Source organism: Pseudomonas sp. D8002, from assembly GCF_013385695.1.
Taxonomy (GTDB): domain Bacteria; phylum Pseudomonadota; class Gammaproteobacteria; order Pseudomonadales; family Pseudomonadaceae; genus Aquipseudomonas.
On the sequence record NZ_JACAPM010000034.1, the window covers coordinates 1 to 114,218 of the forward strand.

Below are 114,218 nucleotides of genomic sequence, written 5' to 3' on the forward strand. Positions count from 1 at the left end.
ACCATAGAATCTCCCACATTTGAAATGCATTCCAAATGTGGGAGCGGGCTTGCTCGCGAAAGCGGTTTACCGGTTAAAGCGTTCTACCAGCGAGTACTGGGTATTGGCGGTATGCGTCAGCTCTTCACTCAACTGCGCCGAGTTCAACGCCTGTTCCGACGTCTGGTCCGCCAGCAGCGCAATGGTGCTGATGTTACGGCTGATCTCTTCCGCCACCGAGCTCTGCTCTTCGGTCGCCGCCGCAATCTGCGCCGTCATATCAGTGATGTGCGCCACCGCCTCGCTGATCCCGATCAGCGCCTGATCCGCTTCCATCACCCGTGCCACACCTTCTTCCGCCTGGCGATGCCCGGCGTCCATGGTTTGTACGGCCGCGCTGGCGGTCTGTTGCAGCTTGGCGATCAGCGCATGAATCTGCCCGGTGGACTCGCTGGTGCGCTGGGCCAGTTGCCGCACTTCGTCGGCCACCACCGCAAAGCCGCGACCCATCTCCCCGGCACGGGCCGCTTCGATGGCCGCGTTCAGCGCCAGCAGGTTGGTCTGGTCGGCGATGCCTTTGATCACATCCACCACGCCACCGATTTCGTCACTGTCCTTGGCCAGTTGGGTCACGGTCACGCCGGTCTCGCCCACGGCCACCGACAGGCGCTGAATCGCTTCGCGGGTTTCGCCGGCGATATCACGGCCACGCCCGGTCAGGCGATTGGCTTCCTGGGTGGCATCGGCAGTGCGTTGCACATGGCTGGCGACTTCCTGAGTCGTCGCGGCCATCTGGTTGACCGCAGTGGCCACCTGTTCGGTTTCCACGCGCTGGCGCTCAAGACCGCTGGAGCTGTTATGCGCCAGGGTGTTGGATTGCGCGGCCTGGTCGTTGAGGTGCTCGGCAGTGTCCTGCAGGCGTGTCAGGCAGGTCTTAAGACGCGCCTCCTGGCTGAGGATCGACATTTCCAGGCGCGCCTGGGCGCCGCGGCTGTCGGTGTACATCTGCGCGATCAGCGGGTCTGAGGTGGTCTGTTCGGCCAGGCGCAGCAAGCGCTTGAGCCCGCGTTGTTGCCAGCTCAGGCCCAACAGGCCCAGCGGTACCGACAGCGCCGCTGCCAGGGCAAAGCCCCAGTGGGAATTGAGCCAGACGCCAATCAGGAAGCTCAACTGGCTGACCAGGATAAACGGCAGCCAGTCCTGCAACACCGGCAGCCACTTGTCGCGGCGCGGGATGGCCGGCTTGCCCTGGTTGATGCGCTGGTAAAGCGCTTCGGCACGGCGGATCTGCTCGGCGGTGGGCTTGACCCGCACCGACTCGTAGCCGATCACCTGGTTGCCGTCGAAGACCGGTGTCACATAGGCGTTGACCCAATAGTGATCACCGCTCTTGCAGCGGTTCTTGACGATGCCCATCCATGGCAAGCCTTGTTTGAGCGTGGACCACATGTGTGCGAACACTGCCGCCGGCACATCCGGATGACGAACCAGGTTGTGCGGGGCACGCAGCAGTTCGTCATGAGAAAACCCACTGATCTCGACGAAGGCGTCGTTGCAGTAGGTGATCACGCCTTTGGCATCCGTGGTGGAGATCAACCGTTGCTGAGCGGGGAAGGTACGTTCGCGCTGGGTAACGGGTTGGTTATTACGCATGATTGTTCAATCCGCAAGGCTTTGACAGGTTGTCGACCGTTGCGGGGTTTTATTTAACTTATTTTTTGCAACAATCGGCGCAGCCTCAGCCCGCCAGCATCGGATAGGTAAACAACCCGAAATGCAGCAGGTTCAGCCCGAAGTGCGTAACGATCGCCGCGCCCAATCCGCTAAAGCGATACGCCAGGCCGTAGCCCAGGCCTGCGATGGTCGCCAGCAGGGTCCACTGCCAGCCTGCGCCCAGGTGTACCAGGCCGAACAGCAGGGCGGCCAACAGCAGGGCGAGGTTTTCACCATAGGGCAATTGCTTGAACCGTCGGCTCAGGCCGCCCTGGATATAACCGCGGAACAGCGCTTCCTCCACCAGGGTCACCAGCAGCAGGTTATTCAACACCCACAGCCAGGCCTGCTCCGGCCACTTCGGGGCCCAACTGATGACGCCCAGCAACGCAGCGCCGCCCAGGGCGGCAATCGCCGTCAGTGTCAACGCCAGGGCGGTGGCGTAGATCGACAGGCGCAGGGACCGGCGCGCAACAATCCACGGGCAGGCCAGCAGCAGCCAGAAGCCAATCAGCGGCTTGTCCTGGTTCAGGTACATCGAGAAAGGCACGGCGTCGTCCGTAAAGCGCTGCGGCGCGATCCCGCGACCGTTGTAGAACCCGGGCAGCCAATGCATCGCCAGCCCCAGCGCCAGCACGATAAACAGCCCGTGGCCCAGATAGCGTACCCACGGGTTTCGCTGTTGCCGCACGGCAAACCCGGCCAACAGCAGCATGGCGACAGACAGTGCCGCCATTAACCCCAATTGCCCGTAGCTCAAGGCAAGTACATAGCCGATGGAAAGAAGCGCCAGGTACAGCCATGGCAATGCAAGCATGGGGAATCCTTGTGACAGTCAAAATCTGAGGGCGGCAGTATACCGAGCGTCACCGACGGTAAAAATGAAAACACCGCCAGGGAAGGCGGTGTTTTGGGTAGCGCGTGTCAGTTACGAGGCAATCAACTGCCGCAACACGTAGTGCAGGATCCCGCCGGCCTTGAAGTACTCGACCTCATTGAGGGTGTCGATGCGGCACAGCACTTCGACCTTCTCGCTGCTGCCATCCTCACGGGTGATCACCAGCGTCAGGTTCATGCGTGGCTCGATCTCGGCGTTGGTCAGCCCGAGGATGTCGATCTTCTCCTTGCCGGTCAGCTTGAGTGCCTTGCGGTTCTGGTCCAGCTTGAACTGCAGGGGCAGCACGCCCATGCCCACCAGGTTGGAGCGGTGAATCCGCTCGAAACTCTCGGCGATCACCGCCTTGACCCCCAGCAGGTTGGTGCCCTTTGCCGCCCAGTCACGGCTTGAGCCGGTGCCGTATTCCTGGCCGGCGATCACCACCAGCGGGGTGCCCGAGGCCTGGTATTTCATGGCGGCGTCATAGATCGGCATTTTCTCGCCGGTAGGGATGTAGATCGTATTGCCGCCTTCCTCGCCGCCGAGCATTTCGTTGCGGATACGGATGTTGGCGAAGGTGCCGCGCATCATCACTTCATGGTTGCCGCGACGCGAGCCGTAGGAGTTGAAGTCCCGCGGTTCGACGCCTTGCTCCCGCAGGTATTTGCCGGCCGGGCTGTCGGTCTTGATGTTGCCGGCGGGGGAGATGTGGTCGGTGGTCACCGAGTCCCCCAGCAATGCCAGCACGTTGGCGCCCTTGACGTCTTCGATCACCGGCAGCGGGCCGCCGATGTCGTCGAAGAACGGTGGGTGCTGGATGTAGGTGGAGTCCTTCTGCCACACGTAGGTCGCAGCCTGCGGCACTTCAATGGCCTGCCACTGTTCATCACCGGCAAACACCTCGGCGTATTCCTTGTGGAACATCTGGGTGCTGACTTGCGCAACGGCGTCGGCGATTTCCTTGCTGCTGGGCCAGATGTCCCGCAGGTACACCGGTTTTCCGTCAGAGCCGGTGCCCAGTGGTTCGCTGCTGATGTCCATGCGCACGGTGCCGGCCAGGGCATAGGCCACCACGAGGGGCGGGGAGGCCAGCCAGTTGGTTTTCACCAGGGGGTGCACCCGGCCTTCGAAGTTACGGTTGCCCGAGAGCACCGAGGCCACGGCCAGGTCGGCTTTCTGGATAGCTTTTTCGATCGGCTCGGGCAGCGGCCCGGAGTTGCCGATACAGGTGGTGCAGCCATAACCCACCAGGTCGAAGCCCAGCTTGTCGAGGTATTGGGTCAAGCCTGCCGCTTTGTAGTAATCAGTCACGACTTTGGAGCCCGGCGCCAGGGAGGTTTTCACCCAGGGCTTGCTCTTCAGTCCTTTCTCCACGGCCTTTTTCGCCACCAGTCCTGCCGCCATCATCACGCTCGGGTTGGAGGTGTTGGTGCAGGAGGTAATGGCCGCGATCACCACCGCGCCGTTTTTCAGGCGATAGGTCTGGCCTTCGAAGTCGTAGTCGGCTTCACCGATCAGGTCGGCGTTGCCCACCGCAACACCGCCGCCGCCTTCGCTTTCCAGGCGGCCTTCTTCCTTGTTGGTGGGCTTGAATTGCAGGTCGAGGAAATCGCTGAAGGCCTGGCCGACGTTAGGCAGCGAGACACGGTCTTGCGGACGTTTCGGCCCGGCCAGGCTGGCTTCGACGCTGGCCATGTCCAGCGCCAGGCTGTCGGTAAAGATCGGCTCCTGACCTGCATTGCGCCACAGGCCCTGGGCCTTGGTGTAGGCCTCCACCAGTTTGACGGTTTCTGCAGGACGGCCCGACAGGCGCAGGTAGTCCAGGGTTACTTCATCCACCGGGAAGAAGCCACAGGTGGCGCCGTACTCCGGGGCCATGTTGGCGATGGTCGCGCGGTCGGCCAGTGGCAGATCTGCCAGGCCGTCGCCATAGAATTCGACGAATTTGCCGACCACGCCCTTTTTACGCAGCATCTGGGTGACGGTCAGCACCAGGTCAGTGGCGGTGATGCCTTCTTTCAGCTTGCCAGTGAGCTTGAAGCCGATCACTTCCGGGATCAGCATCGACACCGGCTGCCCGAGCATCGCGGCTTCCGCTTCGATCCCGCCCACTCCCCAGCCCAATACGCCGAGGCCGTTGATCATGGTGGTGTGGGAGTCGGTGCCGACCAGGGTGTCGGGGAAGGCATAGGTGCGGCCGTCTTCATCCTTGGTCCACACGGTGCGGCCGAGGTATTCCAGGTTGACCTGGTGACAGATGCCGGTGCCCGGTGGCACTACGCTGAAGTTGTCGAAGGCGCTCTGGCCCCAGCGCAGGAAGGCGTAGCGTTCGCCGTTGCGCTGCATTTCGATGTCGACGTTTTCCTGGAAGGCGCCGGTGGTGGCGAACTTGTCGACCATCACCGAGTGGTCGATCACCAGGTCCACCGGTGACAGCGGGTTGATGCGTTGCGGGTCACCGCCGGCCTTGGCCACGGCGGCGCGCATGGCGGCCAGGTCGACCACGGCGGGCACGCCGGTAAAGTCTTGCATCAGCACCCGGGCGGGGCGGTATTGGATCTCGCGGTCGGAGCGGCGCTCCTTGAGCCAGGCGGCAATGGCCTTGAGGTCGGCGCCGGTGACGGTCTTTTCGTCTTCCCAGCGCAGCAGGTTTTCCAGCAGCACCTTGAGGGACATCGGCAGCTTGTCCAGATCACCCAGGCTCTTGGCGGCTTCGGGCAGGCTGAAGTAGTGATAGGTCTTGTCGTCGATCTGTAAGGTTTTAAGGGTTCTCAGACTATCAAGGGATGACATTACATGACTCCTTATGGTCCGCACGGCTACGGACCTGACGGGACGAACAGAGCTTACAAATTAGCCCTGTTTTAAGTAGCTGGCTAATTACTGGACTCTATCAATAAGTCCAAGGTTCCGAACTCGGCTATCATGCGCGCGTTTTCATGACAGGCATTGCGCTATAGCAAGCCCGTGATCCAGGAGAGTTGATGAACACCCTTTTTATGCACTGCCGCCCGGGTTTTGAAGGCGAAGTCTGTTCCGAGATCGCGGAACACGCCGCACGCCTGAACGTTTCGGGCTATGCCAAGGCCAAGACCGGCAGCGCCTGCGCCGAATTTGTCTGCACCGAAGAAGACGGCGCCCAGCGCCTGATGCGCGGCCAACGCTTTGCCGAGCTGATCTTCCCGAGGCAGTGGGCGCGCGGGGTGTTCATCGACTTGCCGGAAACCGACCGTATCAGCGTGATCCTCGCGCACCTGCGGGATTTCCCGGTGTGCGGCAGCCTGTGGCTGGAAATGGTCGACACCAATGACGGCAAGGAGCTGTCGAACTTCTGCAAGAAATTCGAAGTTCACTTGCGCAAGGCGCTGATGGCCGCCGGCAAACTGGTGGAAGACGCCAGCAAGCCGCGCCTGCTGTTGACCTTCAAGAGCGGCCGCGAAGTGTTCATGGGCCTGGCCGAGTCGAACAACTCGGCCATGTGGCCGATGGGCATCCCGCGCCTCAAATTCCCGCGGGACGCGCCAAGCCGCTCGACCTTGAAGCTGGAAGAGGCCTGGCACCACTTTATACCCCGAGACCAGTGGGACGAGCGCCTGCACAGCGACATGACCGGCGTCGACCTCGGCGCAGCGCCTGGGGGCTGGACCTGGCAACTGGTCAACCGTGGCATGCTGGTGACCGCCATCGACAACGGCCCGATGGCCGAAAGCCTGATGGACACCGGGCTGGTGCAGCACTTGATGGCCGACGGCTTTATCTACACCCCCAAGCAGCCGGTGGACTGGATGGTCTGCGACATCGTCGAAAAACCGGCGCGCAATGCGGCCCTGTTGGAAACCTGGATTGGCGAGGGACACTGCCGCGAAGCGGTGGTCAACCTGAAGTTGCCGATGAAGCAGCGTTATGCCGAAGTGAAGCGCCTGCTTGAACGCATCGCGGAAGGCTTCAAGGAACGTGGCATCCGGGTGGAGATCGGCTGCAAGCAGCTGTACCACGACCGTGAAGAAGTGACCTGCCATTTGCGCCGGTTGGATGTGAAGAAGCCAAAGGCCCGGTAAACGCTGCTCAATGTAGGAGCGAGCTTGCTCGCGAAAAAACCGAGGGCGCCGCTGGCTACCTGGCGCCCCGCGTTACCGTTAAAATGCCGGCCTGTTTAGGAGTAAACCATGAGCCTGACCCCTGATTTACCCGTCGATGCCGTCCTCGACGCCACCGGCCTCAACTGCCCGGAGCCAGTGATGATGCTGCACCAGCACATCCGCGACCTGGCGCCCGGTGGCTTGCTCAAGGTGATCGCGACCGATCCGTCGACCCGTCGCGACATCCCCAAGTTCTGCGTGTTTCTCGACCATGAACTGGTGGACCAGCAGGAGCAGGCCGGTACTTACCTATACTGGATCCGCAAGAAATCGGCTTAAGCCCGGCGAATCCGCTTGCGTGCGCTGCGCACCAGGCGGATCACCAGCATCGCCGCGGCACAGCTCAGGCCCACGATCAGCCCCTGCCACAAGCCGCTCGGGCCGCGGGCGTCGCCCAGCCACTCGGTCAGCCCCAGCGCGTAGCCCACCGGCAAGCCCACGCCCCAATACGCAAACAACGTCAGCACCATGGTCACCCGAGTATCCTGGTAACCACGTAGTGCGCCGGCGGCCGTGACCTGGATCGCGTCCGAGAACTGAAACAGCGCCGCAAACACAATCAGCATCGCCGCCACCTGGATCACCAGCGGGTCCTGGGTGTAGATGGTGGCGATCTGTTCGCGAAACAGCAGCATCAGGCTGCAGGACAGGCAGGCATACACCAGCGCGGTGCCCATTCCGACACCCGCGGCAAAGCGCGCCTCACGGGGTTCGCCACGGCCCAGGGCCTGGCCCACGCGCACGGTGACCGCCATGCTCAGGGAGTAGGGGATCATGAACACCAGCGAGCTGAAGTTCAGCGCGATCTGGTGTCCGGCCACCACCGTGGCACCGAGGCTGCCGATCAGCAGCGCGATCACCGCAAAAATGCTCGACTCGGCAAACACCGCGATCCCGATGGGCAAGCCAATGCTCAACACACGCTTGATCACCGACCATTGCGGCCAGTCAAAGCGCTTGAACAGCTCGCTGCTCTGATACACCGGTGCCCAGCGGGTCCAGGCGGCCAGGCCAAGCATCATCACCCACATCACGATCGCCGTGGCCCAGCCGCAACCGATGCCGCCCATGGCCGGCACGCCGAAGTGGCCGTAGATGAACACATAGTTCAGCGGAATATTCAGCGCCAGCCCGCACAGACCCATGACCATGCTCGGCCGCGTTCGGCCCAGCCCGTCGCTGAAGCAGCGCAGCACGTAGTACAGCGCAATGGCCGGCATGCCCGAAGCGATGCCGTGCAGGTAGCCCATGCAGGGCTTGATCAACTCGGGATCGACCTTCATCAGGTGCAGGATCGGTTCGGCGCTGATCAGCAACAGCAGCGCGGTAATTCCCACCACCAGTGCCAGCCACATCGACTGGCGCACCAGCGGGCCGATTTCACCGTGGGTGCCGGCGCCAAAGCGCTGGGCGACTTTCGGCGTGGTGGCTAACAGGGTGCCGGTCATCAGCAGGTACACCGGGATCCAGATGGAGTTGCCCAGGGCGACCGCCGCCAGGTCTCGGGAGCTGACACGCCCGGCCATCACGGCATCGACGAACCCCATGGCGGTGGTCGCCAGTTGCCCGATCATGATCGGCAGCGCCAGGGCCAGCAGGTTGCGCACTTCAAGGCTGACGCGGGCGGGGCGAGAAAGGGCGGTGGTGGTTGTGGCAGTGTTCACGTACAGATGTCCGATAGGGGGAGCGCAGGACGGCGCATTCTACGCCTTGACGTGTTGGTCAGGAAAAAACCTGTGTTGTGGATTTGTAAACACATCCCCGCGCAAATGCAGCGTTTTGTGGCGAGGGCGCTTGCTGTGGTGAGGGAGCTTGCTGTGGCGAGGGAGCTTGCTCCCGCTGGGCTGCGCAGCAGCCCCATAACGGGCAACCGATGTGTACCTGAAAAAACACGGTGCTGCATTTGGGAGCGCTGCGCACTCCAGCGGGAGCAAGCTCCCTCGCCACAAGGAAAACCGCTGTACACTGCTGATCCGCGAAAGGAGCCTGCCATGCTGATTGTTGCCGACGAAAATATCCCGCTGCTCGATGCATTCTTTGAAGGATTCGGCGAGATTCGCCGGGTTCCGGGCCGGTCCATTGACCGCGCGACGATCGAGCAGGCCGATGTGCTGCTGGTGCGTTCAGTGACCAACGTCAACCGGGCCTTGCTCGAAGGCACGCCGGTGCGGTTTGTCGGCACCTGCACCATCGGCACTGATCACCTCGACCTCGATTACTTCCAGCGCGCCGGCATCCAGTGGTCCAGCGCCCCCGGCTGCAATGCCCGTGGCGTGGTCGACTATGTACTGGGCAGCCTGCTGACCCTGGCCGAGATCGAAGGCGCCGACCTGGCCCAGCGCACCTACGGTGTGGTGGGGGCCGGTGAAGTCGGCGGGCGTCTGGTCAAGGTGCTCAAGGCGTTGGGCTGGAACGTGCTGGTGTGCGACCCGCCCCGGCAGATCGCCGAGGACGGTGATTACGTCAGCCTGGAGCAGATCGTCGAGCAGTGCGATGTGATCAGTCTGCACACGCCGCTGAACAAATCCGGCAACGGCTCCACCTGGCACTTGTTCGACCGCGAGCGCCTCAACCAGCTCAAGCCCGGTGCCTGGCTGATCAACGCCAGCCGCGGCCCGGTGGTGGACAACGCCGCCCTCAAGGAGGTGCTGCTGGAGCGCGAAGACCTGCAGGCCGTGCTGGATGTGTGGGAAGGCGAGCCGCAGGTGGACGTCGACCTGGCCGACCTGTGTGTGCTGGCCACCCCGCATATCGCCGGCTACAGCCTGGACGGCAAGCAGCGCGGCACGGCGCAGATCTATCAGGCGTTTTGCCGGCATCTTGGTCAGGACCCGACGATTCAATTGAGCGACTTGCTGCCGGAGCCGTGGCTGGCCGAAGTCAGCCTCAATGCCAATACCGATCCGGCCTGGGCCTTGGCGACCCTGTGCCGCAGCGTGTACGACCCGCGCCGTGATGACGCGGATTTCCGCCGCAGCCTGGTAGGCACAGTGGATGAGCAGCGCAAGGCCTTCGACCTATTGCGCAAGCACTACCCCGAGCGGCGTGAGATTGACGGCTTGAAAGTGCGGATCAACGGCGAGTCTGCCGCCTTGTCGAGCATCGTGGCAGCATTGGGCGCACAGGCAATCTGAAGGCATAAAAAACCCGGCCATCAAGGCCGGGTTTAAGAGAGCGTGGGCGAATCAGCCTCGCTTGGCAGGCTTGACCAATTTCTGTTCCAGTTCGGCGCACGCGCTCTGGATCATTTCTTCGGTGATTTGCACTTCGCGGCCCTGAGCGTCGATATACGAGCAAGGCAATTGCTGCGGTTGGCGGATCACTTGAATTTTGGCGTTGCTGCTGTTTTGCAAGGACATGGCCCGTCTCCTCATCAGGTTGTGTACCTACTTTAAAACCCCCGCGTGACCGCGTTGTTACAACTCCTTGCGCGGCCCGCAGATCGAATGCCCAGTCCAGCAGAAACCGATACAAATTTCCAGCCGGTCCTTAGACCGATAGCCTCTAGGGCCTAGGTTCGGTGAGCATAATTAACCTGACTCATTGTGATTCGCTCAAGTTCCCCCCATGTAGCTATGCAGGTTCCCGTCTCCAACCTTCAGGTGAAACCCTCCATGCTCTCAGCCCGTCAACGCCGCGCGATTCGCCTGGCCAGTCGCTTCGTCGCTCCCTACCGCTGGCAGGCCCTGGGCGCCTTGTTGGCGCTGATCGTCACCGCCGGCATTACCTTGTCCATGGGCCAGGGTATTCGCCTGCTGGTGGACCAGGGGTTCATGACCCAGTCGCCGCACCTGCTCAACCAGTCCATCGGTCTGTTCATGATCCTGGTGCTGGGCCTGGCGGTGGGCACCTTTGCGCGGTTTTACCTGGTGTCGTGGATCGGCGAGCGGGTGGTGGCGGACATCCGGCGGCAAGTGTTCAACCACTTGATCTACCTGCATCCGGGCTTCTACGAAAACAACCGCAGCTCGGAAATCCAGTCCCGGCTGACCACCGACACCACCTTGCTGCAATCGGTGATCGGCTCCTCGCTGTCGCTGTTCCTGCGCAACGCCTTGATGGTGATCGGCGGGATCGTGCTGCTGTTTGTCACCAACCCCAAGCTCACCAGCATCGTCGTGATAGCGCTGCCACTGGTGCTGGCGCCGATCCTGATCTTCGGCCGCCGGGTGCGCAGCCTGTCGCGCCAGAGCCAGGATCGCATCGCCGATGTCGGCAGCTATGTGTCCGAAACCCTCGGCCAGATCAAGACCGTGCAGGCCTACAACCACCAGGTCCAGGACGAACAGCGCTTCGCGCTGACGGTGGAAGAGGCCTTCACCACCGCCCGCAAACGCATCGTGCAGCGCGCCTGGCTGATTACCCTGGTGATCATGCTGGTGCTGGGCGCCGTGGGCGTGATGCTCTGGGTCGGCGGCATGGACGTGATCGGCGGGCGCATTTCCGGTGGTGAGCTGGCGGCGTTCGTGTTCTACAGCCTGATCGTCGGCAGTGCCGTCGGTACCTTGAGTGAAGTGTTGGGCGAGTTGCAGCGCGCCGCCGGTGCGGCGGAGCGGATTGGCGAATTGCTGCAGTCGAGCAATGAGATCAAGGCGCCCGAAGCCAACGTGATCGAGCTGCCGGAGCGGGTCAGCGGCCGCCTGGAAATCCAGGATTTGCGCTTCTCCTATCCTTCGCGCCCGGATCGTTTTGCCATCGACGGCTTGAGCCTGAGCATCAATGCAGGCGAAACCCTGGCCCTGGTCGGTCCGTCCGGTGCGGGTAAATCGACGATGTTCGATCTGTTGCTGCGTTTCTACGATCCCCAGCAAGGCCGCATCCTGCTTGAAGGCCACCCGCTGACCGAGCTGGATCCGCTGGACCTGCGCCGCTGTTTCGCCCTGGTGTCCCAGAGCCCGGCGCTGTTTTTCGGCAGCGTTGAGGAGAACATCCGCTACGGCAATCCGACGGCCACCTTTGCCCAGGTCGAGGAAGCGGCGCGCATCGCCCACGCCCACGATTTCATTTTGCAAATGCCCGACGGCTACCAGACCCACCTGGGCGACGGCGGCATGGGCCTCTCCGGCGGCCAGCGCCAGCGGCTGGCCATCGCCCGGGCCTTGTTGGTGGATGCACCGATCCTGCTGCTGGACGAAGCCACCAGCGCGCTGGACGCCCAGAGCGAACACCTGATCCAGCAGGCGCTGCCGCAGTTGATGGAAGGGCGCACCACCCTGGTCATCGCCCACCGGCTGGCCACGGTGAAGAATGCCGACCGGATTGCCGTGATGGACCAGGGCAAGCTGGTGGCGGTGGGGACGCATCAGCAACTGATCGCCAGCAGTCCGCTGTATGCACGGCTGGCGGCGTTGCAGTTCAGTGATGGTGAGTCGACCACCCACTGATTCACCGCCCACAAAAAAGGCCCGCATCTCTCAATGCGGGCATTTTTTATGGGATAGCGTTACTTACTGATCATCAAAATACCGCTCATGCCAGTCCACCAGCGGCTGCGGTGCATTGAGCTTCTGCCCGTAGATCACCGAATAAGACAGCACGTTCTGCACATACTGGCGGGTTTCGTCGAACGGGATGCTTTCCACCCACACATCGAAACTCAGGTGATCGGCGCCGCGCAGCCATTGGCGTACACGGCCCGGGCCGGCGTTGTAGGCAGCGGTGGCGAGCACGCGGTTGCCGTTGAACTGGGCGTGGACCTGGCTCAGGTAGGCGGCGCCGAGCTGGATGTTCTTGTCCGGGTCGAGCACCTGCTGTTGCGAAGCCAGCGGGATGCTGAACTTTCGCGCAGTCTCCTTGGCGGTGCCGGGCATCAGTTGCATCAGGCCGGTGGCGCCGACGCCGGAGCGCGCGTCGTCCATGAAGGCGCTTTCCTGGCGGGTGATCGCAAATACCCAGCTGGAATGCACGCCGCGGACCTTGGCTTCGCGCACCAGGGTGTCGCGGTGGGCCATCGGGAAGCGGATGTCCAGGTCGTCCCAGTACTGCGCCTGGCTGATGGTGCGGATCGCCGGGAAGTACCACTTCATGTCATAGGCCAGCTTGGCCTGGGCGACCATTTCGTCGCGGTTGAAATGCCGGCTGACGTGGTACCACTCGCGGCGGCCATCAACGATCTGGCCACGGGCGTAGAACTCCAGGGCGCGGCGCACGCCCGGTGTGTTGCGTACCTTGTTCATCAGCGCCTGGCTCATCACCAGTGGCTTGTTGTTCAGTTGGTACGGGGACTGGGAGCGATCCGCCGCCAGGAAACCGTAAAAGTCTCGTTCCTTGGCCAGGCCCTTGTACATCACCAGGGCTTGCGGGTTCTTCGGCTCTGCCAGTTCCAGGCTGCGGGCCTGCCAGTAGCGCCAGCGGTTGGTGGTGGCCAAATCCTGGGGCAGCTTGCGGGTCAACTGGTAGGCGTCTTCCCAGCGGGCCAGGCGCAACAGCAGGCGCAGGCGCCATTCGGAAACGGTGTTGTCCCGCAGTTCCGGATCGTATTTGGTCATCACGTCGAGGGCGCGCGGGTCGTAGCGACGCGCCAGGGTCAGGCCGATTTCCCGGGCGATCGACACTTTTTCGTCACGCGAGAAGTGCATGCTGCTGGCATAACCGTCGAGCAGGGCCATGGCCTTGTCCGGGTCCTGGCGTGCCAGGCGGCGCAGGCCCAGGCCTACGGCATCGGACATGGCTTCGTTGGCCGGCAGGAAGCGCGATGGGTCGCCGAGCATGTCGGGCTTCTGCGCCACGTCCACCATCAGGCGGCCCTGGGCGCCGAGGGTCGGCAGGGTCTTCACCAGGCTGTTGGCCAACGGATAGTTGCGGGCTTCGGCGGCCAGCTTGGCGCGGTCCCAGATCTTCTGTTCGGTCAGTTGGCCGTCGGCGGCCCACTGGCCAAAGGTGGCATCACAGGCCGCAGGCTGGGATTTACCGGTCAGCCACAGCTTCTCGGTGGTTTTATAACCTTCGGCTTTTTGGTTGTGGGTCAGCTGGAATTGGCCATGGAGGCAGTCCAGTTCGACGAAATTGAGTTTGGCGTCGTAGTACTTTTCAAAGGTTTGCCAGTCGCCACGGTCGGCCAGCCAGCGCAACCAGCGCAGTTTCATCCAGTTGGCCTGGGGCAGGTCGCCGTTCTTGGCGAGGAATTGTTCGATCTCCTCGTTGCTGGCGGTTTTCAGTCGCGCCGTGAGCTCGTCGTAGGCGAGGTACGGCGTCAACGGGTAGTCGGCCAGGGCCTGGCTGTATTGGAAATACGGGCCGCTGTCGCCTTTGGCGAGGGCTCGTTTGGCTTCATCGTAATATTGACGTTGGGTGGTGAGGTCCACGGCCTGGGCGGATTGAACGGCGGTGGCAGAAAGAAGCAGACAAGATAAAAAGCTGAAAAGGCGACTGCGCATGAGACGTCCGTGCAGAGGAATCTGGACTAGTGCCGACGTCGCCGACACTGATTGCCCCTAGCTTAGCCTTTTGCCCGCAACCGGTGAAAGCTTTGCCGGTCGCTTCGTTCAAGTTCATCTGAAATGTCCAACAGAACGTGTCAGCGGCGAAAATGCCGGCCGCCTCGAGCCCTAAGTCAGGTAGAATGCGCGCCCAGTTTTTGGAGAAGCGTATGACCCTGCTCAAATTCAGCGATGTGTCCCTTGCTTTCGGCGCTATGCCGTTGTTGGACAAGGTGTCCTGGCAGATCGCCCGTGGTGAGCGGGTGTGCATCATCGGCCGCAACGGCACCGGCAAGTCCAGCATGATGAAGCTGGTAAAAGGCGACCAGAAGCCCGATGACGGCTCTGTCTGGCGCGCCCCGGGCCTCAAGATTGGCGAATTGCCGCAAGAATTGCCGGTGGCCGACGGACGGACAGTGTTCGACGTGGTTGCCGAAGGCCTCGACGGCGTGGGCGCACTGCTCGCCGAATACCATCACCTGGCGCAGAACTGCGTCACCGAAGCCGACCTGGACAAGCTGATGCACGTCCAGCAAGACCTCGAAGCCCGCGACGGCTGGCGCTTGCAGCAATTGGTCGACAGCACCCTGAGTCGCCTGCAACTGCCCGCCGACAAGACCCTCGCCGAATTGTCCGGCGGCTGGCGTCGCCGCGTCCTGCTGGCCCAGGCCCTGGTTTCCGAGCCGGATCTGTTGCTGCTCGACGAACCGACCAACCACCTGGACATCGGCGCAATCGCCTGGCTTGAAGAAGCCCTCAAGGATTTCCAGGGCGCCGTGCTGTTCATCACGCACGACCGTTCCTTCCTGCAGAACCTGGCAACCCGCATCCTCGAACTGGACCGTGGCGGCCTGATCGACTGGAACGGCGACTACGCCAGTTTCCTGGTGCACAAGGAAGCCGCGCTGTCTGCGGAAGAAACCGCCAATGCCCTGTTCGATAAGAAGCTGGCCCAGGAAGAAGTCTGGATCCGCCAGGGCATCAAGGCCCGCCGCACCCGTAACGAAGGCCGCGTACGTGCCCTGAAAGCCCTGCGTGTCGAGCGCAGCGAGCGCCGTGAACGCACCGGCAAGGCCAATATCCAGCTGGACACCGCCGACAAGTCGGGCAAGCAAGTGATGGTGCTGGAAAACGTCAGCTTCCATCACCCGGACGGCCCGTTCCTGATCAAGGACTTCTCCATGGTCCTGCAGCGCGGCGACCGTATCGGCCTGCTCGGCGCCAACGGTACCGGCAAGACCACCTTGCTCAAGCTGATGCTCAACGGCCTGCAACCCACCAGCGGTACCGTGGAAGAGGGCACGCGCATCGACGTGGCCTACTTCGACCAGCTGCGCCACCAGTTGGACCTGGAAAAAACCGTGATCGACAACGTCGCCGAAGGTCGCGACTTTATCGACATCGACGGCCAGAGCCGCCACGTGCTGAGCTACCTGGGCGACTTCCTGTTCAGCCCGCAGCGTGCACGTACGCCGGTCAAGGCCTTGTCCGGTGGTGAGCGTGCGCGCCTGCTGCTGGCCAAGTTGTTCAGCAAGCCAGCCAACCTGCTGGTACTCGACGAACCGACCAACGACCTCGACGTGGAAACCCTGGAACTGCTGGAAGAGGTTTTGCTGACCTTCAATGGCACCGTGCTGATGGTCAGTCACGACCGGGCATTCCTTGACAACGTGGTCACCAGCACCCTGGTCTTCGAAGGTGAAGGCAAGGTGCGTGAATACGTCGGTGGTTATCAGGACTGGCTGCGCCAGGGCGGCTCGCCGCGCCTGCTGGGCGTGACCGAGAGCAAGTCCGGCAAGGCTGACTTGACCTCGGCCGTGGTTGCTCCAGTGGCTGCTGCTCCGGCACCAGCCCAGGAAGCACCTGCTGCGAAGAAGAAGCTCAGCTACAAGCTGCAACGTGAGCTGGAAGCACTGCCGGGTGATATCGACGCCAAGGAACAGCAGATTGCTGCCGTTGAAGCTGAAATGGCTGACGCGGGTTTCTACCTGCGTCCGGCTGCAGAAACCGCCAAGGTGATTGCATCCCTCGAGCAGCTTAACAGCGAGCTTGAAGCCCTGGTTGAACGCTGGGCCGAGCTGGATGCCTGAGTGATTCAAACGCAATAAAAAACCCGGCGCTCATTTGTATGAGCGCCGGGTTTTTTGTATGAAACGCGGTTCAGATGTGGGAGCGGGCTTGCTCGCGAATGCGGTGTGTCAGTCCATATATTTGTCGACTGATCCACTGCTTTCGCGAGCGAGCCCGCTCCCACACAAGCCCACTCCCACATTGGATTGCCGTTGGTCTTACGAGCTCTTGACCAGTTTCACGGCCAGCACATCGCAAGGTGCGCCGTGCAGCACGTCATTGGCGGTGGAGCCCAGCAGCAAGGCCAGGCCGTGACGGCCGTGGCTGCCGACCACGATCAGGTCGCAACCTTGCTCCTTGGCCAGGTGGTGGATTTCCTGGCGCGGCTGGCCGTAGGTCAGGTGGCTCTGGTCTTTTTTCAGGGCAGGGTACTTGTTGATCAGCCGGTCAAGGCGTTCCTTGGCCTGGTCGAACTGCTGCTGTTGCAGTTGGGAAAGGTCCATCGGTACATCGCCGCCAAAGGCCATGGCCATCGGTTCGACGATATGCACCAGGGACAGCTTCACCGAGTCGCCTGCAAGGCCTACGGCCCGCTTGATCACGGGGTCGCATTCTTCGGTCAGGTCCACGGCGACCAGAATATGTTCGTAGGGCATGAGGAGTCCTCCAAGGGAAAGCGATAAGTTCAGTATGGCTGGTTTCAAGCGGATGGGGTTGCGTCAGGTCAAATCCGCTCATCAAGAAATTCGGGAGTACACATATGACGGTCTGGATAGTGGTGTCAATCCTTGCGCTGGTTTTAAGCCCCCTGGCGTGGCTGCGTCCTTCGCGCCATTCGAGCGGGCGCATGGCTTTGCGCATGGAGGCGCGGCGCATTGGCCTGGCCATGCAACTGACGCCCCAGGAATGGCCGCACTGGCTCAAGCACGAGCCGCCAAGCCCGTGTGCCCAGTATCACCGGCCACGGCGTGGCACCACGCGGGTGACCTGGAGTTACTGGCAGTTGGAGCCAGGGGTTTGGGTCAATCAGTGGCAGGAAACCTGCGTCGATGAAAAGTTGTTGCCACATTTTGCGACGCTGCCGGCAAACGTCTACAAAGTCGAAGCCGACAAGCAAATGATCACCCTGTACTGGGGCGAGAAGGGCGAGTTGAGCGTGTTGCAGGACATTGACGCGGTGCTCAAGGCGCTGGCCTGAGATTCCTGCGGGCATTAAAAAGCCCGAAAGTATCATCGGGCTGGAGTTGGCCAGGCAGGCCGGTAATTCGTTTTACGTGCCGCTAGCCTAGCCGCATATTCGGTTCTGTACAGCCCTTTAAATCAAAATTCACATTATTGATTTCGCGAATGATTAAACATTGGCGGGGCGATGCCGGCTGCCCCGGGTTCTGAAATGACTGAAAAGTCGCGTTTTTGCGGCCCTTTCGAGCGATTGACAATTCTTCGGATTTGGCTGAAGGTGACGTACCCAAATCAAACGGGCGTATGAATTGAGCGTTTGTCTTTCAGACCATTCGTACAGAATCCCGACTATCGCGTTGGCGGGTGTGCCTGGCAAATTGGCGTTAGCATCGACGGTAACGTCAGTGCCTACGCTGAATCCTGCGTCCGACGTGTACTGTTCAGCTTCCATATCGTGGAGATCAGTTGATGATTTACGAAGGTAAAGCCATCACGGTTAAGGCTCTTGAAAGTGGCATCGTCGAATTGAAATTCGACCTCAAGGGTGAGTCCGTCAACAAGTTCAACCGTCTAACCCTGAATGAATTGCGTCAGGCCGTAGACACCATCAAAGCAGATGCTTCGGTCAAGGGCGTGATCGTCTCCAGCGGCAAGGACGTGTTCATCGTCGGCGCTGACATCACCGAATTCGTCGACAACTTCAAGCTGCCCGATGCCGAGCTTGTGGCTGGCAACCTCGAAGCCAACAAGATTTTCAGCGATTTCGAAGACCTCAACGTGCCGACCGTTGCCGCGATCAATGGCATCGCCCTGGGCGGCGGTCTGGAAATGTGCCTGGCCGCCGACTTCCGCGTGATGTCTGCCACCGCGAAAATCGGCCTGCCGGAAGTCAAGCTGGGCATCTACCCAGGCTTCGGCGGTACCGTGCGCCTGCCGCGCATCATCGGTGCCGACAATGCCATCGAGTGGATTGCCGCCGGCAAGGAAAACCGTGCTGAAGACGCGCTGAAAGTCGGCGCCGTGGATGCTGTGGTGGCTCCCGACAAGCTGGCAGAAGCCGCGCTGAACCTGATCAAGGGCGCCATCAGCGGCGAATTTGACTACAAGGCCAAGCGTCAGCCAAAGCTGGAAAAACTCAAGCTCAACGCCATCGAACAGATGATGTCGTTCGAAACCGCCAAGGGTTTCGTGGCTGGCCAGGCCGGCCCGAACTACCCGGCGCCGGTTGAAGCGATCAAGACCATCCAGAAGGCCGCGAACTTCGGTCGCGACAAAGCCCTGGAAGTCGAAGCTGCCGGCTTCGTCAAACTGGCCAAGACCTCTGCCGCGCAGAGCTTGATCGGTCTGTTCCTGAACGATCAGGAACTGAAGAAAAAGGCCAAGGCCTACGACGAAATCGCTCGCGACGTGAAACAGGCTGCCGTACTCGGCGCCGGTATCATGGGCGGCGGTATCGCCTATCAGTCGGCGTCCAAAGGCACGCCGATCCTGATGAAAGACATCAACGAGCACGGCATCGAGCAGGGTCTGGCAGAAGCCGCGAAGCTGCTGGTAGGCCGCGTTGATAAAGGCCGCATGACTGCAGCGAAAATGGCTGAAGTGCTTAACGGCATTCGTCCGACCCTGTCCTACGGTGATTTCGGCCACGTCGACCTGGTGGTCGAAGCGGTTGTCGAGAACCCGAAGGTCAAGCAGGCGGTACTGGCTGAAGTTGAAGCCCAGGTGAAAGAAGACACGATCCTGGCGTCCAACACCTCGACCATTTCCATCACCTTGCTGGCCAAGGCCCTCAAGCGTCCGGAAAACTTCGTCGGCATGCACTTCTTCAACCCGGTGCACATGATGCCGCTGGTGGAAGTGATCCGTGGCGAGAAGTCCAGCGAGCTGGCCGTTGCCACCACCGTTGCCTACGCCAAGAAAATGGGCAAGAACCCGATCGTCGTCAATGACTGCCCGGGCTTCCTGGTCAACCGCGTCTTGTTTCCGTACTTCGGCGGTTTCGCCAAGCTGGTCAGCGCCGGTGTGGACTTCGTGCGCATCGACAAGGTCATGGAAAAATTCGGCTGGCCAATGGGCCCGGCGTACCTGATGGACGTGGTCGGCATCGACACCGGCCACCACGGTCGCGACGTAATGGCTGAAGGCTTCCCGGACCGCATGAAAGACGACCGCCGCTCGGCGATCGACGCGCTCTACGAAGCCAAGCGCCTGGGCCAGAAGAATGGCAAGGGCTTCTACGCCTACGAGACCGACAAGAAGGGCAAGCAGAAGAAAGTGGCCGACCCATCGGTTCACGAAGTACTCGCGCCGGTCATCTACGAACAGCGTGAAGTGTCCGACGAGGACATCGTCAACTGGATGATGATCGCCCTGTGCCTGGAAACCGTGCGTTGCCTGGAAGACGGCATCGTTGAAACCGCAGCCGAGGCCGACATGGGCCTGGTCTACGGTATTGGTTTCCCTCCATTCCGTGGTGGTGCGCTGCGTTACATCGATTCCATCGGTGTGGCCGAGTTCGTTGCCCTGGCTGATCAATACGCTGATCTGGGCCCGCTGTACCACCCGACTGCGAAGCTGCGCGAGATGGCCAAGAACGGCCAGAGCTTCTTCGGTTAAGTGCCCAGACGACTAGAGCGAGAATATTTATGAGCTTGAATCCAAGAGACGTCGTGATTGTCGACTTCGGTCGTACTCCGATGGGCCGCTCCAAGGGCGGCATGCACCGCAACACCCGTGCCGAAGACATGTCGGCGCACCTGATCAGCAAATTGCTGGAACGCAACGTCAAGGTCGACCCGAACGAAGTCGAAGACGTGATCTGGGGCTGCGTCAACCAGACCCTGGAGCAGGGCTGGAACATCGCCCGCATGGCTTCCTTGATGACGCAGATCCCGCACACCGCTGCCGGCCAGACCGTCAGCCGCCTGTGTGGCTCGTCCATGAGCGCGCTGCACACCGCTGCCCAAGCGATCATGACCGGTAACGGTGATGTGTTCGTGGTCGGCGGCGTGGAGCACATGGGCCACGTCAGCATGATGCACGGTGTGGATCCGAACCCGCACATGTCCCTATACGCGGCGAAAGCCTCGGGCATGATGGGCCTCACCGCTGAAATGCTCGGCAAAATGCACGGCATTACCCGCGAAGCCCAGGATGCATTCGGCCTGCGTTCCCACCAGTTGGCCCACAAGGCAACCGTGGAAGGCAAGTTCAAGGATGAAATCATCCCGATGAACGGCTACGACGAGAACGGTTTCCTGAAACTGTTCGACTACGACGAAACCATTCGTCCGGACACCACCCTGGAAAGCCTGGCGGCCCTGAAGCCGGCCTTCAATCCAAAGGGCGGCACCGTGACAGCCGGTACTTCGTCGCAGATCACTGACGGTGCTTCGTGCATGATCGTGATGTCGGCCCAGCGTGCCCAGGACCTGGGCATCCAGCCGATGGCCGTGATTCGTTCGATGGCAGTCGCAGGTGTGGACCCGGCAATCATGGGCTATGGTCCAGTACCGGCCACACAAAAAGCATTGAAGCGCGCAGGCTTGACTATCTCCGACATCGACTTCTTCGAGCTCAACGAAGCTTTCGCCGCACAGGCCCTGCCAGTGCTGAAAGATTTGAAAGTGCTCGACAAGATGAACGAGAAGGTTAACCTGCACGGCGGCGCGATTGCCTTGGGTCACCCGTTTGGGTGCTCCGGCGCTCGTATCTCCGGCACGTTGCTTAACGTGATGAAGCAAAATGGCGGCAACCTTGGGGTTGCAACCATGTGCATTGGCCTCGGCCAAGGCATCTCCACCGTCTTCGAACGTATCTAAACGTTTCGTTGACGGAAGCCGGGGCCCAGTGCCCCGGTTTTTGTTTTTTGGAATTTTTTATATTTTTTTTAACAAATTTTGTAAGAGGGCCAGAGCATGAAAGTCGAACCAGGGCTCTACCGGCATTATAAAGGTCCGCAGTACCGCGTTTTTAATGTGGCGCGGCATTCCGAGACCGAAGAGGAAGTGGTGTTCTACCAAGCACTGTATGGCGATTACGGCTTTTGGGTGCGTCCCTTGAGCATGTTCCTGGAGACCGTCGAAGTTGACGGCGAACAGGTCCCGCGCTTTGCTTTGATCCAGGCCGAAGCCAGCCTTTTTTCCGCGCAATAAAGGCAGGCCGCGCAGAATGCTGCGCTTGACCTCACCTTGTTGCCACTATATATAGCGTTGCCGCGTCAGGCGCCAACCGCCTTTCACTTCTCGAATTCAGGAATTTTCCGATCCATGGGCAAATCGCTGGTCATTGTGGAATCCCCGGCTAAGGCCAAGACCATCAACAAGTACTTGGGTAACGAGTACGTGGTGAAGTCGAGTATCGGCCATATCCGAGACCTGCCCACCAGCGGTTCGGCTAGCGCCAGCAAGGAGCCTGCCGCCAAGCGCGGCAAGGCGGCTGCGGGCGAAGGTCCGGTGCTCACGCCTAAAGAGAAAGCGCGCAAGCAGCTGGTCTCGCGCATGGGTGTCGATCCCGATCATGGCTGGAAAGCCAAGTACGAGATCCTCCCGGGCAAGGAAAAGGTCATCGAAGAGCTGCGCCGGCTCGCCAAGGATGCTGACACCATCTATCTCGCAACCGACTTGGACCGCGAAGGGGAGGCTATTGCCTGGCACCTGCGGGAAGCCATCGGGGGTGACGACAGCCGCTACAAGCGCGTGGTGTTCAACGAAATTACCAAGAAGGCGATCCAGGAAGCCTTCTCCAAGCCGGGCGAACTGGACATTGACCGCGTCAATGCCCAGCAGGCCCGTCGCTTCCTCGACCGCGTCGTGGGTTACATGGTCTCGCCGCTGCTGTGGGCGAAAATCGCTCGTGGCCTGTCCGCCGGCCGTGTGCAATCGGTTGCGGTAAAGCTGGTGGTGGAGCGTGAGCGCGAGATTCGTGCGTTCAACCCTGAAGAATATTGGGAAGTGCACGCTGACCTGGGCACTGCCAAGGGCAACAACGTACGCTTTGAAGTGGCCCGCGAGAAAGGCGAGGCCTTCAAGCCGCTCAACGAAGCCCAGGCCATGGCCGCGCTGGAGAAGCTCAAGGCTTCCAGCTACAGCATCGTCAAGCGTGAAGACAAGCCCACCAGCAGCAAGCCGTCGGCGCCGTTCATCACCTCCACCCTGCAACAGGCCGCGAGCAACCGCCTGGGCTTCGGGGTGAAGAAGACCATGATGATGGCCCAGCGCCTGTATGAAGCGGGCTACATCACGTATATGCGTACCGACTCCACCAACCTGTCGCAAGACGCGGTGGCGATGGCGCGTACTTATATTGAAAGCGAATTCGGCAAGAAGTACCTGCCGGAGAAGCCGAACGTCTATAGCAGCAAGGAAGGCGCACAAGAGGCTCACGAAGCGATTCGTCCCTCCGACGCCAACACCGAGCCAAGCAAGCTGAGCGGCATGGAGCGCGACGCTGAGCGCCTCTATGAGCTGATCTGGCGCCAGTTCCTGGCGTGCCAGATGCTGCCGGCGCAATACCTGTCGACGACTGTCAGCGTGGGTGCTGGTGACTTCGAGCTGCGTGCCAAGGGCCGTATCCTCAAGTTCGACGGTTATACCCGCGTGATGCCGCAAATCGCCAAGCCGGGCGACGACGATGTACTGCCGGACATGGCGCAGGGCGATGTGTTGAAGCTGATCAAGCTCGACCCGTCCCAGCACTTCACCAAGCCGCCGGCGCGTTACTCGGAAGCCAGCCTGGTCAAGGAGATGGAAAAACGCGGTATCGGTCGTCCTTCGACCTATGCGGCGATCATCTCCACCATCCAGGACCGCGGCTACGTTGCGCTGCACAACCGTCGTTTCTACTCGGAAAAGATGGGCGACATCGTTACCGAGCGCCTGTCCGAGAGCTTCTCCAACCTGATGGACTACGGCTTCACCGCCGGCATGGAAGAGAACCTCGATGACGTGGCCCAGGGCGAACGCGACTGGAAGAACGTGCTCGACGAGTTCTACGGCGACTTCAAGAAAAAGCTCGAAGTAGCCGAAAGCCCCGAGAGCGGCATGCGGGCCAACCAGCCGGTGATGACGGACATTCCGTGCCTCACTTGCGGCCGCCCGATGCAGATTCGTACCGCCTCCACCGGTGTGTTCCTCGGTTGCTCGGGTTACAGCCTGCCGCCGAAAGAGCGCTGCAAGGCCACCGTCAACCTGGTGCCGGGCGATGAAATCGCGGCCGATGACGAGGGTGAGTCCGAGTCACTGGTATTGCGTGGCAAGCACCGTTGCCCGATCTGCAGCACGGCAATGGATGCCTACCTGCTGGACGAGAAGCACAAGCTGCACATCTGCGGTAACAACCCGGATTGCAACGGCTACGAGATCGAAGAAGGCACTTACCGCATCAAGGGCTACGAAGGCCCGAGCCTGGAATGCGACAAGTGCGGCAGCGAGATGCAGCTCAAGACCGGCCGTTTCGGCAAGTTCTTCGGTTGCACCAACCCGACGTGCAAGAACACCCGCAAACTGCTGAAAAGCGGTGACGCGGCGCCGCCGAAGATGGACCCGGTGAAGATGCCTGAGCTCAAGTGCGAGAAGGTCAACGACACCTACATCCTGCGTGATGGTGCTTCGGGGCTGTTCCTGGCTGCCAGCCAGTTCCCGAAAAACCGTGAGACCCGTGCACCGCTGGTGATGGAGATCGTGCCCCACAAGGACGAGATCGATCCGAAGTACCACTTCCTCTGTGAAGCGCCGAAGAAGGACCCGGACGGTCGCCCGTCCGTAATCCGCTACAGCCGCAAGACCAAGGAGCAGTACGTGCAGACCGAAGTGGAAGGCAAGCCTACCGGCTGGAAAGCGTTCTACGACGGTGGCAAGTGGAAGGTCGAGGACAAGCGCCAGGGCGCTTGATACGATCAGCTACATGCACAAAGGCCGCCTTGATAGGCGGCCTTTTTTTTGCGCTTGCAGTGGCCTTGGCTGATCCGTGACACTGTTCAGCCAGCATCACGCCTTATTCGTTGTGGAGACTGCCTTCATGGCCAACGAACTCTATACCCGTACCAACCAGAAAATTTACTTCGCGGGTTTGTCCCTGGAAGCCCTTGGCCGTGCCGAGGAAGGAAAGGAGATGAACGCTATCGCGCTGGTACAGGCCGGGCGTGAAGCCGCGCTGTTCCACCTCTATGGCGCCTTGCTTGGCTTATGCCATGAGATCGCCGGGTTCTACCGTCTGCCGCAGGCCGGCTCGCCGCGTGCGGAAATGATCATCCACCGGGATGTGCTGGAGTCCATGGCCATCCCGGAGTTGGCCGAACTGGTGGAGATGGCGCAAAGCCCGGACAGTTGGCTGGCGCGCTTGCTGGTAGCCCACGCGGAGATGTTCCAACCGCCACGGGTGAAGCACACGCCCAAAGGCGATGTGACCCAGCCGCTGATCGTGGCCGTAAGCCTGGACGAAGAAGGACCCGAGCCGTTGAGCCGGGAAGAGCTGGAAAGCTGGCGGCAGGAGCTGAAGAAGTTGGCCATTCGGTTTCGGGATGGATTGAACGAGTGCTGAAGGCTTTTCGCTGACAACTACCGCTCTTGTGGCGAGGGAGCTTGCTCCCGTTGGGTTGCGAAGCAGCCCCAAGGCTTTTCAGGCCTGGCAGTGTCAGCTGTCGGAGGGCCGCGGCTCAGCCCAATGCGGGCAAGCCCGCTCGCCACAAGACTGATATAATGCCGGCCTTTCGTGGAGAACAGACTTTTATGCCAACGTCCTTTCTGGAAATTGTTGAGTTGCCCGACGGCCGAATCGAGCTGCGCCGGGCTGAGGACGAGGGTTCTCTGGTGATCTTGGATTTTTCCGAGGACGCAAAAGCGTTCCTGCAGGGCCAGCACGTGGAAGTGGCAAAAGCCATGTTGAGCGTAGGTGTGCAGATGGCGGGGCGCCTGGCTGAAGGCGAACCGGAAAAGGAAGACGGCCCGCGGATTCTTCACTGAGTCCGTCTGTCGACTTTTTTACAGGCTTCAATTGTGCAGATCGGCTTCTCAATTCTGAAGAAGCCTCGCGCCATGGCGGATCCTGACAGCTGTCAGTTACCCGCGTATCGTTTTATCCCAACCGAATGTTCAAGCTTTGCGCATCACCTGTGCGGGCGGCGCTGATCAGTTGCTGCCTGGCCGCTGTGGTCAGCGGGTTCAGCCAGCTGACCACCGTATGGCTACGGCCCAGGCGCAAGGCTTCGCAGGTCAACTGCTGGGCGCTTTGAGCACCACGGGGTTGCAGCAACAGGATGCGTTCGCGGTTCAGGCCGGCATCCCGCAACCAGGCCTGGGTCAGGCTGGACGGCGGGGCGATCAGCGTCAGCCAGCGGGCGTCCTGTTCCTCGCTCAGTTCGCGAAGGATCGGCGCCAACAGGCTCAGGCAGTTCCCGGCAGCACCGCGCAACGACAGTTCACTGAACGCCTCGGGTTCGGCGCTCCAGGGCGCTTCGACCACTTCCTTGAGGATGGGCGCAAGGGGCTGGGCCATAAAGGCCTCAAACAGCGACAGTTGAGTGTGTTGTGGGGTCTGTAGGAACTGCATGATGCCTCCGTTAGCGGCGAATAACGCCGACGCTCAAGCCTTCAATCACCAGGTCCTGATCCTTCAGGTTCACTTCAATCGGCGCGAATTCGGGGTTCTCGGCCAGGAGCCAGACCTTGCTGCCTTCGCGCTTGAAGCGTTTGACCGTCACTTCATCGCCGATACGGGCGACGACGATCTGGCCATTGCGGGCTTCACGTGTGGTGTGGACGGCCAGCAGGTCGCCGTCGAAAATGCCCACGTCCTTCATGCTCATGCCATGGACCCGCAACAGGTAGTCGGCACGGGGATGGAAGAAGGTCGGGTTGATGTTGCAGGATTCCTCGACGTGCTGTTGCGCCAGGATCGGCGCACCGGCTGCGACGCGGCCGATGATCGGCAGTGTCGACTCGTCGGCCTTGGCTTCGAAGCCAGGGATGCGAATACCGCGTGAAGCACCCGGGGTCATCTCGATCGCGCCTTTGCGGGCGAGGGCCTTGAGGTGTTCTTCAGCGGCGTTGGGTGACTTGAATCCCAGTTCCAGCGCAATTTCCGCTCGGGTCGGCGGGTAGCCGTTGTCATCGAGGCAGCGCTTGATAAAAGCCAGAATCTCAGCTTGGCGTGGCGTCAGTTTTAGCATGTTGATCGCTCTGTCTTTTTATACAGTGACTGGGATTATATACAGTGGACTGCGCTTGGCAATCACCGTTTTCAGTCACTCCGCTGGACGGTCATTTATCACCTGTCCTACACACTGGAGACAGCGCTGCCTACAGACCTTGGCGAATGTGATTAAATGGCTATGAAATAGCTGACCGGCCAGCCGCAAACCGACCTGCAGGCTTGACAAGACATAGCTTGAAACGTATGTTTCAAACAAGTGTTTGTCAGGCGGAGTAGCCATGGCCCAGTCGGAAACCGTTGAACGCATTCTCGATGCTGCCGAGCAGTTGTTCGCGGAAAAAGGATTTGCTGAAACTTCATTGCGGCTGATTACCAGCAAGGCCGGGGTCAACCTGGCGGCAGTGAACTACCATTTCGGCTCCAAGAAGGCGCTGATCCAGGCCGTGTTCTCACGTTTCCTGGGGCCTTTCTGCATCAGCCTCGACCGTGAGCTGGAGCGTCGCCAGGCCAAGCCTGAAAACAAGCCAAGCCTGGAAGACCTGCTGGAGATCCTCGTCGAACAAGCCCTGGTGGTTCAGCCACGCAGCGGCAACGACCTGTCGATCTTCATGCGCCTGTTGGGCCTGGCGTTCAGCCAGAGCCAGGGCCACCTGCGCCGCTACCTTGAAGACATGTACGGCAAGGTGTTCCGCCGCTATATGTTGCTGGTCAACGAAGCCGCCCCGCGTATCCCGCCAATCGAACTGTTCTGGCGCGTGCACTTCATGCTCGGTGCCGCGGCATTCAGCATGTCCGGGATCAAGGCACTGCGTGCGATTGCCGAGACCGACTTCGGCGTCAACACCTCCATCGAGCAGGTCATGCGCCTGATGGTGCCGTTTCTCGCCGCCGGCATGCGTGCCGAAACCGGCGTCACCGACCAGGCCATGGCCGCCGCCCAATTGCGCCCGCGCAGCAAGTCAGTACCGGTCCCGGCCAAGGTTTAACCCCTCCCGGGTGTGCGCGGCCGCTTGCATCCGCTAAGCTAGCCGCCCATGCCGATTTCAGCTATTTATCCACAGCCCGTTGCGCTCGCTGAGCGTCCGTCTCCAGATTCAATCCTGGCGATGCGATCTCGCGGGGGCTTCGGGCTGCGTGCGTTATTTAAGGAAGCTATATGACCCAAGCCCTGCAAGGCTCTTTGATGGTGGACGTTGCCGGCACCTGGCTGACGGCTGAGGATCGCCACTTGTTGCGTCAGCCCGAGGTGGGCGGCCTGATCATTTTTGCACGCAATATCGAGCATCCTCGGCAGGTGCGTGAATTGAGCGCGGCGATTCGCGCCGTGCGCCCGGACCTGTTGCTGGCGGTCGATCAGGAAGGCGGCCGAGTGCAACGCTTGCGTCAGGGGTTTGTGCGTCTGCCGGCGATGCGTGCCTTGGCCGACAACCCGAATGCGGAGCAACTGGCCGAGCAGTGCGGTTGGATCATGGCAACCGAAGTGCTGGCGGTTGGCCTGGACCTGAGCTTCGCCCCGGTGCTGGACCTCGATTACCAGCGCAGCGCCGTTGTGGGCACTCGCGCCTTCGAAGGCGACCCCGAGCGCGCCGCCGTGCTCGCGGGCGCCTTCATCCGTGGCATGAACAGCGCCGGTATGGCGGCCACCGGCAAGCACTTCCCCGGCCACGGCTGGGCCGAAGCCGATTCCCACGTCGCCATTCCCAACGACGAGCGCAGCCTGGAACAGATTCGCGCCAATGACCTGGTGCCTTTCGCGCGCCTGAGCAAGCAACTGGCGGCCGTCATGCCGGCCCATGTGATTTATCCACAAGTGGACGCGCAACCGGCCGGCTTCTCCCGGCGCTGGTTGCAGGACATCCTGCGTGGCGAGTTGCAGTTCGACGGGGTGATCTTCAGTGACGACCTGTCGATGGCCGGCGCCCATGTGGTGGGTGATGCCGCCAGCCGTATCGAAGCGGCGCTGACCGCGGGCTGCGACATGGGCCTGGTGTGCAACGACCGCGCCGCCGCCGAGTTGGCCCTGAGTGCTGCCCAGCGCATGAAGGTCACGCCGTCGGCGCGTATCGCTCGGATGCGTGGTCAGGCTGTGGCGTCGACCGAGTACAAGCAGGATCCGCGTTGGCTGGCGGCGTTGGGTGCGCTGCGAGATGCTCAGTTGATCGACTGACAACTGCGGTGCGCCCTTCGCGAGCAAGCCCGCTCCCACATTCGACCGTTTATCTCCTGAGGAAATGCGGTCGAATGTGGGAGCGGGCTTGCTCGCGAAGGCGATCTAACAGTCAGCGCTTTTCCTGCTTGTGCGGCAACGGCGCAAACAACGCCTCGATATCCTCATTCCCCAACTTCCAATCCCCCGTCGTCCGCCCATCCAGAACGCCCGCCGCCAGATCAGACTTTTCCTGCTGCAAATGCTGGATTTTCTCTTCCACGGTGCCCCGGGCAATCATCTTGTAGACGAATACCGGCTTTTCCTGGCCGATGCGATACGCACGGTCGGTGGCCTGGTTCTCCGTGGCCGGGTTCCACCACGGGTCGTAGTGAATCACCGTGTCGGCTTCCGTCAGGTTAAGTCCGACGCCGCCTGCCTTCAGGCTGATCAGGAAGATCTGCAGCTTGCCGCTCTGGAAGTCTTTCACCGGCGTGCGCCGATCCCGCGTCTGACCGGTAAGAAGCGCATAAGCCACGCCGCGCTTCTTCAACTCGGCCTCGATCAGGCTCAGCATCGAAGTGAACTGGGAAAACAGCAGAATCCTGCGGCCTTCGGCAAACAGCTCTTCGAGCATCTCCATCAAGCTGTCGAGTTTGCCCGAGCTACTGCCCTTTGCCGGCAGGGTTGCATCATTGACCAGGCGTAAATCACAGCACACCTGGCGTAACTTGAGCAGCGCCTCCAGGATGATGATCTGGCTGCGCGCCACACCCTTGCGGGTAATCTCGTCGCGGACTTTCTTGTCCATCGCCAGGCGCATGGTTTCGTACACGTCGCGTTGGGCTTCGTTGAGGTCGACCCAGTGGATGATCTCGGTCTTGGGCGGCAGCTCGGTCGCCACCTGCTCCTTGGTGCGACGCAGCAGGAACGGCTTGATCCGACCATTAAGGTGCTGCAATCGCACATCGCTGCCGCGCTTTTCGATCGGTACGCGGTAATCGCGGTTGAAGCTCTTCACGTCCCCCAGCCAACCCGGCAGCAGGAAGTGGAACAGCGACCACAGCTCGCCCAAGTGGTTTTCCAGCGGTGTACCGCTGAGGCACAGGCGCTGGCGGGCGTTCAGCTCGCGGGCCGCCTGGGCCGCCTTGCTGTTGGGGTTCTTGATGTACTGCGCTTCGTCAAGGATCAGCACGTGCAAGGGCAGGGCGGCCAGTTGCTCGATGTCCTTGGGCAGCAGGGCGTAGGTGGTCAGCAGCAGGTCGTAGTCCTGCAACTGAGGGAAATGTTTCTTGCGCCCCGCGCCGTACAACGCCATGACTTTGAGCTGCGGCGTGAAGTGCGCCGCTTCGTCGAGCCAGTTCGGGATCAGGCTGGTGGGCATCACCACCATGCACGGGCGGTCCAGGCGTCCGGCGATTTTCTCGCTGAGAATATGCGCCAGGGTTTGCAGGGTTTTGCCCAGGCCCATGTCATCCGCGAGAATCCCGCCGACGTCGAGTTGGCGCAGCGACTGCATCCAGCTCAGGCCTTCCAGTTGATAAGGGCGCAACGTTGCGTTCAAGCCTTCCGGCGCTTCGCAGCTGAAATCCTTGATGTCCCGCAGGCGCTGGGCGAAGTTGCGGATCTTTTCGCCGCCTTCCCATTGCAGCGGCAGGTCTTCCAGCGGGTTCAGGCGAATCGCGTCGGCCTTGGCCAGGCGCAGCGCGGTGGTGCCGGGCTCTTGCAGGTAGAACTCGCCCAGGGTTGCCAGCACCGGTTTCAGCCGGCCATAAGGCAGCGCCACTTGCAGCGGGCCGTGGCCGTTGGGCAGGCCGGGAATGTTCACCAGGATCAGTTCGTCATCACGGCGCCGGGCGAGTTTTTCCGGGTTGAGGATCTCGGTGTGAGAGCGCATCAGGTTCAACAGGATCGGCAGAAGACTCAGGCGTTCGCCGTTGACGATGATCCCCAGCTCCAAGTCGAACCAGTCGCGCTCCGGCATCTCGTCGACGCTGGCGTACCAGTCGTCGACGGCGCTCAGGTCAAAACCGAAATCTTCGTCGATCTGTAGTTCCCAACCCTGGGCGCGCAGGTTCGGCGAGGCATTCAGGGTGAAGTTCAGCCACGCGCTGTCATTGACCATCTCGAACAGCTCGCCGGCGCTTTCCGGCAGGGCCTTGCTCTGGCGGGTGGCGATCTTGAAGCCCAGCAGGCGCAGCTGTTCGCGAAACTGCTGCTCCACCTCGGGGTGGCGCTTGATCCGCAGGCTCTGTTGTTCCTGGCGCACGATAATGTCGGCGTTCTTCTGGCCGCTGACGTAGTTGCCCAAATAGTTGAAGGACAACGCCGCGCGATGCTGGATATAACGCTGCATCTTGCCGTTGCGCGGTTCGAAGGCACTGAACTCGATACTCGCCAGCCACAGGCGCGGCACCGGTTGCACGTCTTCCATCACCACTTGCGGCAACACCACGCGGTTATCCAGCACCGCCTGGAGCTTCTCCAGCAACTCGGCATCCTGGGCCGCCGCCGGGTAGGCCAGGGTTTCCTGGACCTTGAGCAACACGGCGGCGATGTGTTTGCAGTTGGTGTGCACGGGGCAGGTGCAGCGGCTGTCCACCAGGATCAGCGTGCCCTTGGCGGATTCGCGCAGGGAGATGGTCTGGCGGTAGACATTGCCACCCGAGCCTTCGCAGCTGGCAATGATGGTGCTGTCGCCGGACTCGACGATACGCACGCGGTTTTCCAGGGCGTAGCGTCGGCCACGCTCGAGGCTTTGCTCTTTAAAGCGATTGGCCCACGAAGGGGCCAGGGGTTTGGTCAACGACGACGTCAGGGGCATGGTGCTGGATCAGTCCTGGACATCGGGCGGTGGAGCGCTGGGCGGCTTGGCGGTCAGCGAAGTGATCTTGATCAGCAGGGCGAGGTGGCCGCCGTCCAGGTAGTTGAGCTGGTTGTTCTTGGTGCGCACGTCTTGCTGGCTGAGGTGTTCGCTGGCGATGACGCTGCCGTTGGCGTCGAACTGGTTAACCCAGAAGTCCGCGTCGATATCGGTAAAGCGCCCAAGCTGCAGGTTCAGGGTGCCTTCGATGGGGAACTGGCCGAACTGTTCCTGGCCATCGCTGATGGCCAGCTTCACCGGTTGCTCACCGAGATTCTGTTCCCAGGACTTGTGCAGCAATACGGTGTAGTCGCTGCTGGCTTGCAGCTTCTCGACAATATTGCCCAGTCGTGGCGGGCTCATTTTGTCAGTCCCCAGGCGTGGTGCGCCGGCGTCCCAGTTTTCCGGCGCCGCACGGCTGTTGATCACCGGCTCGGCGTTCTGGCGCACCAGGATCATCTCCACCAGGTACGGGCTGTCGGCGAACGCCGAAGGCGCAACGACCACCAACAACAAGCTCAAAATGCGGAACAGGCGCATTGGGGCGTCCTTCAAGCAGATTTCGGGATGAGGCGCTCAAACAGCGCCTCCAGTGTATTAAAGCGTTCTTCGGCGCGTTCCATCGGCACCATGAATTTGAACAGCGTAGCCCCTTCGAACTTGTAGCGATTGGGCTGGCCCTGAATCAGCTTGATCAGCACCAGTGGGTCCACCGGCGTCTGCGCTTCGAATTCGATACGCCCACCTTGCGGCCCGGCGTCGACCTTCTTGATGCCCAGTTGCTCGGCCTGCAGTTTGAGCAGGGTCAGGCGCACCAGGTTCTTGGTCGGCTCCGGCAACAGGCCGAAGCGATCGATCATCTCCACTTGAAGGTCCTTGAGACCTTCTTCGTCGGTGGCCGAGGCGATGCGCTTGTACAGGATCAGTCGCGCGTGCACATCCGGCAGGTAGTCTTCGGGGATCAGCGCCGGCAGGCGCAGGTTGATCTCCGGGCCGCCACCCAGCGGTTGGTCGAGGTTCGGTTGTTCGCCCTTGCGGATGGACTTCACCGCGCGCTCGAGCATTTCCATATACAGGGTGAAGCCGACGGCCTGGATCTGCCCGCTCTGGCCGTCGCCCAGCAGTTCGCCGGCGCCGCGGATTTCCAGGTCGTTGGTGGCCAGCACAAAGCCGGCGCCGAGGTCCTGGGTGTTGGCGATCGCTTCCAGGCGCTTCTCGGCGTCGGAAGTGATCTGTTGGCGCGGCGGTGTCAGCAGATAGGCATACGCCTGGTGGTGACTGCGCCCGACCCGGCCGCGCAACTGATGCAGTTGGGCCAGGCCGAACTTGTCGGCGCGCTCGATGATGATGGTGTTGGCGCTCGGCACGTCGATGCCGGTCTCGATGATGGTCGAGGCGATCAGCACGTTGAAGCGCTTGTGATAGAAGTCGCTCATCACCTGTTCGAGTTCGCGCTCGCGCATCTGCCCGTGGCCGATGGCAATCCGTGCTTCCGGCACCAGTTCGGCAAGGTCGGCGGCGCATTTCTCGATGGTTTTTACATCGTTGTGCAGATAGTACACCTGGCCGCCGCGCAGCAACTCGCGCAGCAGGGCTTCCTTGACCGTGCTTTTGTTCTGCTCCATGACGAAGGTGCGCACCGACAACCGGCGCGCCGGCGGCGTGGCGATGATCGACAGGTCGCGCATGCCCGACACCGCCATGTTCAGCGTGCGCGGAATCGGCGTGGCGGTGAGCGTCAGGATGTCGACTTCACTGCGCAGGGCCTTGAGCTGTTCTTTCTGGCGAACCCCGAAGCGGTGCTCTTCGTCGATGATCACCAGCCCGAGGTTCTTGATCTTCACGTCATCCGACAGCAGCTTGTGAGTGCCGATGACAATGTCGATCTTGCCTTCCGCCAGGTCGGCGATGGCCGCATTCACTTCCTTGGCCGATTTGAAGCGGCTCATCACCTCCACAGTCACCGGCCAGTCGGCAAAGCGGTCGCGAAAGCTGTTGTAGTGCTGCTGGGCGAGCAGGGTGGTGGGGACGAGGATCGCCACTTGGCGGCCACCGTGCACCGCAATAAACGCTGCGCGCATTGCCACTTCGGTCTTGCCGAAGCCCACGTCGCCGCACACCAGGCGGTCCATCGGCTTGGGCGCCAGCATGTCGGCGCGCACGGCGTCGATGGTGGTTTGCTGGTCCGGGGTTTCTTCGAAGGCGAAGCCGGCGCTGAAGGTGGCGTAGTCGGCTTTTGGGTCGGCAAACGCATAACCTTCGCGGGCGGCGCGGCGGGCATAGATGTCGAGCAACTCGGCGGCCACATCGCGTACCTGTTCGGCGGCCTTGCGCTTGGCTTTCTGCCAGGTCTCTGAGCCCAGGCGGTGCAATGGCGCGAGGGCGTCGTCGCTGCCGGTGTAGCGGGCGATCAGGTGCAGGTTGGCCACGGGCACGTAGAGCTTGGCGCCCTCGGCGTATTCCATGGTGAGGAATTCGGCCACCTGGTTGTCGATCTCCAGGGTCTGCAGGCCCAGGTAACGGCCCACGCCGTGGTCGATATGCACCACCGGCGCGCCTTCGCGCAGCTCGGTGAGATTCTTGATCACCGCATCGTTGTTGGCATCGGCGCGCTTTTCGCGGCGGCGGCGCTGCATCACCCGCTGACCGAACAGCGGGCTCTCGGCAATCAGTGCCAGGGCCGGGTCGTCCAGCAGCAGGCCTTCGTCCAGCGGTGCGATGGTGATCGCCAGGCGGTCCTTGCTCGCGACAAAGTCCGGCCAGCTATCGACGGTTTTCGGCCGCAGCTTCAGGCGTTCCAGCAACTCCAGCAGCACCTCGCGGCGCCCGGCGGACTCGGCGGTAAACAGCACGCGGCCGGGGAAGTCACCGAGGAAATTCGACAGTGCTTCCAGCGGCTGGTTGGCCTTGGCTTCAATCGCCAGGTTCGGCAGCGCTTGCGCCGGGAAGCGCTCGCGGCCGGCGCCTGCATCCACGTTCTGCTGGCTGGCGACTACCCGTGGCCAGTTTTTCAGGCGGGCGAAGCAGTCTTCCACCGGCAGGAACAGCTCGGCCGGTGGCAATAAAGGACGGGCCGGGTCGACGCGGCGTTCTTCATAACGGTTGCGCACGTCATTCCAGAAATTCTCCGCCGCCTGTTCGATGCCTGGCAGCGAGAACACCTGGGTGTCCTGGGGCAGGTAATCGAAGAGCGTGGAAGTTTCGTCGAAGAACAGCGGCAGGTAGTACTCGATACCGGCGGGGGTAATCCCGCTGCTCAAGTCCTGGAAGATCGGGCAGCGACGGAAGTCCACGTCGAAGCGCTCGCGGAAACGTGCCTTGAAGCGCGTGACCGCGTCTTTTTGCAGCGGGAACTCCCGGGCCGGCAGCAGCTTGATCGACTGCACCTTGTCGATGGAGCGCTGGTTTTCCGGATCGAAGGTGCGCAGGGTTTCGATTTCGTCGTCGAACAGGTCGATCCGGTAGGGCAGTTTGCTGCCCATCGGGAACAGGTCGATCAACGCGCCACGCACGGCGAACTCACCGTGCTCGTACACCGTGTCGACGCAGCGATAGCCGCTGGCCTCAAGCCGGGTGCGCATCTGCTCCACATCGAGCTTCTGGCCGATATCCAGCACCAGGCTGCTGCCCAGCAGGAACTTGGTCGGTGCCAGGCGGTGCAGGGCCGTGGTGATCGGCACCACCAGCACGCCGTGGGCCAGTTCCGGCAAGCGGTACAGGCTGGCGATGCGCTGGGAAATGATGTCCTGGTGCGGCGAGAACAGATCGTAGGGCAGGGTTTCCCAGTCCGGGAAATGCAGTACCGGCAAATCGGGGGCGAAGAAACTCAGCTCCTGTTCCAGCCGCTCGGCACTTTGGCTGTCGGCGGTGAGCAGCAGGGTAAAGCGCTTGGCAGCGCTGGCAGCCTCGGCGATGGCCAGGCTCAGGGCGGCACCGGGCAGATTGCCCCAGTGCTGTTTACCTGCCGCGGCAGGGAGAAGCGGTAGACGCAGAACGGGCACGGAAGGTTGAGCTCCAAGCGTTGCGACAAAGTCGGTAATTGTAACGGCCCGGAGTGCCGCCTGTCAGTTGCTGACTGAGCCTATTACGGTTTGTAGGAAATGTAGTGGCTAAGACAAACAAAGGTGCCTTTTGACTCATTATGTAGTGCCGAAATCGGTGTATGTTTCGGAGGGTTACGGACACTTTGTCACATTGGTCCAACAGGGGGTGCGCTGGAAGCCGCGTATTTACTGGGCTGCAGAGGGGCGATATTTTTTTGCAAGGGGTTTTGTTGCGGGCCGCGCATTGCTCCGAGGGCGGTCGGGCGGCATAATGTAGCCCCTTTTTTCTGCCCCTACATGTGGAAGGTTCCCGTGACTCAGAAGCCCGACCAGTGTCTTGGTGAATGGATCGACCGTGAAGCACTCGCTGAAGCGATGATTCCGCTTATCGGTCAGCTATACCGCAATAACAACGTGGTGAGCTCGATCTATGGCCGCAGCCTGATCAACCAATCAGTCATCGCGATTCTCAAGGCTCATCGCTTTGCTCGCCATCGTTCTGCCGACGATAGCGAACTCTCCGTCCACGAAACATTCCCTCTGCTTAAAGCCATGAGCGAGCTCAAGCTCGGCGCGGCTTCGGTAGACCTGGGCAAGCTGGCCTATAAATTCCGCAAGGAAGGCGCTGGCCGCACCGCCGAGCAGTTCGTACGTGAAGAAATGGCCGACGTGGTTGGCCAGCAAAACGCCGCAGCCCGCAAAGGCACCGACGTTGTGCTGTACGGTTTCGGTCGTATCGGCCGCCTGCTGGCGCGCATCCTGATCGAAAAAACCGGTGGCGGCGACGGCCTGCGCCTGCGTGCCATCGTGGTGCGTAAAGGTGCTGAAAACGACCTGACCAAGCGCGCGAGCCTGCTGCGTCGTGACTCGGTCCACGGTCCGTTCAACGGCACCATCGTCATCGACGAAGAAAACAACACCATCACCGCCAACGGTAACCTGATCCAGGTGATCTACGCGAAGAACCCGTCTGAGGTGGATTACACCCAGTACGGCATCAAGGACGCACTGCTGGTGGACAACACCGGTGTGTGGCGTGACGCCGAGGGCCTGGGCCAGCACCTGGCGTGCCCGGGTATCGACCGCGTTGTCCTGACTGCGCCTGGCAAGGGCAAGCTGAAGAACATCGTGCACGGCATCAACCACGGTGAAATCACCGCTGACGACAAGATCGTGTCCGCCGCTTCCTGCACCACCAACGCCATCGTGCCGGTGCTGAAGGCTGTGAATGACAAGTTCGGCATCGTTAACGGTCACGTTGAAACGGTTCACTCGTACACCAACGACCAGAACCTGATCGACAACTTCCACAAGGGCGATCGCCGTGGCCGTAGCGCCGCGCTGAACATGGTGATCACCGAGACCGGTGCTGCCACCGCTGCTGCCAAGGCCCTGCCTGAGCTGGCCGGCAAGCTGACAGGTAACGCGATCCGTGTTCCGACGCCGAACGTGTCGATGGCCATTCTCAACCTGAACCTTGAGAAAGCCGCCACCCGTGAAGAGATGAACGAGTACCTGCGCTACATGGCGCTGCACTCCGATCTGCACAAGCAAATCGACTTCGTCAATTCGCAGGAAGTGGTTTCCACCGACTTCGTGGGCTCGCGCCACGCCGGTGTGGTGGACGCTGAAGCGACCATCACTCAAGACAACCGCGTTGTTCTGTACGTTTGGTACGACAACGAATTCGGTTACAGCTGCCAGGTGGTTCGCGTGATGGAAGACATGGCCGGGGTTAACCCGCCAGCATTCCCGCGCTAAGCATCAGCGGTAAATGAAAAAGCCCCGACTGGTTCGGGGCTTTTTTATGTCTGTTGTTTTTGTGTTGCTTGTACCGGCCTCATCGCAGGCAAGCCAGCTCCCACATGTTGATGTGTGAATACATTTCAAATGTGGGAGCGGGCTTGCTCGCGAAAGCGGCCTATCAAGCGCCGCCGACTATCGAAGCCTGCGCGGTACGCAGTTCATGCCGGTTGCCCTTGAACAGAATCAATGTGGCGATCAAGCCCAGCACCGCCGCGCCGCTGAGCCAGATGCCCGGTGCGGCCTTGTTGTCCAGCACATGGATCAGGTAGGTACACGCCGCCGGAGTAAAGCCACCAAAGGTTGCCGTCGCCAGGCTGTAGGCCAGGGAGAAACCGGTGGTGCGCACTTCTACCGGCATGATCTCGGTCAGCGCTACAACCATCGCGCCGTTGTACGAGCCATACAGGAACGACAGCCAGAGCAGCACGATCAGCAGATGGCTGAAGCTCGGGTTGGCCACCAGCCAGGACAGCGCTGGATAAGCGGTGAGGATCGCCAGAATAGTCGCCCCCAGCAGCAGGGGCTTACGCCCGATCTTGTCGGACACCGCGCCCATCACCGGCAGCCAGATGAAGTTCGAGATGCCGACGCACACGGTGACCAGCAGCGCGTCGAAGTCCGAAAGGTGCAGTTCGGCCTTGCCGAAGGTCGGGGTGTAGGCGGTGATCAGGTAGAACGACACGGTGGTCATCACCACCAGCGCCATGCCGGCGATGACGATGCCGAAGTTCTGGCCGATCGAGCGGACGATTTCCTGCAGGGTAGGGCGGTGTTTACGCGCCTGGAATTCCGGGGTTTCTTCCAGGGAGCGACGAATCACGAAGATCACCGGCACGATCAGGCAGCCGATCAGGAACGGCACGCGCCAGCCCCAGTCACCCATTTCTTCCGGGCTGAGCCAGTGGTTCAGGCCTACACCCAGCAGGCCGGCGAATACCACGGCGGCTTGCTGGCTAGCGGACTGCCAGCTGACGAAGAAGCCTTTGCGGCCTGGAGTGGCGATTTCCGCCAGGTACACCGACACGCCACCCAGCTCGACACCGGCGGAGAAACCTTGCAGCAGGCGGCCGAACAACACGATCAGCGGCGCCGCGACACCCAGGGTGGCATACCCGGGAACGCAGGCGATCAGCACGGTACCGGCGGCCATCATCGCCAGGGTGATCACCAGGCCCTTTTTACGGCCGTGACGGTCGATATAGGCACCGAGGAAAATCGCGCCCAGCGGACGCATCAGGAACCCGGCACCAAAGGTCGCCAGGGACAGCATCAGGGACGCGAACGCGCTGTCGGTGGGGAAAAATGTCTTGGCAATGGCCGTGGCGTAGAAGCCGTAGACCATGAAGTCGAACATCTCAAGGAAGTTACCGCTGACAACGCGAAAGATCGCCTTGCCCTTGCCCGTTGTAGTGGACATGTCATGCACTCATTTTGGCTATCTTATTAGTAATCCCTGGTCGCAACCGTCCTTGCTGTTGAAGCTCTGGCACGAGGCTGGCGCTGAACAGTTTTGTAACGATATGTGTATAAGCCACCACAGGCAACAAAAAACCGATAGCAAGCTGGCAAATTGCCGCAGGCCTCCCGGTGATGAAAATCCAATGCGGGAGCGGGCTTGTTCGCGAATGCGGTGTGTCAGTCAGCTTATGAGCCACTGACACACCGCATTCGCGAGCAAGCCCGCTCCCACAGGGTTTTTGCGATCAGTTGAGGAGGGTGTTACGCAGGCTGTCGGACAAGCCTTTTGGTGCCAGCCAGATGCCGAGATAAGCCTTGGCCAGTTCGTCATTGCGACTGCTGAACACCACCGTGCCGTTGATTTCCAGGTTCAGGCCGCGCTGAGGCTGGAAGTCCAGCGCATAACGGTCGCCGCTGCGGATGTTGCGGAAGCTTTTGTGCAATTGATCCAGTTCAGGCTTCAGGCGGGCGAGGGTGGCGGGTGTTTGCTGACGTTCGAGGGTGGCAGTGGCGGCCTTGATCACATCGTTGCGGTCGATATCGCGAAAGTAATACAGCTCCAGGCGCAGGTCTTTTTGCTGATCCAGGGCTTGTTTGGCGCTCAGGTCAGCCGGGGCGAACAATGCCGCCGCATAGACGTCTGCCCACAGGTAGGTCAGGACGGCCTGGTTTTTCAGCACCAGTTGATGAGATTGCGCCGGAAAATCAGCTTGTTTGAGGCGATCAGCCTCATTCGCCAGAACCGGGACCGAAAACATCAGCAATAAACAAATGACGACATGCTTCATAATGGCCAGTCCTGAAAAGGTGCTTGCCTACAGGTTAATTCAATAACGAGCGCCGTGTAGTAAAGGCAAAACTGGCCTACGACGCGACCAAGGGTTAATGTGCGCGACGTTGAGCGTTCTATAGACTGTGCCCCGGCTCACACACTTGAGCCACATTGATCCTTCATGACCGCTGGCCGCGGCATGATTTAGCCAGGCGTCCAACCGTGCGCCCTGGCCTGTTCTGAGGAGTACGCATGGCTGTCTACAACTACGACGTGGTGGTACTGGGTTCCGGCCCAGCTGGAGAAGGTGCGGCGATGAACGCCGCCAAAGCAGGGCGCAAGGTGGCGATGGTCGATAGCCGTCGCCAGGTCGGCGGTAACTGCACCCACCTGGGTACCATCCCGTCCAAGGCCTTGCGTCACTCGGTGCGCCAGATCATGCAGTTCAACACCAACCCGATGTTCCGGGCCATTGGTGAGCCGCGCTGGTTTTCGTTCCCGGACGTGCTCAAGAGCGCTGAAAAAGTCATTTCCAAACAGGTTGCCTCGCGTACCGGCTTCTATGCCCGTAACCGCGTCGACCTGTTCTTCGGCACCGGCAGCTTCGCCGACGAGCAAACCGTCGAAGTGGTCTGCGCCAACGGCGTGGTCGAGAAGCTGGTAGCCAAGCACATCATCATCGCCACCGGCTCGCGTCCGTATCGCCCGGCGGATATCGATTTCCACCACCCGCGTATCTACGATAGCGACACCATCCTCAGCCTGGGCCACACCCCGCGCAAACTGATCATCTACGGCGCCGGCGTGATCGGCTGTGAATACGCCTCGATCTTCAGCGGCCTGGGTGTATTGGTCGAGCTGGTGGATAACCGCGACCAGTTGCTGAGCTTCCTCGACTCGGAAATTTCCCAGGCGTTGAGTTACCACTTCAGCAACAACAACATCACCGTGCGCCACAACGAAGAGTACGAGCGGGTCGAAGGCCTGGACAACGGTGTGATCCTGCACCTGAAATCCGGCAAGAAGATCAAGGCCGACGCCTTGCTGTGGTGCAACGGCCGTACCGGCAACACCGACAAGCTGGGCATGGAAAACATCGGTGTGAAGGTCAACAGCCGTGGCCAGATCGAAGTCGACGAGAACTACCGCACCTGCGTACCGAACATCTACGGTGCCGGTGACGTGATCGGCTGGCCAAGCCTGGCCAGTGCCGCCCATGACCAGGGCCGCTCGGCCGCTGGCAGCATTGTCGACAACGGCAGCTGGCGCTACGTCAACGACGTGCCGACCGGGATCTACACGATTCCCGAGATCAGCTCGATCGGCAAGAACGAGCACGAACTGACCAAGGCCAAGGTGCCTTATGAAGTCGGCAAGGCGTTCTTCAAGAGCATGGCGCGTGCGCAGATCGCCGGTGAGCCCCAGGGCATGCTGAAGATCCTGTTCCACCGCGAGACTCTGGAAGTGCTGGGCGTGCATTGCTTCGGCTATCAGGCGTCGGAGATCGTGCACATCGGCCAGGCGATCATGAACCAGCCGGGTGAGCTGAATACCCTCAAGTATTTCGTCAACACCACGTTCAACTACCCGACCATGGCTGAAGCCTATCGGGTAGCGGCCTACGACGGCCTCAACCGGCTTTTTTGAGCGGCTCCGGCCGGTGGCCTGAGCCGGCCGGGGAGACCGATTTCAGTAATTCCCGAGGGTGGCAGTGGCCAAACCGGGAAAGTCTGTAATCAGGCTATCTACGCCGAAGTCGGCGAGCCTGCGCATCAGCGCGGGTTCGTTGACGGTCCATACGGACACGTGCAAACCCTGGCGCTGGGCTTTTTCCAGGCGCTCAGGGGTGCACAACGTCCAGTTCAACGCCAGAATCTCACAGCCATAGTTGGCCGCGACCTTCAACGGGTCGAGCCAGGCGTATTCGGCTACCAGTCCGCGGGACAGGTCCGGGGTGAGGTCCAGCGCCGCTTTCAACACTTCCCGCGAGCTTGAGGTCACGGTGACCTTGTCCATCAGCCCGAAACGCTGAGCCATTTCACGGATCGCCAGCACGGTGGTTGCCGCGCGGGTGCGCGATGCGCTTTTGACTTCCAGTTGCCAGTGGTCGAAGTCGCACTGTTCGAACAGCTCTTCCAGGCGCGGGATCGGGCAAGGGTTGACCCAGCCCGGGCCGCCTTTGCGCGCGTCCATCTTGACCAGGTCGGCGGCTGAATACTCGACGACCTTGCCGCGCCGGTCGGTGGTGCGCTTGAGCGTCGGGTCGTGGATGACCATCAGCTCGCCGTCCATGGACAGGTGCAAATCCAGTTCGCAGCGGCGTACGCCGTGCTTGAGGCATTCCTGGAAGCTGGTCAGGGTGTTTTCCGGTGCTTCGCCTTTGGCACCGCGGTGGCCATAAATCAGGGTCACAGTTGCTCCTTTACGCCAGGGTTCCTGGCTGGATGGATGACGCGACGCGCCATTCAATGATCGTATTCAGGTGTCGGATTCGTCGCTTTTTTCCCGCGCCAGGCGCCGTTCCTGGGCCTGTTTCTGCAGGATATAGCGTGCCAGCAACTGGCGTTGGGCATCGGTCATGGCTTCGAATTCCGTGCCGATTTCAAAGCCACCGGTCTTGGCATCGCAATGGGTAACCTTGGCTCGCAGCAACAGCCCGAGGGCTTGCGGCATCAGCACCAGCTTGACCGCCAGGTGGCTGTCGGGCTGGATCGCGGTGGGGTTCAGAAATTCGATGCCGCCTTCGGAAATGACCACGGGCTGCGGCGTACCGATTTCGCCCAGCAGGCTTTGCGCCATGATCTGGCTGAGCAAATCCATGCGTTTGTTCTGGACTTTGAGGAAGGCGGCCAGGGTGCGGTCCCGCTCGCCGATCTGGCGCAGCAAGTGCTGGGATTCAAATTCACTCAGGTGCAACTCGCTGAGCAGATTGAACAGCGGCGAATCATCCAGCAACACTTCCTTGCTCAGCGCTTCCGGGCCCGACAGTGGGGTAATTTCCAGTGCGATCATGTCCTCGATACGGTAGTATTCGCGGCGATCTTCTTCATCTAATGTCGACATGGCGAACCCAAGGCAGCGGTGATGGTCTGAGTGTAAAGCTGCTTACCTGACCCCGCCACAAGGACGTCTTCTTTTCCTCCGAACAAGCCCCGACATGTTCAGACCTCTCTTCGTATTTATTGGCACGCGTTATACCCGTGCAAAACGTCGCAATCATTTTGTGTCGTTCATTTCCCTGACCTCGATGATCGGGCTCGCCCTTGGCGTTGTCGTGATGATTGTGGTGCTGTCGGTGATGAACGGCTTCGATCATGAGATGCGCACCCGCGTGCTGGGCATGGTGCCCCACGCGACCATCGAGTCGGGTGAGCCCATCAGCGACTGGCAAAGCCTGGCCGCGAAGGTCAAGCAGAACCCCAAAGTGCTGGCGGTTGCGCCCTTCACCCAGATGCAGGGCCTGTTGACCAACGACGGCAAGGTGCAGAAAGTCCTGCTCAATGCCATCGACCCGGCGCAGGAACGCAATGTCTCGATCATCGATAACTTCATGCAGCAGGGCAAACTGGACGACTTGTCGCCCGGCAGCTTTGGCATCGCTATCGGTGACAAGGCGGCGGCCAAGCTCGGCGTGGGCATCGGCGACAAGCTGACCTTCGTCGCGCCGGAAGTCACCGTGACTCCGGCGGGCATGTTCCCGCGCATGAAGCGCTTTACCGTGGTCGGCATCTTCCATGTCGGCGCCGGTGAGATCGACGGCTACCTGGGCCTGACCAACCTGACCGACCTGGCCCGCCTGCATCGCTGGAAGCCGGACCAGGTCCAGGGCTTGCGCCTGAAATTCAACGACCTGTTCGACGCGCCGCGTACCTCGTGGGAAATCGCCCAGCACCTGGGTGAAAACCAGTACTACGCCCGCGACTGGACCCGCACCCACGGCAACCTGTACCAGGCCATCCGCATGGAAAAAGCCATGATCGGCCTGCTGTTGCTGCTGATCGTCGCCGTCGCCGCCTTCAACATCATCTCCACGCTGGTGATGGTGGTGAACGACAAGAAGGGCGACATCGCGATCCTGCGCACCCTTGGCGCCACGCCGGGGCAGATCATGGCGATCTTCATGGTCCAGGGCACGGTGATCGGCGTCGTCGGCACCTTGATCGGCACCGTGGTGGGGATTCTCGCCGCGCTGAACGTCAGCGCGGCTATCGCCGGGCTGGAAGTGTTGATCGGCCACAAATTCTTGAACTCCGACGTCTACTTCATCGACTACTTGCCGTCCCAGGTGCAGAGCCAGGACGTATTGATGGTCGGCGGCGCCGCGTTGGTCCTGAGTTTCCTTGCCACCCTGTATCCAGCCTGGCGCGCGGCACGTACCCAGCCGGCGCAGGCTTTACGTTATGAGTGAATCGGGCATGAGTGAAAAAGCAATCCTGAGCTGCCGCAACCTGGGCAAATCCTACGAGGAAGGCCCGGAGTCCGTGGTGGTGCTGTCCAACCTGCAGCTGGAACTGCACCCGGGCGAACGCGTGGCGATCGTCGGCAGTTCCGGTTCCGGTAAAAGTACCTTGCTCAACCTGTTGGGCGGCCTTGATACGCCGTCCCAGGGCAGCGTCTGGCTGGCCGGCGAAGAGTTGTCGGCCCTGGGCGAGAAGGCCCGTGGCCAGTTGCGCAACCGTTCGCTGGGTTTTGTGTACCAGTTCCACCACTTGCTGCCCGAGTTCACCGCCCTGGAAAACGTCTGCATGCCGCTGTTGATCGGCAAGACCGCGATCCCGGAAGCACGCCAGCGTGCCCAGGCGTTGTTGGAGCGCGTCGGCCTGGGCCATCGCCTGGAGCACAAGCCGGCTGAGTTGTCCGGCGGCGAGCGCCAGCGTGTGGCGATTGCCCGTGCCCTGGTCAACAACCCGGGGCTGGTGATGCTCGACGAGCCGACCGGCAACCTCGACTCCCACACCGCCCAGGGCATCAAGGACTTGATGCTGGAGTTGAGCACCCAGATGCGCACCGCGTTCCTGGTGGTGACCCATGACATGAGCATGGCCCGCCAGATGGACCGTGTGTTGCACCTGCAGGAAGGTCATCTGGTCGCCATCTGACCTGTTTCAAGCCCGGCGCCCGGCGCCGGGTTTTCTATTTTTTCAACGGTGCCCGCGAATGTTCAGACCGTTATCGATTTTCATCGGCACGCGCTATACCCGCGCCAAGCGCCGCAACCGTTTTGTTTCGTTTATCTCGATGACCTCGATGATCGGCCTCGCCCTCGGCGTGCTGGCGATGATCGTGGTGTTGTCGGTAATGAACGGTTTCCAGCGGGAAATGAGCTCACGCATCCTCGGCATGGTGCCCCACGCGACCATCGTTGGCGTGAAGCCCATCAGCGACTGGCAGCCGGTGGCAGATGCCGCGATGAAGAATCCGGAAGTCACTGCTGCTGTACCGTTCACACAGATGGACGGCATGCTCTCCTACAAGGGCGCGATGCAGCCGATCGAGATCAGCGGCGTTGATCCGGCCCAGGAAGGCAAGGTGTCGATTGTGGCCCAGCATATCGTCCAGGGTCATCTTGAAGACCTTAAACCGGGCGAGTTCGGTGTGGTGATCGGCGAAATCACCGCCCGGCGTTTTCGCCTGAATGTCGGTGACAAGCTGACCCTGATCGTACCGGAAATCAGCAGTGCGCCCGGTGGCATCACCCCGCGTATGCAGCGTTTGAACGTGGTGGGTGTGTTCAAGGTGGGCGCGGAGCTGGATGGCTCCATGGCCCTGATCCACATGGCCGACGCCGCCGAGATACAGCATTGGGAGCCGAACCAGGTGCAAAGCGTGCGCCTGGCAGTGAAAGACTTGTATGCCGCGCCCAAGGTCTCGGCGGATATCGCCGCCAGCCTCGGCGCCGACTACAAGGCCGACGACTGGACCCACACCCAGGGCAGCCTGTTCAGTGCGATGAAGATGGAAAAAACCATGATCGGCCTGCTGTTGCTGATGATCGTCGCGGTGGCGGCGTTCAACATCATCGCGACCTTGATCATGGTGGTGAACGACAAGGGCGCCGACATTGCGATACTGCGCACCATCGGCGCCACGCCGCGGCAGATCATGGCGATCTTCATGGTGCAGGGGACGGTGATCGGGATCGTCGGTACCTTGATCGGTGGAATCCTCGGCGTGATTGCGGCGCTGAACGTCAGTGAACTGGTTGGGTGGCTGGAACGGGTGACCGGGCAGCATATCTTCAGTTCGGACGTGTATTTCGTCAGCAACCTGCCTTCGCAGTTGCAGGGTGGGGATGTGTTGCTGATTTGCTCGGCGGGGTTTGTGTTGAGCTTTTTGGCGACCATCTATCCGGCGTATCGGGCGGCGAAGATTGAGCCGGCGCATGCCCTCAGGTATTCGTAATTCTTAAGACCGCCTTCGCGAGCAAGCCCGCTCCCACATTTTGACCGCGTTCTTCCTGAATGCACTCGGTCAAAATGTGGGAGCGGGCTTGCTCGCGAAAGGGCCGCTACAGCTTGCATCAATACCCCTGCGGCAACGCCATCACAAACCTCGCCCATCCCGCCCCCGACTCACAGAAAATCCGCCCCCCATGGGCCCGCACAATCGACTGGGTAATCGCCAAACCCAGCCCCGCATGTTCGCTGCTCCCTTCATGACGCGCCGGATCTGCCCGGTAAAACCGGTCAAACAACCGTGGCAACAATGCCTCGGGAATGCCTTCCCCGGTGTTTTCCACACTCAGCGTCACGCCTTGCATCCCCTCGACAATCCGCACGCTGACTTCGCCACCCGGCGGGGTGAACCGCAACGCGTTATCCAGCAGGTTGGAAATCGCCCGGCGCAACATGCTGCGGTCACCTGAAGTGCTGGCGCTGCCTTCCCGAACCAGCCGCACCTGGACGTCCTCCGCCAGCGGCGCGAAAAACTCCAGCAATGCCTCCACCTCGTCCGCCAGCACCAGGGTTTCGCGCTTGGGCACCAGCAGCCCATGGTCCGCCTTGGCCAGGTACAGCATGTCGTTGACCAACTGCGCCATCCATTGCAGTTCTTCCAGGTTGCTGTGCAGGGCTTCGCGGTAGTCCTCCAGCGCCCGTGGATGCGTGAGGATGACTTGGGTCTGTGTCAGCAAATTCGACAGTGGCGTACGCAGTTCATGGGCGATGTCGGCAGAAAACGCCGAAAGGCGCTGGAAGGCATCGTCCAGGCGCCCAAGCATCGCGTTGAAGGACTGGGCGAGTTCCGCCAGTTCGGCGGGCATTTGTTCCTGGGGCAGGCGTTGGGTCAGGGAGTGGGCAGAGACGCCGCTGGCGACTTCGCTCATGCGCCTCAGCGGTCGCAACCCGCTGCGGGCGGCCCAGGCGCCGAGCAGGGCGGTGGCCAGGGCGGAAAGGCCGACGGTCAGCCAGATCAGATGCTGCATGCGTTGCAGGAAGTGTTGATGGTGGGTGATGTCGAGCATCAGCGTCAGGCGTGGCGAGTCAGCGTTTCCAGGAATCAGCGGCGCGTTGTACACGCGGTAATCGGTGCCGGCGTTCTGCACGCTGTGCAGGCCAGGCGCCTGGGGCAGGGTGATGCCGGGAGCGCCGTCGAACCAGCGCTGATCGCCGGTGGTGATGCGCAGGGCCAGGTCGGGCTGGCGATTGAGTTCTTCTCGCAGCGTTGTTTCTCGTAAGGCAAATCGTTCTGGCGTGTCGGCACCTTGCAATGTGCTGCGCAGCGCTATCATCTTGCCGTCGAGCAACTGCTGGTCCAGCTCGATAAAGTGCGCCTCGCTGGCATGGTTGAACAGCACGCCGGCCAGCAATGAAACCACGGCGGTACAGCCAGCAAACAACAGCGCCAGGCGGCTGGCCAGGGAAATCCGTTTCATCAACTGAACCGCTCCTCAAGCACGTAGCCCATGCCGCGTACCGTATGGATCAGCTTGTTGGGAAAGTTGTCGTCGACCTTCAGGCGCAGGCGGCGGATCGCGACTTCGATGATGTTGGTATCGCTGTCGAAGTTCATGTCCCACACCTGGGAGGCGATCAGCGACTTGGGCAGTACTTCGCCCTGGCGGCGCAGCAGCAGTTCCAGCAGGGAAAACTCCTTGGCCGTCAGGTCGATGCGCTGGCCGTCGCGCTCTACCCGGCGGCGGATCAGGTCCATGCGCAGGTCGGCCAGTTGCAGGCTGGTTTCCTGGGGGGGGCTGCTGCCACGGCGTAACAGGCTGCGCACCCGGGCCAGCAGTTCGGAGAAGGCGAAGGGCTTGACGAGGTAATCGTCGGCGCCCAGTTCCAGGCCATGCACCCGGTCTTCCACGGCGTCCCGTGCGGTAAGGAACAGTACCGGCATGTCGAGCCCGGCGTTGCGTACGGCCTGGAGGATCTGCCAGCCATCGCGACCTGGCAGCATCACATCGAGGATCAACAGGTCGTAGTCACCGGTCAGCGCCAGGTGCTGGCCGCTGGTGCCGTCGGCCACCAGCTCGGTGTTGAACCCGGCCTCGGCCAGCCCCTGGCGCAAGTAGTGGCCGGTTTTCGGTTGGTCTTCGACGATCAGCAGTTTCATGGGCGGCTCATGGTTTTACGGGAACACAGACGTTATACCGCGCACATCCGGCAGCCGGCTCAAGCTGACAAAGTTGTAATCTGGCAGTCAGCTGGCTGGCAGCGGCGCGTTCGTAAAGTGTCCCACAGACTGATTCCGAACCTTTGGAGTGTGAGCATGTTTTTACGTAAATCCTGGTTGTTGGCGGGCTGCCTGATGGCGATGAGTCTTCCGGTGCTGGCATCCCCGGCTGAAACCTTCGCCTTCGGTGAGGCCGCGCCCGCCGCCAAGGCCACGCGCACCGTGGAAGTGGTACTGCAGGATATTTCCTTTTCGCCCAAGGCTATTGATGTAAAAGCCGGTGAGACTGTGCGCTTTGTGCTGGTCAACAAAGGCCAGTTGCTTCATGAATTCAACCTTGGCGATGCCGCCATGCACGCAGCGCATCAGAAAGAGATGCTGCAGATGCAGGCCAGCGGCATGCTGACGGCGACCGGCATGGGCAAAATGGACCACAGTGCGATGGGGCATGGTGATATGGCAGGCATGAAACACGACGACCCCAACAGCGTGTTGGTAGAGCCCGGCAAGACCGCCGAGCTGACCTGGACCTTCACCAAGGCCACCGGCTTGGAGTTTGCCTGCAACATTCCGGGGCATTACCAGGCGGGCATGGTCGGCAAGCTGACCGTCAGCCAGTAAGCCATTGACGGGCAAAGGCGGGTAGAATGGCGGCGTTTATTTAGCCAGGTTTCCGCCATGCATCCCGCAGCCGAACATTCGCCGCTGGGCAAGTCCAGTGAATACATCTCCACCTACACCCCGTCGTTGCTGTTCCCGATTCCTCGCGCCGCCAAGTGGGCCGAGCTGGGCCTGAGTGCCGAGACCCTGCCGTATAAAGGCGTGGATTTCTGGAACTGCTTCGAACTGTCCTGGCTGCTGCCATCCGGCAAACCCGTGGTGGCCATCGGTGAATTCAGTATCCCGGCCGACTCGCCGAACATCATCGAGTCGAAGTCGTTCAAGTTGTACCTCAACTCGCTGAACCAAACCGCGTTTGCCGATGTGCAAAGCCTTGAAGCGACGTTGCGCACCGACCTGAGTGCAGCGGCCGGCAAGCCGGTTGGCGTGCGCATCCGCAGCCTGGGCGAGGTTGAAGCCGAAGGCGTGGTCGCGTTGCCGGGTGTGTGCATTGATGACCTGGACATTACCGTCAGCAACTACGAGCACCCGCGCCCGGAACTGCTGCGTTGCGACGATTCGCGCGTGGTGGAGGAGAGCGTCCACAGTCATCTGCTCAAGTCCAACTGCCCGGTGACCAGCCAGCCTGACTGGGGCAGTGTGGCGGTGGAGTACCGCGGCGCGGCGCTGGATCATGCCAGCCTGCTGGAATACCTGGTGAGCTTCCGCCAGCATTCGGACTTCCATGAACAGTGCGTGGAGCGGATCTTTCTCGATCTGCAGCGCTTGCTCAAGCCGGAGAAACTGACGGTGTATGCGCGCTATGTGCGGCGTGGCGGGCTGGATATCAACCCGTACCGCAGTACTGAAGAGCAGCAGTTCCAGAACCTGCGCCTGGCTCGACAGTAGCCTTCACCCAAAATAAATGTGGGAGCGGGCTTGCTCGCGAAAGCGGTGTATCAGCCAGCTTATGTATCAGCTGACGGACCGCATTCGCGAGCAAGCCCGCTCCCACATTTGATAGGTGTCCGACTATTAGATCCCGATGTTACCCAGGGTCACCACAATATTGCGCAAGGTCCCGGCAATGCCCGGGTGCTCCAGTTCGAAGCGTTCTACGGCCAGGTTCACACCGTCGGCGATGCTTGGATCCTGAATGGCACCTTCCAGTGGCTCCTGAACTTCCAGTTCAGCAATCAAATCTCGCAGCTCTTCGCGCTGTTCGAGGGGCATTTCTGGATTCTGATCCAATTGCTCGCGCAAAATTTTGACCTGTTCTTGCAGTTGTTCGCGGGCAGGCATGGCGTTCTTCCTTTTATCGATAGGCACTGACATAGACCGCGGCACGCCGGGAAAGGTCTATGGGCTGACCTGTAGATTAATCCACTGGCGCCTACTGTGCATGATCTCGATCAGGGCTTCTCGCCTTTGAGCTGGCGCAGGCTGATGTCGGCCAGGCAGGTCTGCAGTTCGCCCAGGTGGTCAATCACCGAATGCACGCCCAGGCCATAGAGCGCGACAGTGGCTTTGGCGCGCTTATGCTCGCGTTCCTTCTCGCTGAGTGCTTGCCATTGCTGCGGCGAAAGCCCGCACAATGAGCCACAGGATGCCAGGCCAATGGTCCACAGCCCGGCATTGAGCCCCGATTGCAGCAGGCGTGGCTCGCCGCTGACCAGGACGCAGCCTTCCAGGCGTTCGATATTCAGTTCCATCAGGGCCTGCCAGCAGGCGTGAGGCGCCGGCCAGCGGGTGGAGGAGGGCTTGGCAGCCTTGATCCAGCGGGGTAGCCCGGCGGCCAGCGGTGTGGAAACCGACGCCGGCAACTCGTCCAGCCATGCACAAGGGACGCGCTGTTCTTCGAGGCTGCGCAGGATCTTCAGGGCGCCGACAGTGGCATGGGTATCGCTGGAAGGCGCGGAATCGGCGCGGGCCTGGGAACCAAAGTCCACCAGGCAGCCACTAAGCCCGAACAGTACGGCCGTCAAGGACGGGGTGCTGGCACTAACAATCTCGGCGTGTGGCATTTCGACGTCCCTGAAATAGCAGTGACGCTACCGGACTTGGGTGACAAGCAAGTTACACCCGCAGCAATTGTAGGAATTTTGTGCATTTGCTGAATGACATTTCTGCAAGGCTGCCTAATCTGACACTTCCGTCATATACTGACGGCCTCATTCAGGGCATAGCGCCCATGACAGACCATTCAAGGAGTTCAAGCTATGCGCTGGAGCCAATGTCTAGCTCAGCTGTCCGTATGTGCGAGTATTTTGCTGGTTCCTTTCGTAGCCCAGGCGGCCTCGGAAGATGATCCATGGGAAAGCGTCAACCGCCCGATCTTCACCTTCAACGATACCGTTGATACCTATGCCCTCAAGCCATTGGCTCAAGGCTATCAGTTCGTGACCCCGCAGTTCGTGCAGGACGGGATCCACAACTTCTTCCGCAACATCGGCGACGTCGGCAACTTTGCCAACGACGTGCTGCAACTCAAGCCCCACGCTGCAGGCGTCGACACTGCCCGCTTGCTGATGAACACCACGTTCGGCGTGCTGGGTTTCGTTGATGTCGGCACCAAAATGGGGCTGCAACGCAACGACGAAGACTTCGGCCAGACTCTCGGCTACTGGGGCGTCGACAGCGGTCCTTACGTGATGCTGCCACTGCTGGGCCCAAGCACCCTGCGTGACGCGCCGTCCAAATACGTGGACAGCTACACCCAGCCGTACCGCTACATGAACGATATCGGCTGGCGCAACAGCACCTTCGGCCTGAATATCGTCGACACGCGTGCCAGCCTGCTGTCCTCCGAGAAGCTGATCAGCGGCGACAAATACACCTTCATCCGCAACGCCTACTTGCAGAACCGCGAGTTCAAGGTCAAGGATGGCAAGGTTGTAGACGACTTTTAAGCCCCAGGCTTGAAAGAAGAAGGCGGCCCTCGGGTCGCCTTTTTTGTGGGCGGCATTCGAGGTTTATCCGTGGGTTACGTGCTTACTTTAAGTCGCGGTTTTATGCGTTCTTATAACTACTGGTGATTTGCGATGTAAAGACGCCCGGCGACCATCGCCGTGAGCTTGAAACCCCTGGCGGATGGGAGTACCGTCTGCGCCTTAGAAGGGCACCTCTGCTTTACCTTTGTGCGTCGGCAATAACTCGGCGTTTTGTAGGACAGAGAGGCTAGAAAGCGAATCCAGTAGTAAGCCCGGCCATTGTCGAGCTGCCTACGCCAACCTAATTCTGGCGCCGTTTGCCCACATGCAGAAAACCAGTGCCACGCTGCTGATAATCGATGACGACGAAGTAGTGCGCGCGAGTCTTGCGGCCTATTTGGAAGACAGTGGCTTCAGCGTCCTGCAGGCCAGCAACGGCCTCCAGGGTCTCCAGGTATTCGAGCGCGACAAGCCCGACCTTGTGATCTGCGACCTGCGCATGCCCCAGGTGGGCGGCCTTGAGCTGATCCGCCAGGTAACCGACATCGCCCCGCAGACGCCGGTGATTGTCGTGTCCGGTGCCGGCGTGATGAACGATGCCGTCGAGGCCTTGCGCCTCGGCGCTGCCGACTACCTGATCAAGCCCCTGGAAGACCTGGCTGTGCTGGAGCACTCGGTGCGTCGTGCCCTGGATCGTGCACGGCTGCTGCTGGAAAACCAGCGTTACCGTGAAAAGCTCGAAACCGCCAACCGCGAACTCGAAGCCAGCCTGAACCTGCTCCAGGAAGACCAGAACGCCGGTCGCCAGGTGCAGATGAACATGCTGCCGGTGAGCCCGTGGAGCATCGACGAGTTCAAGTTTGCCCACCAGATCATCCCGTCGCTGTACCTGTCGGGTGATTTCGTCGACTACTTCCGCGTTGATGAGCGGCGTGTCGCGTTCTACCTGGCCGACGTTTCCGGCCACGGCGCCTCCTCTGCATTCGTGACCGTGTTGTTGAAGTTCATGACTACACGGCTGTTGTTCGAGTCCAAGCGCAATGGCACCTTGCCGGAGTTCACCCCTTCGCAAGTGCTGGGCCACATCAACCGGGGCCTGATCAGCTGCAAGCTGGGCAAGCACGTGACGATGGTCGGCGGCGTGATTGATGAAGAAACAGGTCTTTTGACCTACAGCATTGGCGGTCACCTGCCATTGCCGGTTTTATACACTCCAGACAGTGTGCGCTACCTGGAAGGGCGTGGTTTGCCGGTTGGCTTATTCAATGAAGCCACCTACGAAGACCACATCCTGGAATTGCCGCCGACGTTCAGCCTGACGCTGATGTCCGACGGTATCCTGGACCTTTTGCCAGAGCCTACACTCAAAGAGAAAGAAGCCGCCTTGCCCCAACGGGTCAGGTCGGCGGGCGGCAGCCTGGATGGCCTGCGGCAGGTTTTTGGATTGGCCACGCTAGGGGAGATGCCGGATGATATCGCCCTATTGGTGTTGAGCAGGAATCTTTGATGAGTACCGGAAGAATCCAATTCGCCGAGCAAGACGGGACTTTTGTCCTGAAGTTTGTCGGTGAAGTGCGCCTGACCTTGTGTTCGGCGCTGGATGCGACGATTGAGCGGATCTTCACAGCCTTGAATTTCTCGGCGATCGTGATCGATCTGACCGAAACCCGCAGCATCGATAGCACCACCCTTGGGCTGTTGGCCAAGTTGTCCATTCTGTCTCGGCAGAAGGTCGGACTGCTGCCGACCGTCGTCACCACCCACGAAGACATCACCCGTCTGTTGCAGTCCATGGGCTTCGATCAAGTGTTCAACATCGTTGACCGCCCGATCCCGTGCCCGGAATGCCTGACCGACCTGCCGTCCCAGGACCAGTCCGAGGAAGTGGTACGGGTCAAGGTACTGGAAGCCCACAAGATCCTGATGGGCTTGAACGACTCCAACCGCGAGGCGTTCCACGACCTGGTGAATGCGCTGGAGCGGCACTAATTTCCAGCTGAAACATTGTCAAAGTGTGGGAGGGGGCTTGCTCCCGAAAGCGGCGGGTCAGTAGTGAATGTAGCGACTGACGCCCTGTATTCGGGAGCAAGCCCCCTCCCACATTTTTAACTGAGTTCGGCTCGAAATCGGCTAATACAAAAAAAGGGCGGCACCCTCACAGGTGCCGCCCTTTTTGTCGCCGCCGTTTTTAGAGCTTGGCGGTCAACAGCGCTTCGAGTTTTTCCTGGTCGCGGGCGAACTGACGAATGCCCTCGGCCAGTTTCTCGGTGGCCATTGCATCTTCGTTGGATTCCCAACGGAACTGCGCTTCGGTCAGGTGCACACGAGCTTCGCCCGCATGGCCTGGCGACAATTTGCGTTCCAGCTTGCCGTTGTCGGCTGCGAGTTTTTCCAGCAGGTCCGGGCTGATGGTCAGGCGGTCGCAACCAGCCAGCTCTTCGATCTGGCTCAGGTTACGGAAGCTTGCACCCATTACCACGGTCTTGTAGCCATTGGCCTTGTAGTAGTTGTAGATGCGCGTCACCGACTGCACGCCCGGATCTTCGGAGCCGGTGTAGTCGTTGCCGTTGGCCTTCTTGTACCAGTCGTAGATACGGCCCACGAACGGCGAAATCAGGAACACGCCTGCTTCGGCGCAAGCCACGGCCTGGGCGAAGGAGAACAGCAGCGTCAGGTTGGTCTGGATGCCTTCCTTTTCCAGCTGCTCGGCGGCGCGGATGCCTTCCCAGGTGGAAGCGATCTTGATCAGCACGCGGTCACGGCCAATGCCGGCCTTGTCGTACAGGTCGATCAGGCGATGGGCGCGCTTGAGTACCGCGTCGGTATCGAACGACAAGCGGGCATCCACCTCGGTGGAAATGCGGCCGGGCACCACTTTCAGGATTTCCTGGCCGACGGCTACCGCGAAACGGTCGCTGGCCAGGCCTACATCGCCGTTGCAGTCGGCAACAGCCTCGTCCAGCAGCTTGGCATAGCCTGGGATCGACGCGGCCTTGAGCAGCAGGGAAGGGTTGGTAGTGGCGTCTTGTGGCTTGAGCTTGGCGAGGGTAGAAAAATCGCCGGTATCGGCTACTACAGTGGTGAATTGCTTGAGTTGTTCCAGCTTGGAAGTCATGGGCGTGCTCTGTCCTGTGGGTCTGATGACATTACCCGAGCGCTGACAGCCGCTCAAGGGCGCAAATGCATTCGATCGTTTGCGAGGGCAACAACCTGAAAACAGCCGTTTGAATCACCGGCCAATGCTCAATAGGAGGCCAAAACAGCCAGCAGGTTCAACCCAACTGCCCGATGACCACCCGATCAAACGGTGGGAGCAGTCTTGCCCCATCTTCCTGACATCCCCCCATCCAAATGTGGGAGCGGGCTTGCTCGCGAAGGCGTCGTGTCAGCCACCCAATAAACCCACTGACACCCAAATCACCGTCCCTCCAGCAACTCCCCAGCCTTATCCAGCAACGCCAACGGATCACTGGCCTTATGAATATCCACCGACAACAACTGCCGAAACTTCCGCGCCCCCGGGAAACCCGTCCCCAGCCCCAGCGCGTGGCGCGTGATGTGATGCATCGAGCCACCTGTCGCCAGGTGTTCGGCAATATAAGGACGCAACTGCGCCAACGCCTCGGCACGGGTGATCACAGGTGCCGTGCTGCCAAACAGCTGCTGATCAACCTCGGCCAGCAAATACGGATTGTGATAAGCCTCGCGGCCCAGCATCACGCCATCGAAGGTCTGCAGATGCTCCTGGCACTGTTCGAGGGTCTTGATGCCGCCGTTGAGGATGATCTCCAGTTCAGGGAAATCCTGCTTCAACTGGGCGGCAACGTCGTAGCGCAAGGGCGGGATGTCCCGATTTTCCTTCGGTGACAGCCCTTCCAGAATGGCGATTCGCGCATGCACGGTAAAACTGGTGCAGCCCGCGTCCTTCACCTGGCCAACGAAATCGCACAGCTCGGCGTAACTGTCCCGGCCGTTGATGCCGATGCGGTGCTTAACCGTTACCGGGATCGAGACGGCGTCCTGCATTGCCTTAACGCAATCCGCCACCAAGGCCGGGTGGGCCATCAAGATCGCGCCGATCATGTTGTTTTGCACCCGGTCGCTGGGGCAGCCGACGTTGAGGTTCACCTCGTCGTAACCGGCGTCCTGGGCCATGCGGGCGCAGGCGGCCAGGTCGGCGGGGACGCTACCGCCCAACTGCAGGGCGAGTGGATGCTCGGCCTCGTTATGGCGCAGGAAGCGTTCGTGGTCGCCGTGGAGGATTGCGCCGGTGGTGACCATCTCGGTGTAGAGGAGGGCGTTTTTGGACAGCAGGCGCAGGAAGTACCTGCAGTGCCTGTCAGTCCAATCCATCATCGGGGCGACGGAGAAGCGGCGGGAGAGTGGAGCGGTTTGTAGGGGCATTGGAGATCTGAGTCAACGAGGCGAATGGTGTGCAGTTTATCAGGGAAGCATCGCGGGTGTCGGGGAGGTGTGTGATGCGCTCCTGACCATGTCGCACGTAACGTTAACGTGTGTGAAATATGCCGAGGATCAGAAGCCGACCATTGCGTCATATATCGTGGTCTTACCCCGATATCCGTTCGCCAGGTCACCAGACGCTACTGGGTGACCTACATCGGGATTGATATCACCGGCATGGGTTCCGGCGTGGCGCAACTGGTGAAGCAGTTCTTCCCGAACATCACCACGTTCAGCTACTCGCCCGAGGTCAAAACCCGCCTGGTGCTGAAGGCTTATGACGTCATCAAAAACGGCCGTCTGGAATTCGATGCAGGCTGGACGGATATGGCCCAGTCATTGATGGCTATCCGCAAAACAATAACCGCCTCCGGGCGCATGTTCACTTACACGGCCGGTCGCACAGACGAGACGGGCCATGCCGACCTGGCGTGGGCGCTGTTCCACGCACTGCACAACGAACCCCTTGAAGGGCAGACCACGGCGAACACCGGATTTATGGAGTCCTACTGATGAGCAGACGTAAGCGCGGTACCCAGCTGGCCACCGCTCAGCCAACCATTGAAGGGGACTTGCTGCCGCCTGAGTCCGGGCCGGTTGAAGCGTTCACTTTCGGTGATCCCGCTCCCGTGCTGGATAGCCGGGAGATCCTCGACTACTTGGAGTGCTGGGCCAATGGGCGTTGGTTTGAAACACCGATGTCCATGGACGGCCTGGCAAAAACGACCCGGGCCAGCGTGTACCTCCAGTCGGGGCTGAACTTCAAGCGCAACATGCTCGCCCGCACGTTCGTTCCTCATCGGCTGTTGACTCGCCAAGCCTTTGAGCAGTTCGCCCTGGACTGGCTCTGGTGTGGCAACTGCTACCTGGAAAAGCGCAACAACATGCTCCGCAACACTATGGGCCTGCTGCCTCCACTGGCGAAGTACATGCGCCGTGGTGTGGACATGGAGACCTATTACCAGGTGCGTGGCTGGAAGGACGAGCACGAGTTTGCCCCTGGTTCGATCTGCCACTTGCGCGAGGCCGATATCAACCAGGAGATCTACGGCCTGCCGGAGTGGCTGGCAGCGCTGCAAAGTGCGCTGCTCAACGAGAGCGCCACGCTGTTCCGGCGCAAGTACTACAACAACGGCAGTCACGCCGGTTTCATCCTGTACATGACCGACGCGGCGCAGAAGGAAGAGGACATCGACTCACTGCGCACCGCGCTGAAGAACTCGAAAGGGCCAGGCAACTTTCGCAACTTGTTCGTGTACGCGCCGGCCGGGAAGAAGGACGGTATTCAGCTCATCCCGGTGAGCGAAGTGGCGGCCAAGGATGAATTCAGCTCGATCAAGAACATCAGCCGCGATGACTTGCTCGCGGCGTTGCGCATTCCTCCGCAATTGATGGGCATCGTGCCGCAGAACGCGGGCGGTTTTGGGTCGTTGCGGGAGGCTGCTGAGGTTTGGGCGGTCAACGAGCTGGAGCCGTTGCAGGCGAGGCTGGCCCAGGTCAACGAGTGGCTGGGTGAGGAGGTTGTCAGCTTCAAGGAATTTGAGCTTCCAACGGGGGGGAAGTAGTACCCCCGCGCAGTAAACGAGGCGACGAACCGGTGCGTCAACACCGATTCGACGCTGAAACACTCGAACACGCCGAGTGCTCCAACCAAGGCCTCGCCCCACTGCGCAGGGGGTGCGAAGCCTAAGCGAATCCAATTGTCGAAACAAGGATCACTTATGAGCGCACCGATAATCCCGTGGATGGGCGGCAAGCGTCGCCTGGCAGATCGTCTTATTCCGCTGTTTCCGCCGCATGAATGTTACGTCGAGGTCTTTGCCGGCGGCGCCGCGCTCTACTTCATGCGGCCCCAGGCCGCGCCAGTTGAAGTTCTCAATGACATCAACGGCGACCTGGTGACGTTGTACCGCGTGGTGCAGAACCATCTGGAAGAGTTCGTGCGCCAGTTCAAGTGGGCGCTCAGCTCTCGCCAGGTGTTCGAATGGCAGAAGATGACCAGACCGGAAACACTCACCGACATCCAGAGGGCTGCGCGGTTTTTCTACCTGCAGCACCATGCCTTCGCCGGCAAGGTCAGCGGGCAGACCTTCGGTACCGCCACCACTGGCCCTGCCATCAACTTGCTGCGGATTGAGGAGAACCTGTCTGCTGCCTGGCAACGGCTGTCGGGTACCTACGTCGAGAACCTGGGCTGGCTGGAATGCGCGGAGCGGTACGACCGGCCGCACACCTTCCACTACATGGATCCTCCTTACTGGCAGACCGCAGGCTATGGCGTGGACTTTCCTTTTGAAAGCTACGAGCGGATGGCTGATTTCATGCGACGTTGCAAAGGCAAGGTGATGGTGAGCATTAACGACCATCCAGATATTCGGCGTGTGTTTGACGGGTTTCACTTCGAAACGGTGGACATTCGCTACAGCACGACGAATCAGCGGCAGGGGAAAGCCGAGGTCAGCGGGGAGCTGGTGATTATGAATTGGGAGCCGTCGGCACTGGGAGGGTTGTTCTAAAAAATAGTTTTCTCATTACTTAAAGAAAAGCCCAGCCAGTGGCTGGGCTACTCTTATCGGGTCCAAATTTTTGAGAAAAAAGCTTTGAACTCAGCTGCCGTAAATGCGGAGTCGAGGACTCCGTTGCAGATTCGGGCAAAAATGCCACCATCTATAGGGTCTTTAGGGACAAAAATACCTTGATCGACAGCTTTGATTAGTTTTTTTGCTGGCTCAAGTCGACTCATCCCGTACATAACGAAGCTCGGTACTTGTATGAAGGGATGATCCCCCGGATATAGGAGACATGTTTGGTCGTGCCGGCCTCCCGCCTTGACAGTAGAGATGCTTACTATCAAAACCAATTGATCCTCGCCAGCCGGATCGTTGAGGAGGATAAATAAGTGCTTAAGATCTGGTCTTTGAGGGGTTCCACTGGGAACCAAAACGGTAGCTCTACGGGTAGCTATAAACATTAAAGGCTCGCGAATATCCTATCCACTGTGTCTTGACCTTCCAGGGCTTGAGCAGCTTCTTCTGCTTGTCCCCCATCACGGCCAAGAGCCAAAAACACATCCGCGTAGCTTATTGGACGTGATGATCCGCAAGGATCTTTCCATTCGGCGCAACGATCATGTGTGTAATCCACCAAATCGTACTTGCCCATCCCACCAAAATCAGCCCAAACAGCGTTGAGAACTTCGATTTCGGCTTGGCTGAGCGCACCTAAATACAGCTCGCCATTTTCCAAATGACAAGGTTGTAGGGCGACCTCGTAGGATTCCCGGTCTGCGACCCAGCATTGCCAGCCGTCTTCGACCGTGGGGCGACTTCCGTTCATCAAATCCAAAGTCCGGGATAGGACGGGGCCATTTGGCATGGAAACCATCCGATCACCTGAAATTGGCTGCTCGTACCAGTCCATCGCCTGGCGATCGGCGAGATAAAGAAGCTTCATCAGCTTCAAGACTTCGAGCTTTCCTCCACCCTGATGAAGGAAAAATGCGGCCATCTGGGCAGCTTTTCTTTCGTTAAAGGCCATTTTTTTCTCCGGACATGTTCATGCGGAGCAATCTTCCATGAACGTTACGCACAGGTTGTCAAGAAACTTATCCACAACCTCAGACAACTCTGGACGGCGATTATCGACAAGTCAAATCCCTTGTCAATCACTTATGGCTTTATGACATGCGTTTGTTAGGCGCTAGGCACCTTAGCCACTCTTTATTCGACAGGCGGCTACCTTTTACGTTCGATAGTGGATTGTCAACGCACTGAAAGTGATTTCGATCCCAACCAAATTGATCTGCGTTATCTCGCAACGCCAGGATCAGTCTGCATCGAATTATACTGTTTGTATATACAGCATTCAGGGCTGGCGACCAGCGGCTTGGCTGACCCCCCATTTTTTCGCAATGCTTCACACATTCGCCTAAATATGGGGGGTTGGCGTGCTACATCGGGGTAGTGACGTGCTTCATCACCTGGCGCGCGCCGTCGTCCCCCCACCACGCCTGCGGGCTAAATGGGTCATTTTTTCTGCACTCCCTGCAGTTGCTTAGATGCGGGCTTGGCGGGGCTTTCTCTGGCGTCGCTGGGGGTGAAAAAGCCTGCGAATCCCTGCACGGTTGGGTTGTTTGGTGAAGGTTGCTGGAGCGCAGTGGGGTATGGATTTTGAGAGGTGGCTCGGGAAAAGGGTTAGTTTTTGAAATGGCAGCCCGAGAGCTGCTGAGACGCCCGTATTTACTGGGTTTGAGAGCTAACTTTGGAGGGTTAGTTATGGTTAGGTCTTAGGTTAGTAATGCGTAAGATGCTGATTTTTAAGATTTTTATTTACTGTATTTTTAACATCTATAAAGGTTAGGAAATAACCCTCTGCTAACCAAATCCTAACCTGCGTCCATTGTTGCAAAGCCTTTAAGCACAAGGCTTTCAGGGCAGTCAGCAAAAAACTAACCTTCCTAACCGTTTTCCGAGGGGTCAACATGAAAAGCCGAAAGCGCCTATGGAGAGGGCGCATGCACAGGTCCATCAGTTGCTGTGCACTCACGTTGGTGCACAAACATTCCCAGAATTCAGTAACTGTCACCAGTTCTACGCGATGTTACCTTGATACCGCTGGAAGCCTTGAAAATAGTGGAGCGGGTGAACGGAATCGAACCCTCGTTATCAGCTTGGGAAGCTTATATTCAATTCTGGCTCACTGTGATCAAGGGAGGGGGGATGCAAAGCAGTCCCCCTCTTAGCGCACAGTTTGTAAGGGTTTTTTGTTGTATGGTAGTTAGTCAATAGAGTCTTTCACAACTTCAAATAGCTCGGGTGAGTCTATTATTGCCCATCTTAAAAAGGCCGAATATTCTTGACTTTTTTTCATTAGATTTTCAATTCTAAGGATGGCATCTCTTTTTTCTGATTCCAAAGAGTCTTCATCAATGTATATATTGATGAATGATAAAAGTAGGGCGTATCGTTTGTATACGCGTTTTCTTAAATAAGTACCGGTTATATCTTTGTTGCCCGTGTTGTCATCGGTGAAGACTTTTCTTATGAGCGTGGCAGTCTCAATAGTGCTGGCTTCATCGTTTGTCGGTTCAATTGTTAGATTTTTCGCAAAAGGCGTAACTGGGGGCGCGTGTCGTACGAGGCGCAATGCGTCTAGGCTGGCATCTGTGCAGTTTATGAGGTTGTTGAATAAGTGTCGTTTAAAGTTGTTGCACCGGGCGCAAGCAAGAAATAGATTGTTCCAGTCATACATTTTGTCGACGTCATCCATGTGGGCGTCAAAATGTTCAACGTTAAGGCTGAGTGGGTCTTTTGTTTCGCAGATATAACATTTGTCATAAAATGCTTGTCTCAATGAATGAAGTACGTCGCTGCCGGTCCAGCTTTTTTTTTCAGTTAAAGATGGTGGGGCGAGCTTTGGTCGTTCCACATTAAACATTTATTTGTTCTCCGCCTTCATCTTAATTATTTTGTTGGCGGCAATTTGGTAGAACATTTCTGATTCGGCGTCTAGTACGCCTATGTGAGGTGCAATCGTGTTCAATAAGTCTTCTGCCAATTTAATATCGAAAGAATCAGCGCTTGTGATTTTCGTCAGTTTTTTAATTGTGTCCTCAAATATTTTTGAGATGGGAGGTACGCCTAATAGCCCCTCAACAACAGACTCATAAGAGTACATTGATAAGTCGTGTACAGTTTGGCATGTGGATATGTCAAATATTACTGCGTCATCAACTGATGTCAGAACGAAAGGGGAGTGAGTAGTTACAATAAACTGTATCGCGGGGAATGAAGAGGTAAAGAAAGGTAGTATTTTACGTTGTAGCGAGACATGCAGATGAGCATCGATTTCATCGATTATCACGATACCTGTGAGCTCTGATGGTTTAATCTGTGCGTATTCGGTATGCATGAGCAGATCTGCATATATATCAAAGATGGCTAGATATCCAGAGGATAAACTTTGGAAGTTGTATCGTGGTTTACCATTTTGCGAAATATCAAATCTCAACTGGTCGGGCGAAAAGTGAAGTTCTGTTGATTGATCTTCAAATAAATATTTGAGGTTTTCGGTAAAGGAGGCTATCCACTCTTCAGCGTGAACAGATCGTTTTCCCACCTCGTTAGCTTGCATTGCTAAAGCACTTCTTACTTTTAAATTTACAAGATGCTGCTCAAGGTTGCCTCCTAGCGGATTGTTTATGTTTATCGACTGTATATTTGGTTGAGATGCGGTCGCCGATGATACGCTGGAAATGGCAGCCTTACGATCTGCAGCAAAAAAGCGAATGGACGATTTTTTTTCGGCGTATATATCCATAAATGGGTATGGATCAATATTGTAGATGATTTTTATAGGGCCATTGATAGCGTCCAAAGTTTGCTGGGTTTGCAGAAGATTTTGCTCATAGGTTAGTCGCATTGCAGGATCTATGTTGGGGTTTCTTATTGCTTCTTTGTAAGTGTTGATATTTTGTTGATAGTTTGGGATATTTCGAAGTTGTTGTTGGACTAACTGAGTTGTAAGTGTTTGATGTATTGCGTTAACTAGGGAGGTTTTACCTGAGCCGTTACCGCCGGCAATGATTAGGTTTTTTCCGTTGAGTTCGATGTTTGCATCTTTGTTTGAGTTTTTTATTTTTCCGGAAATGCTTTGGATTAGTTTCATTTTTCCCTGCTGTGTATAGTTGGTTTTTAGGCTGGTTTGTTGTTGGAGTGGTGCTTTTTTAAAAAGGCTAACTTGTTGCTTTAGTTCTTTTTAAAAATGGCTTTAACTCTCGTCAACTGTCCGCTCCCGCTCCAGCGTGGAGCATACCACCAGGTTGGGTCAGATTTCGGTTTCAAAGGTTGCTGCTATTAGTCGCTAAAACTCAACACCAAAAAACTGATAATTGTGGATTTTCAGGGCTTCAATCGATGCTGTTCACTTCGGCGTCATCATCATAGCAAGAGAAATTTTGATGAACTCTTCGTTTCGATCAATCGCAGGCAGGGCGCCACGCACGTTGGCGACAGCCTCAGGCGAACCGCGCTGTTCCACCCAATTGGAGAGTTAGAGGATCGCCGCTTCCAAGGCAAGCTGGTTTTCATTGAGCTAGTAGAGCAGTGAAGGGAGCAGGTCTGAGTTTGGCATCACAAATCCTCCGTGAACAGGGAAGCGTAGCAGTTCTGCGGCGGCGTAAAGAGCTCCAGCATTGATTGGCTTGGCCGTTATCTGCCGGATGTAAACGCATTTTGACGTGGGCGCTGGTACAGAAATGGTGCAAGGGGAATTGATTGTTGCTGTGATCCTTTGTTTTAAAGACCATTGACGTTAATCGTTCCAATGCATCACCGAAAAGGCTGATGCTTTTCGCTCATGACCGGCAGCAGTCGACTCAAAGCAGCCGGTGGCGACAGGCAGAAGTCGGCTATAGCTACCTCTCATCAACAGCAATTACTGGTCGGGCTTTGCCCCCCTCCCGACCGCCTACCTATCTGCCCCATATATAATTTCTTGAAAAGCAGCACGTTCTTCACTAGCTCAAGCGTGAAATAAACCAGGACTTTATTTTTTATACCTTGACATTATTTCCTGCCAGCTCTCTGGAAACCCTAAGTCACTCATCATTTCGTCATGTTCTAAAGCCGCCGCAACTGCCACGTAAACTGCTGAGGGAACTTCATTGTTTTCTGTTTTATGTATTTTTTCGGATTTATCAAGCTCGGCGATGACATTTTCTGTGGGTTCATCAAACTTCTTGATAGTCCGCTCTATATCCCCAAGCGTCTTGTATCCATGTTGATGCAGGCAATTTACGACGAGACTGACTTGACCATCCCAGGAATCTGGGGGGGATTTAGGGAATTTCCATTTCAGATACTCAATCAAGCTGTCCGAATTTAGTTCTGTTTTAGATATTTCCGAATCTTCGGCCAGATTACTTCTAACCCAGGCTAGGTAAGAATCTCTCTGCTCTCTTATTCGCTGAAACTGGTCGTCAACCACTTCAAAAAGTCCCGCTAGGCTGTTGAGCTTTCTGAGTATTTGAGTAGGGATTTCAGACTCTTTTTTATATATCATGTGGTGCTGAATGATAGCCCAGGCATCCTGTACAACCGTTCTTACCTGGATTTCACAGTTAAGATTACGGAGATCATCATATCGAGTTCCTGAGTGTTTTTCTCCAAGTGCTATAATGAAGTGAGTGGCTCCATAGCCAAATCTATTGACGCCAAGTTCTTCAAGCTTATCGACTTCTTCCAGGATTTCAAACTCGTTAATTATTATTTCTCGCACGAGATCAAGGTCTTGGTGATACAAGCACACAACTCGTGCGCCTGAGAAATCTTTAATCTCTTCAAAGGGCGATGAATATTTCTTTCGATTTAGCTTTTCTATAAAGCTACTTAGTGTTTTGGCTCTTGAACCTATGAAGGATGTCTGTATTTTATTTTCTAGTATTTTCTTTTTTAGTATGTACTCAACTTCGCTGCATAGTTGTTGGTACTGTGCTTCATTGTGAATGAATCGTTTAATTGTACCAGGATCTTTGACCCACAAGTCATCAGCAGAATCGTGATCAGGGCTAGGTAGGGACTGAGACATGTCATTTCCGTATGATGGTTAACTTCGATTAATTCTACCTTTCAAGATGGCTCATGGCCATCCTTTCAACAAGGAACACAGCAATCGTTAGGCTCTGTGTGAGACACCACCAGGATCACGCGTCAAGCTACGGGGTAGTTCATCCTCAATCATGATCTGATTTGTGAAGAAGAAAATTGAGTGCGGCCTTGTTAAGGTCTGCTTCTGACCGATGCCTGACATTTAGGTGAGGTCGTCCCTTCCCAATCGAGCCAGGCCTTGTTTGATATGGCCTGCATTTTCACCAATCGTGTGAAGTGCCCCCCGAACATTCTCACCCACCTCTAAAGCATTTTGCTTCTCAGCCCAGAGAGTCAGCTCCATCACTGCCGCTTCGAGGGCCAGTTGATTTTGATAAAGCCGTTCCAGCACGTCCTTCAGTGAGTATTCGCTTGCCATGGTTTGCGGCTCGTATGAAAGAAATCAAGCATAGCAGCGGTATTCCCTGGATTTGCGAAAATCAGCAAAAAGGAACGGGGGGAATTGCGCGGAGTAATGCTGGTACGAAAGTGGTACGGGCGCGTGACATGGGTTCTGTAGTGCACGTTCTGTGGGGGCTGTGGGACTAGTCGTTCCAATCCATCATCGGAGCAACGGAGAAGCGACGGGAGAACGATGGCGTTGGTGCTATAGGTGAGGACATTAGGATCTGAGATGGATAAGGCGAAGGGCGGACAGTTTAACAGGAATGGGCGTGGTGCCGTGGTGGCCAGTGCCAGAGCTCCAGCCACCCTGGCACGGTTTTCAGCTTATTTCTTCTTTTTGTCGGGCGCCTGAGTCAGCGCCGAAGCCGCCACAGATTTCACATCCGGCGGAGTGGTGGGATCCGCCAGCAGCTTGGCTGCTTTTGAAGCGACGCTTTCACTGGTTTTTTCGTCTTTAGCCATTACTTGAGCTTCCCTCTACGTAGGCCGCAGGTTCATCTGAATTGATGCCTGGTCGGCTTTAATATGTAGGGGCTAACTGTTGATATCGCCAATCAGAATATGTGCCTGGATAATTCGTCGCCAAAACGACATCAACCTGAACCGATCCTGTCCTACGGCAAAGTTTCATAATTCTCACCGGCATTGAGGCCTACGCTCAGCCCATAAGCCCAAAGGGAACTGAAAAAATGATCTCCAACCTCGTCAAAGTCGTGATGGTCGCAGGCACGTTGCTCTTGGCCGCTTGTTCGTCGGGTTCATCTGGCATGAGTAGCGACCTGAGTAGCGACCCTTGTTATTCAGGGGGATGCCAAGCCTTTGGCGACCACAGCCCCAGCAAGGCCGCCAAGATGAATTTTGGCGGCAACGCGCTGGGGAGCAGTTACGGGGAGTATGGTTCGGGGTTGATGCATGATGACTGACTGAGCGGGTGGGGCAGTCATTTACTCAGTGACTGACCCACCGCTTTCGCGAGCAAGCCCGCTCCCACATTGGATCGTGGGAGGGCGTTAGTGACCGCCTTTCATGCGGCGGGCGATCAGGTAGATGCCCAAGCCCACCAGTGCCGTGGCAGCGCCGATGTAACCCGTGCTGGTCCACCCATATCCCGCCGTAATCGCCATCCCACCCAGCCACGGCCCCAGCGCATTCGCCAGGTTGAACGCCGCGTGGTTGGACGCCGCCGCCAGGCTCGGTGCCTCATGCGCAATGTCCATCAAGCGGATTTGCAGCGGCGCGGCCATGGCGATCATGGTGCCGACCAGGCCGATGCCCAGCAGTACGCTCCACAGCGAACTCGCGGCGAAGGTGAAGAAGATCAGCACGGCCATCGACCACACCATAATCCAGCCCACTGCGCGAAATTGCAGGCGATCAAACAGCTTGCCGCCGGCGATGTTGCCGATGATGCCGCCTACGCCAAACGCGGCCAGACCGAATGGGATCCACTGCGGCGAGACTTTGGTCACTTCGAGCATGGTCGGCGCCAGGTAGCTGAACACGCAGAACATCCCGGCAAACCCAATAGCGCCAATGGACAGCGCCATCCACACCTGCGGTTTGGTGAAGGCACGCAGTTCTTTGCGCGGGTCGCTGCGGGGTTCGTCGTGGCGATCCGGTACGAATTGCCAGACCAGCGCGATGGTGCACAGGGCGATAGCACTGACCAGCGCGAACGCCGAGCGCCAGCCAAAGTGTTGACCGAGGAAGGTGGCGATGGGGTTGCCGAGCAGCATGGCCAGGGTCAGGCCCATCATCACCCGCGCGACCGCGCCGGCACGTTTGTCGCTGGGCACCATGCTGGAGGCGACCACGGCGGCGATGCCGAAGTAGGCGCCGTGGGGCAGGCCGCTGATAAAGCGGAAGGCCACCAGCGAACCGAAGGTTGGGGTAAACGCCGTGGCGAGGTTGCCCAGGGCATAAAGGCCCATCAGCAATAGCAGCATGTGTTTACGCAGCAACTTGGCGCCGAGGATGGCCAGCAGCGGGGCGCCGACCATCACGCCCAGCGCATAGGCGCTGATGGCGTGGCCCACTTGCGGTTCGCTGAGATTGAGGTTGTGGGCGATGTCGGGCATCAGCCCCATGATGGCGAATTCGCCGGTGCCGATCGCAAAGGCGCCCACGGCCATGGCCGCTTCCATTTTGGCGGCGCTGCGCGCGGGCAGCACGTGCCCGGGTGTTTGCTGGATAGTCATGGGTAACTCTGTTTGATGAAGTGCACGAAGGACAGCCGCCGATGCTACGCAAGCAGCGACGAAGGTGTCTAGAACAGCGTGTTGCGCGAGAGTTCCATCGGCGCAAGCAGTGCGGGGCTTTGAGATCCGTCTTATTCAACTACCCTCTCGCCACGCTTACTCTTTTGGCGATGAAGCTCAAACATTTCCTGCAACCACTCGACTCTTCTTTTTCGACGCCCAAGGCCGCGCGCAAGTTGTTGCGGCTGTTTGCCCTGGCATTGGTGCTCGGCGTGTATGTGGGTGCCTACAGCTACTTGCGTGCGGCGTTGAATGAGGAAATTTCGCTACGGCGCAGTTATATGAATGAGGCGATTTCCGATGCGCAGAGTTTTTTTGTCAGCCGCCAGACGCTGCTCAAAAGCCTCGGCCTGTCGACGGTTCGTCATGTCACGCCACCCGTGGGCAACCTCAATAATGTGCCGGCCGAAGAGTTGCACATCACCTTGGGCGAGGCGGGCAATATCTGGAGCCTTTGGCTGACTAGGCGCCTGCTTGATTACCTGCAGGTCAACCAGGTCAACCTGATCTACGTCGCGCAGCGCGCCGAGCCGGTGGTGGAGCGCCTGTTTACCGTTGGGGCGGCCCCGGAGAATGTGCCGCAGCCGGTATTGCAGCGGTTGATGGCGGTGGACACCGGCAAGGTCTCGGTCAGCGATGAGTTGTGGCTGACTGAGCAGAGCCGCCTGGATTCACCGCTATACATCTTCACTCGCCTCGACGACCGTAGCCCCACGTCGGGTTGGCTCGGGCTGGAGGTGGACGGCCCGGACCTGATCAACGCCCTGCAGCATGAAAAAGCCGGGGACTTCATGTTGCTTGACGGCGCCGGGCAGCTGATTTTCAGCAGCACGCCTCATCAACCGTCGGCTGCGCAGGTGCTGCGCCAGTATCACGCCACGGCCAGCTTTGGTTGGGAAGGCAGCCGCTGGCTGCCGGATCGCTTGGCCATTCGCAAGCACCTGGGTTACTCCCAGTGGCAGATCGTCTACAGCCTGGAGCTGAGTTCACTGTTGCCCAGCCTGGCCATGCCGTTGCTGCTGTGCCTGCTGTTGTGCGCAGCGGCCAGCTTGTTGATGGTGCGGTTGGTGCGGCGCATCGATCAGCGTTTGATTATCCCGGCAGCCAATCGCATCGAAGCGCTGGTGGAGAGTGAGGCATTCAGCAGTGCGGTGATTCGCATCGCGCCAGTGGCCTTGTGCGTGCTGCGCCGCAGCGACGGCGAGGTAGTGCTGGAAAACCCCCTGTCCCGGCAATGGCTGGGCAACGGCCACGAGCGCCAGCAACTGTGTCACGGCTGGATTCGCCGCGCGTTCGATGAGTCGGAACAAAGCAGCACCGACGAGCTGCAAATGGCCGACGGTCGTCACCTGTACCTGAGTTTCGCGCCAACCCGTTACCAGCGTGAGGAGGTGCTGATCTGCGCCTTCAGCGACATCACCGAACGCAAGCAGGTGGAGTTGGCCCTGCAGCAGGCGCGCACGCTGGCGGACGCGGCGAATGAGGCCAAGACCCTGTTCCTGGCAACCATGAGCCATGAAATCCGCACGCCATTGTATGGCGTGCTGGGCACCCTGGAATTGCTTGCGCGCACCGACCTTAACAGCCAGCAGCGTGGCTACCTGAATGCCATCGAGGGCTCGTCGGCGAACTTGCTGCAAATGATCTGCGATGTGCTGGACGTGTCGAAAATCGAAGCGGGACAACTGTCCCTAGAGTTCAGCACGTTCTCACCGATCGAGTTGGTGCAGGAAGTGATCCAGGGCTACGCAGGCGCCGCCCAAAGCAAGGGCCTGCAGTTGTTCGCCTGCCTCGACCCGCAGTTGCCCGACCACGTGAGCGGGGATGTCACACGCATCCGCCAGATCCTGAATAACCTGCTGAACAACGCGCTGAAATTCACCGAAAGCGGCCGGATTGTCTTGCGTCTGCGCCTGGAAAGCCGTGAAGGCGAGCGCACGATGTTGCAGTGGCAGATAGTCGACACCGGCAAGGGCATCGCCGAGGAAGACCAGCGGTACCTGTTCGAGCCGTTCTTCCAGGTCAGCGGCAATGCGAATGTGGTCGCCGGCAGCGGCCTGGGCTTGTCGATCTGCAAGCGCCTGATGCACTTGATGAACGGCACCTTGCGGGTGGTCAGCGAACCGGGCCTGGGCAGCAGCTTTTCCTTCACCTTGCCGCTGGAGCAAGTCAACGACGACGACCAGGCTCCCTGGGCGCAGCCGCTGCTCGGCGAGCGGGTGTATGTGGTGTCGCCGGTGCGTGAGCTGGCGGAAAGTGTTGGCGGCTGGTTGCGTCGCTGGGGCGCGCGCGCGCAACTCGGTGCGCCGGAGTCCGCCGAGGCCGACCCCGGCGCGGTATTGGTCGAGCTGTATCCCGGCCCGACCGAGCCCGACCAGTTGCTGCATTGGTCCGGGCCGCGGGTGATGGCCGCGGTCGACGAGCATGGCGCTTATCCCTGGCAGATCGGCCTGAACAACCTGCAGGCGCTCAACCGCGCGGTCAGCCGCGCCCAGGGCAGCGAAGAGTTGTTGTCGCCGAGGATCAGCGAGAAGCCCACCGAGTTCAGCCTCAACCTGCGCCTGCTGGTGGCCGAAGACAACCTGATCAACCAGTTGATCCTGCGCGACCAGTTGGAAGAGCTCGGCTGCAGCGTGGTGCTGGCCGGCGACGGCATTGAAGCGCTGTCATTGTGGGGTGATACCGCGTTCGACATGATTCTCACCGACGTCAACATGCCACGCATGAACGGCTATGAACTCACCGAACAACTGCGTCGCCTGGGTTGCTCACTGCCGATCATCGGGGCCACCGCCAACGCGATGCTCGACGAAGCCGAGCGCTGCCTGAACGCTGGCATGGATCATTGCCTGGTCAAGCCGTTCACCCTGCGCGCCCTCTACCAGTGCCTGCATCGCTATCAGAGGAGGGTGCTTTGAGCGCCTATCGCGTACTCATCGTGGAAGACCATCCTTTCCAGCATGAGTACTTGATCAACGTCTTCCAGGCCATCGGCGGGTTTGACGTCGATGTGGTCTGGGATGGCGCCACCGCGCTGCAACGCCTGGCCCGACAGCGCTACGATCTGCTGCTCAGCGACTTGATGATGCCGGGGATGGACGGTGTGCAACTGATCCAGCACTTGGCCCGCATGCACGCGCCGCCTGCGCTGGCGCTGATGAGCGTGGCGTCGCGGCGCATGCTGGTGGGCGCCGGGCAGGTGGCCGGGAACCTCGGCCTGACCGTCGCCGGGCTAATCTCCAAGCCGGTGCGCGAACGCGAGGTGCGCACCCTGCGCGATTGCCTCGACAAACTCGCCGAGCAGGCGCGCACGCCGTGTTGCCACCGGGGTGTCAGCCATGCCCGGGAGAACCTTGAGCGCGCCTTGGCCAATGGTGAAATCCAGGCGTGGTTCCAGCCGAAAAAATCCCTGCATGACGGGCGCATCGTGGGCGCCGAAGCCCTGGCACGCTGGGTGCACCCGGTGGAAGGGTTATTGATGCCCGGCGCGTTTCTTGACGACATCGAGCGCCTTGACCTGGAAACCCGCTTGCTCACCTGCATTCTCGGCCAAACCCTCATCGCCCAGGCCCAGTGGGCGCAACTCGGTTACCGGCTGCCGGTGTCGATCAACCTGCCCACGCATTTGCTCGACCAGAGCGACCTGGTCGACCGCCTGCTTGCCCAGGTGCAAAGCCGCGACGCCGAACCCCGGCAAATTACCTTCGAATTGATGGAAAGCTCCACCACACGGCTGCCCAGTAACTACTACGCTGGAGCATGTCGCTTGCGCATGATGGGCTTTGGGTTGGCGCAGGATGACTTCGGCAAGGGGTTCAGTTCCTACTTCAACCTGGTGTCGACGCCGTTCAACGAGGTCAAGATCGACCGGTCACTGGTGCATGGCTGTGCCGAGAACGAAAGCCTGGCGTCGGCCTTGCAAAGCATTGTCGAGCTGGGCCGCAAACTCGGGCTGACCACCATCGCCGAGGGCGCCGAGACCCAGGCGGAGCTGGCGATGTTGCGGCGTATCCGCTGCGATCAGGTGCAGGGTTTCCTGATCTCCCATGCCGTGGCGGCGGAAAAATTCAGCGCCCTGTTAATCGAGGATGGCCCTGCGCCAGCACTTATGTGAGTGGCCAGGGTCACACAGTCAAGAAGCCCGAAGGAAGGGTCGCCCGGTCAGCCGGGCGTTATTGGCCAATGCCGGGATCAAGCATAGGCCCCATATCCTGATTCAGGCTTCTGCGGTACTGACGATGAAACATGCAAGTCTGCGCCTGGACAAGCTGGCGCAAAGCTCTCAACGCTTGAACAAAGCCCTGTTATTGCTCACGGGGCTCGCCTTGTTGCTGTCCAGCAGTTGCTATTGGGCGGTGTCGCGGTTGCTCGACGCTGAACAGGAAAAGGTCGAGTTCCACTTCGCCCGCGTGGTGGAGATCATCCATGAGCACGAGGCGTTCCTGCGCAACGTGGCCAGTGGCTACAGCCGCAGCAACGCGCCGCCGCTGCCGGCCGTGCAGTCGACCTCGGTGGTGGAGTTGCAGCACGAAGGCGGGCAGGTGGTGTTGCAGGCCAAGGGGTTTGCGATGTCGCTACCCTTCACCTTGTCCCACGCCGAGACGTTCTCGGCGGATGACACGCGCCGGGCACTGGCGTTTGGCGTGCAACTGACTGACTACTACGGCGGCTACTGGGCCAGCTCGTTTTACGCCTCGCCGCAGCTGTTCGTGTTCACCCCCAATGCCGTCGCCAGCCTGGCCGTGCCCGGCGTGGGCGGCTTGCGCCAGCACCAGCCATTGTTGCGCGAGCAGTACCGCGACGTGGTGAGCCGCTTGCAGCAACTGCAACAGAGCCAAAGCCTCCTGCTGACCGACAGCCGCGTGCGCTGGATGCGTGCGCCGCCGCAGTTGTACCAGAACAGCCGCAGCGTGGTCGCGATGATCGGCCTCGACGCGCCTGCCGCCGTATTGCCGGCCAATCAGCCTCAGGGCCTGCTCACGCTGGCGGCGGTGGTGGACACCTCGCAGGTCGACGAAATCGAGCGAGTACTGCAACTGTCGGTCTACAACCAGTTCACCCTGATCTCGCCCCAGGGCGACGTGTTGCTCGGCAGCCTCGGCGATGAACACATGGCGCCCCTGGGCCTGAGCTTCAACAGCCAGGGTTTGCGCTTCAAGATGCTCAGCGAGGGTGGCGAGCACTGGACCGGCCTGTACGCCATCAGCTATCAGGATTTCCTGCGCTACGCCAAATGGCCGCTGCTGGGCCTTGGCCTGACGTTTCTGGCGGCCGTGCTGCTGGGCTGGTGGATCAACCATTGGTACAAGACCCGCATCGTCAGCCCGGCGCAACGCGCGCAGGAGCGTCTGTTCGAGAGCGAGGCATTCAACCGCATCATGCTGCACAACGCCCCGGTGGGATTGTGCGTAGTGCGCCGCAGCGATCACCAGTTACTCCTGGAAAACCAGCGCGCGCTGCAATTGCAGGGCACCGCACCGCTGCTCGACGTGCTCAAGGCCAACGATGGCCCGGATACCCCCGGCGAGATGTGCCTGGCGGTGGAGGGGCGGTACTTGCAGGTCGTGGTGGTGGCGGCGCGGTACGAAGGTGAGGACGTGTTCCTCTGCGGCTGCAACGACATCACCCGACACGTGGACGAAGCCCAGTTGCTGACCCAGGCGCGCCAGGAAGCCACCGAAGCCAACGAGGCCAAAACCGTGTTCCTGGCAACCATGAGCCATGAAATCCGCACCCCGCTGTACGGCGTGCTCGGCAACCTGGAACTGATGGCCCTGACCGACATGAGCGAGCGCCAGCGCCACTACCTGGAAATTATCCAGGGTTCGTCCACTGTGCTGTTCCAGTTGATCAGCAACGTACTGGATGTATCGAAAATCGAATCCGGGCAAATGGCCGTGGAAGCGGCGCCGTTCAGCCCGGGCCAGTTGGTGGCGGAATCGGTGTTGGCGTTCAGCGCGACCGCGCGCAATAAAGGCTTGCAGATCGATGCCGAGATCGACCCGCTGCTACCGCCGCAACTGCTTGGCGATGCTGGCCGCATCCGGCAGGTCCTGCATAACCTGCTGGGCAACGCGATCAAGTTCACCGACTCCGGGCGCGTGCGTTTGCGCCTGATGGTGCAGCAACTACTTGACGATAAAGTGACCCTGCAATGGCAGGTCACTGACACCGGCGTGGGCATTCCGGAAAAGGCGCTGGACCAGTTGTTCAAGCCGTTTTATCAGGTAGCGGGCGACCAGGACGGCAATGGCGCCGGCCTGGGCCTGTCTATCTGCTCGCGCTTGAGTGAGTTGATGGGCGGCAGCATGCGCGTGGTCAGCGAGCCAGGGTTGGGCAGCAGTTTTTCGCTGTTCATCACCTTGCCGGTGCTTCAGGAAACCCTGCCCTCTGCGGAACAACCGCCGATGCCGCCGTGCCTGGACGCACCGTGCCTGAACGTGCGCGTGCTGGTCGCCGAAGACAACCCGGTCAGCCAGGCCGTGCTGCAAGAACAGCTCGAGGCCCTTGGCGCCCACCCCACCGTAGCGCGTGACGGCGAGCATGCGCTGCAAATCTGGGGTTCGCAGCCGTTCGACCTGGTGATCACCGACATCAATATGCCGCGCCTCAACGGCTACGACCTGGCCCGCGCGTTGCGTGAACAAGGCGTCCAGGTGCCGATCATCGGCGTCACCGCCAATGCCCTGCGCGAGGAGGGCGAGCGTTGCCTGGCGGTGGGCATGAACGCGTGGGTGGTCAAACCGCTGAGCCTGAGCATGCTGCGCCAGGCGTTAATGGCGCACTGCCGGCGGGCCACGGCCTTGCCGGTGGTGCAGGTGGACCGGGACCGTGAAGGCTGGATCGAGCTTTCCCCGGCCATGCGCCAACTGATGGCCGACACGTTGCTGGTGGATGTGCAGCAGATCGAACAAGGCCTGACGGCCGGCGATGCCACCCTCGTACGTGAGCGTTTGCACAGCCTCAACGGCGCGCTGGCCAGTGTGCGTGCCGGGGAACTGTCCAGCGCTTGTCAGGCATGGGAGAACACCCTGTACGACGCACCGCTGGATACATACGCCACCACGCAGATTCGAGGCGTGTGCGCACGGCTTACAGCGGTTGCGCAGTGCTTGCTGGCAGAGTCGCAAACTTGATGAAAGCCCATTACAAGGAAGATAAAGAATGCGAGAAATGAACGTTGTGATCGCCGATGACCACCCGATCGTACTGGTGGGCGTGCGCGAAATTGTGCAGCGTGATTCACGCTACAGCCTGGTGGGCGAGGCGGTCAGTTCCAGTCAACTGATCGAGCAGTTGCGCAAGCACCGGCCGCAAGTCCTGATCACCGATTTCAACATGCCGGGTGACGACACCTATGGCGATGGGTTGAAGCTGATCGAGTACATCCTGCGTCACTTTCCCGCGACCCAGGTGCTGGTGCTGACCATGATTTCCAACAGCCTGATTCTCACCCGCTTGCAGGAATTGGGTGTGGCCGGGGTGATCCAGAAGAACCACCTGCACGGCGAGATCGAAAAGGCCCTCGGCGCGATCAGTGCCCAGCGCAGTTACCGCGCACCGGAGCCCGCCGCGACTTCGGTCTTGGCTAATGTGACCCAGGTGCAGGCGCGCTTTCAGAGCCTGTCGCCACGGGAGATGGAAGTGCTGCGTTTATTCGTGACGGGCATGAGCGTGAGCGATATCGCGCGGCAGTTGAGCCGCAGCAACAAGACCGTCAGCGCGCAGAAGATTTCGGCCATGCGCAAGCTGGAGGTGGACAGTGACCAGGCGCTGCTGACCTATTGCATCGAAGCCCGGCAGTTTCAGTAATCAGCGGTACGTCATCTGCATCAACAGGGTGGCTTTGTAGCTACCCGCCTCGGGCAGCTCGCCCAGGGACACGGGCTTGACGCGCAGGGTCAGCGCCAACGGTTCGTCTTCTACCGGCCAGGTGCCGGTTTGGCCCAGGCCGATCCCCGGCTTGTCGGTCTTGTCACGCAATTGCACCTGCAACCCCAGGGATGGGAGATTGGTGAGCAGCACCGGGCTGACGGTGAGGGCCCGGGCCATGCCCGCCGACAAACTCAGCTCGACCTGAGCGCCCGCCTGACAGTCGAAGACCAGCGGCACATCGGTGGCGACGGTGCTGCCGTCGGCCAACTGGTTGAGGTTGACCTTGCCCAGGTCCACCTGTTGCGTACTCGGAAACCTTGCGGTGCACGGCGGTGCGGTCAGCTTGCCGCTGACGTCGATCTGCGCTTCTTCCGCCGCTTGCGCAAGGGCGGTGCTGGCTACGGCCAGCAGCATCCAGGCGAGCGCTTTCATAGGTAATTGAGGGTCATGACCATCGACGAGGTGAACGCGCCCGGCGCCAGCGTGCCGCGTTCGACCAGTTGCGCCTTGAGGCTGATATCCACGTCGCCGCTGAGGTTGGTGTATTTCTTGACGGTGCCATTGAGGTTTGCCGCCGTGTTGTCCGCCCACAGCAACGACACACCGAGGTTATCCGCCGTGGTCTTGGCCACGGTGGAGGTGTAGGTGCCGTTATTGGACGTGAAGCTGACATTTAGCGAAGAACCCGACGAGCACTTCAAGCGCACCGGCACTTCCACAGTGCCGGTGGTCGCCACCTGGTCAGTACGCACGTCGCCAAATGCGGCGGTCAGGGTTGTGCCGGTACTCAATACGCACGGTGGGCGGGTGAGGGTGCCGCTGACGGTGATATTCACCACGTCGGCAGCGTGAGCGGTGCTGCTGAGCAGCATCAGGGCGAGCAGTGGAGTTTTCATGGCAAGGCCCTCATTGATAGTCGATGTTCAGCGTGTATTGGCTCTGAAACGCACCCGTCGGTGATTGCCCGGCCGCCAGTTGTGGCTTGAAGCTCAGGTTTACGTCATTGCTGCCCACGCGTAACTGCATAAAGCGCGGGGTAGTGAAGTTCACCGGGTTCAGGGTGTCGGTCCACAGCGCCTGCATGTTCAAACCTGCCAGCGAGGTGCGCGTCACGCCGGTGGTGGCGTTGACTACCGCCTGGTTGGGCAGCAGGTAGACGTTGGCGCGCATCGCGGACTTGCAGTTGATCGACACAGTGGTCGATTGCATCTGGTTGCTGAGGTCGGCGTTACTGATGGAGCCAAAGCGCAGGTCGACGCTGCCGGGTGAACTCAGGCTGCACGCCGGTGGAACGACGGTGTATTGAAATAGTGTTTGCATGAACCACTCGCCATAACCCAGCCAGTTTTGCGAGGTCACGCCCAGCGCTACAGCTACAAATCGTGTACCTGCTGTTCGGGGCGCAGTGCCCACCAGAATGTAGCGGTAAGGCACCACGGTATTCAGGGGCAGAGGCCGGCAATAGCCACCCAGGCAATTGTTACTGTATTGGCCGATGGGCAGATTGGATAAGTAGATGTTGTGATACGGGTCGGTCAATCTCAACGGGGCTTGATCCGGGCCGCTCAGGTAATTGACTTGCGAATTTAAGCCGGCGGAATAGGGGAATGCACGGCGAACGGTGCACGTACCCTCGTAGACGATTCTGATCGCCTGACCGGGCGTAAAAGTGTAACCGCCGCTCGGAAAACCCGGCACTGTGCAGTTGAGATTCCCTTCGACCAACGCGTGCGCCTGTTGTGACAGGCAGCTCAATACTGCGCACAACAGCGCAAGCATCAGCCGTCCACGCACCTTATGTGTTGCTTTAACGATCATGTCAGGAATCCTTGGCACCCGACCCACCGGCCGCGCGCTCACATTGAATATTCATTTGGGTGATGCCGCCGTCGGCAGGCGCTGTTTCGTCCAGCTTCAATTCACGGCTGCACCACGGCTGGCCGTCGACGCTGACCAACAACCGCGCCTCGGGCGGCACGCCGGTCAGGAACGCGCGGCCTTTGTCGGCCACCAGGGTGTTGCCGAGGGCGCGGCCATCCGGGGCAAACAATTCGGCGCGGGCGGCAAACGGCGCTGCTTCGCCAAGGGGGTCGCTGATGCGAAACAGGATGCGTTGGCCGCGCCGGGTGTCGAAGTCGGCCAGTACAAACGCGCCGCGGTTTGGCGTGACTTCCTGCACCGGCTCGGCGATGTCGACGTCAGACGGCATCGACTGGGTGTCCAGCGACACGCGGTTTTTGCGATAGGGCAGGGCCTGCGGCACCACGGTGTAGCCATTGCTGTTGGTGCGCACACCGCGCTTGTTGCTGATGCCCACGTCGGCGGCGCCCGGTGTGGCGACGATCACATTGGTTTCGCCCAATGGCTGGCTGAACATCAGGTTGCTGCCATACGCCACCACCGAACCTTCGACGCCCATGTCCAGTTGGCGGCTGCCGGTGGTCTCGTTATAGGCACCGCGCACAATCGCGTTGGGCGCGTCGTATTGCGCGGCGAAGGTGCCGCCGGTCTGGCGTTGCGCGCCGCTGACTTGCTGCGACACACCCGCGCTGTAGGCCAGCGTATCGTCCTCGAACGCGTTGCCGCTCAGGGTCGCGGTGCGTGATGCCGAGCCCCGCGCGCTCTGGTTCATGTTGGCCGTAACGCGCTGGCTGCGCGTGCCGCCCAGGGGCATGCTGATGCTCAGGGACAGGCTGCGGTCGTCGCTGTTGGCGCCTTTGTTCAGGCCCAGCCCAAGGGAGTAGGAAATGTCCCCGACGCTCGCGCTGTATCCCAATTGGATCGAGGTGTCGGCCTTGCTCTTGTCCCAGTAGGCGGTTTTCGACACGTTGGCATAGACCCCGCCGTAGCCGCCCAATTGCTGCGACACGTTGGCGGTGAAGTTGCTTTTCATGTGGCCGCTGCGGTACGTGTCCAGGGTTTGCTCGGTGCTGCGGCTGTTCAGCGCTTCGTTGAACGAGTAGTAGCCGCCGGTGGAGTAGCGGTAGCCGATCAGGCTGAAGTTGGTGTCGGTGGCCGCCAGGGACTTGGAATAGCGAAAGCGAAACGACTGGCCGCTGGACGTGGTTTTCTCCCGGCCCACGGCGTCGCTGCGGGCGTGGGTCACGTCCACCGAGATCGCGCCAAAGCCGGCAAAGTCGTGGGCAAAACCCAGCAGGCCGGCGTTGTATTGATTACTCAGCAGGCTGCCGCCAAACAGCGTGGTGCTGCCGCTCAAACCGCGTCGTAGGGAGGCCTGGATAAATGTTGGGGTTTGCTGCACAAAGGACGATTGCGCCGGGCGGTATTGGCCGGCGAATACCGAATAGCTTTGCTGGCCTTCGCGCAGCATGTAGGGCACCGACGAGAACGACTGGGTGTAGACCTGGCGCTGGCCGTCCGGGCCTTCCACGGTGACTTCGATGTCGCCATTGCTGGCGGTGGGGTACAGGTCGGTCAAGGCGAACGGCCCTGACGGCACCCATTGCTCATGGATCACATAGCCGCGCTGGCGGATGATCACCCGCGAGCGGCCATTGGCAATGCCGCGAATCACCGGGGCGAATTCGCGGGCCTGGTCGGGCAGCATGTCCAGATCAGAGGCGATGCCCAGCCCGCGATAGGGGATCGCGTCAAACAGGTCGCCTTCGGTGGTGGAATCGCCCAGGGTGGCGATCGCCATCATATTGCCCATGTCGCGCTGGGCGTAGGTTTCCAGCGACTCCCAGCGCCCGGGCGTGGTGCTGCCTTTTTGCCAGGTCGAAAAATTGCGCAGGCGCCAGGCCCCGGCATTCACGCCGCTCCTCAGGCTGCCGAACTGGTCCTGGCGGCGGCCGGTATCGGACTCCACGGTGCTGCCGGTGAAGCTGTAGTTGGTGAAGGCCACCTGTTCGCCGTTACTCCATTGCCGACGGCGCACTTCAAAAGGGACGCTGCCCAGGTAGGCCTGTGGGATTTCAATCGACAGGATCTGGCGGTTGAAGTCGTAGTCGTAGCTCACGCCGGCCAGGCCCTGATCGAACGCAATGCAGGTGGGGTCGGCGTCGGTGCGGTTTTGCAGGGCCGTGTCGGCCACGCCCTGGGCGCGGAAGAACTCGACATCCAGGCAGGGGAACAGGCCGGTGCTCGAGCGTTCCTGGGTGCCGGTGGCGCGGATGAAACGCACATCACGCTGTTCGATCGAGCGCTGGTTGAGCTGGATATCCACCCGGTAAATCCCCGGCAACTGGCCGTCGCTCATGGCGCTGACCTGTTGTTTCACAGCGGCCGAACTCTGCCCGCCGCCGATTTCGAGAAACGACGCATCGAACTCGTAGCCGGCGTGTGCGGGGGCCAGGTGCAAGGCGGCGGCGGCCACGAGCGGGCAGCCGAAAGCCTTCACGGCGCAACGGCGCATGACTGGGAATGAACGGAGCATGGTCGTTCCTGAAAAGGCGTTCCGGGGTTGTCGCGTGGGTATCAGTGAATGCGGATGACGGGGGCGGTCACGATGCTGCCGTAGTCATCGATGTAGCTCAGTTGCACTTCATCGCCGGCCTTTGCCTGGATCGGCAGCTCACGCGCTTCGCCTGGGCGCAGCACATCCGGCGCCTGGGTGATCGGCAGGCCGTTGAGCTTCAGTTCGCTGACCACCACGTGCAGCTTGGAGGCGTTATTGACGGCCAATGCACCCGCTTGGGCCTTCCAGTTCACTTGCGCCACCGCGTCCTTGAGCGAACCTTTGAGGCCGGCCGGGCGGTAGAACAGTTTGATCGTGGTCTTGAGCGCGATCTGCAGCACGTTCTTGCCTTTTTGATCGTCGCTCATGGCCGGGATTGCCTTGACGTTCATCAGGAACAGGCTTTCGCGGTCCTGGGGCACTTCTGGGCCACCGGTAAAAATGATGCGCAGGATGTTTTCCTTGTCGGCATCCAGCCGGAACAGCGGCGGCGTGACGATAAAGTTATCGACGCTTTCCTCGTTGCCACTGCCGAAGTGGCTGACCCAGGACTGCACGAGGTAAGGCGAGGTGTCGTCGCGGTTGCTGACGCTCAGGTTGGCTTCGTTGGAAGCGCCGTCGTAGATCAGTCGCGTGGCGCCGACGGTGACGGCGGCGTTGGCGGCGCTGTGCCAGAGCGGCAGCAGGGCGAGCAGAAGATAGACTTTCAAACGCATGACAGGGGGACCTCCGGAAGCCCGCGGGCCGGCGCGCGAACGCCTGGCCCACGGTGTTGACGAGCAATTACTTGTAGGTAACGTCGAAGCTGGCCAGCGCGTGCACCTGACCGGTGCTGATGCCGGAGGTGGTCACCGCGTCGTCGCCTTCACCGGTGGTGGTGTCGGCGACGGTGCGCACGTAGGCAGCGGTAAAGTCGAAGGTATTGGACTGTGCACGCAGGTCGTAATCGGCGGTCGGCGTGTTCAGTGGCAGTTTGTTGCCGTTACGGGAGTCGGTGATCTGGATCGCGATGCCGCGCACCTGGTTTTCACCGGTCAGGCCCAGTAATGTCGGGTCGCTGGCGTCTTGTTGGCCGCTGAAGGTGATCGCGACGTTTTTACGGGTCGCGGTGCTGCAGTTGTCCAGGCTGATGGAAAACGGCTTGGCTTTGTCGGTGAGCACCGAACCCACGGTGGGCGCGAAGTCAGCGATGCGCACCGGGTCCAGAGTCACCGACTTGTTCACGTCGCCGGTGGTGATGGTGCAGGCGTTATCGGTGACGGAACCGGTGAATTCGATCTGCCCGTCCGCCGCCTGAGCGGTGCCGGCCAGCAACCAGCAAGCGCCGCAGGCGAGGGTGAGTTTGCTCAGTTTGTTCAGCATTGCAGTGCCTCTTTTAAGAGAAGGAAGGTTGTCTGCCTACCCGTCAGGTAAGCCAATCCATAGTGCAATGCTGTGATTTAGAGGCACATGAGACGGATCTTAAAAACTGGCGAACTGATGGCCGCCCGACCGCTGAGTCCATATAAGGCGCCGAGCGTGATATTCTGCGCGCCATCTTGGTCTAGCCTCTATCCAGTACGTACACCCGTATACGTCCCGGTGGTTGGCTGGCGCCCAGGTAGCTGAAGCCAATAATGATAAGAAGTCAGCGCAGAAGGGACATAAAAGTGAGGTCGATACGTCGGCCTTGTGTGCCCACCCTGCGGTCCCCGAATGAATGTGCACACCCCGCGGTGCGTTGCCTGGCGCAGCGTGATTGAGGGTTGCCCATGATCAGGGGCAGTGGGGCGGATGGCGTTTTATCATAGGTGCTACTGATGTTTAAAAAAGTAAACACTGCCCTGCTGGGGCTGGCTTTGTCGATGGGGATCACTTCCGTTCACGCGGAAGAGGCAAAGAAAGTCGATGTGCTGCTGATCGGCGGCGGCATCATGAGTGCAACCCTGGGTGTGTGGCTCAATGAGCTGCAACCGGATTGGTCGATGGAGATGGTCGAGCGCCTTGATGGCGTGGCCGAAGAAAGCTCCAACGGCTGGAACAACGCCGGTACCGGTCACTCGGCTTTGGCTGAGCTGAACTACACCCCGGAAGACAAGAACGGCAACGTTGAGATCCCGAAAGCGGTCGAGATCAACGAAGCGTTTCAGATCTCCCGTCAGTTCTGGTCCTGGCAGGTTCAGCAGGGCGTCCTGAAGAACCCGCGTTCGTTCATCAACTCCACTCCGCACATGAGCTTCGTGTGGGGCGATGACAACATCAAGTTCCTGAAGAAGCGTTACGAAGCGCTGCAGGCGAGCCCGCTGTTCGCCGGCATGCAGTACTCCGAGGACCCGGCGCAAATCGCCAAATGGGTTCCGCTGATGATGGAAGGGCGTGACCCGAACCAGAAAATCGCGGCCACCTGGACCCCGATCGGTACGGACGTGAACTTCGGCGAGATCACGCGCCAGTTCGTCGCTCACCTGCAAACTACGCCGAAGTTCGACCTGAAACTGTCGAGCGAAGTGCAGGACATCACCAAGAACGCCGATGGCACCTGGCGTGTCAGCTACAAGAACCTGAAAGACGGCACCAAAACGGAAACCGACGCCAAGTTCGTGTTCATCGGCGCGGGCGGCGGTGCACTGCACCTGCTGCAGAAGTCGGGCATTCCTGAAGCCAAGGAATACGCGGGCTTCCCTGTTGGCGGTTCGTTCCTGGTCACCGATAACCCAACGATTGCCGAGCAGCACCTGGCCAAGGCCTACGGTAAAGCTTCCGTTGGCGCACCGCCGATGTCGGTTCCGCACCTGGACACCCGCGTGCTGGATGGCAAGCGCGTGATTCTGTTTGGCCCATTCGCTACCTTCTCGACCAAGTTCCTGAAAGAAGGCTCGTACCTGGACCTGCTGACCAGCACCACCACCCACAACATCTGGCCAATGACCAAAGTCGGTATCCGCGAATACCCACTGGTCGAGTACCTCGCCGGCCAACTGATGCTGTCGGATGACGACCGCTTCAAGGCGCTGCAAGAGTACTTCCCGAACGCCAAGAAAGAAGACTGGCGCCTGTGGCAGGCCGGTCAGCGTGTGCAGATCATCAAGCGTGACGAAGAGCAGGGCGGCGTCCTGAAACTCGGTACCGAAGTGGTCAGCTCCGCCGACAACACCATCGCCGGCCTGTTGGGTGCATCGCCAGGCGCGTCCACCGCGGCTCCGATCATGCTGACCGTGCTGCAGAAAGTGTTCAAGGAACAGGTTGCTTCCCCGGCCTGGCAGGAAAAGCTGCACCAGATCGTGCCTAGCTACGGCACCAAGCTGAACGACAGCCCTGAAGCTGTGGCTAAAGAATGGGCCTACACCGCCAACATTCTGCAGCTGACGCCTCCACCTGCGATTCCGCAGCTGACTGCTCCGAAAGCCACCGAGGCTGCAAAGCCTGCGGCTGAGCCGAGCAAGCCAGCTTCTGACCTCGCGCTGTAAGACGTTGGTGAGGTCCTGATTCAGGATCAACCCGATGTAAAAAAAGCCCGCTGAACCGGTGACGGTCAGCGGGCTTTTTTGCAGGTGTCACCAATGAGCGGGTACTTCGACCTGCCGCTCTGCAGCTGCCAACGCTGCCTTCAGTCCCTCTTTATCCAGAGGTATGCAGTACGCCGGCTTGGCGCGTTCAAACCGCCAGCTCTCATCCAGCCCACCGGCATCCACTGCGTCGAAGCCGATCTCGTCCAGCAGGGCGATGACTTGCGCCTTGGCTGCCGGGTCATCCGCCGCGACCGGGAGCGCGCGCCGGTCGGGTGCGCCGCGGCTGCGAGCATCCTGGGTCAGGTCCGGCGCCAGGATAGCGTTGAACACTTTCACCACATTTGATTGCGACAGGTGCTCGGCCACCAACCGGCTGGTGGTGGTTTCAAAGCGGTCGAGCACGGGAATATGGCCGTCGCGGTTCGGGTAGTAGTTGTTGGCATCCATCACGGTTTTGCCTTCCAGCCACTGCGCCGGCACGCTGCGGTAATGTTCGAACGGAATCGCCAGCAGGACCAGTTCGCCAAATTGCGCGGCGTCTTGCGCAGTACCCACTTGAACCCCACGAATGCCACTCAGCACGCTGCTCATCGACTGCGGGCCGCGGGAGTTGCTCAACATCACTTCATGGCCGGCCGCCAACGCTAACTGCGCAACGGCGCGTCCGATAAAGCCTGCTCCGATAATGCCAATTTTCATGTCGGTGCTCCTGAGTTGAGAGAGACGTTATGATGATTGGCTACTGGATGAGGATAAATGGCCGTTCTGGTCTTGGTGTTGTTACTCGGAGTTGTGAATGATGGACCGCCTTTCAAGCATGAGTGCCTTTGTGATGGCTGCCGAACTGGGGTCCTACGCCCGTGCTGCCGAACGCCTGGGAATGTCGCCGCAGATGGTAGCCAAGCATGTGGCGGCGCTGGAGCGGCGGCTGGGCGCACGCCTGCTCAACCGCACCACACGCCGGCAAAGCCTGACGGAGTTGGGAAGCGCGTACTACGAGCGCTGCAAACATATCCTGACAGAGGCAGAGGCCGCAGACTCCCTCGCCCAGATCATGAATGACACACCACGGGGCAAGCTCAAGATCAGCGCCCCGGTGACTTTTGGCTCCTACAGCCTGATGCCACTGGTGACCGAATTTTTACGCGACAACCCTGAGGTGGAAATCGACCTGCACCTGACCGACCGGTTTGTCGACCTGGTGGAGGAGGGCTACGAAGTGGCGTTCCGTATCGGCCCGCTGGCGAACAGCAGCCTCACCGCCCGGCCGCTGCAGCCCTACCGCCTGGTGGTCTGTGCGGCACCCAAATACCTGGCCGAGCGCGGCACGCCGCTGACGCCCGCTGACCTTGAACACCACGAGTGCCTGGGATACGCCTACTGGTCACGTCCGGCTGATCGCGAATGGTCGTTCTACCAAGGCGCCGTCCTGCACAAGGCCCAGGTCGCCAGCCGCCTGCACGTGAATGAAAGCCGGGCCTTGATGTCGGCCGCGCGGGATGGTTTCGGGATTGTGCTGGGGCCTGAGGATTTCTTGCGCTCAGCCCTCAAGAGCGGTGAGTTGGTGCGAGTGCTGCCGGACTATGAGGCGCCAAGTCGGCAGATGCATTTGCTCTACACCGCGAATCGCCAGCGCACCGCCAAGCTGCGGCGATTTGTCGATGCGGTGCTGTTGCGTTTCGGACCGCCCTAGACGCTGAAGCCGGCCTTGACCTGCTCATACAGATGCAGTGCCAACAGGTTGCTGCTGTCGCCAAGCAGGTACAGGTGATGCAGCGGCAGCGGCGGCAGTTCAGCTCCAGCAATCTGGCGCGTCAATCCCTTACCCATGCGGCTTTCTTCCACCAACCCCACCGCCATGCCACTGCGGATACACGCTTCAACAGCGGGCGAACTCGCGCTTTCCAGCAGCACCCGATAGTAAGTGCCGTGCTCCTTCAGCGCTCGAATCGCTGCAGCGCGATAAGGGCAACCTGTCAGTTGCACGGCAATCGGCAGTGGCGCCTGCGGTGGGCAGCTGAAGTGTTCGGCGGCCACCCACAGCGGCTGGATTTCTCCCAGGCGCTCGCCTTGTTCCAACGGCTGGGCGCTGACAATCAGGGCCAGGTCCAACTGCCTGCTGGCGAACAGCGTGAGCAGTTCGCCACTGGAGCGCGCCTCTACCTCCAGTTCCAGCAGTGGGTTGTCGGCGACCAGGCGGGGCAGGAACTCCTGCATGAAGTCTGGCGCGTAGGAATCAGGCAAACCCAGGCGAATCTTGCCCTGCATGCGTTGCGGCGTGAGGGAGGCCAGCAAGCGGTCGTGGCTCTTGAGGAATTCGGTGGTTTCGCCCAGGAGTTTCTTGCCGTACATCGTCAGTTCAACCCCCTGGTTGCTGCGGCTGAACAGGCGTTGGCCGACCTGGTCTTCGAGCTTCTGGATCTGCGTGGTCACCGTCGAGGCACTGCGGTGCACATGATTGGCCGCTTCGTTGAATCGCTGGAAGCGGGCCACCGCGTGGAAAGTGCGCAACAGGTCAATATTCAGTTGTTTGCCCATGATTCCACTTTTAAGGATTAGTGGTACAGATTATTCAAATATACAGAATCATGCGCGGCACTTAGCCTTTTGGTCAATCAAGCGAACCGGAGGCTCAATGAAGCGATCAACCGTGGGGCTGTTGCTGTTACAGGCGGTGTTCGTGCTGTCGTGGAGTTCGGGGTTTATCGGCGCGAAACTGGCGACCCGGAGTGATGGCGTGTTCAACGTGCTGTTCTGGCGTTTCTTGCTGGTGTCGTTGTGCCTGGCGCTGTTTTTGAACGTGCGGCTGCTGAAGGTTTCCTGGGCACAGATCCGCCATCACGCGGTGGTGGGTTTCCTCTCGCAGTTTCTCTATTTGACCTGTGTCTACGTGGCGATCCAGAACGGTTTGCCGCCGGGGATTGCGGCGATCATCGCGGCCCTGCAGCCATTGATGACGGCGGCGCTGTCATCGGGTAGCCACGCCGAACGCAGCGGCGGCTGGCAGTGGCTGGGGTTGATGATCGGTTTTGCCGGCGTGTCGATCGTCATCTTCGGGCAATACCGCAACAGCGGGGCCGAAGTCGGGTGGGTCATGTATGCATTGCCCCTGGTGTCGGCACTCGGTCTGACCGTGGCCACGCTGTACGAACGGCGGGCGGCCCGCACTGATTCCGGCGACCTGAGCCTGGCGTTGTTTATCCAGTCGTTGCTGACCTTGATCGGCTTTGCTGCAGCGGTGCTGTACACCGATACGCTGAGCATTCCGCAGACCCCCGACGTATTGATCTCCATCGTTTGGCTGACGGTGTTCTCTACCTTCGTGGCTTACCTGAGCCTGTGGATGTTGTTGCGCGTAATGACGGCTACCCATGTGGCGACATTGGTGTACCTGGAGCCTCCCGTGACACTGGTGTGGGCGGCACTGATGTTTGGCGATGAGATTCATGCGTCGACATATGCAGGGATCGCCGTGGTGGTGGCCGGGCTGATTCTGGTGCGACTGAAGCAGCCGGTCGCAGTCTGTGCCTCTTGAAAAGGTCAGTTTTTCTTTACCTGCTGTCTGCCCGTGGGTTCAGCAAGCTGACAGTTGGCACCTGTTAAAAAGTCTTATGGCCAAGCAGGAGCGCGGCTGGAACAAGGGGGCACTTTTTTTACCGGTATAAACGCTGGGCGGTCACGCCCGAGGATTCTGTATGTTGTTACGTTATGCGGCATTGGCGGCTCTGGTCGTCGCGGCTTCCGGGTGTGTAGAGGAGCGGGTCGTGCATGATCGACGACCGGTGCAGCGTGAATATGTAGAAGTCGTCGCGCCGCAACCGCCGCCGGTGCAGGTCATCGAGGTCGAGCCCGAAGGGCGGCCAGGTTACCTGTGGTCGCGTGGCTACTGGCGTTGGGAAGGCGGGCGCTATGTGGCGGTTCACGGCCACTGGGAGCCGGTACGGCCAGGTTATCGTTATGTTCACCCGCATTGGGAGCAGCGTAACGACGGCTATCACTGGCAGGGCGGCGGTTGGGTTCGCTGACCGTTTTCCGATGGCTTAAATCGGCTTCTTCGTACCCAGAAGCCGAACCTCCCTGAGCAGCGCCGCGCCCAACTGGCCGGTGCCAAGCTCCTTGTACCCCACCGCTTTAACATCGCCATTCTCTTCCGCCTGGATGAGGATCACCGGTGTTTCCTTGCCGGTGCCTTCGTCGACATGCATGGCGTACTGCGGGATATCCAGCTTGATCGGCGTGCCTGCCGCCTTGCCCTTCACATTGATCAGAAACGCCGCACAACCGGTGTCCACATCCTGACTGGTAGCGGAACGGCCGCTGACGAAGCAGGTGTCGGGCAGGTCGGGCCAGGTGATGGCTTCGGCGAGGGTCAATGGGGACGTTAATGCCAGGCCGGCGAGAAAAAGCGTGCGCACGTTGGTCTTGTCTCTGGATAAAGTCAGTAAGGGCATTTTCTACCAAAGCCTTGACGCTTCTGCAACGCGACGCCTCAGGTCAGCCGCCGCATGCCGGTAGCCTTGGCCGCGCTGACATCAAATGTCGCCGTATATTCACAGCCTGCTGCGTGGGCGCAGCGTTCAATCAGGCAGTCGGCGAAATCGGCCCTGGTGCTTGTAAATCGCCGGAGTGCCTGCCAGATCACGTCGGCGTGCTCTACGGTCAGTTCGCGGGTACGCAGCAGCGTCTCCAGGACCGCAACCACTTCACTCTTGGCTGACTGGTAACTGGACTGCAGGACCCACACCAGTTCCACCACTGAAACCAGGCTGACAAAACCCGGCGAGGCAGTGGTGAGCGACTCGATCAGTCTGGATGCCTTTGGCGATTGGACGGGATCATCCTGGGTGACGTAACGCACCAGCACATTGGTATCCAGTCCAATCATCGTGCTTTGGCTCCCTGTGCAGCGATGGCCAGGTTCATTTCTTCGATGCTGACGGGCTTGGCGGGTTTGCGGATCAGCCCTTTGAGGTCCAACACAGTCTTGCTGGCTGCGATGATCGCAAACTTGCCCTCTTCCATTTCGACGAATTCGACCCGGTCGCCAGTGTTCAGCCCAAGTGCGGCCCTGACTTGAACGGGAATGGTTATTTGGCCTTTTGAAGTGAGTGTGGCGGTAGCCATGTTGAAAGCCTCTCTCGTGATACTCCTTACCTTAGGGTAAGGAATAGTGGAGGGCAAGATCCATTGGTCCATAGGTTACTCATCTGGCGTGGGTGGGTCGGAACAGGTAAAACGATAGTCCGAACGTTTCCCGTCGACACGCCTGAAACCAGCCTTAAGAGATACAACATATGACCGACCGCCACCTCATCATCCCCACTTCCATGCACCCCATCGTCGAGCGCGCCGGCTACGTCCCGGCCGTAAAAGTCGGCAAGACCCTGTACTGCGCAGGGCAGGTCGGCCGCACGGAACACCTGGAAGTCATCACCGATCCCGAGGCACAGTTCGTCGCCGCCTGGGAGAGCCTGCGCCTGGTATTGGAGGAGGGGGGCTGTACGTTTGAAGACGTGGTCGACATGACCACCTACCACGTGAACATGAGCGAGCACATGGCGGTTTTCCGTGAAGTGAAAAACCGCCTGTTCCCTCGCGGGTTGTGCGCCTGGACGGTCATTGGCGTATCAGAACTGGCCAACCCAGGCTTGCTGCTGGAGATCAAGTGCGTAGCGGTTCAGCGCTGACTCACTGCACCACGCGGTAGCACGGCACGTAGGCGGCGCCGCCTGGCAGTTTCATCCGGTGCTGCTCTACGAACGCCTTCAGCAACTCATCCAGCGGTTTCATGATCGCTGGGTCGCCATGAATCTCATACGGCCCGTTCTGCTCGATCAGGCGGATGCCCTTGTCCTTGACGTTGCCCGCCACAATCCCCGAGAACGCCCGGCGCAGGTTGGCCGCCAGTTCATGGGGCGGCAGCGCGTGGCTCAGTTGCAGGCTGGCCATGTTGGCGTGGGTCGGGTCGAACGGGCGCTGGAAGCCCTCGTCGATCTTCAGCAGCCAGTTGAAGTGGAACGCGTCGTTGCGCTCGCGGCGGAACTGTTTGACCGCTTTCAAGCCGACGGTCATCTGCCGGGCCACCTCAGCCGGGTCGTCAATGATGATCTGGTAATGAGCCTGGGCCGCTTCGCCCAGGGTCGCGCCGACGAACGCGTGCAACTGTTGCAGGTACGGCGCGGCGTGTTTCGGCCCGGTGAGGATCACCGGGAACGGCACGTCGCGGTTGTCCGGGTGCATCAGGATGCCCAGCAGGTACAGGAATTCTTCGGCGGTGCCGGCGCCGCCCGGGAAGATGATGATGCCGTGGCCGACGCGCACGAAGGCTTCCAGGCGCTTTTCGATGTCCGGCAAAATCACCAGCTCATTGACGATCGGGTTCGGCGCCTCGGCGGCGATGATCCCCGGCTCGGTCAAGCCCAGGTAGCGCCCGCCGGTAATGCGTTGCTTGGCGTGGGAAATGGTCGCGCCCTTCATCGGGCCTTTCATCACCCCGGGGCCGCAGCCGGTGCACACGTCGAGGCTGCGCAGGCCGAGTTCGTGGCCGACTTTCTTGGTGTATTTGTATTCTTCGGTATTGATCGAGTGCCCGCCCCAGCACACCACGATCTTCGGCTCGACGCCCGGGCGCAGGGTGCGGGCGTTGCGCAGCAGGTGGAACACGTAGTCGGTGATGCCCTGGGAGCTGCTCAGGTCGATGCGCTGGCTGTCCAGTTCGTTTTCGGTGTAGACGATGTCACGCAGGGCGCTGAACAGCATCTCCCGGGTACTGGCGATCATTTCACCATCGACGAACGCGTCAGCCGGTGCATTCAACAGTTCCAGGCGCACGCCACGGTCCTGCTGGTGGATGCGCACTTCGAAATCTTTATAGGCGTCGAGGATGGTCTTGGCGTTGTCGATGTGCGCGCCGGTGTTGAGGATGGCCAGGGCGCATTGACGGAAGAGGGTGTAGATGCTGCCGGTACCGGCTTCGCTCAGTTGCTGGACTTCACGTTGCGACAGCGTTTCAAGGCTGCCTTTAGGGCTTACGGAGGCATTGATGACTTGTCTTTGGGGCATTCTGATTCCCTGAAAGCACAGCCACCGGACCATGCATGGCCAGTGGCTTGAGGATAGTGCGCGCCGTTTTCGGTCGCATTGGACTGGCATTTTCCCCGGCACTGGAGCCGAGCGCAAACACCGTCGCGCACCATCATGCCGCAGAAGTTACTGAATCAGCTTCCAGTTTTTGTAGAAAAACCGACGCAGGGTAAAGACTGCTCCGGCAAAGCCCGCGATCAGGCCGTTGAGCACCGACGGCACCAGGGTTGGCCGCACGATGTCGATGAACAGGCAGTAGCGCTTGGCGTCGTTCTTGTTGAAGGAGGCATGCATCAGCGTGTCATCGAAGATAAACAGCGGATCATCGTGCCAGTAGTGTTTGTGCTTGCCGACCTGGATGTAGACGCCATCGTGATGGGGCGCCGGTGCCATGTTGTAGAGCACGCGGAACATCATGCGCAGCGGGCCGAAGTGAAACGAGGTGGAACGGTTTTCGTTGAATACCGACACGCCGATGGTTTTCACGTAGGGCAGTTTTTCCCGCAGTTGCGGGATATCCAGGGTGGTCTCGATCGGGCGGCCGTACCATTGGAAAAACAGCATGCCGCGTTTTTTCTCGGCCATGCGCTCATCCAGGTACTGGATGATCTCGTCTTTGTTGGCCATGGCGTCGTCGATCACCTTTTGCAGGTCTTCGCGCCAGGCCGGCGGCAAGTCGTTCATTTTATAAACGTGGCGATTACGCTGGCTCAACAAATCGAACAGCGTGTTGAACGGTGCCAGCAGCCAGGTATTGCGCCCGTTGCCGATGAAATACTTCTTGATGGTCGCGCTGTCGTACAGGCCATTGCGTAGGAAGTCATACAGTCCACAGAACACCACCAGCAGCAGAAACACCAGGGTGGTCTTGGGGAAGCAATAAATGAACAGCAAGACGCCAAGGACCCAAGCGGCGGATGCCAGGCGTTTGCGGATGACACTCTTACTCATGAAACTGGGCTCCATCGGACGGTTTTCGATTGCTTCAAAACCGTCCGCGATTGACTGGCAGGCAAGGCAAAGGAGTCAGTCAACCCGTGGGCATCATGCCCGAGCCGAAACATATCGAAATAATATGGTCATGATAGGGTGTTATCGCCCTCACGTGGCGTTTTAAATGCTGGAAATTTGTGAAGTCGCAGCACAGATTTTTACCGTTGTCCCCCTAAAATGCCTCGGCGGATGGTCAGGTCGGCGGTGTTGCGGATAGCATTTTGTGAACAGAAGATTTGCGACTATCGTGACGCTTCGGTTTTCCGGGCGTCATAGACCGGTACGATTGACGCTGTAATGGCCACCATTGGCCTTCGGCACCTTGGAAGAGGCAGAAATTTTATGATCATCAAACCGCGGGTTCGTGGCTTTATCTGTGTGACCGCTCACCCGGTTGGCTGTGAAGCGAATGTCAAAGAGCAGATCGACTACGTGACCGAACACGGTGCCATTGAAGGCGGCCCGAAAAAGGTGCTGGTCCTCGGGGCTTCCACCGGCTACGGCCTGGCCGCGCGCATCAGCGCTGCCTTTGGCTGCGGCGCCGACACCCTGGGCGTGTTTTTTGAGAAAGAAGGCGAAGAAGGCAAGCTCAGCTCTGCCGGCTGGTACAACAGCGCCGCCTTCGAGAAGTTTGCGCTGGAAAAAGGCCTGTACGCCAAGAGCATCAACGGCGATGCGTTCTCTGACGAGATCAAGCGCCTGACCATCGAAACCATCAAGAAAGACCTCGGCAAGATCGACCTGGTGGTCTACAGCCTGGCCGCGCCACGCCGTACCGACCCGCAAGGCGTGGTGCACAACTCCACCCTGAAGCCGATCGGCAAGGCTGTGACCCTGCGCGGCATCAACACCGACAAGGGCGTCGTGGTCGACACCACCCTCGAACCGGCCACCCAGGAAGAAATCGACGGCACCGTGAAAGTCATGGGCGGCGAAGACTGGCAGCTGTGGATCGACGCCCTGCGTGACGCCGACGTGTTGGCCGAAGGCGCCAAGACCACTGCGTTCACCTACCTCGGCGAGAAGCTGACCCAGGATATCTACTGGAACGGCTCCATCGGCGAAGCCAAGAAGGACCTGGACAAGAAAGTCCTGACCCTGCGCGAAAACCTCGCGGCGCTGAAAGGCGACGCCCGTGTGTCGGTACTCAAGGCAGTAGTGACCCAGGCCAGCTCGGCGATCCCGATCATGCCGCTGTACCTGTCGTTGCTGTTTAAAGTGATGAAAGAGCAGGGCACCCACGAAGGTTGCATCGAGCAGGTCTACGGCCTGTTCAAGGACAGCCTGTATGGCAAAGAGCCCAAGCTCGACGCCGACGGCCGCCTGCGCGCCGACCTCGCGGAACTTGAGCCTAAGGTTCAGGACGCGGTAGCGGCCCTGTGGAATCAGGTCTCCGATGACAACGTCAACGAGATCAGCGATTTTGCCGGCTACAAGGCGGAATTCCTGCGCCTGTTCGGTTTCGAGATCGATGGCGTGGACTACGACGCTGACGTGAATCCGACCGTGAAGATCAAGGGCCTGATTCAGGCTTAAGCGCTTGCGGTAACGAAGAAGCGGCCTCCAGGGGCCGCTTTTTTGTGCGCGTCATGCCAGACTGCGGCCGTTATCACACCCACGCTAACGGAGGATCTACATGACGATTCGTGCAGTCGTTTTTGATTTCGGCGGTGTCCTGTTCGACTGGAACCCGCACCATCTCTACCGCCAGCTGATTACCGACGACCGGGAGCGGCAACGGTTCCTGGACACCGTCTGCACCCAGGCCTGGAACACCGAGCAGGACGCCGGGCGCAGTCTGGCTGAGGGCACCCGCGCGCTGATCGCCGAACATCCGCAGCACGAGCCTTTGATTCAGGCGTACTACGACCGCTGGCACGAGATGTTGCGTGGTTCATTGCCGGAGGGCGTGGCGATCCTCGAAGCGTTGCATGAGGCGAAGATGCCGCTGTTCGGCCTGACCAACTGGTCCGCCGAGACCTTTCCCTATGCCCGCGCCCACTATCCCTTCCTGCAGTATTTTCGCGACATCGTGGTGTCCGGCGAAATCAAGCTGATCAAGCCCGATCCTGCGATTTACCACGCCAGCCTGGCGCAGGTACGCGCCCATTTGCCGGATATCCAGCCGGGTGAAGTGGTGTTTATTGACGACGTAGCCGGCAATACCGAGGCGGCTACTGCGCTGGGTTGGCAGGGGATTCACCACGTGTCTGCCGCGCAGACCCGTGAGCGCTTGATCGAGCTGGGGGTGAGCCTCTAGCGCGCCCATTTCTCCATGACGAAATCCACGAACGCCCGCAGCTTGGGCAGGCGATAGCGGTCCTGGGCGTACAGCAAATGCATGGGCCGGCTGGGCAGTTGGTAGTCCGTCAGTAATGCCACCAGTTTACCGGCCCGCAGGTCTGGCTCGACCAGGGCGTCAGGCAGCATCACGATGCCCATGCCTTCCAGGGCAGCCTGGCGCAAGGCCTGCGAACTGTTGATGGTCAATGAGCCGGAAACCGGAATTTCCACTTCGCCCTCTGCGCCGCGCATTCGCCACAACTTGTCGGCGTTGCGCCAATCGTCGGTCGCCGGGTAAGCGAACGCCAGGCAGTCATGTTGCTGCAGATCATCGGGGCGTTGAGGTGTGCCACGGCGCGCCAGGTACTCCGCAGAGGCGCAGAGGGTGATGGTGTAATCCTGCATGGGGCGGGCAATCAGGCTTGGCGCGTCCAGGTCGCCCAAGCGGATGGCCACGTCGAACCCGCTGTCGACCATGTCCATCCGCTGGTTGCTCAGCACCACGTACAGCTTGATCTGTGGGTAGCGCTGGGAAAATTCGCTGAGCGCCGGTGCCAGGCGTTCGGTGCCAAAGGCCGGTGGTGCGGTGATCCGCAGCAGGCCCTTGGGCACGTCACTGTTGGCTTGTTCGGCCATCTGCTCGGAGTCGGCCACCAGGCCCAGCACCTCCAGGCAACGCTGGTAATAAATCCCGCCAAACTCGGTCAGGCTTTGCTTGCGCGTGGTGCGCTTGAGCAGGCTGACGCCCAGGCGTTGTTCCAGCGCGCGCAGGTGATTGCCGACCATGGTGGTGGACATGCCGCACGCCTGCGCCGCCGCCGTCATGCTGCCGGCTTCCACCACTTTTACGTACACCGTCATCGCCTGGAACAGATCCATTATCAAGCCCTGGTTTAAAGTGATCGCAGTGTTGTGCAGTTTATCCAGCTCGGGTGGCTAACGATACTGGTGCCATCACTACGATGCACTGGAGCCTGATGCCATGACCGCCGCCTGCCTGATGACCACTTATCAACCGTCGCCCCTGAGCTTTACCCGAGGCCTTGGCACGCGCCTGTGGGACCAGCAGGGCCGTGAATACCTGGATGCGGTGGCAGGTGTGGCGGTGACCAACGTAGGTCATTCCCATCCGCGGCTGGTAGCGGCCATCAGTGAGCAGGCCGGTTTGCTGCTGCACACCTCCAACCTCTACAGCATCGACTGGCAGCAGCGCCTGGCCCAGCGCCTCACCCGGCTTTCCGGGCTGGACCAGGCGTTCTTCAACAACTCCGGTGCCGAAGCCAACGAAACGGCGCTGAAGCTGGCCCGGCTGCATGGCTGGAAAAAGGGCATCGAACAGCCGCTGGTGGTGGTGATGGAGAATGCCTTTCACGGGCGCACCCTGGGCACCCTGTCCGCCAGCGACGGGCCTTCCGTGCGGTTGGGATTTCAAAAACTGCCGGGGGACTTTATCAAGGTCGGCTTCGGTGACTTGAAGGCGCTGGAGGCCGTGACCCGGGAGTTTGGCCCGCGCATTGTTGCGGTGCTGCTTGAGCCGATCCAGGGCGAAAGCGGCGTGCAAGTCGCGCCGCCGGGCTATCTGAAAGCCTTGCGCGAGCACTGCAGCCGGCAAGGCTGGTTGTTGATGCTCGATGAGATCCAGACCGGGATCGGCCGCACCGGTCGCTGGTTTGCCTTCCAGCATGAAGGCATCGTGCCGGACGTGATGACTTTGGCCAAAGGCCTCGGCAACGGTGTGCCGATTGGCGCGTGCCTGGCCCGGGCCGCTGTTGCGCAACTGTTTACCCCCGGCAGCCACGGCAGCACCTTCGGCGGCAACCCGCTGGCCTGCCGTGTCGGTTGTACGGTGCTGGAGATCATCGAAGAACAAGGCCTGCTGGACAACGCGGCGCAACAGGGTGAGCGGCTACTGGCGCGCCTGCGGGTGGAATTGAACGAGCATCCCCAGGTGCTGGCGATTCGCGGGCAAGGGCTGATGATCGGCATCGAACTGGCAACGCCTCAGCGCGACCTGGCCCACCGCGCGGCGCAAGAGCATGGCCTGCTGATCAACGTCACGCGGGGCAAGATCATCCGCCTGCTGCCGCCGCTGACCATCGATGCCAAGGAAGTGGAGATGATCGTGCGCGCACTTTCCCGGCTTCTGGACTAAACACGGATGAGGCTGACGCGGAGCGTCACTGGCTGCATTCCCACGCAGAGCGTGGGAACGATCAGTCAAACGGGGTAGCCGGAGCCCACCTGCACCCCGTTCAGCCATTCCTGATTCAGGGTCTCGGTATCCCCCAGGTAATCCAGCAACCAGGCCATGGCCGGCGACAGTTTGTTCTGTGCCCAGGCCACGCACGACGGGCTGGCAGGGAAGGGCCGGGACAGTTGCAGGGCGCTCAGCTCGCCGCGCTCGATCCACGGCTGCACCAGGTGCGCCGGTGCCATGCCGACGCACAGGCCATCCCGCAGGCAATCAATCGCCGAAGCCCAGTGCGGCACCACCAAACGACGCTGGTTATCCAGGGTCCAGGTGTCGCGCTTGGGCAGGTTGCGCGAGGTGTCGGTCATGCACAGGGAGGCGAAGGGCCGCAGTTGGTCATCGCTGAGCAGGCCTTCGACCGCTGCCAGCGGATGCCGGCTGCTGACCACGCACAGCCAGTTCAGCAGGCCCATGTCACGAAATGTGAATTGACTGGCCACCGGCACCGCGCTGGTGGCGCCGATCACGATATCGGTGCGGTCATCGGCCAGGGCATCCCACACCCCGTTGTACACCTCGTAATCCAACAGCAATTCCACCTCCGGGAACTGCCGATAGAAATCCAGTACCAACTGCCGGCAGCGCTGCTGTTTAACGATGGAGTCCACCGCGACTTTCAACTGGCCACTCCAGCCATTTGCCACTTGCTGGCACAGCCGGCGGGTGCCGAGCATTTTTTTCATGACGCCGCGGGCTTCGTCGATGAACAATTTACCCGCGGGTGTCAGCTCCACATCCCGATGCCGTCGGACGAACAGCGGCACCGCCAGCCATTCTTCGAGTTGCCGCACGGTGTAGCTGATGGCTGACGGCACGCGGTGCAGTTCCTGGGCGGCGGCGCTGAAGCTGCCGTGGCGGGCCACTGCATCCACCACATCCAGGGAATATTCAGACCACATGGGGTTTGCCTTCAAAATTATTGATAAGAGTGTCCAATTATTATCGCTTCACAGGGATTTGCTCAGCTTCATAATAGGCGCCAGTCAGCAAATAGTTTGATGGCAGGTTATACAAGGCTTCAATGAAAAATTCTTTTGGATTCACCTGGTACCTGGCGGGGCTGAGCATGCTCGGCTATCTGGCCATGGATATGTACTTGCCGGCGTTTGGCGCCATGGGCGAGCAACTGCAGATTTCCCCCGGCGCGGTGGGCGCGAGCCTGAGCATTTTCCTCGCCGGCTTTGCCGTCGGGCAGTTGCTGTGGGGGCCGCTATCCGACCGGTTGGGACGCAAGCCGGTGCTGCTTACGGGCCTTTCCCTGTTTGTGCTCGGCTGCCTGGGGATGTTCTGGGTCGAGACCGCACCGCAGCTGTTGGCCTTGCGTTTTGTCCAGGCGATTGGCGTGTGTTCCGCCGCCGTCAGTTGGCAGGCGCTGGTGATCGACCGCTACCCGGCGGACAAGGCCCATCGGGTGTTCGCCGGCATTATGCCGCTGATGTCACTGTCTCCGGCCCTGGCGCCATTGCTGGGAGCGCTGATGCTGAATCACTGGGGCTGGCAGGCGATTTTCGGTGTGTTGTTGGTGGTTTCGCTGCTCCTGCTGCTGCCTACGTTGTTTCTCAGGCCGCTGCCGAAACGCCTGACAACCGACGGCGAACCGTCCCGAATCGGCTATGGGCAATTGCTCAAGTCGCGGGTGTTCACCGGCAACGTGATGATCTTTGCCGCATGCTCGGCCAGTTTCTTCGCCTGGCTTACCGCCTCGCCGTTCATCCTTGGCGGGATGGGCTACAGCCCGAATGACATCGGCTTGAGCTACGTATTGCCAACGCTGTCGTTCCTGATCGGTGGCTACAGTTGCCGCAGTGCGTTGCAGCGGTTCCAGGGCAAGACTTTGTTGCCGTGGCTGCTGCTGGCGTACTGCATCAGCATGGTCGCGCTGTACCTCGTCGCGACCTTGACCGTGCCGACGCTCGCCACCTTGCTGATTCCGTTCTGCCTGATGGCCCTAGTCAATGGCGCCAGCTACCCGATCGTGGTGGCGAATGCACTGATGCCGTTTGCGGAAAATTCCGGCAAGGCGGCGGCATTGCAGAACACCTTGCAGTTGGGGTTGTGCTTCCTGGCGAGCCTGATCGTGTCGTCGATGATCGACCAGCCGCTGTTGATCACTGCGATCGTGATGCTGGCGACCGCGCCATTGGCCGTGTTGGGCTACTGGCTGGCGCGACCGAAGGTCGACGATGGCGATGCCGACCTGGTGCGCGCCCGCTAGAACGTCACTTCCATGTTCACCGTCGGCGTTGACGTGCGGCTACCCCGGCCGCCGTCCACGCCGAACTTGTTATGCCAATACTCATAGCCGACGCCCAGGTAGAGATTGGGCTTGACGCCTTTGCCCGGACGCACCGCCACCATCAGCGCGGTGCGCATCAGGGTTTCCGGCGCCGTATCGCGGCCATGGAAGTCCTCGCCCTTTTCCCCGACGTGATTGATAAACCCCTGAAACTTCGCCCCGTGGTTGCCGATCTCGAAAGGCCGCATCCAGGTCAGGTTGAGCATGTAGGTATCGTCGAAGGTGTGATCGGGTTCTTTCGCGCCAGGGATGCCGGAATGGTTTCTTTCCTTGTAGTACATCAGGCTCAGGTCCAGCACGCCGGCGGTGTTGAACTTCAAGGTCGGGCCAATCACCAGTGCGCGTTTTTTCGCCGAGGCCAGGTTGTTGTTGCGGTTGGCGTCAAAGCCGAAGGTGAGGGCGTAATCCTTGATCACCCCGGTGCCGAGCGGTACATCGAATACCCGTGAGGCATACAGCTGATGCCGGTACACGGCATACACTTCGCTGCCGCCGTGGTCGGTGCCCTTGCGCGGGTCGCGGCTGTCGGATAGGAACACATCGAGGTTCAGGTAGTTGCTGCCGTACTGGTAGCCGCTGGCGTGGGTGAAGCTGTAGATGCGCTTGCTGAATTCATCCGGGTTGTTCGGGTTGGTGAACTGCTGGCCGTAGCGAAATCCCAGGCTGTTGTTCATCCATTCCAGCGCGACAGCCTCCCCGCCGCCGAACAATGTGAGTAATACGGTTGCGCCGTGCAGTGCCTTTTTCATTGTTTTAATTCCTTTGGCGTTTTGGCTCATGGCGACCGCGCAAGGGTCGCCGGGCGCAGTATCGGCACATCCGTTGTAGGTTCCAAAGAACAGAATCTCGCCTGGGCCGATGCCAAAACGGCAGCACTGAAACTGGCCTGAGAGTCAGGAAATACGCGGCGCCCAGGGTGTTTCCTGATGTTCGCGCAAACTGATTTCTTCACTGAGCAGATGGGCCATGGCTTGCACCGCCATCGGCAAGTCCCGGTCTTTGCGGGCGTACAAGCCCAGGTCGCTGAAGATCCCGCCCTGGTCGCTGAGCGGAATGTGCAGCAGTTCGCCGCGGGCTAAATCCACCTCCACGCCAATGCGCGTCTGGAACGCGATGCCCAGTTGCTGGCGCGCCAGTTGCCGGGCCAGCTCCATCGAGTTGCTGTGCAGCAATGGCTTGTTCGTCGCCGCCGAACGCTTGTGCAGCGGTGCGATCAGGTGGTGAACCGAGAGCTCGCTCTTGGCCTGGATCACCCCGTGTTCACAGCAGCGCGCGTAACTCACGCTGCTTTCACCGGCCAACGGATGCCCCGGTGCCATCAACGCCCCCAGGCGGAAATGGCCGACACACACCTGGATGGTTTCGCTGCTACGCGGTAAGGCAAAGGCCAACCCCAGGTCAGCCTGGCCGTTGACCACCGCACCGGGAATCGATTGCGAACCTTGTACCGTGACGCCAATGGTCACTTTCGGATAACGCTCACGCATGCGCTTGAGGGCGGCGGGCAGCAGCTCCACAGTGGCGCCTTCCACCGTGGCGATTTCCACGTGGCCGGTCTGTACACCGTTCAAACCATCCAGTTCACCGCGCACGCGCTCCACGTCCTGCAACAGGAAACTCACGTGGCGGGTCAGGATTTCCCCGGCCGCCGTCAGGCGCAGGCCGCCGGGCAGGCGCTCGAACAGCGCCGCGCCCACCTCGTCTTCCAGCTTGAGGATCTGCCGGTTCACCGCCGAAGACGCCACGTTCAGGCGGCGCGCGGCTTCGCGGATCGAGTGGCAGCGGCGAACCATGTCGAAGTAGTAAATCGCCGGGGCGTGGATGCGCAGCTTGCGGTTGAGCATTTTTTTCAAGTCCTTGTGCGCAGCGCTTCGAGCCACGGGGCCGGGCGGCTGAATGGATTTTTGTAACGGCGTTCAGGGTATTCTTGTGAAAATGATTGTATACAACTCTATGGACATCCAATCTTTCTATTGCATACAGTGAGTGCACAACAAAAACAGAGAACCCCTCACCATGACTATCCCGAAGGCGTCACCGCAGCGGCCAGAAGATGAGAATCTCGGCGTTGCGGCCAACATGGCTTACGGCCTGCAGCATGTGCTCACCATGTACGGCGGCATCGTGGCTGTACCGTTGATCGTCGGCCAGGCGGCCGGGTTGTCGCCGGCCGATATTGGCCTGCTGATCGCTGCCTCGCTGTTTGCCGGAGGCCTGGCTACGCTGTTGCAAACCCTGGGCCTGCCGTTTTTCGGCTGCCAGTTGCCGCTGGTGCAAGGGGTGTCCTTTGCCGGGGTGGCGACCATGGTGGCGATTGTTGGCAGCGACGGTGCGGGTGGCATCCCGGCGATTCTCGGGGCGGTGATGGCCGCCTCCCTGATAGGCCTGCTGATCACCCCGGTGTTCTCGCGAATCACCAAATTCTTCCCGCCGCTGGTCACCGGGATTGTGATCACTACCATCGGCCTGACGTTGATGCCCGTCGCCGCCCGCTGGGCCATGGGCGGCAACAGCCGCGCCGCAGATTTCGGCAGCATGCCGAACATCGGCCTGGCGGCGCTGACCCTGGTACTGGTATTGCTGCTGAGCAAGATCGGTAGCGCGACCATCTCGCGACTGTCGATCCTGCTGGCGATGGTGATCGGCACGGTTATCGCGGTGTTCCTCGGCATGGCTGACTTCTCCAGCGTGACCCAGGGCCCGATGTTCGGCTTTCCCACACCCTTCCATTTCGGCATGCCAACCTTCCATCTCGCGGCGATCATTTCCATGTGCATCGTGGTGATGGTGACGCTGGTGGAAACCTCGGCGGACATTCTTGCAGTGGGTGAAATCATCGACACCAAGGTCGACTCCAAGCGCCTCGGCAATGGCCTGCGTGCGGATATGCTGTCGAGCATGTTTGCGCCGATCTTCGGCTCGTTCACCCAGAGCGCGTTTGCACAAAACGTCGGACTGGTGGCGGTTACCGGGGTCAAGAGCCGTTATGTGGTCGCCACCGGTGGGATATTCCTGGTGATCCTCGGCCTGCTGCCGTTCATGGGGCGGGTGATTGCGGCAGTGCCGACTTCGGTGCTGGGCGGGGCCGGGATCGTGCTGTTCGGCACCGTGGCTGCCAGTGGTATTCGGACCTTGTCCAAGGTTGATTACCGCAACAACATGAACCTGATCATCGTCGCCACTTCCATCGGTTTTGGCATGATCCCGATTGCGGCCCCGAGTTTCTACGATCACTTCCCGAGCTGGTTCGCGACCATTTTCCATTCGGGGATCAGTTCGTCGGCGATCATGGCGATCCTGTTGAACTTGGCGTTCAACCACTTCACCACGGGCAACTCGGACCAGCAGTCGGTGTTTGTCGCCGGGACGGAACGCAGCCTGTGCTTCCAGGATGTGGCGGCGTTGCGGGACGGGGATTACTTCAGCGGCGGCAAGCTGTTTGATGCCGAGGGCAAGGAAATTCCGTTGCTGGAGGAAGTGCCGAAGAAAGCGGCTGTGCACGGCAGGGCACAGACCAGCGAGGTGTAACAGCCACAAAGAGTCCAATGTGGGAGCGGGCTTGCTCGCGAAGGCGGTGTGTCAGTCGCTAAATATGCTGACTGATCCACCGCCTTCGCGAGCAAGCCCGCTCCCACATTTTGATCTCAGCCAGTCTTGAGCGTTCTGTGGGGCACCGAACAAGCCTCATCCAAAAACTGCACCACCGTCCCCATGCACGCCTGCCGCTCTTCAACATGCGGCATGTGGCTGGAGTCTTCAAACAGCGCCCAGCGCACATCGGCGATCTCATCCAGGAACGGCTTGACCACCAGCGGCGTGGCCTCGTCATGGCGACCGGAAATCACCAGGGTCGGCACATTGACCCTCGACAGCCGGCCGATCACGTTCCAGTCTTTCAAGCTGCCAATCACATGGAATTCCGTCGGCCCGCTCATGGCGTGATAGACCGTCGGGTCCGAATCCACCTGGGCGAATGTGCGGGCGACTTCTTCCGGCCACGGATTGACCCGGCACACGTGCTGGTCATAGAAAATCCGCGAGGCGGCCAGGTACTCAGGGTCCTGGTAGGTGCCGGCCTGTTCATGCTTGAGCAAGGTCTCGTGCACGCCTTCAGGCAGTAGCTTGCGCAGGCGGTTGGCTTCGGCAACCCAGGTACGCATGCAGGTCGGCGAGTTGGCCGGAATAAATGCACGCAGGCCCTTGGGTTGCAGGATGGCGTGTTCGCTGCCGAGCATGCCGCCCCAGGATTGACCCAGGATCGCGTAGTTGTTGCTGATCTGCAGGTGGTCCAGCAGGTTGTCCAGTTCTTCGAGGAACAAGCCGACGGTCCAGAATGAAGGGTCTTTGTCAGGCAGGTGGGTGGAGCGGCCGTTGCCCAGTTGGTCGTAGTGAATGACCGCGTGGCCACTGGCGGCTACGTCCTTGTAGGCATCGACATAATCATGGGTACAACCCGGGCCACCATGGAGGATGACCAGCGGCGTGAGGCCGCTGTCCAGGTTGCCGGTTACCCGATACCAGGTCTGGTAGTCGCGAAAGGCCGCATAGCCTTCGCGGATTGTTTCGATGAATTCCATTTCGTGCCCTGCCCTGAGAAAAAGTGATCAGGTACACGATAGTCGGCACAGAAAGTTTAAGTAACTAGCAAAACAGCTAGGTTTTTCCTTCGGATCAGTCTTCCAGCAGCCGGTAATGAGTGGCCCTTACCACCGCTTGCACCCGGTTCTTGGCCCCCAGTTTGTGCATGGCCGACGCCAGGTGCAGGGTAACCACTGCCAGGGAGCGGCTCAATTGCGTGGCGATTTCGGCGGCGGTCAGGCCGTCGGCGGCCCATTTCAGGCATTCGCGCTCACGCTTGGTCAGGCGGATATGCGGGTAGGAGCGCAGTTCCTTGCTGAAAAGCGGGTAGGCCGCTTCCTGCAAGGCGTGGGTAATCAGGCTGAATTCCGACAGCGTCTGGCGGGCGTCCTGCAACACGGCGCTGGCCTTGCCGGTGCGCAGGCCGGTCAGCGAGGCGAAGCCGCCACGGGGCAAATGGATCGGCACGCTGACGCCGCAGGTCATCTGGCGGTCGTGCAGGTAGCTGGAAACCGGGGCGTGGCAGGGGTCGATGATTTTTTGCAGCGCGGTATCGGCCTTGGCCTCGTAGGACCACACAAACGGTGAAACCGTCGACAGTGCGAGGTGTTGCACCGGATCGATCTGATAAAAGCCGGAACTGCACCACAGGTTGTACCAGTCGGGCGGGGTATTGCGCAGTTGCAGCACAGAAGGGGTGATCAGTGCACCATTATGGTCAATGGGCACGGGGGTGTAGTCGTAGACCAACGCATCAAAACCCAGGTCCTGGGCCAATACGAGGGTGTTATCCATCTGTTCATCCAGGCTCCTGCCGGGGATGAGACGGTCATTAAACGCAGTTAGCCTGGCCAGCATCCGTTCTGCTCCCGATTTCATTTGAATCTCGTCTTGCTGCAAGTAGAATGCCACGCCCCGGCGAAGGACTGCCAGACCAAACCTATAAGAATTACCAGGTTATGGACACGCGGCATCCTCGGTAGTGTTGGCCTCTAAACGGCCACTCTCCACAGGGCCGACACACAACAAGGAATGTATGCATGTGGCGTGAAATTGCCCCCGACCAGCGGTACAACGTGCAGGTCGATGGCCACAACCTCGTGGCCTATAGCTTTGGCGAAGGCGATGAGGTGTTGCTGTGCCTCAATGGCGGCCCCGGGCTGCCTTGCGACTACTTGCGCGACGCCCATGGCTGGCTCAAGGACAACGGCCTGCGAGTGGTTGCATTCGACCAGCTTGGCACGGGCGCTTCAGCCAGACCGACCGATGTTTCGCTGTGGGAAATCAGCCGTTATGTCGAAGAAGTCGAAACCGTGCGCCAGGCCCTTGGCCTTGGCCGCGTGCACTTGCTGGGGCATTCCTGGGGCGGATGGTTGGGCATCGAGTACGCCATTCACTACCCCGATGCGCTGAAAAGCCTGATTCTGGAAAACACCGTCGGCGACATTCCGCACCTGTCCCTCGAGCTGGAACGCCTGCGCGGCGCACTCGGTAGCGAAACCGTGGCGATGATGCAACGCCATGAAGCCATGGGCACCCTCGATCACCCGCAGTACCAGGCCGCCATCACCTTGCTCAACTACCGCCACGTCTGCCGCCTGGACGAATGGCCGGCGCCGGTCCAGCGTTCCCTCGGCGACTGGAACATGGGCCCCTACGAAACCATGCAGGGTCCCAACGAATTTCTCTACATCGGCAACCTCAAGGACTGGAACCGCATCCCCGAGATGGCCGATTTCAAGATGCCGATACTGATCACCACCGGCCAGCACGACGAACTGACCCCGGCCTGCGCCATGCGCATGAAAAGCGCGGCCCGGCACGCCGAGCTGCACGTGTTCCCCAACAGCAGCCATATGCCGTTTTACGAAGAGCCCCAGGCATACTTCCCGGTGCTGCTGGACTTCCTCGCTCGTCATCGAGGCTGACGGATGAACCTGGCGCGTTACCGTTTTGTGCTGTCCCGGCCGCTGCAATTGCTGCCGGTGCTGTTTGGCATCAGCCTGATCACCTTTGTGCTGGTGCGCTCGATTCCCGGCGACCCGGCGCGGGCCCTGCTGGGTTCGCGCAGCACCCCGGACGCCTTGCTGAATATCCGCGCCCAGTACGGCCTCGACCAGCCGCTGTGGCTGCAATATTTCTACTTCCTGAAAAACCTGCTCAAGGGCGACCTCGGCCAGTCACTGCTGTACAAGGTCGACGCGCTGAAACTGATCGTCACCCGCATCGAGCCGACCCTGTTCCTGGTGCTCGGCAGTGTGCTGCTGGCGCTGTTGATCGCCGTGCCGCTGGCCACCGTGGCCGCGCGTAATAAAGGTGGCTGGGCGGATAACCTGATCCGGCTGTTCACTACGGTGGGCCTGGGCATGCCGGCGTTCTGGCTGGGGTTGATGCTGATCCTGTTGCTCAGCGTGCAATGGGGCCTGTTCCCGGTCTCCGGGTATGGGCGCACCTGGCTGGACAAGGCGCACCACATGGTTCTGCCGTGCCTGACCATCGCCCTGGCGCTGTCGGCGGTGCTGGTGCGCAACCTGCGGGCGAGCATGTTGATGGAGTTGCAGGCTGACCACGTTACCGCCGCCCGGGCGCGCGGGTTGTCGGAGGCGGCGGTGTTTCGTCGTCATGTGCTGCCCAATTCCCTGGTGCCGGCGGTGAACCTGCTGGCGGTGAACATTGGCTGGCTGATCAGCGGCACGGTGGTGATCGAAAGCCTGTTTGCGATTCCCGGCATCGGCCAATTGCTGGTGCGCGGCATCTTCACCCGCGACTACATGGTGGTGCAGGGCGTGGCGATGGTGCTGGCCTGTGCCACCGTGCTGGTCAACTTTGTTGCCGATGTGGTGACGGTCACGCTGGACCCGCGAGTGAAGATGCAATGAGCAGCCGCCCATTGATCGCCCCGTGGCGCCTGCGCCTGCGCTTCGGTTTTCGCAATGGCCGGCTGACGGCGGCCTGGGGCCTGTTGATTCTGCTGACATGGCTGGCGCTGGCCGTGTTCGCCCCCTGGATCGCACCCTTTGACCCGATTGCGCAAAACACCGACATCAGTTTGCTGGGTCCCAGCCAGGTCCATCCATTTGGCACGGACAACTACGGGCGAGACATCCTTTCGAGGGTGATCTGGGGCGCACGCATCGACCTGCAACTGGCGGTGGTCGGGGTAATCTTTCCGTTCCTGATCGGCACCTTCGTCGGTGCGGTGTCCGGCTACATCGGCGGGCGTTTCGACAGCTTCTGCATGCGGGTGATCGACGTGATCCTCGCGTTCCCTTTCCTGGTGCTGATGCTGGCGATCATGGCCATTCTCGGTCCGGGTTTGAAAAGCTTTTACATCGCCATGGCGCTGGTGGGCTGGGTGTCCTACGCGCGGCTGATCCGCTCGCAGATCCTGGTGCTCAAGGAAAGCGACTTCGCTCTGGCCGCCAAAAGCCTGGGCTTTGGCCATGGGCGCATTCTGTTCCGGCATTTGTTGCCCAACGCGATGTTCGGTTCGATTGTGTTCTCGATGTCTGACGCAGTGCTGGTGCTGCTCAACGGCGCAGCGGTCAGCTACCTCGGCCTGGGCGTACAACCGCCGACCGCCGAGTGGGGCACCATGGTTGCCGAAGGCCAGGCGTTCATCACCACCGCCTGGTGGATTTGCACCTTCCCGGGCCTGGCCATCGTGACCCTGGCCATGGGCTTCAGCCTGCTGGCCGATGGTGTGGCGCAAGTGCTGGGGGATCGCTCATGAGCCTGTTGCAGGTGCAGGACCTGAGCGTCATCGCCAATAACACCGGGCGCGACGTAACGTTGGTGGACCGGGTGTCGTTCGACCTGGCCGAAGGTGAAATCCTCGGCCTGGTGGGCGAAAGCGGTTCGGGCAAGACCATGGCCTGTCGCGGGCTGATGCGCTTGCTGCCGTCCCCGAGCCTGCGGGTGCAGGGCGGTTCGGTGCGCCTGGCGGGCCAGGACCTTCTGCAGCTGGATGACGCCGGCATGCGCGCGGTACGCGGTGGGCAACTTGGGATGATTTTCCAGAACCCCAGCAGCCACCTCGACCCGTTGATGCGCATCGGCGAGCAGATCGCCGAAGGCATCCGACTGCACCAGGGCGCGTCGAAAAAGGAGGCGCGCTTGCAGGCTATCGAAGTGCTGCGCCAGGTCGGCATTCCCGATCCCCAGGCGCGGATCGACAATTACCCCCACGAGTTTTCCGGCGGCATGCGCCAGCGGGCAATGATCGCGGTGGCCCTTGGCTGCAATCCCAAGGTGCTGATTGCCGACGAACCGACCACCGCCCTCGACGTGACCGTGCAAGCCCAGATTTTGCGGCTGTTGCTGGACCTGCGGGACCAGCGTGGCCTGTCGATCATCATGATCACTCACGACCTGGGCGTGGTGGCGCAAACCTGCGACTCCATCGCCGTGATGTACGCCGGGCGCCTGTGCGAACACGGCAGCAAATACGAGCTGCTGGCACACCCGCAACACCCTTACACCGCCGGCCTGATCGAGTGCCAGCCCGCCACCAGCAGCGGCCACGCCCTGTTGCGCACCATCGCCGGCCAACCGCCATTGCTCGACGCATTGCCCAAGGGCTGCCGGTTCAACCCGCGCTGCCCGCAAGTCGGCAGCTTGTGCACCGAGCTGCTGCCGGAAGGCGCGCGGGTGGCCTGTCACTATCCCCTGGGAGTTCGCCCATGACGTTGTTGCAGGTGAATGACCTTGAGGTGCGTTTTGCCGCCGCCGGCAGCGGCCTGTTCGGCCTGAATAAACAGTGGGTGAGGGCGGTCAACGGGGTGTCGTTGACCCTGGCCGCCGGTGAAACACTGGGTTTGGTGGGCGAGTCCGGCAGCGGCAAAAGCACATTGGGGAGGGCGATCCTGCACCTCAACCCCATCAGCGCCGGGCAGGTGGTGTTTGACGGCATCGACATGGCCCACGCCGGGCCGGTCGATATCGCCCGTTTGCGGCACGAGACGGCGATGATCTTCCAGGATCCCTACGCGGCCCTGAACCCGCGGCTGACCATCGGCGAAACCATTGCCGAAGTCCTGCGGGTGCAGCGCAAGGTGGCGTCGGAAAACATCCCACGCCGGGTCGACGAATTACTCGATCTGGTAGGCCTGCGCCCCGAGCTTGCCAGCCGCAAGCCCGGCTCCCTGAGCGGCGGCCAGTGCCAGCGCGTCGGCATTGCCCGGGCGCTGGCGGTGGAGCCGCGGCTGATCATCGCCGACGAATGCGTGGCTGCCCTGGATGTGTCGATCCAGGGCCAGATCATCAACCTGCTGCTGGAACTGCAACAGCGCATGAACCTGGCGATCCTGTTTATCGCCCACGACCTGGCCATCGTCCGCCGCCTGTGCGACCGGGTGGCGGTGATGTACCTGGGGAAAATCGTTGAGGAAGGCCCGGTGGAGGCGGTGTTCACCACGCCGCGCCATCCCTACACAGCAGCGTTGATCCAGGCGATCCCGGAGATTGATCCTTACCGCCCGTTGCCCAGCGAACCGTTGCCGGGCGAGCCGCCGAGCCCGTTGAAACTGCCCAGTGGTTGCGCTTTTCACCCGCGTTGCCGACATGCACGCGCCGTGTGTGCCGAGGTATTGCCGCCGACTCACGTTGTGCAAACGCATCGGTACAGTTGCGTGCTTGAAGAACCTTTGCTTTGAACCCTTCCTGCCGATCATGAACAACCGCCGTTATAGACAAGGAGTTATGACATGCAATCCCGTCACTTGAAGTTGCTCGCCGCCGCCACACTCACCGCCTGGTCGCTGACCGCCGGTATTGCCCACGCCGCAGGTGTGCTGACCATCGGCTGCCGCGAAGACAGCACCACGTTTGACCCGATCAAAAGCGCGCAGAACCGCGATACCTGGGTGTTCGCCAACGTCTACGACACCCTGGTACGCGTGGACAACCTGGGCACCAGGATGGAACCAGGGCTGGCAGAAAGCTGGGACATTTCCAAGGACGGCCTGACGTACACCTTCAAGCTGCGTGCCGCGAAGTTCTCGGATGGCTCGCCGATCACCGCCGACGACGCTGCCTTCAGCCTGTTGCGCATCCGCGACAACAAGGCCTCGCTGTGGAGCGACCCGTTCAGCCTGATCAACACCGCCAAGGCCAGCGACCCGCAAACCCTGGTAGTGACCTTGAAAACCCCGGCGGTGGCCTTCCTCTCGCAACTGGCTTCGCCGACGGTGTCGATCCTGTCGGAAAAAGCCATGACCAAGATGGGCGAAGACGCCTACTCGGAAAACCCGGTGACCTCCGGCGCATTTACCGTGGACGAGTGGCGCAAGGGCGATCGGGTGATCCTGAAGAAGAACCCGAACTTCTGGCAGGCCAGCAACGTGAGCCTGGATGGCGTGGAGTGGGTCTCCGTCACCGACGACAACACCCGCATGCGCATGGTGCAGAACAACGAGCTGGACACGGCGATCTTCGTCCCGTTTTCCCGGGTTGAAGAGCTGAAAAAAGACAAGAACGTGGTGGTGCACTCCGACCCGTCTACCCGTGAAGATCACTTGTTGATCAACCACGCCCACGGCCTGCTGGCCAAGCCGGAAGTGCGCCAGGCGCTGGACATGGCCATCGATAAACAATCGCTGGTGAAAACCGCCACCTTCGGCCAGGGCACCGTGGCCTATTCCTACATCCCAAAAGGCTCGCTGTACCACTACGCCAACAACCTGCAACGCCCGTATGACCCGACCGAAGCCAAGAAGCTGCTGGCGGCTGCCGGCGCCCAGGACTTGAAGCTCAACTACGTGGTCAACGCCGGCAACGAAGCCGACGAGCAGATTGCGGTGATGATCAAGGATCAACTGGCCAAGGTCGGTGTGACGGCCAACCTGCAAAAGGTCGACCCGACCCAAAGCTGGCAGATGCTGGTGGACGGTGATTACGATATTTCGGTGATGTACTGGACCAATGACATCCTCGACCCGGACCAGAAGACCACCTTCGTGCTGGGCCACGACACCAACCAGAACTACATGACCCGCTACAAGAACGACAAAGTGAAGGACCTGGTGGCGGCCGCGCGGATCGAGGCGGATCCGGTCAAGCGTGAGCAGATGTACGTCGACCTGCAGAAAATGGCGAAACAGGATGTGAACTGGATCGACTTGTACTACAGCCCGTACATCAACATCTCACGCAAGAACGTGAGCAACTTCCTGCAAAACCCGTTGGGGCGCTTCACGCTTGAGGAAGTGGTGAAGAACTAAGTTCTAGAGATCACCGCAATACAAATGTGGGAGCGGGCTTGCTCGCGAAGGCGGTGGATCAGTCGATATCTCTGTTGACTGACACTCCGCCTTCGCGAGCAAGCCCGCTCCCACATTAGGTTGTACTGTGTTCCAGATAGTTATTGCGCGTCAAACGCCTGCCCATTGATGCCGGTACTGTCCGGCCCCATCAGGTACAGGTACACCGGCATGATTTCCTCCGGTGTCGGGTTATCGGTCGGGTTCTCCCCTGGATACGCCTGGGCCCGCATGCTGGTGCGGGTGGCGCCTGGGTTGATGCTGTTGGCGCGCACCGGTGCGACATTATCCAGCTCGTCCGCCAGGGTTTGCATCAGGCCTTCGGTGGCAAACTTCGACACCCCGTACGCGCCCCAATAGGCACGGCCCTTGCGGCCCACGCTGCTTGAGGTGAACACCACCGACGCATCCTGGGACAGCTTGAGCAGCGGCAACAGCGTGCTGGTCAGCATGAACATCGCGTTGACGTTCACATGCATCACCCGCATGAAGTTCTCGCCGGACAACTGCTCGATCGGTGTGCGCGGGCCGATGATCGAGGCGTTGTGCAGCAGGCCGTCGAGGTGGCCGAACTCCTTTTCGATCATCGCTGCCAGCTCATCGTATTGATGGGGCAGGGCGGTCTCCAGGTTGAACGGGATCACCACCGGCTGCGGTTGGCCGGCGGCTTCGATTTCGTCGTAGACCTGGGCCAGGTTGGCTTCGGTCTTGCCCAGCAGCAGCACGGTGGCGCCGTGGGCAGCATAGGTTTTGGCCGCCGCTGCGCCAATCCCGCGACCGGCGCCGGTGACCAGGATGACCCGGCCCTTGAGCAGTTCTGGACGTGCGGAGTAATCAAACATAAACAACCTCGACAAAGTTCACAGAAAATCCATGTGATTGATTGCGGCTAAGGCTGGCCAAGGCTTCTGTGGCGAGGGAGCTTGCTCCCGTTGGGTTGCGAAGCAGCCCCAGCTTTTCGCGACTGCTGCGCAGTCGAACGGGAGCAAGCTCCCTCGCCACAAAGTTGCAGCAACCTCAGGCAGTCCCGATCAGCAGCTGCACAGCGCGCTGTCCAGCACTTTGCGCAATTCCAGCGGGTGATCCACCACCACATCGGCACCCCAGTTGCGCGGGTTGTCGTCCGGGTGGATATAGCCGTAGGTGACCGCCGCGGTACGAGTGCCGGCGTCGCGGCCCGACTCGATGTCCCGCAGGTCATCCCCCACGAACAGCACGCTGGCCGGGTCCAGGTCGAGCATCTTGCACGCCAGGATCAACGGTTCCGGGTCTGGCTTGCTGTTCTTCACGTGGTCCGGGCAGATCAGCAGCGCGGAGCGCTCGGCCAGGCCCAGCTGCTGCATGATCGGTTCGGCAAAGCGCAGTGGCTTGTTGGTGACCACGCCCCAGATCAGCCTGGATTTCTCGATATCCACCAGCAGCTCTTCCATGCCCTCGAACAGCTTGCTGTGGATCGCGCAGCCCTTGAGGTAACGCTCGAGGAATTCCTGGCGCAGCTCTTCAAAGCCCGGGGACTCGGGGTCCATGGAAAAGGTCACGGCGACCATCGCCCGGGCGCCGCCGGAGATTTCATCGCGGATGTGCTGGTCGTTGATCGGTGCCAGGCCGCGGTCAGCGCGCATGGCCTGGCAGATGGCGATAAAGTCTGGCGCGGTGTCCAGCAGGGTACCGTCCATGTCGAAAAGAACCGCTCGCAACTTCACAGGCTTACTCCTCGCGCAGGGTCTGGATCATGTAGTTGACGTCAACGTCGCTGGCCAGCTTGTAGTGCTTGGTCAGCGGGTTGTAGGTCAAGCCGATGATGTCCTTGACGGTCAGCCCGGCCTGACGGCTCCAGGCGCCCAGCTCGGAAGGGCGGATGAATTTCTTGAAGTCATGGGTGCCGCGGGGCAGCAGCTTCATGATGTATTCGGCACCGATGATCGCGAACAGGTACGCCTTCGGATTGCGGTTGATGGTGGAGAAGAACACCTGGCCACCGGGCTTGACCATGCGGAAGCAGGCGCGGATCACCGAGGACGGGTCCGGCACGTGCTCGAGCATTTCCAGGCAAGTGACCACGTCGAACTGCCCGGGCATCTCTTCGGCCAGCTCTTCGGCGGTGATCTGCCGGTATTCGACGTTCACGCCGGACTCCAGTTGGTGCAACTGGGCCACGGCCAATGGCGCTTCGCCCATGTCGATACCCATCACGGTGGCGCCGCGCTGAGCCATGGATTCACTGAGGATCCCGCCGCCGCAACCCACATCCAGTACCTTCTTGCCGGCCAGGTTGACGCGCTCGTCAATCCAGTTGACCCGCAGCGGGTTGATGTCGTGCAGGGGTTTGAACTCGCTTTCGCGGTCCCACCAGCGATGGGCGAGGGCTTCGAATTTGGCGATTTCAGCGTGGTCGACGTTGCTCATGGGGAATCCTCTAAATCTGATAAAACGTTTTGCCGGCCCTGGCATGCGTTGCCAGGGCGGGTGTTATTCGCTGTGTCCGCTGATGCGCTGGCCCCAGGCGATGGCCGTGGCGCACAACTGTTGTTCATCCAGGCGGGTCAGTTGCCGGTCGTCGAGCAATTGCTTGCCGCCGACCCAAAGGTGTTTCACACAATCGCGTCCGGTGGCATATATAAGCTGTGAGACCGGATCGTAGATCGGTTGTTGCGCCAGGCCCGACAGGTCGAAGGCCACGATGTCAGCGGCCTTGCCGACTTCCAGCGAGCCGATTTGACTTTCCAGGCCCATGGCTCGGGCGCCGTTGAGGGTGGCCATGCGCAGGGCGCGGTGGGCATCCAGGGCGGTGGCCGAGCCGGCGACGGCCTTGGCCAGCAGCGCGGCGGTGCGGGTCTCGCCCAGCAGGTCGAGGTCATTGTTACTGGCCGCGCCGTCGGTGCCTACTGCCACATTGACGCCGGCTTGCCACAGGCGTTCCACCGGGCAGAAGCCGCTGGCCAGTTTCAGGTTGGACTCCGGGCAATGAATCACGCTGGTGTTGCTTTCTACCAGCAAAGTCAGGTCGTCATCGCTGATTTGGGTCATGTGAACGGCCTGGAAGCGCGGCCCCAGCAAACCCAGGCGGCCAAGCCGTGCCAACGGGCGTTCACCACGCTGTTCAACGGACTGCTGCACTTCGAAGGCGGTTTCATGCACGTGCATGTGGATCGAGGCGTCCACTTCCTCGGCGATCACCCGGATTTTTTCCAGGTTTTCATCGCAGACGGTGTACGGCGCGTGCGGGCCGAAGGTGATTTTGATCCGTGGGTGATGCTTGAGGTCGCCGAACAGCTCAACGCCCTGGCGAATCGCCTCGTCGGCGTCAGCAGCGCCGGGAATCGGGAAATCCAGGATCGGGATGGCGATTTGCGCACGCATGCCGCTGTTGTGCACCCGTTCGCTGGCGACTTTCGGGAAGAAGTACATGTCCGAGAAACACGTGATGCCGCCCTTGATCTGCTCGGCGATGGCCAGGTCAGTGCCGTCGCGGACGAAGGCTTCGTCGACCCACTTGGCCTCGGCGGGCCAGATGTGGTTTTCCAGCCAGGTCATCAGCGGCAGGTCGTCGGCCAGGCCGCGAAACAGCGTCATGGCCGCGTGGCCGTGGGCGTTGATCAGGCCAGGGCTGAGGAGCATGCCCGGCAGTTCACGCACTTCGCTCGCTGCGAGCTTCAAGGCCGCGGCGCGTGGGCCGATAAACGCAATGCACCCGTCACGAATGCCCAGGGCGTGCTCCTTGAGCACTACGCCGGCAGGCTCGACAGGTACCAGCCAGGTGGGCAGCAGCAATAAGTCGAGCGGGGCGGCAGTCGGTGTCATCGAGGGCAGTTTCCCAGGCATCTATAAAGAACGGCGAAGTATACCCGAGCGTCCTGGCTGGCGGATCGCTATAATCGGCGGCTTTTGTTCATGAGTGCGGGGTGAGGGATGCGCGATCGACTGTTGGCTGCGGAGAAAGTGAAGGCCATCGACTGGCGTGATGGCGCACTGTACCTGCTCGATCAGCGTATTTTGCCGTCTGCAGAAACCTGGGTCGCCTGCACCAGTGCTGCCGAGGTGGCCGAGGCCATTCGCACGATGGTGGTGCGCGGTGCGCCGGCCATTGGCATCAGTGCGGCGTATGGCCTGGTGCTGGCCGCTCGTGCCCACATCGCCGAGGGCGATGACTGGCAGGCCGCCTGGGAA

At 60.2% G+C, this 114,218-nt stretch carries 100 protein-coding genes and 2 pseudogenes (1 of these 102 running past the window's edge); 49 read left to right on the top strand and 53 right to left on the bottom strand.

What is annotated here, in order from left to right; translation table 11 throughout:
• Positions 1-66: 66 nt before the first annotated feature.
• The 3 genes from HX807_RS20225 to acnA form a co-directional block, all read right to left on the bottom strand.
• Positions 67-1,632, bottom strand: a complete 1,566-nt coding sequence (locus tag HX807_RS20225; RefSeq protein ID WP_008437582.1) for a PAS domain-containing methyl-accepting chemotaxis protein — start codon at positions 1,630-1,632, stop codon at positions 67-69.
• 85 nt (positions 1,633-1,717) lie between these two features.
• On the bottom strand, positions 1,718-2,509 hold the full coding sequence (locus tag HX807_RS20230) for a CPBP family intramembrane glutamic endopeptidase (RefSeq protein ID WP_177050835.1): 792 nt from the start codon (positions 2,507-2,509) through the stop codon (positions 1,718-1,720).
• Positions 2,510-2,620: 111 nt separating this feature from the next.
• Complete coding sequence (gene acnA, locus HX807_RS20235) at positions 2,621-5,362, bottom strand: aconitate hydratase AcnA (RefSeq protein ID WP_008437584.1); 2,742 nt, start codon at positions 5,360-5,362, stop codon at positions 2,621-2,623.
• 191 nt (positions 5,363-5,553) lie between these two features.
• On the opposite strand from acnA, the gene rlmM reads away from it, so the two are divergent.
• Positions 5,554-6,627 carry a 23S rRNA (cytidine(2498)-2'-O)-methyltransferase RlmM gene (gene rlmM, locus HX807_RS20240; protein ID WP_003219000.1) on the top strand — a complete coding sequence of 358 codons (1,074 nt, stop codon included), beginning with the start codon at positions 5,554-5,556 and terminating at the stop codon, positions 6,625-6,627.
• A 108-nt stretch (positions 6,628-6,735) separates the two neighbouring features.
• Positions 6,736-6,987 (top strand): sulfurtransferase TusA, encoded by a 252-nt coding sequence (gene tusA / locus HX807_RS20245; protein ID WP_003218998.1) that lies wholly within the window; start codon positions 6,736-6,738, stop codon positions 6,985-6,987.
• Here the strand turns inward: tusA and HX807_RS20250 are convergent.
• Complete coding sequence (locus HX807_RS20250; protein WP_032899660.1) at positions 6,984-8,372, bottom strand: MATE family efflux transporter; 1,389 nt, start codon at positions 8,370-8,372, stop codon at positions 6,984-6,986. The genes tusA and HX807_RS20250 overlap by 4 nt on opposite strands.
• 327 nt (positions 8,373-8,699) lie before the next feature.
• On the opposite strand from HX807_RS20250, the gene pdxB reads away from it, so the two are divergent.
• Positions 8,700-9,842: a 4-phosphoerythronate dehydrogenase PdxB gene (pdxB, locus tag HX807_RS20255; RefSeq protein ID WP_008437589.1), complete on the top strand. Its 1,143-nt coding sequence runs from the start codon at positions 8,700-8,702 to the stop codon at positions 9,840-9,842.
• Positions 9,843-9,893: 51 nt separating this feature from the next.
• Here pdxB and HX807_RS20260 read toward each other — a convergent pair whose 3' ends face one another.
• Entirely contained in the window at positions 9,894-10,067 is a 174-nt protein-coding gene (locus HX807_RS20260; protein WP_003218992.1) for a PA1571 family protein, read from the bottom strand.
• A 216-nt stretch (positions 10,068-10,283) separates the two neighbouring features.
• Between HX807_RS20260 and HX807_RS20265 the strand changes: the two genes are divergently transcribed.
• Complete coding sequence (locus HX807_RS20265; RefSeq protein ID WP_177050841.1) at positions 10,284-12,092, top strand: ABC transporter transmembrane domain-containing protein; 1,809 nt, start codon at positions 10,284-10,286, stop codon at positions 12,090-12,092.
• Between the two features lie 63 nt (positions 12,093-12,155).
• On the opposite strand, the gene HX807_RS20270 is transcribed toward HX807_RS20265, so the two are convergent.
• On the bottom strand, positions 12,156-14,084 hold the full coding sequence (locus HX807_RS20270) for a transglycosylase SLT domain-containing protein (protein ID WP_008437594.1): 1,929 nt from the start codon (positions 14,082-14,084) through the stop codon (positions 12,156-12,158).
• 212 nt (positions 14,085-14,296) lie between these two features.
• Here HX807_RS20270 and HX807_RS20275 point away from each other — a divergent pair, with 212 nt between their 5' ends.
• Positions 14,297-16,216, top strand: coding sequence for an ATP-binding cassette domain-containing protein (locus HX807_RS20275; RefSeq protein WP_003218986.1), 1,920 nt, complete (start codon positions 14,297-14,299; stop codon positions 16,214-16,216).
• 198 nt (positions 16,217-16,414) lie between these two features.
• Here the strand turns inward: HX807_RS20275 and HX807_RS20280 are convergent, their stop codons facing one another.
• Positions 16,415-16,852, bottom strand: a complete 438-nt coding sequence (locus HX807_RS20280; protein ID WP_003218985.1) for a universal stress protein — start codon at positions 16,850-16,852, stop codon at positions 16,415-16,417.
• 104 nt (positions 16,853-16,956) lie between these two features.
• Between HX807_RS20280 and HX807_RS20285 the strand changes: the two genes are divergently transcribed.
• From HX807_RS20285 to HX807_RS20315, 7 genes are all read left to right on the top strand, one after another.
• On the top strand, positions 16,957-17,394 hold the full coding sequence (locus tag HX807_RS20285; RefSeq protein ID WP_003218981.1) for a hypothetical protein: 438 nt from the start codon (positions 16,957-16,959) through the stop codon (positions 17,392-17,394).
• Positions 17,395-17,846: 452 nt separating this feature from the next.
• The gene (gene fadB / locus HX807_RS20290) at positions 17,847-19,994 is read left to right on the top strand and encodes a fatty acid oxidation complex subunit alpha FadB (protein WP_003218979.1); all 2,148 of its coding nucleotides are present in this window, start codon (positions 17,847-17,849) and stop codon (positions 19,992-19,994) included.
• Between the two features lie 29 nt (positions 19,995-20,023).
• Positions 20,024-21,199 (top strand): acetyl-CoA C-acyltransferase FadA, encoded by a 1,176-nt coding sequence (gene fadA, locus HX807_RS20295; protein WP_003218978.1) that lies wholly within the window; start codon positions 20,024-20,026, stop codon positions 21,197-21,199.
• Positions 21,200-21,295: 96 nt separating this feature from the next.
• Positions 21,296-21,532, top strand: coding sequence for a DUF1653 domain-containing protein (locus HX807_RS20300; protein ID WP_177050843.1), 237 nt, complete (start codon positions 21,296-21,298; stop codon positions 21,530-21,532).
• A gap of 114 nt (positions 21,533-21,646) precedes the next feature.
• A complete protein-coding gene (gene topA / locus HX807_RS20305; RefSeq protein ID WP_177050845.1) occupies positions 21,647-24,268 on the top strand; it encodes a type I DNA topoisomerase in 2,622 nt (873 codons plus the stop codon).
• 127 nt (positions 24,269-24,395) lie between these two features.
• Entirely contained in the window at positions 24,396-24,917 is a 522-nt protein-coding gene (locus HX807_RS20310; RefSeq protein ID WP_003218971.1) for a DUF6586 family protein, read from the top strand.
• Between the two features lie 188 nt (positions 24,918-25,105).
• Complete coding sequence (locus HX807_RS20315; RefSeq protein WP_003218969.1) at positions 25,106-25,339, top strand: hypothetical protein; 234 nt, start codon at positions 25,106-25,108, stop codon at positions 25,337-25,339.
• A 112-nt stretch (positions 25,340-25,451) separates the two neighbouring features.
• Here the strand turns inward: HX807_RS20315 and sulA are convergent, their stop codons facing one another.
• Both sulA and lexA read right to left on the bottom strand, forming a co-directional pair.
• On the bottom strand, positions 25,452-25,925 hold the full coding sequence (gene sulA / locus HX807_RS20320; protein ID WP_003218967.1) for an SOS-induced cell division inhibitor SulA: 474 nt from the start codon (positions 25,923-25,925) through the stop codon (positions 25,452-25,454).
• A 10-nt stretch (positions 25,926-25,935) separates the two neighbouring features.
• Positions 25,936-26,544 carry a transcriptional repressor LexA gene (lexA, locus tag HX807_RS20325; RefSeq protein WP_003172575.1) on the bottom strand — a complete coding sequence of 203 codons (609 nt, stop codon included), beginning with the start codon at positions 26,542-26,544 and terminating at the stop codon, positions 25,936-25,938.
• 262 nt (positions 26,545-26,806) lie between these two features.
• On the opposite strand from lexA, the gene psrA reads away from it, so the two are divergent.
• Together psrA and nagZ are read left to right on the top strand one after the other, a co-directional pair.
• On the top strand, positions 26,807-27,514 hold the full coding sequence (gene psrA / locus HX807_RS20330) for a transcriptional regulator PsrA (RefSeq protein WP_003218964.1): 708 nt from the start codon (positions 26,807-26,809) through the stop codon (positions 27,512-27,514).
• Positions 27,515-27,684: 170 nt separating this feature from the next.
• Positions 27,685-28,695: a beta-N-acetylhexosaminidase gene (gene nagZ, locus HX807_RS20335; RefSeq protein WP_003218962.1), complete on the top strand. Its 1,011-nt coding sequence runs from the start codon at positions 27,685-27,687 to the stop codon at positions 28,693-28,695.
• 112 nt (positions 28,696-28,807) lie between these two features.
• Here nagZ and HX807_RS20340 read toward each other — a convergent pair whose 3' ends face one another.
• The 3 genes from HX807_RS20340 to mfd are packed head-to-tail and all read right to left on the bottom strand — an operon-like array spanning position 28,808 to position 35,538.
• Positions 28,808-31,498 carry a DEAD/DEAH box helicase gene (locus HX807_RS20340; protein ID WP_003218960.1) on the bottom strand — a complete coding sequence of 897 codons (2,691 nt, stop codon included), beginning with the start codon at positions 31,496-31,498 and terminating at the stop codon, positions 28,808-28,810.
• 9 nt (positions 31,499-31,507) lie between these two features.
• Positions 31,508-32,077, bottom strand: coding sequence for a CsiV family protein (locus HX807_RS20345; protein ID WP_003218957.1), 570 nt, complete (start codon positions 32,075-32,077; stop codon positions 31,508-31,510).
• Between the two features lie 11 nt (positions 32,078-32,088).
• Positions 32,089-35,538 (bottom strand): transcription-repair coupling factor, encoded by a 3,450-nt coding sequence (gene mfd / locus HX807_RS20350; RefSeq protein WP_177050847.1) that lies wholly within the window; start codon positions 35,536-35,538, stop codon positions 32,089-32,091.
• Between the two features lie 339 nt (positions 35,539-35,877).
• Here mfd and HX807_RS20355 point away from each other — a divergent pair, with 339 nt between their 5' ends.
• Complete coding sequence (locus tag HX807_RS20355; protein ID WP_023659083.1) at positions 35,878-37,341, top strand: glyceraldehyde-3-phosphate dehydrogenase; 1,464 nt, start codon at positions 35,878-35,880, stop codon at positions 37,339-37,341.
• A gap of 163 nt (positions 37,342-37,504) precedes the next feature.
• On the opposite strand, the gene HX807_RS20360 is transcribed toward HX807_RS20355, so the two are convergent.
• Together HX807_RS20360 and HX807_RS20365 are read right to left on the bottom strand one after the other, a co-directional pair.
• Positions 37,505-38,803, bottom strand: a complete 1,299-nt coding sequence (locus HX807_RS20360) for an MFS transporter (RefSeq protein ID WP_003218952.1) — start codon at positions 38,801-38,803, stop codon at positions 37,505-37,507.
• A gap of 286 nt (positions 38,804-39,089) precedes the next feature.
• The gene (locus HX807_RS20365; protein WP_003218949.1) at positions 39,090-39,632 is read right to left on the bottom strand and encodes a chalcone isomerase family protein; all 543 of its coding nucleotides are present in this window, start codon (positions 39,630-39,632) and stop codon (positions 39,090-39,092) included.
• A gap of 236 nt (positions 39,633-39,868) precedes the next feature.
• Between HX807_RS20365 and sthA the strand changes: the two genes are divergently transcribed.
• The gene (gene sthA / locus HX807_RS20370; RefSeq protein WP_003218947.1) at positions 39,869-41,263 is read left to right on the top strand and encodes a Si-specific NAD(P)(+) transhydrogenase; all 1,395 of its coding nucleotides are present in this window, start codon (positions 39,869-39,871) and stop codon (positions 41,261-41,263) included.
• 42 nt (positions 41,264-41,305) lie between these two features.
• Here the strand turns inward: sthA and HX807_RS20375 are convergent, their stop codons facing one another.
• The gene (locus HX807_RS20375) at positions 41,306-42,028 is read right to left on the bottom strand and encodes a glycerophosphodiester phosphodiesterase family protein (RefSeq protein WP_003218946.1); all 723 of its coding nucleotides are present in this window, start codon (positions 42,026-42,028) and stop codon (positions 41,306-41,308) included.
• Positions 42,029-42,094: 66 nt separating this feature from the next.
• Positions 42,095-42,679, bottom strand: coding sequence for a PilZ domain-containing protein (locus HX807_RS20380; protein WP_003218944.1), 585 nt, complete (start codon positions 42,677-42,679; stop codon positions 42,095-42,097).
• A gap of 94 nt (positions 42,680-42,773) precedes the next feature.
• Here HX807_RS20380 and HX807_RS20385 point away from each other — a divergent pair, with 94 nt between their 5' ends.
• Genes HX807_RS20385 through HX807_RS20395 form a run of 3 tightly spaced genes read left to right on the top strand, consistent with a single transcriptional unit; the run spans position 42,774 to position 46,018 of the window.
• A complete protein-coding gene (locus tag HX807_RS20385; protein WP_003218943.1) occupies positions 42,774-44,024 on the top strand; it encodes a lipoprotein-releasing ABC transporter permease subunit in 1,251 nt (416 codons plus the stop codon).
• 7 nt (positions 44,025-44,031) lie between these two features.
• Entirely contained in the window at positions 44,032-44,715 is a 684-nt protein-coding gene (gene lolD / locus HX807_RS20390) for a lipoprotein-releasing ABC transporter ATP-binding protein LolD (protein WP_003218941.1), read from the top strand.
• Positions 44,716-44,773: 58 nt separating this feature from the next.
• Positions 44,774-46,018 (top strand): lipoprotein-releasing ABC transporter permease subunit, encoded by a 1,245-nt coding sequence (locus HX807_RS20395; RefSeq protein ID WP_003218940.1) that lies wholly within the window; start codon positions 44,774-44,776, stop codon positions 46,016-46,018.
• 118 nt (positions 46,019-46,136) lie between these two features.
• On the opposite strand, the gene HX807_RS20400 is transcribed toward HX807_RS20395, so the two are convergent.
• Entirely contained in the window at positions 46,137-47,489 is a 1,353-nt protein-coding gene (locus HX807_RS20400; RefSeq protein WP_177050849.1) for a heavy metal sensor histidine kinase, read from the bottom strand.
• On the bottom strand, positions 47,489-48,169 hold the full coding sequence (locus HX807_RS20405) for a heavy metal response regulator transcription factor (protein ID WP_003218936.1): 681 nt from the start codon (positions 48,167-48,169) through the stop codon (positions 47,489-47,491). The genes HX807_RS20400 and HX807_RS20405 overlap by 1 nt, the downstream gene beginning before the upstream one ends.
• Positions 48,170-48,325: 156 nt before the next feature.
• Between HX807_RS20405 and HX807_RS20410 the strand changes: the two genes are divergently transcribed.
• On the top strand, positions 48,326-48,850 hold the full coding sequence (locus HX807_RS20410; RefSeq protein ID WP_003218934.1) for a plastocyanin/azurin family copper-binding protein: 525 nt from the start codon (positions 48,326-48,328) through the stop codon (positions 48,848-48,850).
• Between the two features lie 57 nt (positions 48,851-48,907).
• Positions 48,908-49,738: an NADPH-dependent 7-cyano-7-deazaguanine reductase QueF gene (gene queF / locus HX807_RS20415; RefSeq protein WP_177022890.1), complete on the top strand. Its 831-nt coding sequence runs from the start codon at positions 48,908-48,910 to the stop codon at positions 49,736-49,738.
• Between the two features lie 126 nt (positions 49,739-49,864).
• Here the strand turns inward: queF and HX807_RS20420 are convergent, their stop codons facing one another.
• Complete coding sequence (locus HX807_RS20420) at positions 49,865-50,131, bottom strand: DUF4404 family protein (protein WP_008437612.1); 267 nt, start codon at positions 50,129-50,131, stop codon at positions 49,865-49,867.
• Between the two features lie 110 nt (positions 50,132-50,241).
• Positions 50,242-50,853 (bottom strand): hypothetical protein, encoded by a 612-nt coding sequence (locus HX807_RS20425; protein WP_003218927.1) that lies wholly within the window; start codon positions 50,851-50,853, stop codon positions 50,242-50,244.
• A gap of 195 nt (positions 50,854-51,048) precedes the next feature.
• Between HX807_RS20425 and HX807_RS20430 the strand changes: the two genes are divergently transcribed.
• From HX807_RS20430 to rssC, 3 genes are all read left to right on the top strand, one after another.
• Positions 51,049-51,738, top strand: coding sequence for a VacJ family lipoprotein (locus HX807_RS20430; RefSeq protein WP_008437615.1), 690 nt, complete (start codon positions 51,049-51,051; stop codon positions 51,736-51,738).
• Between the two features lie 346 nt (positions 51,739-52,084).
• Positions 52,085-53,266, top strand: a complete 1,182-nt coding sequence (rssB, locus tag HX807_RS20435; RefSeq protein WP_003218921.1) for a two-component system response regulator RssB — start codon at positions 52,085-52,087, stop codon at positions 53,264-53,266.
• Positions 53,266-53,748 (top strand): anti-sigma factor antagonist RssC, encoded by a 483-nt coding sequence (gene rssC / locus HX807_RS20440; RefSeq protein WP_003218919.1) that lies wholly within the window; start codon positions 53,266-53,268, stop codon positions 53,746-53,748. Before rssB ends, rssC begins: the two co-directional genes overlap by 1 nt.
• A 199-nt stretch (positions 53,749-53,947) precedes the next feature.
• On the opposite strand, the gene tal is transcribed toward rssC, so the two are convergent.
• Together tal and dusA are read right to left on the bottom strand one after the other, a co-directional pair.
• Positions 53,948-54,874: a transaldolase gene (tal, locus tag HX807_RS20445; RefSeq protein WP_008437618.1), complete on the bottom strand. Its 927-nt coding sequence runs from the start codon at positions 54,872-54,874 to the stop codon at positions 53,948-53,950.
• A gap of 302 nt (positions 54,875-55,176) precedes the next feature.
• Complete coding sequence (gene dusA, locus HX807_RS20450) at positions 55,177-56,163, bottom strand: tRNA dihydrouridine(20/20a) synthase DusA (RefSeq protein WP_177050851.1); 987 nt, start codon at positions 56,161-56,163, stop codon at positions 55,177-55,179.
• A gap of 174 nt (positions 56,164-56,337) precedes the next feature.
• Here dusA and HX807_RS20455 point away from each other — a divergent pair.
• The 3 genes and pseudogenes from HX807_RS20455 to HX807_RS20465 all read left to right on the top strand — a co-directional run.
• Positions 56,338-56,733: pseudogene (locus HX807_RS20455) on the top strand (terminase); the annotation flags it as partial.
• On the top strand, positions 56,733-57,785 hold the full coding sequence (locus tag HX807_RS20460; protein WP_177050853.1) for a phage portal protein: 1,053 nt from the start codon (positions 56,733-56,735) through the stop codon (positions 57,783-57,785). The pseudogene HX807_RS20455 and the gene HX807_RS20460, both read left to right, overlap by 1 nt.
• A gap of 156 nt (positions 57,786-57,941) precedes the next feature.
• On the top strand, positions 57,942-58,736 hold the full coding sequence (locus HX807_RS20465; protein WP_177050855.1) for a DNA adenine methylase: 795 nt from the start codon (positions 57,942-57,944) through the stop codon (positions 58,734-58,736).
• 454 nt (positions 58,737-59,190) lie between these two features.
• Here the strand turns inward: HX807_RS20465 and HX807_RS20470 are convergent, their stop codons facing one another.
• The 7 genes and pseudogenes from HX807_RS20470 to HX807_RS20495 all read right to left on the bottom strand — a co-directional run bounded on the left by HX807_RS20470 (position 59,191) and on the right by HX807_RS20495 (position 65,732).
• Positions 59,191-59,757, bottom strand: a complete 567-nt coding sequence (locus HX807_RS20470; RefSeq protein WP_177050857.1) for a Panacea domain-containing protein — start codon at positions 59,755-59,757, stop codon at positions 59,191-59,193.
• A 1,239-nt stretch (positions 59,758-60,996) separates the two neighbouring features.
• Complete coding sequence (locus HX807_RS20475) at positions 60,997-61,656, bottom strand: HNH endonuclease (RefSeq protein ID WP_177050867.1); 660 nt, start codon at positions 61,654-61,656, stop codon at positions 60,997-60,999.
• A complete protein-coding gene (locus HX807_RS20480) occupies positions 61,657-62,886 on the bottom strand; it encodes an AAA family ATPase (protein WP_177050869.1) in 1,230 nt (409 codons plus the stop codon).
• Between the two features lie 255 nt (positions 62,887-63,141).
• Positions 63,142-63,351, bottom strand: a pseudogene (locus HX807_RS31725) (hypothetical protein).
• A 414-nt stretch (positions 63,352-63,765) separates the two neighbouring features.
• Positions 63,766-64,806: a GTP pyrophosphokinase family protein gene (locus tag HX807_RS20485; protein WP_177050871.1), complete on the bottom strand. Its 1,041-nt coding sequence runs from the start codon at positions 64,804-64,806 to the stop codon at positions 63,766-63,768.
• 222 nt (positions 64,807-65,028) lie between these two features.
• Positions 65,029-65,244, bottom strand: coding sequence for a hypothetical protein (locus tag HX807_RS20490; RefSeq protein ID WP_177050873.1), 216 nt, complete (start codon positions 65,242-65,244; stop codon positions 65,029-65,031).
• A 350-nt stretch (positions 65,245-65,594) separates the two neighbouring features.
• Complete coding sequence (locus HX807_RS20495) at positions 65,595-65,732, bottom strand: hypothetical protein (protein WP_167410166.1); 138 nt, start codon at positions 65,730-65,732, stop codon at positions 65,595-65,597.
• A gap of 227 nt (positions 65,733-65,959) precedes the next feature.
• On the opposite strand from HX807_RS20495, the gene HX807_RS20500 reads away from it, so the two are divergent.
• On the top strand, positions 65,960-66,193 hold the full coding sequence (locus tag HX807_RS20500; protein ID WP_003218911.1) for a hypothetical protein: 234 nt from the start codon (positions 65,960-65,962) through the stop codon (positions 66,191-66,193).
• A gap of 87 nt (positions 66,194-66,280) precedes the next feature.
• Here HX807_RS20500 and HX807_RS20505 read toward each other — a convergent pair whose 3' ends face one another.
• Complete coding sequence (locus HX807_RS20505; RefSeq protein ID WP_177050875.1) at positions 66,281-67,468, bottom strand: MFS transporter; 1,188 nt, start codon at positions 67,466-67,468, stop codon at positions 66,281-66,283.
• 170 nt (positions 67,469-67,638) lie between these two features.
• Here HX807_RS20505 and HX807_RS20510 point away from each other — a divergent pair, with 170 nt between their 5' ends.
• From HX807_RS20510 to HX807_RS20525, 4 genes are all read left to right on the top strand, one after another.
• Positions 67,639-70,446, top strand: coding sequence for an ATP-binding protein (locus HX807_RS20510; protein WP_008437634.1), 2,808 nt, complete (start codon positions 67,639-67,641; stop codon positions 70,444-70,446).
• Positions 70,443-71,642 (top strand): EAL domain-containing protein, encoded by a 1,200-nt coding sequence (locus HX807_RS20515; protein WP_102368407.1) that lies wholly within the window; start codon positions 70,443-70,445, stop codon positions 71,640-71,642. Before HX807_RS20510 ends, HX807_RS20515 begins: the two co-directional genes overlap by 4 nt.
• A gap of 124 nt (positions 71,643-71,766) precedes the next feature.
• Entirely contained in the window at positions 71,767-74,664 is a 2,898-nt protein-coding gene (locus HX807_RS20520) for an ATP-binding protein (protein ID WP_087693699.1), read from the top strand.
• A 28-nt stretch (positions 74,665-74,692) separates the two neighbouring features.
• Entirely contained in the window at positions 74,693-75,340 is a 648-nt protein-coding gene (locus HX807_RS20525; protein ID WP_017477281.1) for a response regulator, read from the top strand.
• Here the strand turns inward: HX807_RS20525 and HX807_RS20530 are convergent, their stop codons facing one another.
• From HX807_RS20530 to HX807_RS20555, 6 genes are all read right to left on the bottom strand, one after another.
• A complete protein-coding gene (locus HX807_RS20530) occupies positions 75,341-75,835 on the bottom strand; it encodes a fimbrial protein (protein ID WP_003218900.1) in 495 nt (164 codons plus the stop codon).
• Positions 75,832-76,299: a fimbrial protein gene (locus HX807_RS20535; protein WP_003218898.1), complete on the bottom strand. Its 468-nt coding sequence runs from the start codon at positions 76,297-76,299 to the stop codon at positions 75,832-75,834. Before HX807_RS20535 ends, HX807_RS20530 begins: the two co-directional genes overlap by 4 nt.
• A 10-nt stretch (positions 76,300-76,309) precedes the next feature.
• Positions 76,310-77,221: a fimbrial protein gene (locus HX807_RS20540; protein ID WP_256349547.1), complete on the bottom strand. Its 912-nt coding sequence runs from the start codon at positions 77,219-77,221 to the stop codon at positions 76,310-76,312.
• Position 77,222: 1 nt separating this feature from the next.
• A complete protein-coding gene (locus tag HX807_RS20545) occupies positions 77,223-79,799 on the bottom strand; it encodes a fimbria/pilus outer membrane usher protein (protein ID WP_177050878.1) in 2,577 nt (858 codons plus the stop codon).
• Positions 79,800-79,840: 41 nt separating this feature from the next.
• Complete coding sequence (locus HX807_RS20550; RefSeq protein WP_003218892.1) at positions 79,841-80,536, bottom strand: molecular chaperone; 696 nt, start codon at positions 80,534-80,536, stop codon at positions 79,841-79,843.
• Between the two features lie 67 nt (positions 80,537-80,603).
• Positions 80,604-81,182, bottom strand: a complete 579-nt coding sequence (locus HX807_RS20555) for a fimbrial protein (RefSeq protein WP_177050880.1) — start codon at positions 81,180-81,182, stop codon at positions 80,604-80,606.
• Between the two features lie 437 nt (positions 81,183-81,619).
• Here HX807_RS20555 and mqo point away from each other — a divergent pair, with 437 nt between their 5' ends.
• Entirely contained in the window at positions 81,620-83,266 is a 1,647-nt protein-coding gene (gene mqo / locus HX807_RS20560) for a malate dehydrogenase (quinone) (protein ID WP_003218888.1), read from the top strand.
• A gap of 87 nt (positions 83,267-83,353) precedes the next feature.
• On the opposite strand, the gene HX807_RS20565 is transcribed toward mqo, so the two are convergent.
• Positions 83,354-84,007, bottom strand: coding sequence for an NADPH-dependent F420 reductase (locus HX807_RS20565; RefSeq protein WP_008437644.1), 654 nt, complete (start codon positions 84,005-84,007; stop codon positions 83,354-83,356).
• 97 nt (positions 84,008-84,104) lie between these two features.
• On the opposite strand from HX807_RS20565, the gene HX807_RS20570 reads away from it, so the two are divergent.
• The gene (locus HX807_RS20570) at positions 84,105-85,001 is read left to right on the top strand and encodes a LysR family transcriptional regulator (RefSeq protein WP_173883044.1); all 897 of its coding nucleotides are present in this window, start codon (positions 84,105-84,107) and stop codon (positions 84,999-85,001) included.
• Here HX807_RS20570 and HX807_RS20575 read toward each other — a convergent pair.
• The gene (locus HX807_RS20575; RefSeq protein ID WP_177019506.1) at positions 84,998-85,846 is read right to left on the bottom strand and encodes a LysR substrate-binding domain-containing protein; all 849 of its coding nucleotides are present in this window, start codon (positions 85,844-85,846) and stop codon (positions 84,998-85,000) included. The genes HX807_RS20570 and HX807_RS20575 overlap by 4 nt on opposite strands.
• Positions 85,847-85,943: 97 nt before the next feature.
• On the opposite strand from HX807_RS20575, the gene HX807_RS20580 reads away from it, so the two are divergent.
• Together HX807_RS20580 and HX807_RS20585 are read left to right on the top strand one after the other, a co-directional pair.
• Positions 85,944-86,843 (top strand): DMT family transporter, encoded by a 900-nt coding sequence (locus HX807_RS20580; protein ID WP_177050882.1) that lies wholly within the window; start codon positions 85,944-85,946, stop codon positions 86,841-86,843.
• Positions 86,844-87,003: 160 nt separating this feature from the next.
• Positions 87,004-87,333, top strand: coding sequence for a YXWGXW repeat-containing protein (locus HX807_RS20585; RefSeq protein WP_023659079.1), 330 nt, complete (start codon positions 87,004-87,006; stop codon positions 87,331-87,333).
• Between the two features lie 15 nt (positions 87,334-87,348).
• Here the strand turns inward: HX807_RS20585 and HX807_RS20590 are convergent, their stop codons facing one another.
• The 3 genes from HX807_RS20590 to HX807_RS20600 all read right to left on the bottom strand — a co-directional run bounded on the left by HX807_RS20590 (position 87,349) and on the right by HX807_RS20600 (position 88,504).
• A complete protein-coding gene (locus tag HX807_RS20590; protein WP_168197525.1) occupies positions 87,349-87,723 on the bottom strand; it encodes a hypothetical protein in 375 nt (124 codons plus the stop codon).
• Between the two features lie 74 nt (positions 87,724-87,797).
• Positions 87,798-88,193 carry a PIN domain-containing protein gene (locus HX807_RS20595; RefSeq protein ID WP_003218874.1) on the bottom strand — a complete coding sequence of 132 codons (396 nt, stop codon included), beginning with the start codon at positions 88,191-88,193 and terminating at the stop codon, positions 87,798-87,800.
• Positions 88,190-88,504, bottom strand: coding sequence for an AbrB/MazE/SpoVT family DNA-binding domain-containing protein (locus HX807_RS20600; RefSeq protein WP_003218872.1), 315 nt, complete (start codon positions 88,502-88,504; stop codon positions 88,190-88,192). The genes HX807_RS20595 and HX807_RS20600 overlap by 4 nt, the downstream gene beginning before the upstream one ends.
• Before the next feature lie 98 nt (positions 88,505-88,602).
• Between HX807_RS20600 and HX807_RS20605 the strand changes: the two genes are divergently transcribed.
• A complete protein-coding gene (locus HX807_RS20605) occupies positions 88,603-88,995 on the top strand; it encodes a RidA family protein (RefSeq protein ID WP_003218870.1) in 393 nt (130 codons plus the stop codon).
• A 1-nt stretch (position 88,996) separates the two neighbouring features.
• On the opposite strand, the gene ppnN is transcribed toward HX807_RS20605, so the two are convergent.
• Complete coding sequence (gene ppnN, locus HX807_RS20610; RefSeq protein ID WP_003218868.1) at positions 88,997-90,370, bottom strand: nucleotide 5'-monophosphate nucleosidase PpnN; 1,374 nt, start codon at positions 90,368-90,370, stop codon at positions 88,997-88,999.
• A 147-nt stretch (positions 90,371-90,517) separates the two neighbouring features.
• Positions 90,518-91,342, bottom strand: coding sequence for an aspartyl/asparaginyl beta-hydroxylase domain-containing protein (locus tag HX807_RS20615; RefSeq protein WP_177050884.1), 825 nt, complete (start codon positions 91,340-91,342; stop codon positions 90,518-90,520).
• A 384-nt stretch (positions 91,343-91,726) separates the two neighbouring features.
• Between HX807_RS20615 and fabV the strand changes: the two genes are divergently transcribed.
• Together fabV and HX807_RS20625 are read left to right on the top strand one after the other, a co-directional pair.
• Positions 91,727-92,920, top strand: a complete 1,194-nt coding sequence (fabV, locus tag HX807_RS20620) for an enoyl-ACP reductase FabV (protein WP_003218863.1) — start codon at positions 91,727-91,729, stop codon at positions 92,918-92,920.
• Between the two features lie 100 nt (positions 92,921-93,020).
• Complete coding sequence (locus HX807_RS20625; protein WP_102605621.1) at positions 93,021-93,644, top strand: HAD family phosphatase; 624 nt, start codon at positions 93,021-93,023, stop codon at positions 93,642-93,644.
• On the opposite strand, the gene HX807_RS20630 is transcribed toward HX807_RS20625, so the two are convergent.
• Positions 93,641-94,546 carry a LysR family transcriptional regulator gene (locus HX807_RS20630; RefSeq protein WP_102368413.1) on the bottom strand — a complete coding sequence of 302 codons (906 nt, stop codon included), beginning with the start codon at positions 94,544-94,546 and terminating at the stop codon, positions 93,641-93,643. The genes HX807_RS20625 and HX807_RS20630 overlap by 4 nt on opposite strands.
• Positions 94,547-94,649: 103 nt before the next feature.
• Between HX807_RS20630 and HX807_RS20635 the strand changes: the two genes are divergently transcribed.
• Positions 94,650-95,819: an aspartate aminotransferase family protein gene (locus HX807_RS20635; protein WP_177050886.1), complete on the top strand. Its 1,170-nt coding sequence runs from the start codon at positions 94,650-94,652 to the stop codon at positions 95,817-95,819.
• 65 nt (positions 95,820-95,884) lie between these two features.
• On the opposite strand, the gene punR is transcribed toward HX807_RS20635, so the two are convergent.
• Positions 95,885-96,817 (bottom strand): DNA-binding transcriptional activator PunR, encoded by a 933-nt coding sequence (gene punR, locus HX807_RS20640; RefSeq protein ID WP_003218855.1) that lies wholly within the window; start codon positions 96,815-96,817, stop codon positions 95,885-95,887.
• Between the two features lie 122 nt (positions 96,818-96,939).
• Here punR and punC point away from each other — a divergent pair, with 122 nt between their 5' ends.
• Positions 96,940-98,133, top strand: a complete 1,194-nt coding sequence (gene punC / locus HX807_RS20645; RefSeq protein WP_102368415.1) for a purine nucleoside transporter PunC — start codon at positions 96,940-96,942, stop codon at positions 98,131-98,133.
• Here punC and HX807_RS20650 read toward each other — a convergent pair.
• A complete protein-coding gene (locus HX807_RS20650) occupies positions 98,130-98,963 on the bottom strand; it encodes a nucleoside-binding protein (protein WP_177050888.1) in 834 nt (277 codons plus the stop codon). The two genes, punC and HX807_RS20650, sit on opposite strands and share 4 nt — an antisense overlap.
• A 144-nt stretch (positions 98,964-99,107) precedes the next feature.
• Positions 99,108-100,058, bottom strand: a complete 951-nt coding sequence (locus HX807_RS20655; RefSeq protein WP_177040078.1) for a LysR family transcriptional regulator — start codon at positions 100,056-100,058, stop codon at positions 99,108-99,110.
• 172 nt (positions 100,059-100,230) lie between these two features.
• Here HX807_RS20655 and HX807_RS20660 point away from each other — a divergent pair, with 172 nt between their 5' ends.
• Positions 100,231-101,742 carry a nucleobase:cation symporter-2 family protein gene (locus HX807_RS20660; RefSeq protein ID WP_003218845.1) on the top strand — a complete coding sequence of 504 codons (1,512 nt, stop codon included), beginning with the start codon at positions 100,231-100,233 and terminating at the stop codon, positions 101,740-101,742.
• Positions 101,743-101,858: 116 nt separating this feature from the next.
• Here HX807_RS20660 and HX807_RS20665 read toward each other — a convergent pair whose 3' ends face one another.
• Positions 101,859-102,791, bottom strand: a complete 933-nt coding sequence (locus HX807_RS20665) for a proline iminopeptidase-family hydrolase (protein ID WP_177050890.1) — start codon at positions 102,789-102,791, stop codon at positions 101,859-101,861.
• A gap of 94 nt (positions 102,792-102,885) precedes the next feature.
• On the bottom strand, positions 102,886-103,650 hold the full coding sequence (locus HX807_RS20670; RefSeq protein WP_008437673.1) for a LuxR family transcriptional regulator: 765 nt from the start codon (positions 103,648-103,650) through the stop codon (positions 102,886-102,888).
• Positions 103,651-103,832: 182 nt separating this feature from the next.
• Here HX807_RS20670 and HX807_RS20675 point away from each other — a divergent pair, with 182 nt between their 5' ends.
• The 6 genes from HX807_RS20675 to HX807_RS20700 are packed head-to-tail and all read left to right on the top strand — an operon-like array spanning position 103,833 to position 110,012.
• Positions 103,833-104,720 (top strand): proline iminopeptidase-family hydrolase, encoded by an 888-nt coding sequence (locus HX807_RS20675; RefSeq protein WP_003218840.1) that lies wholly within the window; start codon positions 103,833-103,835, stop codon positions 104,718-104,720.
• 3 nt (positions 104,721-104,723) lie between these two features.
• Positions 104,724-105,671, top strand: coding sequence for an ABC transporter permease (locus HX807_RS20680; protein ID WP_177050893.1), 948 nt, complete (start codon positions 104,724-104,726; stop codon positions 105,669-105,671).
• Entirely contained in the window at positions 105,668-106,525 is an 858-nt protein-coding gene (locus tag HX807_RS20685) for an ABC transporter permease (protein WP_177050895.1), read from the top strand. The genes HX807_RS20680 and HX807_RS20685 overlap by 4 nt, the downstream gene beginning before the upstream one ends.
• Entirely contained in the window at positions 106,522-107,478 is a 957-nt protein-coding gene (locus tag HX807_RS20690; protein WP_102368420.1) for an ABC transporter ATP-binding protein, read from the top strand. The genes HX807_RS20685 and HX807_RS20690 overlap by 4 nt, the downstream gene beginning before the upstream one ends.
• A complete protein-coding gene (locus tag HX807_RS20695; RefSeq protein WP_177050898.1) occupies positions 107,475-108,446 on the top strand; it encodes an ABC transporter ATP-binding protein in 972 nt (323 codons plus the stop codon). Before HX807_RS20690 ends, HX807_RS20695 begins: the two co-directional genes overlap by 4 nt.
• Positions 108,447-108,497: 51 nt before the next feature.
• Positions 108,498-110,012, top strand: coding sequence for an ABC transporter substrate-binding protein (locus HX807_RS20700; protein WP_003218831.1), 1,515 nt, complete (start codon positions 108,498-108,500; stop codon positions 110,010-110,012).
• 140 nt (positions 110,013-110,152) lie between these two features.
• Here the strand turns inward: HX807_RS20700 and HX807_RS20705 are convergent, their stop codons facing one another.
• From HX807_RS20705 to HX807_RS20720, 4 genes are all read right to left on the bottom strand, one after another.
• Complete coding sequence (locus HX807_RS20705) at positions 110,153-110,893, bottom strand: YciK family oxidoreductase (RefSeq protein WP_003218829.1); 741 nt, start codon at positions 110,891-110,893, stop codon at positions 110,153-110,155.
• A gap of 189 nt (positions 110,894-111,082) precedes the next feature.
• Complete coding sequence (mupP, locus tag HX807_RS20710) at positions 111,083-111,754, bottom strand: N-acetylmuramic acid 6-phosphate phosphatase MupP (protein ID WP_003218827.1); 672 nt, start codon at positions 111,752-111,754, stop codon at positions 111,083-111,085.
• Between the two features lie 4 nt (positions 111,755-111,758).
• Positions 111,759-112,457, bottom strand: a complete 699-nt coding sequence (gene ubiG, locus HX807_RS20715; RefSeq protein ID WP_003218825.1) for a bifunctional 2-polyprenyl-6-hydroxyphenol methylase/3-demethylubiquinol 3-O-methyltransferase UbiG — start codon at positions 112,455-112,457, stop codon at positions 111,759-111,761.
• Positions 112,458-112,520: 63 nt separating this feature from the next.
• Positions 112,521-113,852, bottom strand: a complete 1,332-nt coding sequence (locus tag HX807_RS20720) for a TRZ/ATZ family hydrolase (RefSeq protein ID WP_177050900.1) — start codon at positions 113,850-113,852, stop codon at positions 112,521-112,523.
• 108 nt (positions 113,853-113,960) lie between these two features.
• Between HX807_RS20720 and mtnA the strand changes: the two genes are divergently transcribed.
• A protein-coding gene (mtnA, locus tag HX807_RS20725; protein WP_177050902.1) for an S-methyl-5-thioribose-1-phosphate isomerase crosses the window boundary here: on the top strand, positions 113,961-114,218 show its 5' portion. Its footprint extends 819 nt past the window's final position; the window shows 258 of its 1,077 coding nt (coding positions 1-258); the start codon lies at positions 113,961-113,963; the stop codon falls past the right edge of the window.

Excerpts from the sequence above, each read along its gene's own strand:
- HX807_RS20225 (WP_008437582.1), bottom strand. The coding sequence starts at position 1,632 with ATGCGTAATAACCAACCCGTTACCCAGCGCGAACGTACCTTCCCCGCT.
- HX807_RS20230 (WP_177050835.1), bottom strand. The coding sequence starts at position 2,509 with ATGCTTGCATTGCCATGGCTGTACCTGGCGCTTCTTTCCATCGGCTAT.
- acnA (WP_008437584.1), bottom strand. The coding sequence starts at position 5,362 with ATGTCATCCCTTGATAGTCTGAGAACCCTTAAAACCTTACAGATCGAC.
- rlmM (WP_003219000.1), top strand. The coding sequence starts at position 5,554 with ATGAACACCCTTTTTATGCACTGCCGCCCGGGTTTTGAAGGCGAAGTC.
- tusA (WP_003218998.1), top strand. The coding sequence starts at position 6,736 with ATGAGCCTGACCCCTGATTTACCCGTCGATGCCGTCCTCGACGCCACC.
- pdxB (WP_008437589.1), top strand. The coding sequence starts at position 8,700 with ATGCTGATTGTTGCCGACGAAAATATCCCGCTGCTCGATGCATTCTTT.
- HX807_RS20260 (WP_003218992.1), bottom strand. The coding sequence starts at position 10,067 with ATGTCCTTGCAAAACAGCAGCAACGCCAAAATTCAAGTGATCCGCCAA.
- HX807_RS20265 (WP_177050841.1), top strand. The coding sequence starts at position 10,284 with ATGCAGGTTCCCGTCTCCAACCTTCAGGTGAAACCCTCCATGCTCTCA.
- HX807_RS20270 (WP_008437594.1), bottom strand. The coding sequence starts at position 14,084 with ATGCGCAGTCGCCTTTTCAGCTTTTTATCTTGTCTGCTTCTTTCTGCC.
- HX807_RS20275 (WP_003218986.1), top strand. The coding sequence starts at position 14,297 with ATGACCCTGCTCAAATTCAGCGATGTGTCCCTTGCTTTCGGCGCTATG.
- HX807_RS20280 (WP_003218985.1), bottom strand. The coding sequence starts at position 16,852 with ATGCCCTACGAACATATTCTGGTCGCCGTGGACCTGACCGAAGAATGC.
- HX807_RS20285 (WP_003218981.1), top strand. The coding sequence starts at position 16,957 with ATGACGGTCTGGATAGTGGTGTCAATCCTTGCGCTGGTTTTAAGCCCC.
- fadB (WP_003218979.1), top strand. The coding sequence starts at position 17,847 with ATGATTTACGAAGGTAAAGCCATCACGGTTAAGGCTCTTGAAAGTGGC.
- fadA (WP_003218978.1), top strand. The coding sequence starts at position 20,024 with ATGAGCTTGAATCCAAGAGACGTCGTGATTGTCGACTTCGGTCGTACT.
- HX807_RS20300 (WP_177050843.1), top strand. The coding sequence starts at position 21,296 with ATGAAAGTCGAACCAGGGCTCTACCGGCATTATAAAGGTCCGCAGTAC.
- topA (WP_177050845.1), top strand. The coding sequence starts at position 21,647 with ATGGGCAAATCGCTGGTCATTGTGGAATCCCCGGCTAAGGCCAAGACC.
- HX807_RS20310 (WP_003218971.1), top strand. The coding sequence starts at position 24,396 with ATGGCCAACGAACTCTATACCCGTACCAACCAGAAAATTTACTTCGCG.
- HX807_RS20315 (WP_003218969.1), top strand. The coding sequence starts at position 25,106 with ATGCCAACGTCCTTTCTGGAAATTGTTGAGTTGCCCGACGGCCGAATC.
- sulA (WP_003218967.1), bottom strand. The coding sequence starts at position 25,925 with ATGCAGTTCCTACAGACCCCACAACACACTCAACTGTCGCTGTTTGAG.
- lexA (WP_003172575.1), bottom strand. The coding sequence starts at position 26,544 with ATGCTAAAACTGACGCCACGCCAAGCTGAGATTCTGGCTTTTATCAAG.
- psrA (WP_003218964.1), top strand. The coding sequence starts at position 26,807 with ATGGCCCAGTCGGAAACCGTTGAACGCATTCTCGATGCTGCCGAGCAG.
- nagZ (WP_003218962.1), top strand. The coding sequence starts at position 27,685 with ATGACCCAAGCCCTGCAAGGCTCTTTGATGGTGGACGTTGCCGGCACC.
- HX807_RS20340 (WP_003218960.1), bottom strand. The coding sequence starts at position 31,498 with ATGCCCCTGACGTCGTCGTTGACCAAACCCCTGGCCCCTTCGTGGGCC.
- HX807_RS20345 (WP_003218957.1), bottom strand. The coding sequence starts at position 32,077 with ATGCGCCTGTTCCGCATTTTGAGCTTGTTGTTGGTGGTCGTTGCGCCT.
- HX807_RS20355 (WP_023659083.1), top strand. The coding sequence starts at position 35,878 with ATGTGGAAGGTTCCCGTGACTCAGAAGCCCGACCAGTGTCTTGGTGAA.
- HX807_RS20360 (WP_003218952.1), bottom strand. The coding sequence starts at position 38,803 with ATGTCCACTACAACGGGCAAGGGCAAGGCGATCTTTCGCGTTGTCAGC.
- HX807_RS20365 (WP_003218949.1), bottom strand. The coding sequence starts at position 39,632 with ATGAAGCATGTCGTCATTTGTTTATTGCTGATGTTTTCGGTCCCGGTT.
- sthA (WP_003218947.1), top strand. The coding sequence starts at position 39,869 with ATGGCTGTCTACAACTACGACGTGGTGGTACTGGGTTCCGGCCCAGCT.
- HX807_RS20380 (WP_003218944.1), bottom strand. The coding sequence starts at position 42,679 with ATGTCGACATTAGATGAAGAAGATCGCCGCGAATACTACCGTATCGAG.
- HX807_RS20385 (WP_003218943.1), top strand. The coding sequence starts at position 42,774 with ATGTTCAGACCTCTCTTCGTATTTATTGGCACGCGTTATACCCGTGCA.
- lolD (WP_003218941.1), top strand. The coding sequence starts at position 44,032 with ATGAGTGAAAAAGCAATCCTGAGCTGCCGCAACCTGGGCAAATCCTAC.
- HX807_RS20395 (WP_003218940.1), top strand. The coding sequence starts at position 44,774 with ATGTTCAGACCGTTATCGATTTTCATCGGCACGCGCTATACCCGCGCC.
- HX807_RS20400 (WP_177050849.1), bottom strand. The coding sequence starts at position 47,489 with ATGAAACGGATTTCCCTGGCCAGCCGCCTGGCGCTGTTGTTTGCTGGC.
- HX807_RS20405 (WP_003218936.1), bottom strand. The coding sequence starts at position 48,169 with ATGAAACTGCTGATCGTCGAAGACCAACCGAAAACCGGCCACTACTTG.
- HX807_RS20410 (WP_003218934.1), top strand. The coding sequence starts at position 48,326 with ATGTTTTTACGTAAATCCTGGTTGTTGGCGGGCTGCCTGATGGCGATG.
- queF (WP_177022890.1), top strand. The coding sequence starts at position 48,908 with ATGCATCCCGCAGCCGAACATTCGCCGCTGGGCAAGTCCAGTGAATAC.
- HX807_RS20420 (WP_008437612.1), bottom strand. The coding sequence starts at position 50,131 with ATGCCTGCCCGCGAACAACTGCAAGAACAGGTCAAAATTTTGCGCGAG.
- HX807_RS20425 (WP_003218927.1), bottom strand. The coding sequence starts at position 50,853 with ATGCCACACGCCGAGATTGTTAGTGCCAGCACCCCGTCCTTGACGGCC.
- HX807_RS20430 (WP_008437615.1), top strand. The coding sequence starts at position 51,049 with ATGCGCTGGAGCCAATGTCTAGCTCAGCTGTCCGTATGTGCGAGTATT.
- rssB (WP_003218921.1), top strand. The coding sequence starts at position 52,085 with ATGCAGAAAACCAGTGCCACGCTGCTGATAATCGATGACGACGAAGTA.
- rssC (WP_003218919.1), top strand. The coding sequence starts at position 53,266 with ATGAGTACCGGAAGAATCCAATTCGCCGAGCAAGACGGGACTTTTGTC.
- tal (WP_008437618.1), bottom strand. The coding sequence starts at position 54,874 with ATGACTTCCAAGCTGGAACAACTCAAGCAATTCACCACTGTAGTAGCC.
- dusA (WP_177050851.1), bottom strand. The coding sequence starts at position 56,163 with ATGCCCCTACAAACCGCTCCACTCTCCCGCCGCTTCTCCGTCGCCCCG.
- HX807_RS20460 (WP_177050853.1), top strand. The coding sequence starts at position 56,733 with ATGAGCAGACGTAAGCGCGGTACCCAGCTGGCCACCGCTCAGCCAACC.
- HX807_RS20465 (WP_177050855.1), top strand. The coding sequence starts at position 57,942 with ATGAGCGCACCGATAATCCCGTGGATGGGCGGCAAGCGTCGCCTGGCA.
- HX807_RS20470 (WP_177050857.1), bottom strand. The coding sequence starts at position 59,757 with ATGGCCTTTAACGAAAGAAAAGCTGCCCAGATGGCCGCATTTTTCCTT.
- HX807_RS20475 (WP_177050867.1), bottom strand. The coding sequence starts at position 61,656 with ATGTTTAATGTGGAACGACCAAAGCTCGCCCCACCATCTTTAACTGAA.
- HX807_RS20480 (WP_177050869.1), bottom strand. The coding sequence starts at position 62,886 with ATGAAACTAATCCAAAGCATTTCCGGAAAAATAAAAAACTCAAACAAA.
- HX807_RS20485 (WP_177050871.1), bottom strand. The coding sequence starts at position 64,806 with ATGTCTCAGTCCCTACCTAGCCCTGATCACGATTCTGCTGATGACTTG.
- HX807_RS20490 (WP_177050873.1), bottom strand. The coding sequence starts at position 65,244 with ATGGCAAGCGAATACTCACTGAAGGACGTGCTGGAACGGCTTTATCAA.
- HX807_RS20495 (WP_167410166.1), bottom strand. The coding sequence starts at position 65,732 with ATGGCTAAAGACGAAAAAACCAGTGAAAGCGTCGCTTCAAAAGCAGCC.
- HX807_RS20500 (WP_003218911.1), top strand. The coding sequence starts at position 65,960 with ATGATCTCCAACCTCGTCAAAGTCGTGATGGTCGCAGGCACGTTGCTC.
- HX807_RS20505 (WP_177050875.1), bottom strand. The coding sequence starts at position 67,468 with ATGACTATCCAGCAAACACCCGGGCACGTGCTGCCCGCGCGCAGCGCC.
- HX807_RS20510 (WP_008437634.1), top strand. The coding sequence starts at position 67,639 with ATGAAGCTCAAACATTTCCTGCAACCACTCGACTCTTCTTTTTCGACG.
- HX807_RS20520 (WP_087693699.1), top strand. The coding sequence starts at position 71,767 with ATGAAACATGCAAGTCTGCGCCTGGACAAGCTGGCGCAAAGCTCTCAA.
- HX807_RS20525 (WP_017477281.1), top strand. The coding sequence starts at position 74,693 with ATGCGAGAAATGAACGTTGTGATCGCCGATGACCACCCGATCGTACTG.
- HX807_RS20530 (WP_003218900.1), bottom strand. The coding sequence starts at position 75,835 with ATGAAAGCGCTCGCCTGGATGCTGCTGGCCGTAGCCAGCACCGCCCTT.
- HX807_RS20535 (WP_003218898.1), bottom strand. The coding sequence starts at position 76,299 with ATGAAAACTCCACTGCTCGCCCTGATGCTGCTCAGCAGCACCGCTCAC.
- HX807_RS20540 (WP_256349547.1), bottom strand. The coding sequence starts at position 77,221 with ATGATCGTTAAAGCAACACATAAGGTGCGTGGACGGCTGATGCTTGCG.
- HX807_RS20545 (WP_177050878.1), bottom strand. The coding sequence starts at position 79,799 with ATGCTCCGTTCATTCCCAGTCATGCGCCGTTGCGCCGTGAAGGCTTTC.
- HX807_RS20550 (WP_003218892.1), bottom strand. The coding sequence starts at position 80,536 with ATGCGTTTGAAAGTCTATCTTCTGCTCGCCCTGCTGCCGCTCTGGCAC.
- HX807_RS20555 (WP_177050880.1), bottom strand. The coding sequence starts at position 81,182 with ATGCTGAACAAACTGAGCAAACTCACCCTCGCCTGCGGCGCTTGCTGG.
- mqo (WP_003218888.1), top strand. The coding sequence starts at position 81,620 with ATGTTTAAAAAAGTAAACACTGCCCTGCTGGGGCTGGCTTTGTCGATG.
- HX807_RS20565 (WP_008437644.1), bottom strand. The coding sequence starts at position 84,007 with ATGAAAATTGGCATTATCGGAGCAGGCTTTATCGGACGCGCCGTTGCG.
- HX807_RS20570 (WP_173883044.1), top strand. The coding sequence starts at position 84,105 with ATGATGGACCGCCTTTCAAGCATGAGTGCCTTTGTGATGGCTGCCGAA.
- HX807_RS20575 (WP_177019506.1), bottom strand. The coding sequence starts at position 85,846 with ATGGGCAAACAACTGAATATTGACCTGTTGCGCACTTTCCACGCGGTG.
- HX807_RS20580 (WP_177050882.1), top strand. The coding sequence starts at position 85,944 with ATGAAGCGATCAACCGTGGGGCTGTTGCTGTTACAGGCGGTGTTCGTG.
- HX807_RS20585 (WP_023659079.1), top strand. The coding sequence starts at position 87,004 with ATGTTGTTACGTTATGCGGCATTGGCGGCTCTGGTCGTCGCGGCTTCC.
- HX807_RS20595 (WP_003218874.1), bottom strand. The coding sequence starts at position 88,193 with ATGATTGGACTGGATACCAATGTGCTGGTGCGTTACGTCACCCAGGAT.
- HX807_RS20600 (WP_003218872.1), bottom strand. The coding sequence starts at position 88,504 with ATGGACCAATGGATCTTGCCCTCCACTATTCCTTACCCTAAGGTAAGG.
- HX807_RS20605 (WP_003218870.1), top strand. The coding sequence starts at position 88,603 with ATGACCGACCGCCACCTCATCATCCCCACTTCCATGCACCCCATCGTC.
- ppnN (WP_003218868.1), bottom strand. The coding sequence starts at position 90,370 with ATGCCCCAAAGACAAGTCATCAATGCCTCCGTAAGCCCTAAAGGCAGC.
- HX807_RS20615 (WP_177050884.1), bottom strand. The coding sequence starts at position 91,342 with ATGAGTAAGAGTGTCATCCGCAAACGCCTGGCATCCGCCGCTTGGGTC.
- fabV (WP_003218863.1), top strand. The coding sequence starts at position 91,727 with ATGATCATCAAACCGCGGGTTCGTGGCTTTATCTGTGTGACCGCTCAC.
- HX807_RS20625 (WP_102605621.1), top strand. The coding sequence starts at position 93,021 with ATGACGATTCGTGCAGTCGTTTTTGATTTCGGCGGTGTCCTGTTCGAC.
- HX807_RS20630 (WP_102368413.1), bottom strand. The coding sequence starts at position 94,546 with ATGGATCTGTTCCAGGCGATGACGGTGTACGTAAAAGTGGTGGAAGCC.
- HX807_RS20635 (WP_177050886.1), top strand. The coding sequence starts at position 94,650 with ATGACCGCCGCCTGCCTGATGACCACTTATCAACCGTCGCCCCTGAGC.
- punR (WP_003218855.1), bottom strand. The coding sequence starts at position 96,817 with ATGTGGTCTGAATATTCCCTGGATGTGGTGGATGCAGTGGCCCGCCAC.
- punC (WP_102368415.1), top strand. The coding sequence starts at position 96,940 with ATGAAAAATTCTTTTGGATTCACCTGGTACCTGGCGGGGCTGAGCATG.
- HX807_RS20650 (WP_177050888.1), bottom strand. The coding sequence starts at position 98,963 with ATGAAAAAGGCACTGCACGGCGCAACCGTATTACTCACATTGTTCGGC.
- HX807_RS20655 (WP_177040078.1), bottom strand. The coding sequence starts at position 100,058 with ATGCTCAACCGCAAGCTGCGCATCCACGCCCCGGCGATTTACTACTTC.
- HX807_RS20660 (WP_003218845.1), top strand. The coding sequence starts at position 100,231 with ATGACTATCCCGAAGGCGTCACCGCAGCGGCCAGAAGATGAGAATCTC.
- HX807_RS20665 (WP_177050890.1), bottom strand. The coding sequence starts at position 102,791 with ATGGAATTCATCGAAACAATCCGCGAAGGCTATGCGGCCTTTCGCGAC.
- HX807_RS20670 (WP_008437673.1), bottom strand. The coding sequence starts at position 103,650 with ATGCTGGCCAGGCTAACTGCGTTTAATGACCGTCTCATCCCCGGCAGG.
- HX807_RS20675 (WP_003218840.1), top strand. The coding sequence starts at position 103,833 with ATGTGGCGTGAAATTGCCCCCGACCAGCGGTACAACGTGCAGGTCGAT.
- HX807_RS20680 (WP_177050893.1), top strand. The coding sequence starts at position 104,724 with ATGAACCTGGCGCGTTACCGTTTTGTGCTGTCCCGGCCGCTGCAATTG.
- HX807_RS20685 (WP_177050895.1), top strand. The coding sequence starts at position 105,668 with ATGAGCAGCCGCCCATTGATCGCCCCGTGGCGCCTGCGCCTGCGCTTC.
- HX807_RS20690 (WP_102368420.1), top strand. The coding sequence starts at position 106,522 with ATGAGCCTGTTGCAGGTGCAGGACCTGAGCGTCATCGCCAATAACACC.
- HX807_RS20695 (WP_177050898.1), top strand. The coding sequence starts at position 107,475 with ATGACGTTGTTGCAGGTGAATGACCTTGAGGTGCGTTTTGCCGCCGCC.
- HX807_RS20700 (WP_003218831.1), top strand. The coding sequence starts at position 108,498 with ATGCAATCCCGTCACTTGAAGTTGCTCGCCGCCGCCACACTCACCGCC.
- HX807_RS20705 (WP_003218829.1), bottom strand. The coding sequence starts at position 110,893 with ATGTTTGATTACTCCGCACGTCCAGAACTGCTCAAGGGCCGGGTCATC.
- ubiG (WP_003218825.1), bottom strand. The coding sequence starts at position 112,457 with ATGAGCAACGTCGACCACGCTGAAATCGCCAAATTCGAAGCCCTCGCC.
- HX807_RS20720 (WP_177050900.1), bottom strand. The coding sequence starts at position 113,852 with ATGACACCGACTGCCGCCCCGCTCGACTTATTGCTGCTGCCCACCTGG.